Genomic DNA, 111,510 nt, shown 5'->3' with positions numbered 1-111,510 from the left:
GATCGCCGTCACGAGCTCGGCGGGTTCACCCCCGAGCGCCGCTCGAAGTACGTCGACCTCGCGCTGCCCGGCGACAAGGAGTTCGCCGGCGCGAAGAAGGGCTCCGGCAAGCAGGAGATCGCCACCACCATGGCGTTCGTGCGGATCCTCAAGGACCTCATGCGCCACAAGGAGTGGGGCCCGCGGATCGTCCCGATCATCCCGGACGAGGCCCGCACCTTCGGCATGGACTCGTTCTTCCCGACGGCCAAGATCTACAACCCGCACGGGCAGAACTACGTCTCCGTCGACCGCGACCTGTTCCTCGCCTACAAGGAGGCGACCGACGGCCAGCTGCTCCACATGGGCATCAACGAGGCCGGCTCGACCGCCGCGCTCACCGCGGTGGGCACCTCGTACGCCACCCACGGCGAGCCGCTGATCCCGTTCTACATCTTCTACTCGATGTTCGGGTTCCAGCGCTCCGGCGACGCCTTCTGGGCGGCCTGCGACCAGATGGCCCGCGGGTTCATCCTCGGCGCGACCGCCGGACGCACCACCCTCGTGGCCGAGGGCCTGCAGCACGGTGACGGGCACTCCCACGTGCTGTCCTCGACGTACCCGTCGATCATCTCCTACGACCCGGCCTACGCCTACGAGATCGGCCACATCGTGCGCGACGGGATCGAGCGGATGTACGGGCCCGACGACTCCCGCGACCCGAACGTCATGTACTACATCACGATGTACAACGAGCCGATGGTGCAGCCGCCGGAGCCGGAGGACCTCGACGTCGAAGGTGTGCTCAAGGGCATCTACAAGCTCGCCGACGGCCCCGAGCTCGACGGCCCGAAGGTCCAGCTGCTCGCCTCCGGCGTCGCGGTCCCGTGGATCGTCGAGGCCCAGCGCCTCCTCGCCGAGGACTGGGGCGTGAGCGCCGACGTGTGGTCGGTGACCTCGTGGCAGGAGCTGCGCCGCGACGGCCTCGCCTGCGACGACGAGCGCCTGCTCGATCCGGCCGCGGAGAAGCGGATCCCGTTCGTCACCGCGAAGCTCGCCGAGGCGCGCGGTCCGATCATCGCGACGAGCGACTACACCCGCACCGTGCCGGACATGATCCGCCAGTACGTGCCGGGGCACTTCACCTCGCTCGGCGCGGACGGCTACGCGATCTCCGACACCCGCCCGGCGGCCCGCCGCCACTTCCTCATCGACGCCCCCTCCGTGGTCGTGCAGGCGCTCATCAGCCTCGCCGACACCGGGGAGATCGACCCGTCGACCGCTGCCGAGGCGGCGAAGAAGTACCAGCTCGACGATCCGCGGGCCGGCGCCACCGGCTCGACGGAGGGCGCCAGCGCCTGACCGCACCGACCGGCACGAGCGACCGGCACCGCTGCTCGCTGCGACCGGCGGCATCACAGGACGGGCCGCGGAGGGAGACCTCCGCGGCCCGTCTTGTGGTCCGGGCACAAGAAAGTTGTCGGTCTGCGGTTACAGTGGGGATCATGCCGACAGCCGCCGATGCCCAGTCCGCTGCGATCCGCGGGCGCGCCGAGACCAGCCGCAGGCTCAAGGCCGGACAGGCCGTGCTCTCCAAGCTCACCCTCCAGCGCATCGAGGCGCAGCTCCCCTGGTACCGGGCGATGAGCTCGGCTGACCGCGGCTGGGTGGTCGTTCTCGCCAACTCCGGCATCTCCTCCTTCATCGACTGGTACCGCAAACCCCAGACGCCGCTGCGCGTGGTCGGCGACATCTTCAAGTCCGCCCCGCGCGAGCTCGTGCGCTCGGTGTCGCTCCAGCAGACCCTGCAGCTCCTCCGGGTCGTCGTGCAGGTCGTCGAGGAGCGGGTGACCGAGCTCGCCCGCCCCTCCGAGCAGTCCGCCCTCAAGGAGGCCGTGCTCATCTACTCCCGCGAGATCGCCTTCGCCGCCGCGGACGTCTACGCCCGGGCCGCCGAGGCGCGCGGCAGCTGGGACGCCCGGCTCGAGGCGATGGTCATCGACGCGCTCGTGCGCGGGGACTCCGTCGACGAGCTCGCCAGCCGCACCGCGGCGTTCGGCTGGCGCTCCGACGGCGCCGTCCACGTGCTCGTCGGCCGCGCGCCCAAGCGCAGCGCCCACCGGAGCATCGACGAGATCCGACGGGCCGCCCAGAAGTGGGCGGAGGACGCGCTCTTCGGCGTCCACGACGACCGGCTCCTCATCGTGCTCGGCGGGGTCGAGGACATCGACCGCACCGCGACCTCGCTCGCCCACTACTTCGGCCCCTCGGAGGTCATCATCGGACCCCGGGTCGACTCGCTGGCCGAGGCGGGCACCTCGGCCTCGGCCGCCGTCTGGGCGCTCCGGACGGCCGCGGCCCGGCCGGCCACCCCGCGCCCGGTCCACGCCGCCGATCTCCTGCCGGAGCGGGCGATCGCCGGGGACCGCAGCGCCGTCGCCGAACTCATCTCACGGTTCTACGAGCCGCTCGGTGCGGGCTCCGGGCAGCTCCATGACACGGTCGCGGCCTACCTCGAGTTCGGCGGTTCCCTGGAGACCACCGCGAAGGCCCTCCACGTCCACCCCAACACCGTGCGCTACCGGCTGCGGAAGATCACCGGTCTCATCGGCATCGACCCGACCGAGGCGCGCGCCGGTTTCGTCGTGCGGATCGCCTTGGTGTACGGACGACTGTCCGAGGCCGGGCAATTGTCGAACGGACACAAATCCACTGTGCCCGGCAGTCCCCTGACCTAAGTTGGACCAGAACGTCGACCGAGAGGACCCCTCACCAGTGCTCGTCATCGCCTGCCCGGGACAGGGCGCCCAGAAATCCGGATTCCTCAGCTCCTGGCTCGAGCTCCCCGGCTTCGCCGAATCCATCGATGCGCTGTCCGCGGCCTCCGGGATCGACCTCAGGCTCCACGGCACCGAATCCGACGACGCGACGATCAAGGACACCGCGCTCGCGCAGCCGCTGCTCGTCGCCTCCGCGATCGCCGCCTCCCGCGAGCTCCTGCGCGACCTGCCCGCCCCGCAGGCGGTCGCCGGCCACTCCGTCGGGGAGATCGCCGCCGCGCAGATCGCCGGCATCCTCGACGCCGAGTCCGCGATGGAGTTCGTGCGCGTGCGCGCCACCGGCATGGCCGAGGCCTCCGCGGCCGCCCCGACCGGGATGGCCGCCGTGGTCGGCGGCGACCCGGATCAGGTGCTCGCCGCGATCGAGGCCGCCGGTCTCGCACCGGCGAACATCAACGGCGGCGGGCAGACCGTGGCCGCCGGTGCACTGGAGAACATCGACGCGCTGGTGGAGAACGCCCCCGAGCGCGCCCGCGTCATCCCGCTGCCGGTGGCCGGCGCCTTCCACACCGCGTACATGGCCCCCGCGCAGGAGCCGCTGCGGGATCTCGCCGGCACCCTGACGGTGCACGACCCGCAGCTCACCGTCCTCACCAATGCCGACGGCCGCAGCGTCGCTTCCGGCACGGAATACCTGGAGCTGCTCGTCGACCAGGTGACGAGCCCCGTGCGCTGGGACCTGTGCCAGCAGCAGCTCCTCAACATGGGCGTCACCGGGCTCATCGAGCTCGTCCCCGGCGGCACCCTCACCGGGCTCGCCCGCCGCGCGATGAAGGGCGTCGAGACGCTCGCGCTCAAGTCCGCGGACGACCTCGAGGCCGCCCGCGCATTCGCGCAGACCCACGCCCAGGCGTGAACGAAGGAGGAAGAGCCATGCCCACCCTGCAGACCCCGGCACCCAATCGGTTCTCGCGGATCGCCGGCATCGGCGGCTACCGCGCCGAGCACGCGGTGCCCAACGCCGACCTCGTCGGTCCGATCGATTCCTCGGACGAGTGGATCCGGCAGCGCACCGGGATCGTCACCCGCCACCGCGCCGGCGAGGACGTCGCCGTCCTCGACATGTGCGAGGAGGCCGCGGTCGAGGCGATCGCCAACGCCGGGCTCAAGCCCGAGGACATCGGCGCGGTGCTCATCGCCACGGTGACCTTCGGCACGCCCACCCCCTCGGCGGCGTCCGCGCTCACGACCCGGCTCGGCACCGGCCCGGTCCCGGCCTGGGACATCTCCGCGGCCTGCGCCGGCTACTGCTACGCGATCGCCCAGGCCGACGGCCTCGTGCGCTCCGGCACGCTCGACAACATCCTCGTCATCGGCGTGGAGAAGCTCTCCGACTTCATCGATCCCACGGATCGCACGATCTCCTTCCTGCTCGGCGACGGCGCCGGCGCAGTGGTCGTCACCTCCTCCGACACCCCGGGCATCGCGCGCAGCGTGTGGGGTTCGAAGGGCGAGAACTGGGAGACGATCCGGATGACGAACTCCTTCCTCGACCTGCGCGACGACCGTGAGACCCCGTTCCCCACCCTGCGGCAGGACGGACCGAGCGTGTTCCGCTGGGCCGTGTGGGACATGGCCGAGGTCGCCAAGGAGGCCCTCGAGGCCGCCGGCATCGAGTCGAAGGACCTCGCGGCGTTCGTGCCCCACCAGGCGAACATGCGGATCATCGACGAGCTCGCCAAGCAGCTCAAGCTCCCCGACTCCGTCGTCGTCGCCCGCGACATCGCGGACAACGGCAACACCTCCGCGGCCTCGATCCCGCTCGCCACCGAACGACTCCTGCGCGAGAACCCGGAGCTCCACGGCGGGCTCGCCCTGCAGATCGGCTTCGGCGCCGGCCTCGTCTACGCGGCGCAGGTCATCGTCCTCCCCTGAACCGGAACGCCGCCCGCACCGGTGGGGCGGCGACGCACCTCGGCCCGGCAGGGCCGATGTCGTAGGATTCTGACGGGACACTCGTCGAATCACGTTCCACGCGAAATCCGTCCGACCCCCTCGGGCCGGCGGACCACATGAGAAAGAAGGATAGGAAAATGGCACACACCGAAGCCGAAGTCCTCTCGGGACTCGCCGAGATCGTCAACGAGGAGACCGGACTGGCTCCTGAGGCCGTCGAGCCGAGCAAGTCCTTCACCGACGACCTCGACATCGACTCGATCTCGATGATGACCATCGTCGTCAACGCCGAGAAGAAGTTCAGCGTGAAGATCCCGGACGACGACGTCAAGGACCTCGTCACCGTCCAGGACGCCGTGGACTACATCGTCAAGGCCCAGCAGGCCTGACGGTCCCCTGCTGCGGGGCGGCCCCGGACACACCGGGTCGCCCCGCGGCACCGCACTACTGATTCGACGAGGTTTCACACCATGACTTCCACTGTTGTCGTCACCGGACTCGGTGCCGTCACCCCCCTCGGCACCGGAGCGGACGCCACCTGGCGCGCCGCCCTGGCCGGAACGTCGGGTGCACGCACCCTCACCAACGACTGGTCGGAGAAGTACGGCATCCCCGTCGACTTCGCCGCACCCATCGACGCCTCGGTCGTCGAGGAGAACCTCACGCGCGTCGAGGCCAAGCGCCTCGACCCCAACAGCCGCTTCGCCCTGATCGCCGCCCGGGAGGCCTGGCAGGACGCCGGCGCCCCCGAGGTCGAGCCCGAACGGCTCGCCGTGTCCTGGGGCACCGGGATCGGCGGCGCCTGGACCCTGCTCAACGCCTGGGACACGCTGCGCGAGGAGGGCTCGCGCCGCGTCATGCCGCTCACCGTGCCCATGCTCATGCCCAACGGACCCGCTGCCGCCGTCGGCATGGAGTTCTCCGCCCGCGCAGCCGTGCAGACGATCGTGTCAGCCTGCGCGTCGTCCACGGAGAGCATCGGACACGCCTTCGACCAGCTGCGCTCCGGGAAGGCCGACGTCGTCATCGCCGGCGGCTCCGAGGCCGCGATCCTGCCCGTCACGCTGTCCGCGTTCTCCTCGATGCGCGCCCTGTCGCGCCGCACCGACTCGCCCGAGACCGCCTCGCGCCCCTACGACATCGACCGCGACGGCTTCGTCATGGGCGAGGGCGCCGGCACGCTCGTGCTCGAGCTCGAAGAGCACGCGAAGGCCCGCGGCGCGAAGATCTACGCCGAGATCGGCGGCTGGGGCATCTCGAACGACTCGTACCACATCACCGCCGGCGAGCCCGAGGGCCGCGGCTCGATCCTCGCGATGCGCCAGGCCCTCGAGACCGCCGGTCTGCAGCCGGCCGACATCCGCCACATCAACGCGCACGCGACGTCCACCCCGGTGGGCGACGTGCCCGAATCGCTGGCGATCAACGCCCTGCTCGGCCCGCACGCCTCCGATGCCATGGTCTCGGCCACGAAGTCGATGATGGGCCACCTGCTCGGCGGTGCCGGCGCGGTCGAGGCCGTGCTCACCGTGCTCGCTGTGCAGAACCGCACCGCTCCTCCGACGATCAACATCGAGCAGGTCGATCCGCAGATCGAGCTGACGATCGCCCGCGACACCCCGCAGGAGCTCCCGGCCGGTGAGATCGCCGCGCTGACGAACTCGTTCGGCTTCGGCGGCCACAACGCCGTCGTCGCCGTCAAGAGCGTCTGAGAGCACTTCCGGGCGCGCCGAACGGCCGCCTGTCCGCTGCAGGTCTGCGGGCAGGCGGCCGTTCGCATGGAGGGAGGCAGGGGCACCGGTGACAGGCATCGGGGTGCCGGGGCGCGCCGCACGCAGGGCGGCGCAGGTGGAGCGGGTTCAGCCGACCTTGGTGAGCCAGCGCACCGGGGCGCCCTCACCGGCGTGGCGGAAGGGTTCGAGCTCGTCGTCCCAGGCCTGACCGAGCGCCTTCTCCATCGCACCGGCGATGTCCTCGCCGTGCTCGGCCGCACGGACGAGCACCGAGCGGATGATGTCCTCGGGCACGACGATGTTGCCGAACGCGTCGGTGGTGGCGTGGTAGATGCCGAGCGAGGGGGTGTGGCTCCAGCGGCCGCCGTCGATCCCGGCCGAGGGCTCCTCGGTGACCTCGTAGCGCACGCCGTCCCAGCCGCGCAGGGCCGAGGCGATGCGCGCGCCGGAGCCGCCGGGCGCCTTCCAGCAGATCTCCGCCCGGAACATGCCCGGTGCGGCCGGCTGCGGCGACCAGTCGAACTTCGCCTGCGCGCCGATGGCCCCGCCCGCTGCCCACTCGATGTGAGGGCACAGCGCACGAGGTGCTGAGTGGACGAAGAGCACGCCCTGCGTCATATCCATATCTGCCTCCTGCGGTTCGGATACGTCTTCCCCTACGATCCGAATATGCGGAGGTCTGCGGTCATTGTATGGCATGGTCAGGGCCGGTGCCAGCACCCGCGCCGGGCGGGTGCCCCCGCGGTGCTCAGGCGGATGCCGGTCGACGGCCGAGGCGCGGGGCCCCGCCGCGCAGTCGGCCGGTAGCCCACACGAGGACGATAGTGACCTGTACGAGGCCGGCGACGCTCGCCGCGACGGCCGCCCACGGCGGGCCCGCGAGCATCCCGGCGACAACCCCGAGCACCCCGATCGAGCCCACGCACACCCCGAGCCACAGGATCATGCGGGTGACGAACGCCCAGGCGTAGGGGATGAAGTGGAAACCGACGAAGGTCGCGTTGATCGCTGGCTGCAGGTGCACCATCCCGGCGTCGCGGGCCGCTCCCCCGGCGAGGTTGACGCCGACGGCCATGAGCACGATGCCGCCGATCCAGATCGGCAGCGCCGACCAGTGCATGCGCTCGACGGGTCCGAGCGCCGCCGGGCGGACGAACAGCGCGAGCACGCAGGCGGCGATGAGGGCGAGGACGAGGGCCTGCACACCGATCCCCCACCCCGGACGGCCCAGTGCGTCGAGTCCGGCGGCGACGAACACCCAGCTGCCGATCACCGGAGCCAGCACCCCGAAGCGGCGGATGTCGGTGCGCATCCGCCCCGCGCGCATCCGGGAGCGCTGCGGTTCGGGCATCCTGGTGACCCAGCGGGGCTCGTTCGGATGCGCCTCGGCGTGTGCGGTGTCCGTCATCGGGACCACGTCCTCTCCCTGCCGTCCGGTGCCGCCGCCGTGGGGATGTGAGCAGCAGCGGTCTGCACGCAGCACCCGACGCCGTGCCGGTTCGGAGTGCTGTGCTCGCGTGATTCCGCGCCGGCCCGGTCGCCGGCGGCGGACGGCACGAATCCGGCCTTGATCTCGCGCTTGAGGAGCTTGCCGGCGGCATTGCGGGGCAGGTCCAGGCCCTGCACGACGATGTGGGAGGGGATCTTGAACCGGGCGATCCGCTCGCCGAGGAAGGCGCGCAGATCCTCGGCGGTGAGCGCCGTTCCCGGACCGGGCTGCACGACCGCGGCGACCTCCTCACCGAGCTCCTCGTGCGGGATGCCGATAACCGCGCAGTCGGCGACGTCGGGGTGCTGGTGGATCGCGGCCTCGACCTCGGCGGAGTAGACGTTCTCCCCGCCGCGGATGATCATGTCCTTGGCGCGGTCGACGATGTAGACGAAGCCCTCCTCGTCGATCCGGGCGAGATCGCCGGTGTGGAGCCAGCCGTCGACGATCGCCTGGGCGGTGGCCTCCGGCCGGTTCCAGTATCCGGTGACGACATTGGCTCCCCTGATCCGCAGCTCCCCGAGCTCGCCGGGAGGCAGCGGCTCCCAGGTCGCGGGGTCGATGACGTCGACATCGCAGATCGGCACCGGTCGGCCGACGCTGTCGGGCTTCTCGATGTAGTCCTGCCCGCGGTTCGCGGTGGTGAGCGAGGAGGTCTCGGTGAGGCCGTACCCGTTGCCCGGAGCCGCCTGCGGGAGGAGCTCGGTGGTCCGGCGGACGAGCGCGGGAGCGGCCGACGCTCCCCCGGAGCCGATCCCGGTCAGGCTGCTGAGGTCGCGGTCGGCGAAGTCCGGGTGCTGGTAGAGCTGGGTGAGCATCGCCGGCACGCCGGTGAAGCTCGTCACCCGTTCGCGCTCCATGAGCTCGAGAGCGACCCCGGCGTCCCACTTGTGCATGAGCACGAGGGTGGCTCCCTGGCTAACCGCGCCGAGCAGCACCGCATGGCAGCCGGTGGCATGGAAGAACGGCACCGCGACGAGGATCGCCCCCGGGGGCGCCGGGTTCGCCAGGAGCTCGCGCAGACTGCTCCCCTGCCGCAGCTGCTCCCGGGCCGCGGAGTACCGCACGCTCATGACGTTGCCGCAGATGTTGCGGTGCGTGCCGAAGGCCCCCTTGGGGGTGCCGGTGGTGCCGGAGGTGTAGAAGATCGTCGCGCCGTCGTCCGGGCCGATCTCGCAGTCCGGCAGCTCCGCGGCGCCGGGGACCTCGGCCATGTCCCGCGCGCCGGCGGGCAGCTCTCCGGCGGGACGGGCCACGAGCACGGGGAGGTCGAGGGCGGGCAGGACCTCGGCGAGGCGCTCGAGGCGCTCGTCGTCCGCGAGCAGCACGCGCGCTCCGGAATCGCGCAGCCCGAACTCGAGCTCACCGGCGGCCCACCAGGCGTTGAGCGGTACGACGACGGCGCCTGCGCAGGCTGCGGCGAAGAAGGCGATCGACCATTCCGGGTAGTTGCGCATCGCGATGGCGACCCGGTCCCCCGGGCGGATCCCGTACTCCTCGACGAGCGCGTGCGCGAGCCCGGCCACACGGCGGAAGTGCTCGGCGTAGCTCAGGCGGTCGGTGCCGAGCACGAGCATGTCCCGGTCCCCGTGCTCGCGTGAGGCCTCGATCATCGCGCGCAGGCTCGGCGGGGCGTGGCGCCAGGCGCGCACGGTGACTCCGGAGCGATCGATCTCGATGGTCTCGAACGGCGCGCCGGGAGCGGTGAGCTCCGCGTCGACCTCGGCATGCGACCTCAGTGCTGTCATGTCGTCGGCTCTCCTCGATCTCTCCCGGCACCTCGGTGTGCCGTACCGGTGCCCCCGGCGGGGCTTGAACCCGCGACCAAAGGATTATGAGTCCTCTGCTCTGACCAGCTGAGCTACAGGGGCGTGCAGCCTGCGCGCGGAGCGACGCACAGGTCACCGATGGTGTCCTGCGCCACGGCGGGCGTGCCGTCGCCAGGCTAGCAGATGGGCGCCACGCTCAGCGTTCGACGAGGATGCCGTCGGAGTCGGCCCACAGCATGCGTCCCGGGACCAGCCGCACCTCACCGATCGTCACCGGGACGTCGACCTCACCGACCCCGTCCTTCGACGACTTGCGCGGGTTCGAGCCGAGCGCTTTGACCCCGAGGTCGAGCGCAGCCAGCGCGGTGCGGTCGCGGACCGCGCCGAGGATGACGACGCCGGCCCAGCCGTTCTCCACCGCGGCCGCGGCGATGAGGTCGCCCATGAGCGCCGATTCGAGCGAGCCTCCCCCGTCGACCACGAGCACTGCGCCGTCCCCGGGCGAGTTGAGAGTCTGCTTGACGAGCCCGTTGTCGCGGTGGCACACGATCGTGCGGATCGGGCCGGAGAAGGTCGGCCGCCCGCCGAGATCGAGGAACTGGAGCGCGACGGAGTCGAGCTCCTCGCCGCGCTCGTCGTAGAGGTCTGCTGTGGAGATCATGGGGCGATCCTAGCCGAGCGGCCGGATCCTGCTGAGGACGCCGCGGGCGGCGTCGACGCAGGTGTAGCGCTCCGAGGTGACGTAGACGTCGTACTCGACGCGGCCGTCGGGCCCCGGATCGGAGCGCCGGGAAGCTGCGACCATGGCCGACCAGTCGGAGCCGACGACGATGATCGCGTACTCCCGGCGCAGCGGGTCGGAGGCGTCGACCATTCCGGAGCGCACGCCGGGGATCGGCGGCTCCTCGAACCCGCCGGACAGCGCGGCGACGAAGCCGGCCGAGCCGCTGAGCACGGAGAAGTTCTCCCGTGTCGCGGTGATGAGCTCCTGGTCCTCCCCGAACACACCGATGACCACGGACGATTCTCCGCCGCTCGCCAGCGCCCGGCGCTGCAGGGACTGCATCTGCGCGGTGAGCAGCGGCTCGTCCATGACGAGCGGATCGCGGCGCAGCGCGCGGGTCGCGGAGAAGGGCGTGCCCTGCACCGCGGCGTTCCGGGAGAAGTGGTCGGCGAGCGGATCCTCGGGCGGGTTCGTCAGCGGCTCCGGCGCGGTCGAGGGACCGCCGTAGAGCGGCCCGGTGACGAACCGCACCCCGAGCGCGCGGACCATCTCGAGGTCGTCCTCGTGGCGCACACCGGTGGCCATGATGACCCCGCCGGTGCGCTCGGTGTGGGCGTGGAGGAGGCGGATGAGCTCGGCGAGGTGGGCGGTGTCGGTGATGTCGAGGACCCCGGGATGCAGGGTGACGACGGACGGGTTGACGAGCGGCAGGAACGCCGCGGTGGGAAGGTCGACTCCGATCTCCTCCATCCCGATGCCCCAGCCCTGCGAGCGGGCGAGGCGGACCGAGCGGAGCACCGCGGCGGGGCTCGCCGCGATCCGCTCCGGGTGGAGCTGCAGGATGACCGAGCGGTCGGGCTCGTCCGTCCGGTCCTCGACGGTGACGAGGGACTCCGGCTCAGCCTGGAGGAACAGCCGGGTGTGGGTGGGCAGGCCCGCGGCCTCGGCGGCGCGCAGGCCGATCGAACGCAGCGAGGCGTCGAAGTCGCCGATGAGCTGGGAGGCGCGGATGTCGGCGCGGAGCGGGGCCGAGGCGCTGCCGGTGCTGTCCTCCGAGCCGTGCTCGAGGTGCTGGAGGGTGTAGCCGGCGGGCTCGCCGGTGAAGCGGTCGACGACAGGTGCGAAGTGGGTGTCGATGAGGCCGGAGCGGATGAGCCGCTCGAGCTCGGCTGTCGAGGTGTCGACGCTGTCGGTCTGCACGATCCAGTGGTCTCCTCACGATGGTTGCGCCCTCGGAACCCGTCCAGCCTCTCACATCGGCCGCGCCGGTTCACGGCCACCCGCCCTATATGACAGGACTGCAACAGGATCGTTCCGCTCCCGTCGCCGAGCACCCCGGTGGCCGGACCCCGCCCGGGCCCCGGCCGCACGCCCGGGGGCGGGCGCCGATCCGCCGGTGCTCAGCCGTCGAGCGCGAAGTGGAGCGTGGCGCCGCCGTCGAGGAACCGCTGCTCGTCGAACACCTGGACCTTGACGCGGGAGGTCTCGTGGGACCGCGACATGAGGACGAGCTCGTCGTGGTAGACGCGGACGTCGATGACCTGCCCCTGGAACAGCACCCGGAACCGCACGGACCCCATCGCGGCGGGCAGCCGGGGGTAGAACTCGATCCGGTCGAAGCGGATGAGGACGCCGGCGAAGGCGCGCACGATGACGTCGACGGTGCCCGACATCGCCCCGAGGTGGATGCCCTCCTGGGTGGTGCCCCACTGGGTGTCGTTGATGTCGACGACCGCGGCCTGCTTCCACGCGTCCCAGGCCTCCTCGCGCCCGATCGAGGCGAGCACGCCGGAGTTGACGACGTTGGACAGGCTGGAGCCGTTCGTCGAGCGGGCGACGTAGTAGTCGATCGTCTGCACGACCTGCTCATGGGTGAACTCGTACCCCATGCGCCGCAGCTCCTTGATGACGCCCTCCGGGCCGAGGAGGAAGAAGAGCATGGTGACGTCGGCCTGCTTGGACAGCTTGTAGTTGTTCGTGGAGTCGCCCTCGGACTCCATGATGAGGTCCATCCGGCCGATGTTGCCGTACTTCTTGCGGTAGGCCGCCCAGTCGAGCTCCTTGAGATCGTCGTATCCCTCGAACTGGCTGATCACCCCGTCGGAGTTGAACGGCACCGCGAGACGGGCGGCGAGCCGGCCCCAGTGGGTGATCTCGGCCGGCTGGATGCCCAGCCGGAAGATCAGGTCCTCGGCCTCGTGGGAGGACAGCACGCGGAAGATCTCTACCGCATGGCGGCACAGCCAGGCGGTCATGATGTTCGTGTAGGCGTTGTCGTCGAGGCCCTCGCCGGACCGGCCCGGATAGCCGTCGTGGAACTCGTCGGGCCCCATCACGCCGGTGATGTGGAAGCGGTCGTCGCTCGCGTCGTAGGACGACATCGACGCGAACAGCCGCACCACCTCGATGAGGAGCTCGCCGCCCTGCGCGGCCAGCCAGCCGGTGTCCGCCGTCGCCCGGTAGTTCTGCCAGGCGTTGTAGGCGATCGCGAGGCCGACGTGGAACTGCCGCCGCGAGTTGTCCGGCATCCAACGCTTGGACCGCGGGTTGTAGAGCTCGATCGGGGTCTCCTCACGGCCGTCGGAGCCCGACTGCCACGGGAACAGGGCACCGGCGAGCCCGGCCTCGCGCGCGTGGTGGCGGGCGGCGTCGAGCCGCCGCCAGCGGTAGAGCAGGAGCGACTTCGAGATCTCCGGCAGCCGCAGATTGAGCAGCGGCAGGATGAAGAGCTCGTCCCAGAAGATGTGCCCGCGGTACCCCTCGCCGTGGAGGCCGCGCGCCGGGGTGCCGGCGTCGAGGAAGGCGGTGTGCGGCGACAGCGACTGCAGCAGGTGGAAGGTGTGGAGGTGGATGATGAGCTGGGTCTGCGGATCGGCGTCGACCTCGACGTCGAAACGCTCCCACAGCCGCTGCACGGCCGCCGTGTGGGCCGGCAGGAGGTTGTGGAAGCCGATCGCGGGCAGCCAGTCGAGCTGGTGCACCGCGCCCCCGCGGACCGAGGTGATCGCGGAGTCGCGCGAGTTCACCGCCGCCGTCGTCGAGTCGACGCTCACCGCGTACCCGCTCTCCACCGGCACCGCGAACTCGCGGTAGATCGCCTGCGTCTCCTCGATCGTCGACACGGAGTAGGCATGGGACACCTCGGGCACCTGGGTGGTGACGGCGTGCGTGGGCTCCTGGGTCAGGGTGGTGCGCTGGGCCATCGCGATCCGCAGGTGGCTCTGCGTGGTCTCGACCTCGCAGATGAGCGTGCCGTCCTGGGCGACGGAGTTGTACCGGTTGACGAGGTGGCGCTTGGCGAGCTGGTCGTACTCCGCGACGTTGTCGTTGAGCACCGAGGTGTCGACGCCGGTGCGCACGTAGATCATCCCGGAATGGTTCACCGGGGTGATCTCGGTGAGCATCGCCGCGACGTGCTGGTGGGCCATGGAGACGAGCCGCTGCTGCTTGATCCGCAGCCGCCGGTCCCGGTCGTCGACGAGCACCGCGGTGCGGGTGAGGACACCGGTGGCCATCGACAGCGTGCGGTTCTCCTCGACGACCTCGAGCCCGCCCTCGGACCACCACCGGCCGTCGCCGACCTTGACGTCGCACAGCGCCCAGCGCGGCAGGTTGACCATCGACTCGTGCTCGATGTCGCGGTCGTTGACGTGGCTGACCAGGCGGTTGAAGATCCCCGACATGTACGAGCCCGGGTAGTGCACGCCGTCCGCGGCGCGCTCCGGAGCGGAGCCGCGCAGCGACATGTAGCCGTTGGCGAGGGTGGTGAGCGCCTCGCGCCGGCCCTCGTGCTCGGGATCGACGCCCTCGAAGGAGAGCTCCCACGGGTCGTCGCGCACGTCGCCGAGGTCGAGCTCGGTGACGTCGTTGACGACGACGTCGGCGCCGGCGGCCTCGAGCGCCTGCCGGTTGTGGTCGCGGGCGATCCCGACGACGAGCCCGAACCCGCCGGCCCGGGCCGCGCGCACGCCGGCCTCGGCATCCTCGAGCACGGCGGTGTCGACGGCGTCGACGCCGAGCCGGTTGGCGGCCTCGAGGAAGGTCGCGGGCTCCGGCTTCCCGGGCAGGCCGAGGTCCTTGGCGACCTGCCCGTCGACGATGACGTCGAACAGGTCGGTGATCTCCGCGTTCTCGAGCAGCAGCGGCGCGTTGCGGCTCGCGGTGACGAGGGCGGTGGGCATGCCGCCGCGGCGCAGGCGCTTGATGAGCCGGATGGTGCCGTCGAACACCCGCACGCCGTCCTCGGCGAGGATCGCATTGAAGCAGTCGTTCTTGCGCTTGGCGAGCCCGTGGACGGTGAGCTGGTCTGCGTCGTCGGTCTCCTCGCCCTCGGGGACCACGGCGCCGCGCGCGGCGAGGAAGGTGCGCACACCGTCCTCCCGCGGGCGCCCGTCGACGTAGCGACGGTAGTCGCCGACGACGTCGAAGGGGCTGCGGTCGACGTTGCCCTCGAGCGACTCGTCGGCCAGCGCGGTGTCGAACAGCTGCTTCCAGGCCACGGCATGGAGCGAGGCGGTATCGGTGACCACGCCGTCCATGTCGAAGACGACGGCGGACCACGGTGCGGTCGCGGCGAACGGGACCTCGTGGTCGGCTGCGGTGCTCGTGTGCATGGGGGCTCCGTGATCGTCGGTGTCCGGTGGGCGGTCCCCGGCTGACCGGGCTGACCACAGACCACCATAACGAGGTTTCGGACAGGTGAACGACGCCGCGGGCTACGCGCCGGGTCTCCTCCCGGCACGGCGGGCCTGCACCTGGTCGACGATCCCGACGACGCCGGAGGCGACGACGATGGCGATGATGACGAGGTAGGCGGCGACGAAGGCCGCCGTCCAGCCGGCCTGGCCCTGCACCGCGAAGAACACCGCGGTGATGAGGGCGAGCCCGATCGCGGTGCCGATCCGCTGCCCGGTCTGGAGCACTCCGCCGGCCGAGCCGGCGTAGCGCAGCGGGACGTCGGCGAGCGTGAGCGTCTGGTTGGGGCTGATCGTCGACCCCTGGCCGAGCCCGACGAAGGACAGGGTGAGCAGGAGCCACCAGATGCTTGTGCCGGCGCGGTCGTGGAGCACGACGACGAGGATGCTCGTCACCAGTCCGACCAGGAGGATCGCGATCCCGCCGAGCACGATCGGCCGCCCGATCCGGAACACGTGGCGCCCGGCGATACCGGAGGAGAACGCGGAGAGGATCGCAGCGGGCAGCCCGACGAGCCCGGCTTCGAGCGCGGTGCGGCCGAGCCCGGACTGGAGGAAGATCGCGCAGACCACCCACACGCTCGTCATCCCCATGAAGTAGAGGGCGATGAGCAGCGAGCCGTTGGCGAAGGAGCGGGTGGCGAACAGCTGGAGGTCGACCATGGGTGCGCGCCCGCGCCGCTTGTAGGCCGCCTCCCAGCGCACCCACGCGAGCACGAGCAGGACGCCGAGGCCGAGGATCGACCACACCCAGGGTCCGGCGGAGAACTGGAGGAAGGGGATCATCACCGCGAGCGTGCCGAGTGCGAGGAGCGCCATGCCGACCGGGTCGAGGTCGGGCAGCCGGCGGGCCGGGGCGCGGTCCGCGGGTGCCAGCCGGCGGGGTGCGGCGTAGCCCGGGGGCGGGTTCCTCGGTACCGGCCGGGGCGCCGGGGGTGTCAGGCGATGCGGCGTCGGCATCCGGCAGGGCGCGCCATGCGGAGGCCGGCAGGGAGCGGACGGCGAAGAGGATCGACACGACGGCGAATGGCACGTTGATGAGGAACGAGGAGCGCCATCCCCAGTCGGCGCCGAGCAGCGCGACGAGCACCCCGCCGAGCACCGGGCCGATCGCCACGGAGATCCCGACGACCGCGCCGAACATGCCGAACGCCCGGCCGCGCTGCGCTCCCTGGAAGTACTGCTGGATGAGCCCCACCGTCTGCGGATTGAGGAATCCGGAGCCGATCCCCATGGTGACGCGCGCGATGTTGAGGACGACCTCGTTCGGGGCGAATCCGGCGACGAGCGAGGACAGCCCGAACAGCGCGACGCCGACGACGAACATCGGTGCGCGCCCGAACAGGTCTCCGGCCCGGCCGGCGGCGACGAGCACGACCCCGAAGGCCAGCGTGTATCCGGTGAGCACCCATTGGAGGCCCGAGGCGCTCGCCCCGAGCCCGGTCTCGATCGACGGCAGCACGACATTGACGATCGACACGCTCAGCAGCGACATGAAGAGCGGGACGAGGGTGATCGCGAGGACCGTCCGCTGGACGTCCGTCAGCCGCGGTTCCGGGTGGGAGCTCATTCCCTCATTCGTACACCCGCTTCAGCGGCGGGGCAAAGACGGGTCCGCGCCCGCGCCGCCCGACGCTACAGTGGACGCCATGTCCGTCGCTCCGCAGGCCCCCGCCGACCCCGTCCCGGATCCGCCCCGCACGCCTGCTAAGCCGCTATGCGCCGAGCCCGAGCGGCGACCTCCACCTCGGCAACATCCGCACCGGGGTGCTCGCGTTCCTCTGTGCGCGGACCACGGGCCGGGTGTTCCGCTGGCGGGTCGAGGACCTCGACCGGGTGCAGGACGGTGCCGCCGAGCGTCAGCGCGCCGACCTCGAATCGCTCGGGGTGGACGTCGACCCGCCGGTGCTCGTCCAGTCCGCACGCACGGACCGCTACGCCGCGCACCTCGCCGCGCTCGCGGAGCGCGGTCTGACCTACGAGTGCTACTGCTCGCGGAAGGAGATCCAGGCCGCCCCCTCGGCGCCCCATACTCCCCCGGGCGCCTACCCGGGCACCTGCCGGGACCTCGGCGAGACCACGCGCCGGACCGCCCGGGCCCGGCTGCGGGAGCAGGGTCGCCGTCCCGCCGTCCGCCTGCGCACCGCTCACGAGTCGGTCACCGTCGACGACGACTTCCTCGGGCCCGTCACCGGCGCGGTCGACGATTTCGTGCTCCGGCGCGGGGACGGGGTGGTGGCCTACAACCTCGCCGTCGTCGTCGACGACGGCGAGACCGGCATCGACCAGGTCGTCCGCGCCGACGACCTCGCGAGCTCCGCGCCGCGCCAGGCGCACCTCGCCGCGCTGCTCGGCTTCGCAGTGCCCCGATACGTCCATGTGCCGCTCGTCCTCGCCCCGTCCGGCGCCCGGTTGGCCAAGCGGGACGGCGCGGTCACGCTGCGGGAGCTCGACGCGCTCGGTTTCGACGTGTGGGCGTGGCTCGGGCGGTCCTGCGGGTTCGGACCGTGGTCCGGCATGGAGCAGGCGCTGGCGGAGTTCGATCTCGGCCGCCTCGCCCCGGAGCCGGTCGTCTTCACCCCGCCGGCAGACTGAGCGGACTCATCCCGTCGGCGGAGCGGGACTGCGCAGTGCGAGGGCGCTCGGCGCGGCGGTCCTCAGCCCAGTCGGTAGTGCTCGGCGAGGTGCGCGTAGTGACGCCCCACCCGGGCCACGGGGTCGAGCGCCGGGATGTCGATGTGCCCCGCCGCGTCGCTCAGCGCCTGCGCGACGTGGGCGCGCAGCACGCGGACGACGAAGAACTCCTCCTGGCCGGGCCGCAGCCGTGTCTCCACCCGGCACTCGAGCGCCGAGTCCGCCGTGCACAGCCGCGGCGGGGCGACGAGCTCGCTCGGTTCGGTGGCGAGCCCGAGCTCGGCGATCTCGCTGTGCTCGGCCGGCAGCGGGCGCGAGCTCGCGTGCATCGCCTGCGCATCGGCCTCGGACACCGAGTGGATGACGAGCTCTCCGGTGGCGTCGAGGTTGCGCCAGGTGTCCTTGTGGACCTCGGAGGTGTGGTCCGGGGTGATCGCCAGGCCCATCATCGCCGGGCGGGTCGACACCACCGTGAAGAAGCTGAAGGGTGCGAGGTTGGTGCGCCCGTGCGCGTCCGCCGTCGTCACCCAGGCGATCGGGCGGGGAACGACGAGCCCGTACATGAGGCGGCGGGTCGCCTCGAGGTCGGCGGCCTCGAAGGTGCGCATGGGCCGGGACCCCGGACCGCGCGTGCCGGGGGTCGGGTGCTCAGGCGGCACGGGGCTCATCGATGACCTTCCGGTAGATGTCCTCGAACGCGTCGAGGGTGCGGGTGATGTCGTGCCGGGCGGCCGTGGTCTGGGAGGCCTCTCCCATCGCGGCGCGCTCGGCCGCGGGCATCCGGCACAGGCGGGTGAAGCGCTCGGCGAGGGCGTCGACGTCGCGCGGCGGGAACAGGAATCCGTTGACGCCGTCCTCGCACAGGTGGGGCAGCGCCACCGCGTCCGCGAGCACCACGGGATTTCCCGAGGACATCGCCTCGAGGGTGGCGATGCTCTGGAGTTCCGCGGTGCCGGGCAGGCAGAAGAACGTCGCCTCCTGGTAGGCGCGCACGAGCTCCCGGTCGTCGACCTTGCCGCGCAGCTCCACCCGGTCGGCGACACCGAGCTCGGCGGCGAGCGAGCGGAGTGCCGGCTCCTGGTCGCCGGTGCCGACGATCACCGCGCGCAGGCCGAGGCCGGGGTCGGTGCGGGCAAGGGCACGGACGATGTCGTCGATGTGCTTCTCCTTCGACAGCCGACCGACGAACAGCACCGTCGGGGCCGCGTCCGACCCGCCGACGCCCGGGCCCACCCCCTCCTGCGCCCGGCGGAAGCGTGACAGGTCGATCCCGCACGACACCGCCTGGATGGGCCGGTCGAAACCGTTCTCGGTGAGCAGGTCCGCAGCGAGCTGCGTGGGCACGGTGATGTGTTCGGCGGACTGGAACGTGCGCCGCAGGTCCCACCAGGCCGCGGCGGTCGCAGCGTCGACGACCGGACCGGACACCGGCAGATACGGCCGCACGTTGTCCGGCATGAAGTGGTTCGTCGCGACGACCGGGATGCCGCGGCGGTGCGCCTCGGAGAACGCGTAGCGGCCGATGACGAAGTGCGCCTGCGTGTGGACGACGTCGGGGCGGATGTCGTCGAGCAGCCGGGCGACGGCGGGCTTGGTCTCCCAGGGCATGCAGATCGTCCAGGTCGGGTGGAAGTACCAGCGATGGGACCGGATGCGGTGGACGACGACCCCGTCCTCCCGGTCGGTGCTCGGCACACCGGTGGGCGAGGGGCAGATGACGTGGACCTCATGACCGCGCGCAGCGAGTCCGGCGGCGAGGCGCTCGGTGAACTTCGCGGCTCCATTGACCTCGGGGGCATAGGTCTCGGCGGGGATGCAGATGGTCAGCGGTGGCGGGAATGCCATGTCCGGTGCGTGTCCTTCCGGGCGTGGAGGCGGGCGGGAGCCCTGCTCAGACGCGTGATCCTGTCGCGGCGAAGACGGCCCGGGAGGCGCGCCGGGCGCGCTCCCGTTCGTTGACGTCCGGGTGATATCGGGACAATACAACGACGGCGGCGCAGGCGACCACTCCGGAGGCCGACATGAGGAGCACGACGGGCGGCGGTGCGCCGGCGGCCTCCCCGAGCACGACCGAGCCGAGGACGACGGCGAAGATCGGGTCGACGACGGTGAGACCGGCGATCACCATCTCCGGCGGGCCGGCGGAGTACGCCGCCTGCACGAACCAGGTCCCGATCGCGGCGGCGACGACGAGCGCGACGAGGTTGAGCAGCGACACCGCGCCGGGGCCGGCCTGGAACAGCTGGTTGCTCACGAGGTGCGTGGTCGTGGCGACGCAGGCGAAGAGCAGACCGGCACCGAGCACGAGCAGCAGCTGCGGCGGACGCCGCCAGGCCAGGACGACGACGAGGAAGACCGCGGAGAGCGCGAAGGCGATCCAGGCGACCGGGTGGGACTCCTCCCCCACGTGCAGGCGGGTGCTCGCGATCCTCGCGGACACCGCGACGAAGGCGGCGACGCTGAGCGCGCAGACCGCGACGGCCAGCGAGATCCGACGGGTGATCCGCAGTCCGCGGTAGCTGGCGGCGAGGAGGATCGAGATGAGGAGGGAGACCGCACCGATCGGCTGGACGACCATGACGGGGGCCAGCGAGAGGGCGACGACGTTCGCGACGGTGCCCAGCCCCAGGCACAGGAGGCCGAGCAGCCACGTCCGGTTGCGGAGCAGGCGCAGGAAGGTCCCGAGCCGGAATCCTGCGGGGTGATCGTCCTCGTCGGCCACACCACGGTGCTGGTACATCGCGCCGAAGGCTAGGCCGACGGCGGCGAGCACTGCGAGGACGATGGCGAGAGGGGTCACGCCGACAGTCTAAGCAGGCGGGACGCCGGGCACCGTCCCGAAGAGCCGGAAACCGGGGGTTCACGGGCAGGTCGGCGGAAAACCCCAGGGTCGTCGGGCAGGTTCCCCCGGGCTGTGATCCACGCCATTCCGATCCGCTTGGACCTCTGGCAGGCCCGGTGCTAGAGTGGTCTCTCGCGTGCGGCACCACGCACGCTATTCCTCCGTAGCTCAGTTGGCAGAGCATTCGACTGTTAATCGAAGGGTCGCTGGTTCGAGCCCAGCCGGGGGAGCACACCGAGCAGGCGGGATCCGGATTTCTCCGGGTCCCGCCTGCTTCGCGTTCGCAGGCCGCCTTGTCCCTCGTCGAGTCGGGCTCCGGCGCCCCCGCACATTTCCACCGCGAGGTGTGGCCTCCCCCAGTGGCGCATCACATTATGTCAGTGTTGCGACATTGTGACATTACTGCGCACTTATGGTTAAGATACCGTAACGTATCTTCCACGCGTGCCGCCGGTGGCCGAGAACCCGCCCGAGGTGCACATCGCGATCCGACCGACGGAGACCACATCATGAGGATCACCGATCTCGCACGGCGCACGGCGGTCGCCGTCGCCGCACTCGCCATGACCGCCCAGCTCGGCATCGCCTCGGCCTCCGCGGCCGGCCTCGGTTCGACCGACACCGGACCGAGCGCGGAGGCGACGACCGCTCCCCCGAGCGCTCCCGAAGACGCCCCGGACGAGGGCGCTCAGCCCGAAGAGGCCCCGGACGAGGGTGCCGGATCCGATGACACAGCGGACGGGAGCGCTCCCGAGGATCCCGCATCCGAGGCGCCGGCCGGCGATGCACTGAGCTCCGGCACCAGCGCGTTCGCGGTGCGCGGTGCGATCGCCTCGACCTGGCACGACCTCGGCGGCGCCGCCGGCGACCTCGGCCGTCCGACCACCGCCGAGCGGTGCGGTCTGCGCGGCGGCGGCTGCTACCAGCGGTTCCAGAAGGGCGAGGTGCACTGGTCGCCGAAGACCGGCGCCCATGCGACCCTCGGCGCGATCGCGAACACCTGGGCCCGGACCGGGCACGAGGGCGGGAAGCTCGGCTACCCCACGTCGAACGAGCGCTGCGGCCTCAAGGGCGGCGGCTGCTACCAGTGGTTCGAGAAGGGCCAGATCCACTGGTCGAGCGGCACCGGTGCGCACCCGACCAAGGGCGGGATCCGTACCGCCTGGTCGCGGCTGGGATTCGAGAGCGGGAAGCTCGGCTACCCGGTGACCGGCGAGCGCTGCGGCCTGAACGGCGGCGGCTGCTACCAGCGGTTCCAGAAGGGCGAGGTGCACTGGTCACCGAAGACCGGTGCACGGGCGACCACCGGCGCGATCGCCCGGGCCTGGGCCTGGAACGGCCACGAGACCGGCGACCTCGGCTACCCGACCTCCGGAGAACGCTGCGGACTCAAGGGCGGGGGCTGCTATCAGAAGTTCCAGAAGGGCCAGATCCACTGGTCGCCGAAGACCGGTGCGCACGCCACCAAGGGCGGCATGCAGCGCCAGTGGGCGAAGGCCGGCTGGGAGAACGGCTCCTGGGGCTATCCCACCGGCAGTGAGCGCAAGGTCGGCAGCGGCAGGTGGGAACAGCGCTTCCAGGGCGGCCTGAAGACCTACACGACGATCGACCCGGTGTGGGACCGCCTGGCGCAGTGCGAATCGGGAGGCAACTGGAAGATCAACACCGGCAACGGGTACTACGGCGGCCTGCAGTTCTCCGCGAGCACATGGAAGGCGTTCGGCGGCCACAAGTACGCGAAGAACGCGCACCTCGCCACCCGCGAGCAGCAGATCGAGATCGCGCAGAAGGTGCAGAAGGTCCAGGGCTGGGGCGCCTGGCCGGCATGCACCCGCAAGCTCGGCATCCGCTGAGCGGCGGGGCTCAGGACTCCACGAGGTCCGCGTACTGCGGGAAGCGCTCGAGGTAGCGCTGCACGTAGGAGCACGTGGGCACGATCCGCTGCTCGCGCTCCCGGAGCTGGTCGAGGACCTTCGTCACGAGTGTGCGCGCGTACCCCTGGCGGCCGAAGGATTCGGAGATGATCGTGTGCTGGAGGTCGTAGACCCCGGGCCGCTCGAGCCGGTAGCCGAGGAAGCCGACGAAGGTGCGCTCCGGCTCGGAGGCCCAGAGCTCGAACCGATCGTGGGTGAGGTTGTCGAGGACCTCGACGGGCGTGGTGACGATCTCAGGTGTGCTCATGGGCGGCTCCCCTTCCGAGCGCAGGCGGGCTGATGGCCCCGAGTCTATCCGCACCCACCGCTGCCCCGGCGGACCCTCCGACGGGCATCACTCCCCCGGCGGCTCGATGAGGCCCGCGGTGCGCTCACCGTGGACGCTGCACGCACCGCCGCCATCGGGTCCGATATATTCGACAGTGCTTGCCGATGCCGCCGAGACGAACGAGGAGCCCCCGTGGCCGATTTCACCACCCCGACCTTCGCCCAGGTCGATGCCCTGCCCACCGTGCTCGAGGCGACCGTCCCCCAGGACTGGATCGACGAGAACGGGCACATGAACATCAGCCATTTCTTCGACATCGGCGGCGAGGCGGCGTGGAAGTTCTGCCAGGGACTCGGCCTGCAGCGACTCTATGAGGCCGAGCCGCCGACCGGCCTGTTCACCACGGAGCACCACCTCACCTACCTCAGCGAGTTGCGCCTCGGAGAGCGGCTCAGCGCGCATGTGCGCTGCGTCGACGTCGGTCCGAAGTCGGTGCACCTCATCACCCTCATCCTCGACCGGGAGCGCGAACGGGTCGCGACCGTGTTCGAGGTCGTGCTCGTCCACGTCGACATGACCGCCCGGAAGGCCGCGGCGTTCCCCGAGGAGTTCCGCGAGGCGCTCGAGGCCGCCGTCGCCGCCGACGGGGATCTCGGCTGGCCCGCCCCGGTGTGCGGGGCCATGGGCGTCCGCCGCTGACACGACCCCTGCGGCACCCCGGTCCGGCACCTCCCGCCCGGGGGCGCCGCGTCGTCGCTCGACGCCGCGTCGTCAGTCGATGGCGTTCGCCGGGCCCGAGCCCCCGGCGGTCTTCGACTGCAGGCGGCGCTCGAGCCACTGCGCGGACGCGGCGACGATCATGTTGATGGCGATGTAGAGCAGCGCGCCGACGATGAAGGTCGGGAGCAGGTTGTTGTACTGGCGGCCGATCGCGTTGACCTGGTAGAGCAGGTCCTGGTAGGTCACCATGAAGCCGAGCGCGGAATCCTTGAGCAGCACCACGACCTGGGCGATGAGCGTCGGCATCATCGCCCGCAGCGCCTGCGGCAGGAGCACGAGACCCATCGTCTGGGAGCTGCGCAGACCGATCGCCATCGCCGCCTCGCGCTGCCCCTTGGGCACGGCGAGGATGCCGGCACGGATGATCTCCGCGATGACCATGCCGTTGTAGAGCGTGAGCCCGATGACCACCGACCAGAACGGTCCGATCCGGTTGCCGAAGATCATGAACGTCGCGAAGATCAGGAGCAGCACGGGGACGCCGCGGAACACCTCGAGCACGATCGTCGAGGGCAGCGAGATCGCGCGCGTCGGGGCCAGGCGCAGCAGCGCGAAGACGAGTCCGACGGCCAGGGCGAGCAGAGTCGCGACCGCCGCGACGGACAGGGTGGCGCCCATCCCCCGCAGCAGCACCTGCTGGATGCCGGTGTAGGTGAAGGGGCTCCACCGGTTCGGCTCGAGCTGGCCGGCGTCGTAGAACTTCCAGACGATGAACGCGATGATGCCGAGCAGCACGAGCACCGACACCACGGACATGATGACGTTGTTCCGCCGCGCCCTGGGGCCCGGGGCGTCGAAGAGGACCTGGGTGGGCGCGCTCATCGGAGGATCACCAGCTTCTTCTCGAGGAGGTCGAACACCCGGCCGAGGATCAGCGCCAGCACGAGGTAGACGACGGCCGTGGCGAGCAGGATCGTGATGACGAGGTCGCCGCGCAGCTCGATCGCGTTGCGCATCGCCGACATGAGTTCGCGGTTGTTGAACGCCGACGCGATCGAGGTGTTCTTGAGCATCGCGATGATGACGCTGCCGAGCGGCGGGATGACTGTGCGCACGGCCTGCGGGAGCACCACCGTGGACAGGGTCTGGCCGAAGGTCAGACCGATCGCGCGGGCCGCCTCGGCCTGCCCCACCGGCACCGTGGCGATGCCGGAGCGCAGGGTCTCGGCGACGAAGCAGGCGGTGTAGGCGATGAGCGCGATCGTCGCCAGGATCATCGAGTTGAGTCCGGCGCTCTCGGCGAACCGGATGTCGAGGTAGGGCAGGCCGAACACGCAGAAGAACATCACCAGGGTCAGCGGCGTGTTGCGCACCACGTTGACGTAGGTGTGGGCGGTGACCCGGAGCACGGGAGTGGGTGAGACCCGCATCGCGGCGAGGATCGTGCCGAGGACCAGGCAGCCCACGAGCGTGAGGAGGAAGAGTCTCAGCGTTCCCCACGTGCCGCTGAGGAACAGCTGGGTCATATCGAGGAATGACACGGGCGATCAGCTTTCGGTTCGGTCAAGCTGGGTGAGGTCCGCCCGAGGCGCCCCGGGTGAGGGCCGTCGACCCTCACCCGGGAGCACTCGCGCGGGCACGGATCAGTAGCGGTCGACCGCAGGCTGCTCGACGCCGGAGGAGTCGCCGAGGGTGTACTCGAACGCCTCGGTCCAGGTGCCGTCCTCCCCTGCCTGCTCGAGCGCATCGTTGACCGCGTCGCGCAGGGCCTGGTCGTCCTTGGGCAGGCCGATGCCGTAGGGCTCGTCGGAGAAGGGCTCGCCGACGACCTTGAACTCGCCCTCGTACTGCGCGGCGTAGCCGCGGAGGATCGCGTCGTCGGTGGTCACCGCGTCGACGTTGCCGGTCTGCAGGTCCTCGACGCACTTGGAGTAGGCGTCGTAGGTGACGAGCTCGGCGTCGCCGTACTCGTCCTGGATCCGCTGGGCCGGGGTGGAGCCGTCGACCGAGCACACGGTGGTTCCGGCGAGGTCGTCCGGTCCGGCGATCTCGGAGTCCTCGGCCACGAGGAGATCCTGACCGGCGACGTAGTACGGTCCGGCGAAGTCGACGACCTCCTTGCGCTCGTCGTTGATCGTGTAGGTGGCGACGACGAGGTCGACGTTGCCCTGCTGGAGGAAGGGCTCGCGGTTGGCCGACACGGTCTCGACCCATTCGATCTGGTCGGGCTCGAAGCCGAGCGCGGCGGCGGTGATCTTGGCGATCTCGATGTCGAAGCCCTCGGGGGCATCGGCGGTGGCGTCCTTGTTGCCGAGTCCCGGCTGGTCGAACTTCACGCCGACCTTGAGGGTCCCGGCGTCGTTCGCCGCGGACCAGGTCGGGCTGTCGGCGAGGTCGACGTCGGATGCGACCTCGTACTGGGGCGCCTCGGCAGCGGTGTCGCCGCCGCCTTCGCCGCCTCCGCCGCCCGTCTCCGGGGTGCCGCTCTGACCGCAGGCGCTCAGCGCCAGGATGCCGGCGGCCGAGGCCGCGAGGAGAGTGTGCAGTTTCTTCATGGTGTCTCCTTAGTGGGTGAGGATCTTGGACAGGAAGTCCTTGGCCCGCTCGGACCTCGGAGCGGTGAAGAAGGTCTCCGGCTCCGCGACCTCGACGATCTCCCCGTCGGCCATGAAGGCCACCCGGTTCGCCGCCTTGCGCGCGAATCCCATCTCGTGGGTGACGACGACCATGGTCATGCCGTCCTGCGCGAGCTCGACCATGACGTCGAGGACCTCGTTGATCATCTCCGGGTCGAGCGCCGAGGTCGGTTCGTCGAACAGCATGACCTTGGGCTTCATCGCCAGTGCTCGCGCGATCGCGACGCGCTGCTGCTGGCCGCCGGACAGCTGGGCGGGGAACTTCTGCGCCTGGTGCTCGACGCCCACCCGGGTGAGCAGGTCCATCGCGAGGGCGTCGGCATCGGCCTTCCCCAGCTTGCGCACCTTGATCGGGCCGAGCGTGACGTTCTCGAGGATCGTCTTGTGGGCGAAGAGGTTGAACGACTGGAAGACCATGCCGACGTCGGAGCGCAGCTGCGCGAGCTGGGCACCCTCCTCCGGGAGGACCTTCCCGTCGATGGTGATCGTGCCGTTGTCGATCGTCTCGAGCCTGTTGATCGTGCGGCACAGCGTCGACTTCCCGGAGCCCGACGGGCCGATGACGACGACGACCTCGCCGTGGTGCACGGTGAGGGTGATGTCCTTGAGCGCGTGGAACTCGCCGAAGTGCTTGTCGACGTTCGTGATCTCCACCAGCGGCCGGCCGGGAGCAGGCTGCGGGGAGGTCTGCGCGGGGTTCGGATCAGCTGTCATGTGGATCACAATAAACACCCTGCACGTGGTGCAGGTCACTCCGACCCCGAATGGCGGTCATTGGTCCCGAATCGAGACGCATCCGTTATAGATGCTCAGCCGAGCTGCTCCCGGAAGCGCTCCGCGGCGCGGTCGGCCTCCCCGCGGTCCGCGGACTCCACGACGAGCACGAACAGCAGTCCTACGCCCGCGTGCTCCGTCTCCCCGATGCGCCATGTCGTCGCACCGGTGTCCGCGGGCCGGTTCAGGACCGGCCGCAGCGCCCGGGCCTCTGCCGCGGTGAGCGACCCGGCGGTGCCCGCGAGTCTGCGCGGCGCGCCGCCGGCCTCGGTGACGAGGGCCGGCGCAGAGGTGCCCCCGGCGAGCACCGAGGAGGCGCCGGCCGCCGCGGCGATCGGGCTGCCGGTGAGCCCGGCGCCGGCGGTCCGTGCCGACAGCGCGGGCAGACCGATGTCGAGGCCGCTCATCCCGAGGTCGGCCGCCGCCCTCGTCTGCCGGCCGGGGTCGTCCGGATCCTCGCCGCGCTGCTCGAGCAGCGCCTCGACGAGCAGGGAGTGCGGGCCGTCGGAGTAGCCGCCGCGCAGCGCCCGGTCGAATCCGCCGTCGGCGTTCGCGACCGCGCGGATCTCTCCGGTGCCGGGGTCGACGGCGATGAGCGCCGCCGGGGATCCGGTGTCCTGAAGGGCGGCCTCGGCCGCGGCCTGCACCGCGAGGTCGATCGTCGTGCGGACCGGCCGGCCGGGCACCGGGTCGACGGTGAGCAGCGGCTCGGCGGCGGGTTCTTCCGGTGCCGACTCTCCGTCCACGGGTGCCGTCGCGATGGACAGGGTGTACCCGTCGGACCCGGCGAGCTCCTCCTCGTAGTGCTCCTGGAGGCCGCCGCGGCCCACGAGTTCCCCGGGGCGCACCCGGGCGGGTGCGGCGGCGATCTCCTCGGCGGTGGCCTCGCCCACGCGGCCGAGCAGCAGCGGGCCGAGGCCCTGGCGCACCGGGATCGAGCGCTCGCTGCGGCGGAACACCGTGCCGGGGATCGGCCGGATGGCCCCGGCGACGTCGATGTAGTCGCGCTCGCGCAGGGTGATCACCGGCACGAAGGCGGTGGCCGCAGCGCTCTCCACCCGGTCCCGCAGCGGTCCGGGATCCACGTCGAGCTCCGCCTCGAGCACCCGCAGCACCTCATCGAGGTCCTCGACGCGGCCGGGTTCGATCCCGACGTCGACGACGGCCTCAGTGCTCGTGAGCACGGCATCGCCGGCCCCGCGGATCTGCCCGCGCTGCGCCGGAGCGGACTCGACGGCGAAGACGTGGCCGCCTGTGAGGTCGGGGTGGACCACCGCGGGCACGAACTCGGCCTGCCAGGACAGTCGGTGCTTGCGCACTTCGAGCACGGAGGTGTACGTCCAGTCGGGGATCCCGGTCTCCGATTCCGGGTCCGTCGTCCACCCCCAGTGGAGCACCGCCTGCGCGCTCGCCTCTCCGGTGCTGCGGACCTCGAGCACATCGACGACGGTCGGGGTGAGCAGACGGGTGGTCCGCAGCGGGGCGCGCACTTTCGCGTACTCCCGTTCCGCGGCCTGCGGGTCGGTCCAGGGCCCGTGGGCCACCGCGTCCTCCTGGAGCGATTCGGCAGCGCGCCGGGCCGCGGACTCCGGCGAGGTGCCGAGCTCGGGATCGAGGACGATGAGGAGGGACACGAGGAGCGCGAGGACCGCGAGCACGACACCGACGAGCAGCAGACCGGTGCGCCGATGCATCCGCCCTCCTCCGCCCTGTCGGTGCGCGGGCCCGCCGGGCCCGGACGGTCCTCGATGCCCGTGCACCGTCTTGCATGTCGGGAAACCGTGCGGGACGCACGCGCTTTCGATCATCATGGCAGGAACAGTGGCGCCGGTCACCCGTAGACTCGGGTCCCGGCAGGGAGTGCGCGGCAGCGTCACGACGGAGTGGAGCGAAGAGGAACCATGACAACGGTACGCGATATCGAAGGTGTCCCGAACTCGGTCTCGGCCGGGCACATGATCGTCAAGTCCTTGGCGCAGCACGGGGTCGAGCGCGTGTACGTGGTGCCGGGCGAGAGCTACCTCGACGTGCTCGACGGGCTCCACGACTCGGATATCGAGACGGTGGTCTGCCGCCACGAGGGCGGCGCCGCCTACATGGCCGAGGCCGACGGCAAGATGAACCCGGTGCCCGGCATCGCGATGGTCACCCGCGGACCCGGAGCTGCGAACGCCCACGTAGGCCTCCACACCGCCTGGCAGGATTCCACCGCGATGGTGCTGTTCGTCGGCCTCATCCCCTTCGAGCACCGTGAGAAGGAGGCCTTCCAGGAGTTCGATCCGAAGGCCTGGTTCGACAGCGGCGCCAAGCGCGTGATGATCCTCGACCACGCCGAGCGCGCCTCGGAGATCGTCGCCGAGGCGATGTTCGCCGCCGCCTCCGGCCGGCCCGGCCCCGTGGTCGTCGGCCTCCCCGAGGACATCATCAAGATGGGCAACGACGGCGTCCTCCACCCGCGGATCCCGATCGCGGAGGGCGGCATGACCGTCACCGACTGGAAGGCGCTCAAGTCCGCGCTGCTCGACGCCGAGCGCCCGCTGTTCGTGTTCGGCGGCAACGACTGGACGCACCCCGCCGCCGAGGAGTTCACCGCCTGGCTCGAGTCGCACAACCTGCCGGCCGCCGCGGAATGGCGCTGCGAGGGCACCGTGCCGTTCACCTCGCCGAGCTACGTCGGCCCGCTGGGCTACGGCCGGCCGCACCACACCCGCAGCGTGCTCGAGGACTCCGACCTCCTCGTGTTCGTCGGCACCGTGCCCGGCGACGTCATCACCGACGGCTTCACCGCGCGCCAGAACTGGGAGAAGAGCAACTTCCTCGTCACCATCGACCCCGCCCTGCGCGGACGGTCCGGCCCGGTGAGCCATCAGATCGTCGCCAAGCCCGACGTCTTCATCCGCGACCTCGTGCGCATGGACCTGCCGGTGCGCGACGCCTGGCGGCAGTGGACGAACGAGCTGCGCGAACGGCAGAACGACTTCGCCGCGCTCCCCACGGCGGAGCCCGGCGACGGGCAGGCGAAGATGGCGACGCTCATGGCGAACCTCGTCCCCCGTCTCGACGAGGACGCGATGGTGACCTTCGGCGCCGGCGAGCACACGAACTGGGCCCACCGCTACTTCCCCACCAACGGCTACGCCTCGATGATCTCCGCCCGCAACGGCTCGATGGGCTACTCGGTGCCCGCCGCGGTCGCCGCCTCGCTCAACCACCCCGGCCGCCAGATCATCTCGATCGCCGGCGACGGCGAGTTCCTCATGAACGGCCAGGAGCTCGCGACCGCCAAGCAGTACGGCGCGAATCCGCTCGTCATCGTCATGGACAACCAGGAGTACGGCACCATCCGCACCCACCAGGAGCGGGACTACCCGGACCGGGTGTCCGGCACGCAGCTGGCGAACCCCGACTTCGCCAAGCTCGCCGAGGCCTACGGCGGCGTGGGCGTGCGCGTCGAGCGCGACTCCGAGGTGCCGGCGGCCGTCGACACCGCGCTCGCCGCGATCGCCGACGGCGAGTTCGCGCTCATCCACATCATCGTCGAGCAGCGCGTCAAGGCGTACTGAGGTCTCCCGGCCCGCGGTCCCTCCCGGCACGCCCCCGGAGCCCTCCACCCTGTGCGAGGTTGCCCCGAGCGCCCATAATGGGAGCATGAGCGGGACCTTCCTCGAGATCGAGCGCAAGTACGACATCACCGGCCAGACCTCGCTGCCGCGCCTGCACGGCGCCGCTGGGGTCTCCCGCGTGGGCTACCGCCCGCCGGTGGCGCTCGAGGCGGTGTACTTCGACACCCGCGACCGGGTGCTCGCCGCCAACGGTGTGATCCTGCGCCGGAGGGCCGGCGGGGAGGACGCCGGCTGGCACGTGAAGATCCCCTCGGGCGCGCACCGGATCGAGATGCAGGTGCCGCTCGCCTCGTCCGAGCGGACCGGGGACGGACCGGCCGAGTCCGTGCCGTACCGCGTGCCGGAGGAGATCGCCGACCTCGTCGCGGTGCACGTGCGCGGGCGCGCGCTCGTGCCGGTGCTCAGCATGAATACGCTGCGCTCCGTCGTCGACCTCATGGATGCCCGGGGCCGCACCGTGGCCGAGGTGTGCGACGACCAGGTCGCGGCGATGGCGGCGGGATCGCGCACCGACTCCCGGGTGCGCCACTGGCGCGAATGGGAGGTCGAGGTCGTCAACCCGACCCTCGTGGGCGGGATGGAATCCGTCCCGGGCTTCCTCGATGCGGTGGAGTCGACGCTCCTCGATGCGGGGGCGCAGCGCTCGCATGCGGGCTCCAAGCTCGAGAAGGTCCTCGGCCGTCCGGCGGACCCGCTGAGCCCGGAGGGCGCCGGTGAGGGCACCGACCTCGCCACCGTCCTCACCCGCACGGTCCGCACCCAGGTGCGCCGTCTCAAGTCCTGGGATCCGCTCGTCAGGCGCAGCGCCGACGACGCCGTCCACCAATTCCGGGTGTCCGCCCGCACCCTGCGCTCGCTCCTCCAGATCTACCGTCCCCTGCTCGAACCGGAGGCGCGGAAGGAGGTCAACCGGGCGCTGCGCCGCCTCGGCCGGTTGCTGTCGGCCGCACGCGACGCCGAGGTGCTCCGCGACCAGGTCGGTGAGCGGATCGCCGCGCTCCCGGGCGGGGCGGAGGGCCTCACCGCCGCACTCATCCCCAAGAGGACCGTGCGCCGGCTCCGCGACTCCCAGGTCCGGGAGTACCGGCGCGCGCACCGGAGGCTCCTCGCCGCGATGCGCAGCCCCTGGTACGCCGAGCAGCTCGACATCATCGACCGCTGCGCCCGTGCGGTCCCGCTGCACCCCGACCTCGGCGCCGAGCAGCGCAGGGATGCTGCGGCCGCCCTCGCCCCGCTCGCCACGGCCCAGGTCGACAGCCTGCTCGCCCACGCGGAGACCGCCGAGCACGAAGCCGACGAGGCCACCCGCATCGAGGAGCTCCACGAGGTGCGCAAGGAGGCCAAGCGGCTGCGCTACGCCGTGTCCGCAGTCACCGATGCCGCTGCGATCGACCTCGGGGACGACCTCGCGGAGAAGATGGCGGTGGCGAAGAAGCTCCAGACCGCGCTCGGCACCCATCGCGACTCGGTGATGTTCCAGGACCATGTCCGCAGCACCGCTCGCCGGGCGGAGAAGAAGGGCGAGCCGACGTTCGGGTACGGGCTGCTCTACGGCGCTGAGATCGCGGTGCAGACGAAGGCGCTGAAGAAGACGACGAAGCTGCTGTCCCGGCTCCATTCCGCGGCGAGCACCGAGCAGGCCTGAGGTCCGGGACCGGAGCGAGCACGGGGACCGGTTGCCGACCTGCGGGGCGGCGCCCGGAGCTAGGCTGAGGCCATGGACCTCTCCCCCGCCCAGATCCAGCAGGCCGCCGCCGTCCTCGCCGAGGCGCGCCGCACGCGTACACCGCTCGAGCGCCTGCCCGGCAGCCTCACCCCGCTGTCCCGGGGCGAGGGCCACGCGATCGCCACCCGTGTCGCGACGCTCGCCGGCAGCCCGGTCCACGGCTGGAAGATCGCGGCGACGAGCGCGGCCGGGCAGGCCCACCTCGACGTCGACGCGCCGATCGCCGGCCGCATGCTCGCCGACGGGATCATCCCCGACGGCGGCACCCTGCAATTGGGCCCCCGGGTGATGCCCCTGGCCGAGGTCGAGTGCGCCTTCACCCTCGCCCGCGATCTCGTCCCCCGCGATGACCCGTACTCGCAGCCCGAGGTGCGCGCTGCCCTCGCCTCGGTCCACCCGGCCATCGAGCTTCCCGACACCCGACTGTCGCGCTTCACCGATGTCGGCATCGCCGAGCTCACCGCCGACAGCGCCTGCGCCGCGGAGTTCGTGCTCGGTCCCGCCGCGCCGCCCGCGCGGCTCGACGACGACCTCACCGAGCTCGAGGTCACGATCACCGTCACGCTGGCGGATGGCACGAGTGCGCACTCGACCGGTCGCGGCGGCAACGTCCTCGACGGCCCGCTCGGCTCGCTCACCTGGCTCGTGGGCGAGCTCTCCACCCACGGGATCACCCTGCACGCCGGGCAGGTCGTGACCACCGGGGTCCTCTCCGCGCCGATCCCGCTCGTGCCCGGGACACGGGTGCACGCCGACTTCGGATCCCTCGGCACGGTGAGCCTGAACACCGCCTGACGCGGCGTCCGCAGCGGCCGGCGGGGCCGCCGGCTGTCCACCACTCGGTCCTGCGGTTCCCGTGATCGGGCTCACATGGCACGATGAGAGAATGACCGACACGATCGACGACTTCCCCATCCGCACCCACGACAAGCTCCGGTACGCGGACACCGACAAGCAGGGCCACATCAACAACGCCGTCTATGCGACGTTCTTCGAGACCGGCCGGGTCGAGTTCATCAGCCGCGCCCACGAGGTCTCGGCCCATGACGATGCCGAGTTCGTCATCGCACAGATCACCATCAAGTACCTGCAGGAGACGCACTGGCCGGGCACCGTCGAGGTCGGCTCCCGGGTCAAGCGGATCGGCGGCAGCTCGCTCGTCGTCGAGCAGGCGCTGTTCAACGACGGTCGCCTGTGCGCCGCAGGTGAGTCCGTGATCGTGCAGATCAACACCTCGACCCGCAAGTCGCAGCCGTTCGACGACGCGATGCGCGAGTACTTCTCCGCACTGCTCGCCCCGGAGGACTGACCCCTCAGCGGCGCAGCCGCACCCCGACCCGGAGGTCACGATGACCGTCCTCACCCGCACCATCGCTGAGCTCCGTAATGCGCTCACCCGCCTCGTCGCGGAGCGCGAAGCCCACTCCGTCGGGCTCGTGCCGACGATGGGCGCCCTCCACCAGGGGCATGCCGCGCTCATGCGCGCGGCCCGGGCGGACAACCCCGTCGTCTGCGCCTCCCTGTTCGTCAACCCGCTCCAGTTCGAGTCGCCGCTCGACCTCGAGCTCTATCCGCGCGACCTCGATGCGGACATGGCGCTGTGCGAGGCCGAGGGGGTCGACCTCGTCCTCGCACCCGAGGTCGAGGAGATGTACCCGAACCACCCCGACTCCCCCATCGTGCGGGTGACGAGCGGCCACATGGGTCAGATCCTCGAGGGCGCCTCCCGGCCCGGTCACTTCGACGGGGTCGCCACGGTCGTCTCCAAGCTCTTCAACATCTTCGATCCCGAGGGCCCGGCGCGGCTCAAGGCATACTTCGGGCAGAAGGACGCCCAGCAGCTCATGATCGTCTCCCGCATGGTCGCCGACCTCGACTTCCCGGTGACGATCGTGCCGGTGCCCACGCAGCGGGAGGAATCCGGGCTCGCGCTCTCCAGCCGGAACCTCCTCCTCACCGAGGAACACCGCCGGGCCGCGACGGCCCTGTCGTCGGCCCTGTTCGAGCTCCTCGACCGGGCGGCGCACGGTGCGGACTGGGATCTGTCGGGGCTGCGCCGACAGGTGCGGGAGGCCCCCGACGTCATCCTCGACTACCTCGAAGTCGTCGATCCGGGCACCCTGCTGCCCACCGAGTCGCTGCCGGCGCTCGCACTCATCGCCGCCTACGTCGGCAGCGTCCGGCTCATCGACAACATCGAGCTCCCGGCGCACTGAGCCGCGGCGCCGGGCCGGGGATTCCTGCCACACTGGTGCCATGTCTTCTCCGGCTCGCGCCACACCCTCCCAGGATTCCCATCCGCTCCAGCGCACGCGTCGTCGGCTCGACGTGCTCACCGGGGTCGCCTGCGCCCTCGTCGTCCTCGCCGCGGTGGCCGCATTCCTCCTCGGCCGCCCCGACGCATCGATCACCGAGGTGCATATCGCCGATGACGCCGCAGTCCTCGATCCGACGCTCATCGAGGAGCAGATCTCCGACCTGGCCGTGCACCGACCCACCCGGGTCGTCGTCCTCACCCGGGACGGAGAGGTCTCCGACAACATCAACGAGCAGACCCTCGCATGGGCCCGGCTGAATCCCGATCTCGACCTTCTCTCGGACGACGGTGAGAAGTGGAAGGACGGGACCCTCCTCATCACCGCGAGCGTCGAGGCGAACGGGGAGGACGGCGGACCGGGCTCCGGGCAGGTCGGCACGTACTTCGGCGACGACCTCGCACCCGGCAGCACCGAGGCGGAGCAGGAGATCCAGTCGCACGGCTATGAGGCGTTCCAGCAGCGGGATTGGAACCGCGGGGTGACGGAGATCGCCGAGGCGGCCGCGGAGGTCATGGGCCGACCGTTCTTCGCCCGCCCCCTCGTCATCGGCATCGCCGCAGCCGTGCTCCTCGGTCTCCTCCTCGTCAATCGGTGGATCGTCGCCCATGCGGTCACCGGGTACTCCAGGAACCGCCGCCGCCTCACCGACAGCGCCGCCGAGGTCGACGGGCTCGTCGGGCAGACCGAGCTCATCCCCGACCTCGGCTTCGGCACGCGGGTGAAGGAATCCGCGCGGACCACCCTCCACACGTACACCGACCTGCTGGAGAAGCGCGACTCGATCGATGCGACATCGCTGCCGTCGCTCCATGGGCTCAATCTCCCGCTCTTCACCCGGATGAGTCGGTTCGACGAGGGACTCGACGGCCTCGAGGCGGACGGCGCGATGCTCCGCACCGCGAACGTGCTCTACGCCCGTGAACCGGGGTGGGAGTCCGTCTGGCGGTCCGAGGTCGATGATCTGCGCCAGGACATCCGCGATGCGCAGGTGTCGAAGGACATCCGCGAACGCACCGACGACCCGGAGCTGCTGCGCGAGCTCGAGGCCTTCTGCAGCCGGACACTCAACCGGCTCGACGCGATCGAGGCGGCGGGGATCGGCGGAGGGGACGAGGAGCTCGACTCCGGCCTCACCGCACTCACCGATCTGCGCGGCGAGTTCGCCGGGTACATGGACCGGGTCCGCGACTCGGCATTCGTCGGCATGGACGACGACAAGGAGTCCTACATCTCCGGGGCGATCGAGGAGCAGTCCGTCTCCCGCCGCCGCGCCGGCAGCCTCACCGGGTACTACGACTCCCCCGGCTATCTGCGGCCGATGGCCTTCGGCATCGGATACGCCACCGGACTGCGCAACCATCGTCAGGCGCAGGAGGCTGCGAAGAACAGCTCCTCGTCGAGCAGCACGGCCGGGTACGGGTCCACCGGCGGAGGATTCAGCGGCGCCGGCAGCTCCTCCCGGTTCTGAACACGCTTCGACGGCCGCGGATCAGACGGCGACGGCCGCGAGCCGCGTGCGACTGTGCACGGCGATGTCGAGCGCGAAGTCGTCCACCGTCCCGGCGACCTTCGCCGCCGTCGGCTCGCTGAGCCCGGCCGGTCCGATGTGCCCGGATTCGACGAAGCGCCCGCGCGCGATCGTCGTCGCGCCGAGCGCGGCGAGCAGCGGTTTGAGGCCCTGGTCGAGAGCGAGGACGTGGCCCACGGACCCGCCGGTGACGAACGGGAGCACCGGGGTGCCGGCGAGGCAGTTCGGCGGCAGCAGGTCGACGAAGGTCTTGAGCAGCCCGGAGTAGCTCGCCTTGTAGACCGGCGAGGCGACGACGAGGGCATCGGCGGCGACGACCTCGGCGATCCCCGCGACGATGCCCGGATCACCGAGGTCCGCGGTGACGAGGGCCGCGGCCGGCAGATCGCGGACGTTGATGAGCGAGGTGAGGTGACCGTGCCCGCGCATCCGGTGGGCGACCTCGGTGAGGAGGCGTTCGGTGGTGGACGGGTTCGAGGGGCTGCCGTTGAGCACGACGATGCTGGCCATGGGCGAGGGTCCTTTCCGTTGGGCGGTCCGCGGGCTCTGTCCGGCGCCCCGCACCGCGGGCGCACCGGGCCGGGCCCCGACGACGAAGCCCACACTAGGGACGTCACCGCTGCGCGGGCCGCCCGCCGGTCGCACGGCGTCACCGCCCGTCATCTGCCGTCGCACAGCGCGGCGAGGATGACGTTCCGCGACGCCTTGCGGGTCGGCTCAGCCGGCGGGTGTGCGCTCGGCACCGCGTCCGGTGCGCGCGCCCCGGTGCGCACGAGGCGGCTGCGCCCGAACCGGGTGCTGAGCACCGCGATCCACGCTGCGGCGATGACGAGGAGCGCGGCGGCGAACCCGATGAGGGTGAGCGGGTGCGTCGTCGCCGTCGTCCAGATGAGGCGCGAGGGGACGAATGCGGCGAAGCCGAACGCGATGAGCGTGCCGAGATAGCTGCCGATCATGTTCGCGCTGTGCCCGATCCGGTCACCCCGGACGATCCGCCAGACGCCGAGCGTCACCGTGACCGCGGTGAACACGGAGAGCCCGTGGAGGAACGTGAAGCCGTGCTCGAGTCCGAAGAGGAAGCTCGAGCCGCAGGTGATGTACATGAGGACGACCCAGGTGCGGCCGAGGTGGCGGTGGAATGCGTCCCGGCGGGGCCGGAGGATGTTCACCGGACCGAGCACGAGGACGAGGAAGGCGGCGGAGGCATGGACGAGGACTGCTGCGGGGATCGCTGTGGTATCCATGCTGGTAAGATAGTGCCGCTCTCCAATACGGCTCAACGTGGATAGTGAGCCCTGCGCGGACTATCCGATGCGATCACCCCAACCCTTTCACCGAGGACACCCGATGAAGCTCCAGGACCTCGCCCGGCGGACCGACACCTCGGCGGCGAGCATCAAGTACTACCTGCGGGTCGGGCTGCTGCCCGCGGGACGGAAGAAGAACGCGACGACCGCCGTCTACGGTGAGGAGCACGTCGAGCGCCTCGAGCTCATCGGAGCGCTGCGCCGAATCCTCGGCGCCCCAATCGTCGACATCGCCCGCCTCACCGCCCTCATCGACGACCCCGAGGTGGGGATCCTCACCGTCATGGAGACCGCCCAGGTGCTCGCGAGCGGGATGGCGGCCGGGCCCGCACCCGGTTCGGCGCGCTCCCGCACGGCCGCAGCCGAGGCGCCGACTGCCGGGTCACGGGAACCGGGCCCGCCCGCTTCCGCACGGACCGATGGCGGGGCGCCCCATGCCGAGGGATCCGGTACAGGGGCGGCGCCGTCGGCCCGGGTGGCCTCCGTCATCGCCGAGCGCTGCTGGCCGGATGCGGATTCGGCGGCCCGCACCGCACTCGAACGGGTGCTCGGTGAAATGGGTGTGCTCGGGATCGTGCCGAGCGACGCCTACCTCACCCGCGCTTCCCGGGCGCTCGACACCGTGAGCACGGGCGACTTCGACTTCCGCGGCACCCGGGACCGGATCGCCCTGACCGTCGCCGTCGGCACTCACGAGTATTCGCGCCTCGTGCTCGCCCTGCTCCAGCTCAGCCAGGCCTCGCGGAGCATCGCCGAGCTCGACCCGCGCCGGCAGGACCCCTTGGCGACATCGGACAGCGGAGCGCAACGCGACGCGGACGCCTGATCGCCCGCTGGGGCCCGACCCCGCGCGGCATGCGATGCTGAGACCATGAGCATCATCATCACGAACGTCCGCCCCTGGGGCGGCCCGGCCCAGGACATCACGATCGACGGCGACACCTTCACCGGGTTCGCCGACGCCGGCACCCACGGCACGGACGCCGATTCGCGCACCGAGAGCAGCGCCGAGGTCATCGACGGGCGCGGCCTGCTCGCGCTGCCGGGCATCGTCAACGGGCACGCCCACGTCGACAAGTCCTGGCTCGGCCTGCCCTGGCAGTCCTACGGCGGCGAGCCCGGCACGGACGGCCGGATCCGCCACGAGCGGGCCCGCCGCGACGAGCTCGGCATCCCCAGCGCCGCGCTGAGTTCCCGGGTGCTCGACGCGATGGTGGGCCACGGCACGACCGCGATCCGCTCCCACGTCGACGTCGACCTCGGGATCGGGCTGTCCGGCATCGACGCCGTGCGCGAGGCCGTCGCCGCCTACGACGGCGCGCTCACGGTGGAGATCGTCGCGTTCCCGCAGGACGGCGTGCTCCGCCGGCCCGGTGTCGTCGACCTGCTGCGGCGGGCCGCCGAATCCGGCGTCGAGCACATCGGCGGCCTCGACCCCGCCGGCATCGACCGCGATCCCGTGGGGCAGATCGATGCGCTCGTTGACATCGCCCGCGACACCGGGGTCGGCATCGACATCCACCTCCACGACCCGGCCGAGCTCGGCGTGTTCCAGATCGAGCTGCTGCTCGACCGGATGGAGCGCTGGGAGCTCTCCTCGCCGGTGAACATCGCCCACGGCTTTGCCGTCGCGCAGGTCGACGCCGCCGGGCAGCGGGACCTGCTCGCGCGGATGGGCGGGCTCGGGGTGACGATGTCGACCGTCGCCCCGCCGCGCCTCGGCGCCGCCCAGCTGCCCCTGCACGCGCTGCGCGAGCACGGGGTCCGGCTCACCCTCGGCACCGACGGCATCCGCGACCTGTGGAGCCCCTACGGGACGGGCGACACGCTCGGCATCGCCTGGCAGTTCGCGCGCGGCAGCGGCCTGGTGCGCGACGAGGACCTGCTCGACGTGGTGCGCACCGCGACGAGCGACGGTGCCTGGGCGGTCGGCCGCGCGGACCACGACCTCACGGCCGAGGCGCGCGCCGACCTCGTGCTCGTCGACGCCGAGAACCCGATGGACGCCCTCGTCCGGCTGCCCGAGCGCAGGCTCGTCGTCGGCGGCGGTCGGGTGCTGCGCAGCACGCTGGACTGACCCGCGAAAGGCCCGCGATTCCTGCAGCCGCCCGCGGAATCTGTGCAGGAATCGCGGGCATCTGCAGGCGGCGCGGGGTGCTCGCCCGGTCCCCGGTCAGCCGGCGATGTATTCCTTCAGGTGCTTCCCCGTGAGCGTCGAGGCGTCGGCGACGAGCGCGGCCGGCGTGCCCTCGAACACCACCCGGCCGCCCTCGGAGCCCGCCCCGGGCCCGAGGTCGATGATCCAGTCGGCATGCGCCATGACCGCCTGGTGGTGCTCGATGACGATGACCGACTTCCCGGCGTCGACGAGCGTGTCGAGCAGGCCGAGCAGCTGGTCGACGTCGGCGAGGTGGAGGCCGGTGGTCGGCTCGTCGAGGACGTAGATCCCGCCCTTCTCCCCCATCCGGGCGGCGAGCTTGAGCCGCTGCCGCTCACCGCCGGACAGGGTGGTGAGCGGCTGGCCGATCGTCAGATAGCCCAGGCCCACCTCGGCGAGGCGCACGAGGATCCTGTGGGCCGCCGGCAGGCGGGCCTCGCCCTCGCGGAAGAACGCCTCGGCCTCCTCGACGGACATCGCGAGGACCTCGGCGATCGACCTCCCGCCCAGGCGGTGCTCGAGCACGGAGGCCTCGAACCGCCGCCCCTCGCACACCTCGCACGTCGTCGACACCCCGGCCATGACGCCAAGGTCGGTGTAGATCACCCCGGCGCCCTTGCAGTTGGGGCACGCGCCGTCGGAGTTCGCGCTGAACAGCCCGGGTTTGACCCCGTTGGCCTTGGCGAAGGCCTTGCGGATCGGATCGAGCAGCCCGGTATAGGTCGCCGGATTGCTCCGCCGGGAGCCGCGGATGCCTGACTGATCGATGACGACGACGTCGTCGCGGTCGGCGATCTGGCCGTTGATGAGCGAGCTCTTCCCCGAGCCGGCGACTCCGGTGACGACGGTGAGCACGCCGAGCGGCACGTCGACGTCGACGTCGCGCAGGTTGTTGTCGGCCGCCCCGCGGATCTCGATCGCCTCTCTCGACTCCCGCACCGTCTCCTTGAGGCGGGCGCGGTCGTCGAGGTGGCGGGCGGTGAGCGTGCCGCTGTCGCGCAGCCCGGACAGCGGACCCGCGTAGCAGATCTCCCCGCCGGCGGCACCGGCACCGGGCCCGAGGTCGATGACGTGGTCGGCGATCTGGATCATCTCCGGCTTGTGCTCGACGACGAGGACGGTGTTGCCCTTGTCGCGCAGGCGGCGCAGCAGGCCGTTCATGCGGTCGATGTCGTGCGGGTGGAGGCCGGCGCTCGGCTCGTCGAACACGTAGGTGATGTCGGTGAGCGAGGAGCCGAGGTGGCGGATCATCTTGGTGCGCTGCGCCTCGCCGCCGGACAGCGTGCCCGCCGGCCGGTCGAGCGAGAGGTAGCCGAGCCCGATCTCGACGAAGGAGTCGAGGAGCTCGCGCAGGCCGGCGAGCAGTGGGACGACCGAGGGCTCGTCGAGCTCGGCGACCCAGGCGGCGAGGTCGGTGATCTGCATCGCGGCGGCCTGCCCGATGTGGATTCCCCTGATCGTCGAGGATCGGGCGGCCTCGCTCAGCCGGGTGCCGTCGCACTCCGGGCAGCGGGAGAAGGTGATGACGCGTTCGACGAAGGCGCGGATGTGCGGCTGCATCGCGTCGACGTCCTTGGACAGGAAGGACTTCTGGATCTGCGGGATGACCCCGGTGTAGGTGAGGTTGATGCCCTCGACCTTGATCTTCGTCGGCTCCTTGTAGAGGAGGTCGTCGAGCTGGCGCTTCGTGAACTTCTTGATGGGCGTGTCCGGGTCGAAGAACCCGCAGGCCCGGAAGATCCGGCCGTACCAGCCGTCCATGCTGTAGCCGGGCACGGAGAGCGCGCCCTCGTTGAGCGACCTCTCCGCGTCGTAGAGCTCGCTGAGGTCGAAGTCCTCGACCCGGCCCATCCCCTCGCAGCGCGGGCACATGCCCCCGGTGATGCTGAACGTCCGCTTCTTCTTGACGGTCCGGCCGCCCTTGTCCAGGGTCACGGCGCCGGCGCCGCTGACCGAGGCGACGTTGAAGGAGAAGGCCTGCGGGGAGCCGATGTGCGGGGTGCCGAGCCGGCTGTAGATGATCCGCAGGAGCGCGTAGGCATCCGTCGCGGTGCCCACGGTGGACCGCGAGTTCGCGCCCATCCGCTCCTGGTCGACGAGGATCGCGGTGGTGAGGCCTTCGAGCCGGTCGACGTCCGGGCGGGCGAGGCTCGGCATGAAGCCCTGGACGAATGCGCTGTAGGTCTCGTTGATGAGCCGCTGGGACTCCGCGGCGACCGTGCCGAACACCAGCGAGCTCTTGCCGGACCCGGACACCCCGGTGAACACCGTGAGCCGCCGCTTGGGGAGGTCGACGCTGATGTCCTTGAGGTTGTTCTCGCGCGCGCCGTGGACGCGGATGCGCTCGTGGGCGTCGGCCGCGGGCGCGGAGTCGCCGACGGCGGCGGTCGGGGCGGAGGGCCCGGGATCGGTCATGAGGTGTCTCCCAGCGCAGGCGGGTGCGGCCGGCGGGTGCGGCCGTCGGAAGTCTACTCCCGCCCGCCGTCCGCGAACCCGGCGCGGGCTCCTAATACCCGGTGTAGCGGCCCGGCCGGTGGTTGAGGGCGAGGATGAGGTTGAGGACGACCGCGCCGGCGGCCGACAGCAGCACCGACGGCCAGGGGCTCACCATCAGGGCGGCGACGATGATGAGGACATCGATGCCCATCTGCACGTAGCCCGCACTCCAGCCCAGGCGCTCCTGGACGAGCAGGGCGAGGATGTTGATGCCGCCCAGGCTCGAACGGTGACGGAACAGGATGAGGAGCCCGACCCCGGCGAGCAGGTTGCCGGTGAACGTGCCGTAGACGGGGTCGACGTCGACGCCGGCGAGCATGACCGGGTGGAGGAGCGTGAGGGCGGAGACGAGGAGCACGGCGATGATCGTGCGGAGCGTGAAGCTCCATCCCTTCTTCCACAGCGCGAGGGCGAAGAACGGGATGTTGACCAGCGGGAACATCACCGCGACCGGGATGTCCGAGGCGTAGCTCAACAGCAGTCCGAGGCCGGCGGTGCCGCCGGTGACGGCGAGCGCCTCACCCAGCAGGTAGAGGCCGAGCGAGGCGAGGAAGGTGCCGGTGAGCATCCCCCACACGTCCTCGATCCACGAGTGCTTCTGGAGGGCCTGGTCGACCCCGTTCATAGCACCGAGCGGCGGTGCCGAGGGCTCCGGGTCCGCTGCAGGACCCGGAGCCGAGGTGGGAGCCGGGTCCGGGGCGGGAGCCGGTCCCGTGCCCGGAGCGGCATCCCGGTGCGGGGTCGCCTCGGGCTCGCGGTGGGGTTCGGGTGCGGGGTGCGTCATGAGGTCCTTCCGATTCCGTCGTCCACGGGCCGCAGGCGGACGAGCCGCAGCACCGCGAGGGACACGATCCCGGCGATCACGGTGTCGATGCCGCGCGTTAGCGTGAGCTGCAGGGGTGATTCGTCCGGGGTCAGCGGCACCGACATGAACAGGGCGAGCAGGGTGATGAGGACGCTGCCGAGCAGGTAGTTGCGGGCGGTCCAGCGGGCCACGCACCACAGGAGGATGCACAGCACGGCGACGTAGCCGGCGCTGCCGAGGTGGAGGTCGGCGACCGGCAGGAACAGGAGCAGGCCGGCGAGCGTGCCGAGGATGCGGGACACGGCGCGCAGGGTGAGCTGCCGGGAATCGCCCGGGTAGGAGAGTACGAGGACGACGACGAGCACTCCCCAGAACGGGTGCGCATCCCCGCGCAGGGCACTGATGCCGAGCGTGGCGCTCAGCGCGATCGCGATCCGCACGAACGTGAGCCGGGTCGACCCGCGATCCGGCCCGGCACCGGCATCGTCCCGCGGAGCATCGACGTCGTCGGTCTCCTCCTCGTCCGCATCGCCGGCAGCCCTGTCCGCATTCCCGACCGTCTCCGGTCCCGGCTCCCCGGCCGGCTCCGGCTGCGCGTCCGCGGTACGCCGGTCGAGGAGTGCGTCGATGCCGCCCATGAGCAGCGCGAGGGCGGAGCCGAGCGCGAGGAACAGGAGGGTCAGCGGGATGCCGAGGCCCACCCCGCCGAGCAGGGTTCCGCCGCCGACCATGAGGACGAAGAAGTACGGGCCCGGCGGTCCGGGATCGACCCGCCGGGTGACGAGCACGGCGAGCACCGCGGACCCGAGGTAGGCGAGCCAGGTGAGGAGCGCGGACCCGGCTGCCGCCATGCCGAGAGCGACGGAGCCCAGGAGCCCGAGCGCGGCGATGATGTATGCGCGCAGCCGGCGTGCAGCGGCTGCCCCCGCCGAAGAGCACGATGTACGCCCCCAGCGCCACGAGCAGCCCCTCGAGCGGTCGGCCGAGCGCGGTGAACACGATGAACCCGAACCACACGGGGCTCACCAGGAGCAAGGTGGTCCGCAATGACATGAGCGGCGGGCGGAACGTCACGAGTGCACGGAGGAAGGAGGTCTCCTCCGTGCTCGGCCGCTGCTCGTCGTCGTGCTTCACGGGTTCCAGTATGCTCCCTCCGGTTCGGTAGAGTGCCACTCGATGGCACGTCCGGCCCCCGACTCCCCCGCCCCCGCGGGCGACGGCACCCCCGCCGCTCCGGCACCGGACCCTGCCGAGGCGCGGCCCGGGCCGCTCGCCCGGTTCCGCATCCCGATCGACATCGCTGTCGCGGTCGTCGCCGTCGTCTACACCCTGCCGCTGCTGCTGACGGGCCGCCGTGGGCCAGCCGCCGATCATGCTCCTCGTCCACGTCCTCCTCGCCGCGGCCATCGGCGCCGCGCTGCCGTTCCGGCACCGGCACCCGGTCGCCGCCCTCGCCGTGATGGTCATCGCGATGAGCGCCCACGCGCTGCTCGGCGCCCCGCTGCTCCCCATCGACGTGCTGGCCCTGCCCGCCCTGTACTCCCTCGCCGCTCGGCACCGCCCGCCGGTGTCCGTGCCGGGCGCCGCCGCGCTGCTGACCTGGCTGCTCGCCACCACCCTGCCGCGGCTCGGCGACGAGCACCTCAACCCCGGCGAGGTCGGCCTCCTCTGCGTCGTCATCGCCTGGGTGTGGACCTGGGGCACCCTCGTGCGGATCCGCCGTGCCCACCTCGACGAGCTCGGGGCACGCGCCCTGCGGCTCGAACGCGAGCAGCATGCGCTCGCGGAGGCCGCGGCGGCCGAGGAGCGCGCCCGGATCGCCCGCGAGATGCACGACATCGTCTCCCACAGCCTCAGCGTCGTCGTCGTCATGTCCGAGGGGGCGGCCGCCACCGTCGACACCGCCCCCGAGCGCGCCCGCGAGGCGATGCTGCGGGTGCGCGACACCGGGCGCAGCGCGCTCGCCGACATGCGCACCATGCTCGGCGTCCTCCGCAGCCCGGAGACCGGCCCCCACGACCCGCAGCCCGGAATCGACCGGCTGCCGGAGCTCGTCGCGGAATCCCGGGCCGCCGGCCTGCCGGTTCAGCTCACCGTCGACGGGGACCACGCAGCACTGTCCACCGGGCTCGAGGCGACCGTCTACCGGATCGTGCAGGAGGCCCTCACCAACACCCGCAGGCACGCCGGGCCCGAGGTCGGCCGTGTCGAGGTCGCGGTGCGCACCGACCCCGGGTCGGTCCGGGTCCGGATCGCCGACGACGGACAGGGCCCCGCGACGGCGCCGACGACCGCCGCACCGGCATCCGCGCCGGCGGGCACCTCGACAGCGGGCACCTCGGCGGCGGGCACCTCGGCGGCGGGCAACGGGTTCGGACTGCGTGGCATCCGGGAGCGGGTGGCGGCCTCGGGCGGGATCGTGCACGCCGGACCGCGCCCCGGCGGCGGTTTCGAGGTCGCCGCCGAGCTGCCGACCGACACCCGAACGGAAGGAGAGCGCACATGACGATCCGCGTGGTGCTCGTCGACGACCAGGAGATGATCCGCACCGGCCTGCGGATGATGCTCGAGTCCCGGCCGGAGATCACCGTCGTCGGCGAGGCCGGCGACGGCGAGGAGGCGCTCGCCCTGCTCGAGTCCGTCGCCGCCGATGTCGTGCTCATGGACATCCGGATGCCGCGCCTCGACGGGGTCGCGGCCACCCGGCGGATCCGCGAGCAGGCGGACGCCCCGCAGGTTCTCGTCCTCACCACCTTCGACGTCGACGAGTACGCCTACGACGCGCTGCGCGCCGGGGCCGGCGGCTTCCTCCTCAAGGACGCCCCGCTCGAGGAGATCGCGCAAGCGATCGGCCACGTCCACGCCGGGGAGGCGATCGTCGCCCCGAGCACCACGCGCCGCCTCCTCGACCACGTGCTCGCCCCCGGCGGCGCCGCTGACGGCGCACCGCGGCTGCCCGACCCGCGCCTCGAGCTCCTCACCCCGCGGGAGCGGGAAGTCCTGCTCGAGGTGGCCCGCGGGCACTCGAACGCGGAGATCGCCCAGCGCCTCGTCCTCGCCGAGGGGACGGTGAAGATCCACGTCGGCCGGATACTCACCAAGCTCGACCTCCGCGATCGGGTGCAGGCCGTCGTGCTCGCCTACGAATCCGGGCTCCTGCGGCCCGGCCCGGAGGACCCCGGGGACGCGCATACCACCTGAGGCATAGGCGCAGGTTATGTCCCGCGGCTGACGACGCGGCGTCCGATCCTCGCGAGGGTGGAGGCATGGACACGATCATCAGCACCCACGGACTGACCAAGACCTACGGCACCCGCCCGGTCGTCGAGGACCTCGAGCTGCGCGTCCCCACCGGATGCGTCTACGGGTTCCTCGGCCCGAACGGGGCCGGGAAGTCGACGACGATGAAGATGCTCCTCTCCCTCGTCCGCCCCACCCGCGGCGAGGTGACGATCATGGGCCGGCCGATGAACCGCAGCACCCGGCGGGAGCTCCTCGGCGGGATCGGCTCCCTCATCGAATCGCCACCGGGCTACGGGCACCTCACCGGAACGGAGAACATGCGCCTGATCCAGCGGCTGCTCGGGCTCGACGACGCGCAGATCGATGCGGCGGTGCGCACCGTGCGGCTGGAGAAGCAGCTCGACAAGAAGGTGCGCGAGTTCTCGCTCGGCATGAAGCAGCGCCTCGGGATCGCGATGGCGCTCGCCCGGCAGCCGCGGATCCTCATCCTCGACGAGCCGAGCCAGGATCTAGGAGGTATCCGTGGTTGGTGTCTCAAGCCTACCGAACTCGGGCTCGCAGCGCAGGAGTCCCAGCACGAACCGGACGAGACGCAGGTGCGTCGTACGCGGGTCTAGACAGTACAAACCGTTTCGCGATGGAGCGAGGCGAGGGGTGTATCGAACCACGATGCTAAGGCCGCACAAGACACAGACGGCACGGAGTTGTTCAGCTGAATTTATACTAAATCGACGACACCGCCCAGTCTTCGTCCTCCCTATTGAGAGGCGAGAAATCCTGCGGCGCTTCCAACTCCGATGGCCGTTCGTGCATTCCCTTTAGAGCCGGGAGATCAATCCGAGGCTGAAGAGGCCGGGGTCCGCCCAGTCGCAGATGGTCCGGTGATCTCAGTCGGTGGGTGCGTTTCCGGGTCGTGTCGATTGCTGCTGTGGGAAGTTGTGCGCGTTTCTCAGGTCAGATCCCTGGTCATGTCGGGCCGCGGTGTCCTAGTACTGAGTTCGGAATCGTCCGCGGCGGTCAGTTATTCACTCTCAGGTGAGGATGAGCTGCCAGGTACCGACCATCACCGCCACACCAATGGAGGCGGCACTGAAACAAGTGGCTGTGATAACCAGCCAGGCGTCGCGGGCGTGGAAGCGTGAGGCCCGAGACCAGGTTCGTGCTTGCGTCCCGAATCCACGTCCTTCCATCGCCATCGCCAGCCGGGCTCCGCGGCGGATCGCCTGCACTAAGAGTGCGAACGCCAAAGGCACTATCGCTGTGGCCCGAGAGAACAGCGAGTCCGCACCCGCGCCTCGAGTACGGCGGGCCAGTACGAGTGTTTTCCACTCTTCGATGAACAGGGTCACGAGTCTGGCGGCGGCCAGCGCGGAGAGAACGAAACGCTCCGAGAGCCGCAGGTGCTGGACTAACCCGTCGGCGAGGTCCGTGGGATCAGTCGTCGCCGCTACGACGATGCCCGGCAGTGCCAGGGCGAGGGAGCGCACGGTGATCGCGGCACCGGCTTCAAGCGAGCCCAAGGTGATAAGGTAGGGCCCCAACTCCACAAGCACAGTACCGGTCTTCGCCGCCATGATGGCTGTGGCCCAGCCCGCGATCACAGCGGCAACCGGGAGGACCCAGAGTCGGCGGAGCATGGCACCCACGTCGAGCCCGCTTGCGGGCAACCCGATGGCCAGTAGGAGTAGGAGCATCACGGTTGCCGAGACAAGGTCGATGCTCAGCAGTACTCCCATCATGAGGATCAGAACTGCTGCGAGCTTGGCCACGGGGTTGGCACGCGAGACCTGTGTCGGCCGTCGCAGCGGAATGAGGAAGTCCTGGGCGGGGCGCGTTTTCCTCCTCGTCATGGGTTGGACTGATCCCACCGGGAGCATACGCGACTCAGACATGCGAAGCCTCCCCGCCCTCGTCATGGACGTGGACCGAGTTGATGGCCTCAGCTGGGTTGTTCTCTTGTGCTGGGACCGCGCTGGGTCCGTTGAAGTCCAAGCGATCCGCGCTGAGGGCATGTGCGAAGGCTTCGTCGTGGGTGACGGCGACGATGGCCCGGTCCAAGGCCAGTTCCTCGGCGAACATCTTCGTCAGCTCTCGCCAGGTCAGTGCGTCTTGGCCGAAGGTCGGTTCGTCGACGATCAAGACCTGCGGTGCGGCAGTGAGCATGCAGGCCACTGACAGTCTGCGTTTCTCGCCGCCGGAGAGCGTCTGCGGATGAGCCTGAGCCAGCCGGTCAAGCTTCAATCGTTCGAGGAGCTCGTCGACGCGCGCCTGGATCTGGGTCTTCGAGTACCCGGCTTGGCGGGGTCCGAATGCTAGTTCTTCGGCGACCGTGTGGCGAAGGAACTGGTGTTCTGCTTCTTGGAAGACCATTCCGATCCGTGTCACCAGTGAGCGGGACTTCCACTGTGAGGGCTGTGCGCATTTCGGGCGGTGAGGGCCGGCGAGCAGGGACTGCGAAGCGGTCACTGTCCCCGCGTCTTCTGGTATCAGACCTGCCAGAGTGAGAGCCGTGGTGGATTTTCCGCTGCCGTTGGGGCCGGTGAGCGCGAGAGCCCGACCTGCTCGTACCTGCGCCGACACCGTGGCGACCGGCTCTGCGCCGGGACGAGCGACGGTGATGTCCTTAGCACAGAGCATCTCCTCGCCTCGCGTGGTCGGGGTGTAGGCGATTCCAGGGACAGCGCCGGGCAGCCAGAGTCCCGCGGCCTGGAGGCAGTCGCGTAGGCGCATGTCGCCGAGCACAGTGTTGGGATCGCCGTCGGCCAGCAGCCCTTCTGGACCCAACACGAGGATGCGATCAACATGGGGTGCCCAGATCTCCAAGCGGTGTTCGACGACCACCATGGTCGCCCCGGAGCGTGCTTGTGCTGCCAGGACGGCATCGCGGACCGAATGCACCGCATCGGGGTCGAGGTTGGCCGTGGGCTCGTCGAGAACGATCACTCCGGGTTTCATGGCCAAGACGCCGGCGATGGCCAGACGTTGCTTCTGCCCGCCAGACAGCGCCAGGGTCGGGTGGTCGGGCTCCACCGGCAGACCCACAGTCTCCAGTGCTGTGCGCACCCTTTCGGGGATCTTCTCGGCGGGCAGACCGAGGTTTTCCATACCGAAGGCGACGTCATCACCGACTCTGGCGAGAATCACCTGGGAGTCGGGGTCCTGCAGGACGAGGCCCGCAGCCCCGCGTGAGGCTGCCGGTGGAGCGTCACCGACGAGCAGTGACCCCGTGGCATCACCGGAGACGGCTGGCAGAACACCGGTGATGGCGTGGAGGAGCGTGGACTTTCCGACTCCGGAGGCACCGGCGAGGAGAACGCGCTGCCCAGCTTCGATGTGCAGATCGAGTCCGGAGAACGCTGGCCGGGTCCTGCCGGCATGAGTCCAGCCATAACCGCGGGCCGTAACGGAAAGGGGGGTCATACAGAAATCCTTGAATAGGAGCAGGGAGCGAATCGTGGGCGCGATTGGTGCCTCTGGGCTGGAGGCAAATGCGTCGAGCCCGTACCAGCGAGCGTCACGAGACACTGAGACACCGGTCGCGCTGAATGTTTTCGCTCCGGTGATGGTCAGATGCGTTTGGCGGCCCGGCCCGCCGCGACCGAAGAGAGGGCGCCAGTTCTCACGAGTGCGCGCGTGAGGAGCCAGGAGCCCAGGCCAGCGATCACGATGCAGCTGAGCACCGCTAGGAGGATGTAGACGGTCTGGGCCTGAGTGGTCCATGCCGCATAGGACCTCAGAATTCCGCCCACGCCCAGACCGACTCCGGCTAGTGCCCCCGAGAACAAGGCTGCACCGAGTCCGAAACGTCGGTAGCCCAGGAGCGCGAAGCCGGCCTCGGCTCCCAGGCCCTGAATGAGTCCTGAGATGATCACTGTCGCCCCGAAGTGCGAGCCCAGCACCGCCTCGGCAGTGGCGGCGATGAGCTCGCAGAACAGCGCAGCGCCTGGACGGCGGATGATGAGGCCAGCCAGGGGTCCGGCGAGTACCCAGACTCCGCCGAAGAGACCGATGAGCGGCGGATAGGCATTCGTCCACAGCTGGAAAACGGCCCAGCTGGCAGCCCAGGCCCAAAACACCAAACCGACTGCGAAACCGAGGACGGCGGTGATGACGATATCGACAACGCTCCACCTATGAGTCGATTGAGCCGACCCGGGTTGGTCACGAGTTGTGGGCGTACTGTTCTGCATGGATAGCCTCCTGAAGGGCAATGTGAGTGGCTGGAGCCCTCGACCGCTCGCGGCATCTGCCGCTGCCGACATCAAAGGGTCACGATTTCCCAAGCCCGCTGCCCAGCGCGGGCCCCGGTGGTGCTGCGGATGGTGCACGTTGACACCGGAAGCAGCGTTGCTCTCGACGGGTCAGTGCTTGGGCCTTGTCAGACCCAGGTGCTCTCGTAACGTTGTGCCCTCGTACTGAGTCCGGAATCGTCCGCGGGCCTGCAGTTCGGGGATGACGTGGTGGACGAAGTCCTCGATCCCCTGCGGCAGGGACGGTGGCATGAGGTTGAAGCCATCCGCGCCGCCGGTGTCGAGCCAGAGTTCGATCTCATCGGCGATCGTCTCCGGGGCGCCGACCATCGTGCAGTGTCCGCCACCGGCGGCAAGCCGGCCCAGTAGCTCGCGCACGCTCGGCTGCTCGGTCTCGACGATGCGCAAGATTGTGGCGTATCGCCCCTTGGGGCCGGTGAAGGCCTCCAGCGGGGGTAGGGGCGGTACCGGGGCGTCGAGGTCCCAGGCGGATGCGTCCTGTCCGATGAAGGTGCTCAACTGCCGCAGAGAGCTCTCCGTCGGCAGGAGGACGTCGAGTTCTCGTTGCCGGGCCCGTGCCTCGTCCATGGTCGATCCGACATAGGCCACCAGGCCGGGCATGACCGCCACCGTGTCCGGGTCACGGCCGGCACCTGTGATCCGGCGACGCACATCACTGCGGTACTCCCGTCCCGCCTGCACGTCATAGGCCACGGCATAGATGGCCTCGGCCCGGCGGGCGGCCAAGTCCCGTCCCTGCTCGGAGGCACCGGCCTGGAACAGCACCGGGTGTCCTTGCGGCGGGCGGGGCACATTGAGCGGACCACGCACATCGAAGTGCTCACCGGAATGATTCAGCTCCACGAGTCGGGAGCCGTCCACGTACCGGCCTGGTTGCCCATCGGGTGCCTCTGCGCGTTCGATGAGGATGGAGTCCTCTGGCCACGAGTCCCATAGCCGCAGGACGACGTCGACGAACTCCTCGGCCCGGGCGTAGCGAGTCGCGTGATCGGGCATGCGGGGCATGCTGTGGTTCTGCGCCTCGGTATCGAACATTGAGGTCACCACGTTCCAGCCGATCCGCCCGCCCGAGATGTGATCGAGGCTCGCCAGCATCCGGGCGGCATGGAAAGGTGTGTAGAACGTGGCTGAGACCGTGCTGACCAGCCCGATCCGCTCAGTGGCCTGAGCCAATGCCGCCAGGAGTGTCAGCGGCTCGAGGTGCCACCTGGGACCATCACCGGCCGTGGCCGGTTCCAGTGAGTGGCCATCGGCGAAGAACACCGCGTCCAGCAAGCCGCGCTCGGCGACTCGTGCCAGCTCCTGGTAGTAAGCCACCTCCGTGAGTCGTTCGACCGACGACTCCGGTGCCCGCCAGGCCGCACTGTGATGGCCAACACCGTGGATGAACAGATTGAAGTGGGCCTGCTTGACTTCCACGGTGCTCACCCCTTGACGAGCCCGCCGTCAACGATGAGGTTCTGCCCCGTCACACCCCTGGCCCACGGGGAGGCGAAGAACACCACCGGGTCGGCGAGCTGTTCCGGCGTCGTCACCGCCCGCAGCGGGGTACCTGCGGCGATGCCTTCGAAGACCGCCTCAGGCGTCGCAGACGAAGCGTCCGTGGTCTGCAGCAGGCCACCGGAGACCATGTTCACGGTGATGCCTTGCGGGCCGAGATCATCAGCGAAGGTCCGGGTCAGAGACAGCAGCGCGGCTTTCGCCGCGGTGTAGTCGTGGTAGGGAACGACCGGGTGCTGGAAAAGATTCGTACCAATGTTGACGATCCGGCCGAAGCCTGCCTCGACCATGCCGGGAAGCGTTGCCTGGATGACGTTGAGAGGTCCCTGCACGGAACCGGTGAACTGTGCGGTGATCTCCTCGTAGGAGATCTGGTCCGCGTGGGAGCGGGCATCGCCGTTGAAGGAGAAGTCGGCCAGGGCGTTGTTGACGACCGTGGTGAACCGCCCGCCAAGGTGATCGGCTGCCTCAGCGACGAGCGCGTCGACCTGGGCACGGTCGCGGACATCAGCCCGGATCGCGATCGCCTGTCCAGGGTGGCCGGCGGCGAGGTCCTCCGCGGCCTCCTGGGATGCGTGGTAGTTGATCACCACCCGCGCACCCTGGGCCAGGAACGCGCGAGTGATCGTAGCTCCGAGTCCGCGGGCCCCTCCGGTGACGAGGACGATCTGCTCGGTGAGGGGGAGAATAGTGTGTGCCATGTGTATGCCTCTCGATGTCGAGGCGAAGGCAACCCGTGCGCGCCAGAAGGGGGCGAAGCCCCTCTCATGGTGCGCCGACACCGCCAACGTTGTCGGCGGGTGCAAGTACGGACATTCCCTTCGCCAGTGCTAACTGGATCAGGTTCAACGGGTGTCATCTCAGCCGACCGCGTCCCATGCTCGAAAGCTGGAACGGGCGGCACCCCGTGTCGCACGACCATCACATCACGGAAGCCACCCTCTCCACAAGTCGGTCTCGGCCCCCGGTTTGTTGTCACTGGAAGCAATGTCACAGAACACCGGAAATCAATCATGGCTATCCGACAATTGGGCATTCTGGCTTCTCGTTTTGCTTGTCTTATTTTGGACGCTCTTGTTGCTCGCGCTCCAGCTCGAGCGCGGTTTCGGCAATAGCGCGGACGTCGAATGTTTGCGCCACCGGTATCGCATCCATTTCCTCGAGAGTGAACCACGCCGCCTCAAGCGCATCATCGCCCGAGACCGGTTCCCCCCGTTCCCATCGGCAGAGCACCGCGATCAGAACATAATGCAGATCGTGGTCGGCATCGATGACGTCGACAGCATCGAAGACATCACCGGGTGTGGCGTGCACTCCCGTTTCCTCGGCGAGTTCGCGCACGGTCGCGACGGTCAGGGTCTCACCGAGGTCGATCTTTCCCCCGGGGAATGCCCAGCGCCCAGCATCGGGCATATGGGCCCGACGGATGAGAAGGACTCGCCCTTCCCGGACCACTGCCGCCAGCGTCGCCGGTTTCGGATAGGAACGGCCGCATGTCATCTACCCAGCCCCGATCGTGGACTCGGAGGCCGCCGCGAAGTGGGCTGTGATCTGCATGAACGGTGGATGGTCGATGGGCGACTGCATGCCGACGTCCTCCACCGATTGTGCTCCGCGGTCGGTGACCTGGTCCACTGTGAAACCGGCCTCGTTCAGCACCGCCTCGTAGGTGCTGATGAACCAGTGCCGGTCGACAAGCTCGAGAACACCGGCGCCGGGGATCTGCAAGCTGACCCTGCGTTCGTCTCCGTCGCGGTAGCGTCTGCCGGGCTCGCCACTGCGGAAGGTCGGGAACGGTATTCCTGTGGCCGCCGGGTTGCTGTCGACGATGAAGAGCGTGCCGGTCGGCGTGAGCACTCGGGCGAGTTCACGGGCGATAGCTCTCAGTTCCTCGCGTGTGGGCACGTTGATGAACACGAAGCAGCACACGACCGCATCGAATGTGGCGTCAGGGTAGGGTACGTGGCCGCTGTCGATGGTGTGGAATCGCGCCGTCGGTTGCGGGGACTGCACCTGGGCGAGGGTGATCATGTCGGTGCTGATGTCGACACCGACGACCTGCGCTGCGGCCTCGGCGTCGAGGAGGCGTCGTGAGACTTTTCCGCTGCCGCACCCATAATCGAGCACGATCGCCTCTCGGCCGCAGGCGGTTTGGAGATCGTTGACGAGCGGGGTGTAGGCCAGTCGGGTTTCGACATAGTCGTCGTAGGCATCGAACCCTGCTGATACTGACGGAGTCGTCCATGATGTCGTCACTGCCGCACCGCCCTCACGCTCGCGTTTTCGATGCTGGGCCATCGATTCACGACCAGCTCCCGGTGGAGGGGATGAAGGTCGCCGATCATCGATGGGTCGACTGGTCGCTGACATTGGAGTTGCCGGTGGATCCAGAACAGGCGGACAATGTCGACCCACGCTTCTGGAAGGTCAACGGTCGCCAGTGCGCGGCCTGGGAGCCTGTCTGCACGGATCGACTGCTCCAAGTCCAAGACCTGGTGCACCTGGTCCAGGCTCGCTCCCGAGGGTAGCCGTGGAAGTGTGCTGGGTTCCTCCACGATCGTCTGCTCATCGCCATCGAGGAGGCTGTCCACCTTGGCGAGGTCTTTTTCGTAGATGTGGATCGAGCCGACGTTGTGGATGTACACGCCCGGAGTCAGTCCCAGCATCGAGGCGAGGAATTCTTGGACGAACGTGAAGGAGAACGTGTCGTTGAGCAATCCCATGTACGCGTCGTTGGCGCGCATGAACGCGACCATGTGCAAACGGTCGTCACGGCGCAACAGCTGGAGAGCTAGCGTGCAGGAGACATCGATGTTGCGGCGGTAGATGTCTTCGGAGTGGTCGAAGATCTGCAGGACGGCACGTTTGCTCGCAGGGTCATCGTCGTTGAGGATGTTCACGATTCGTTCGATCGCGGTCTCGCCGCCGACGTCCCTGAGCAGTTTGGGACCATACCCCGTGCCCGGCAGGCTGAGACCGTCAGGACTGCACCGGCTCATCGAGGGCGCGTAGGTGCGGATGAAGTCGAGGTCGTTCTTCCCCGAGAGGTACCACAGTGCTTCGGCGTAGTTGAAGATGATGTTCTGCCGACGCGACCGCGCCAAGCAATATCGCCGGGCGGGGTTGGTCAGGCGCGCGGTGAAGCCGATGATTTCGCGTTCGTCCTGCCCACGGGGACTGTTCTGGTATTCGAACCCGGTGTAGACCTGTCGCAGTGAATCCAGGTAGAGCGTGTGGAGGTCGGGATACTCAGGCTTCACTGACGGCTCCTCCCTGCACGCGCTCGATCGCAGCGAGGATGCGTGGCGCGGTGGGCTGCTCGGGATCGATGATGATCTTCTCAACGTCGGCGACCGCTGGGAGGCCCCGGACGAGGAACGCGTACTCAGCTCCCTCTTCGAGGAGCAAGACGATGGGCTTCTTCCAGGCTGAGGCCCACCCGATCTCGATGTGCGTGCCCGGGGACGCGGGTGCGCCGGGGAACGCGACGAAGACGTCACAGGCGGCGATCTCCGTGTAGTCGATGCTTGTGCACTCGCTGGGTTCCATGAACTCACGACCCCAGCCCTCTCTGCGGTGGGCGCAGTGCACATCCCACCCCTGGCCTTCGAAGAAGTCGATGATCGAGGTGTACTTGTCGATCTCGGCATCGCCCATCACATGGGTGTCAGCATCGACGAGAGCTTTGAACGGGCCGGCGAGAAACATCTTTCGCGTCATAGTCACGGCTCCTTTCATGAGTCGATGTGGTTGGCCCCCGATCGCGCGGAACGAGAAGGGGTTGTTCTGCATCCCTACCCGCGCGGCCAGAACTGGTGGAAATGGTGCAAAGGACCATGACCTTGGCCGACGTTGAGGCGGTCGCTGGCAACCAGAGCGTCTTGCAGGTAGGTCTTCGCCTGGTCCACACTTTCGGGCACCGAGTGGCCGGGCAACAGCGCAGTGATTGCCGACGACAAGGTGCAACCGGTGCCGTGGTCGTTGAGGGTCTCGACCCGGGGAGACGAGTAGGTGGAGACGCCGTCGGGGCCGGCAAGGTAGTCGACACTGACCGTCTCGCTCGTGAGGTGCCCGCCTTTGAGCAAAGCCCACTGACAGCTCAGTCCACGCAGCTGGGTGGCCTGGTCCTCCATCTGCCCCAGATTAGTGACATCCTCGGTATCGAGGAGCACGGCGGCTTCGGGAAGATTCGGGGTGATGACCGTGGCCAGCGGCACGAGGGTGTCCCGGATGGCAGCCACCGCATCGTCGTCTAACAGCCTGTCGCCACTCTTGGCGACCATCACCGGATCCAGGACCACGGTCTCAGCTTCGTGGTGGTGCAGGCGCTCGGCGATGACCTCGGCGATGGCGGCGTTGGCGACCATACCGATCTTCACCGCGTCGACACGCACATCGTCGAACACTGCATCGATCTGCTCACCAACGAATGACGGATCAAGGGGCACGAACGAGCGCACACCGCGCGTGTTCTGCGCCACGACCGCAGTGATCGCGGCCATGCCGTAGGCGCCCATCGCTGAGAAGGCTTTGAGATCGGCGTGGATGCCTGCCCCACCGGTGGGGTCGGTTCCCGCGATGGACAGGACGTTCTTGACCGTCATGCGCACACTTCCTTCTGCTGCCGTGTGGCGGCGTACCGAGCGACCTCGGCGACATCCTTGCTCAGGGTCAGCCGGGCTTCGTCGACTTCGTCGAGGGCGAACCAGCGTGCTTCGAGGGCATCGTCGCCAGCGTGGGGTTGCCCCGAGCGCCACCGGCAGAGCACGGCGACGAGCACGAAATGACTGACTAATGGTCTGTTCTCGTCGCGGCTGAACGCGTCAAGGCAGGTCAAGACACCGGTGGCCTCACTGATGATGCTGGTTTCTTCACTGAGTTCGCGTTCGGCGGCTTGGGCGATTGTTTCTCCGAATTCGATCTTCCCGCCCGGGAATCCCCAGAATCCTGCATCGGGAGGGTTCGCACGTCGCGCCAAGAGGACATGGTCGTCTTTGATGAGGACAGAAATGACCGCGACCCTTGGGTGCGCGTCAAATGAGGAAGTGTCAGGAACGACAACAGCATGAGACACTGTGACCTCCTAGCGTGGAGGCCAGCGAAGGAAAGAAGCCCTGCTAGACCAGTCCCTTCGCCGGCATGATCCGGATCAGGTTCTAGGGTCACCACGCTGACAACGTCCAGTGGTATCTCAGCCCCTTGACGGGACACCCCTCGGTACGACCCGAATCTACCAGAACGCCGTCACAGACACACCCTGCGCGGATAGACTGCCGCCGGATACTGGTGTTGGGATCGCCTGCGCACCCATCCAGTGACGCGACTGCGCCTGATGGAGCAAGTCCCCGCCCCACGGGTGGATCCACTGGTAGGTGTCGGTACTGGACGGTAGACCGGAAGGTGTCGGTCGAGCATGAAGGAGGACTGGTCATGGCGACGACGAAGGCCTTGTCACAGGCCGAGATCGACCGGCTCGAAGCGCAGGTCACTGCTGGCCGGCGGATGGCTGGCGGAGAGGAGTCCGACGCCGACCGCGCCCTGGATCGCAAGGTGCTGGCCGGTGAGATGCCCGGCGATGACGCCATCGCCATCGCCGTCCGGCTGGCGCAGATCGACGCGAAGTACGGCATCACCCGGTAGCACGCCGCAGGCCAGGGTCGCGGGTGGGGGTGGACGGTGATGCCGGATCATTGCACAGATCCCGGCACCGAGGTGCTCGTCAACATCCCCGGCTACACCGATCCGGCAGCGTGGAAGGAAGCCGAGACCGCCGTCACCGGCCTTCGTGCCCGCGAGCTGGCCCGCACCCCGATCATCGGCGACTTTGACCTGCCACCTTTGCAGGCTATCTGAATCGTCCTTGGTTTGATTGAGGGTAAGCCAAACATCCTGAAAGGACATCGATTCTCTGATGGCCCCGTCGAAATACCCCCAAGAACTCCGTGACCGGGCGACCCGGTTGGCCGTAGAGGCCCGTCATGATCCGGCGACCCGCTCTGGTGCGATCGCGCGGGTCGCCGAGCAGACCGGCATCGGCAAGGAGACCCTGCGCAACTGGGTCCGCAAGGCCGAGGACGCCGACCTGCCCGTGGAGCCGGTCGACACCGAAGCCCGAATCCGACAGCTCGAGGCTGAGAACCGCGAGCTGCGGCGTTCGAACGAGATCCTGCGCTCAGCGACAGCGTTTTTCGCCAAGGCGGAGTTCGACCGCCCACAGAGGTGATCGTCGCCTTCGTCGACGAGAACAAGCACCGCTGGGGGATCGAACCGATCTGCCGTGTCCTGACCCAGGACCACGGGATGAAGATCGCCCCGGGAACCTACTACGCCTTCAAGAACCGACCGCCCAGCGCCCGGTCCGTCCGGGACGCCGAGCTCAAGGAGCACATCATGGCCATCCACGCCCACCGGCGTATGCGGGTCTACGGGATCCGGAAAAATCCACGCCGAGCTCAACCGCAACGGGGTCCCTGTGGCCCGCTGCACCGTCGAGCGGCTCTGCCGTGAACTCGGGGTCCGCGGCACCGTCAGGGGCCGCTATCCGCGCACCACGAAGCCGTCGCCGGAGACGAATCGACCCGGTGACCTGGTCAGACGCGACTTCACCGCCACCGCTCCGAACAGGCTCTGGGTGGCCGATCTGACCTACGTCCGGACCGAGTCCGGGTGGGTCTACGTCGCTTTCATCCTGGACGTGTTCGCCAGGATGATCGTGGGCTGGCAGACCTCGACCCGGATGTACACCGATCTGGCCCTGGACGCACTGAACATGGGCCTCTGGACCCGTAAACGTGCAGGTCAGAACGTCTCCGGACTCAAGCACCACAGTGATCGAGGAGTACAGTACAGGGCCCTGCGGTACACCCAGGCCCTGGAGGAGGTCGATGCCGTGGCCTCCGTGGGGTCCAAGGGCGACTCGTTCGACAATGCCATGGCCGAAGCGCTGAACTCGCTCTACAAGGCAGAGTTGATCCACCTCGACGGGCCCTGGGCCGGCCGGGAGGACGTCGAGGCCGCGACCGCGGACTGGGTCCACTGGTTCAACACCGAACGGCTCCATTCCATGCTCGACTACCAGACCCCTGCCGAGATCGAGGCCACACATTTCGCCGAGAACCAGACCATCGGCAACGCAGCCTGAATACAGAACAACCGTTCAGCCTCAACTAAACCCGGGATTTGACAATCCACGCCGCCTGGTCGAGGGCTTCTACACCTGGGGCGGCCGCCTGCGGGATACGAACACCGGCCCCGGTGGGACCGGCATCGCGCACTGTCTGCCCGAGTTCATCCCCGACGAGGCCGTCCGCGTGTTCGGTGTCCTCGCGAAGATGGATCACCTTCGCGGTCGGGACCGGGCCGGGCTCTCCGAGGGCCTGGCCTGGGCGTGGGGAGAGACGACAGCGATCCGCCCCTTCCGTGACGTGAACACGAGGAGCCAGTTCACGTTGTTCAACCAGCTCGCGGTCGAGGCCGGATGGGTCCTCGACTGGAACCAGATCGACCCGCACGTCTTCGCCCACGCCCGCACCGTCGCGATCTACCGCGATCCCGACGGCCTCGACGCATTGCTCTACCCGGCGCTGGTTCCGGCCGCTTCCAGCCCTGAGCGTAAGGTCGCCGAGCGGATGGAACAAGTCGTGGCGAAGTTCGCCCGGCCCCGCCCTCCACGTAAGATGGATGCCCTGGATCACGAGCTGCACGCGGCGTTGCAGCGGCGAGCATACCGCCTCGCCCCTGACCCGCCGTTCGGTCCGCCACACCAGGGGCCGGGGCTACACGACCGAGGGGTCGGGCTATGAACACTCCACGTATCGCCACCGCCGCGCGGAATGAGACCAGCGTGCGGGCGGCCCGGTCACACTGGGTCGAGGAGAACGGGCCCGCAAAATGTGCGAACCCCTCGATGCCCTCGGAGCACCGTACGAACGGAACAAAACCGCAGGAACAGTTAAACGGTCGAAGAAGCTACACGCTCAACGCCCAGCACCACCCGAACTGGTTAGCAAACCGAGCCGTGACGGAGAGGCAGAAACATGGACGGTACGCGATCTAGAGGCCGCGTGCTGGCCGGTCTCTGCGGGGAGCACTCCGGGTGAGGTACTGCTCGTCGACGAGTTGCCGTTGGCGTTCCCCGAGTGCTGTCGCGCGGGCTTCGGTGGCGGCGCGTTTGATCTCGATGAGATCCACTGCCTGATCCCGTGGCGGGCGACGGAGCTCGGCGGCCTCAGCCCGCGCTTCCTCTGTCGACGCCCTCCACTTGGCCGCCTGCCTCCGGGGGCTGGTGCGTAAGTATCGGTCGGGGTCACGGCGGACGTTGTCCGCCCCGTGGAGCCGCGCCAGGAGTGCGAGTCGGTCGCGGCGATGACGCTCCTGCAACCCGGTACGCGCCTGCCGCGCCGCGACTACGGCCTCGTCGGCTTGCACCACTTCGGGAGCGTTCTCGGCTTGCTGGGCGGCGACACGGCCCGCCCACTCATGGAGGTCATCCGCGGGCCGCGGGAGAGTGCCCCACTCCGAGGACAGGCGACCGCGCAAGGCCTGTGTGTGCTCGTGGGCGGTGTCGTGCTCGCGTTGCGCACGCCGCTTGCCGAACCATCCCGCCGTTGCCAGTCGTCCGGCCGCCTGGGCTTCCTCGGCCAAGGCGGCGAGGTAGTCCCGGCCTTCGGCTTCGGCGCGTGTCTCCAGGGGCGCGAAGGTCTCGGCCCGCATCGTCGCGGCGTGCTCCTCCGCGGCAGTGAGGGCGGTGGTGCTCTCGTCCGTCTCCTCCCGATGCCGGGCCGATAGCGCGTCGAGCTGTTCGCCGACGTTCTCCCACCAGGTGGCCCGCTGCTTCGCCTTCTCGATCAGATCGTCGAGGCATGCCAGCTCTTCTGTGACCATCGCGACGGGACCGTCCTTGACCAACCCTTGGATGGCTTCGTGGGCGCGGGTGGTGGCGTCGGTCAGTCCGCGGTCGGCGCGGTCGCGGCCCATCGCCTCGACGAACTGCGCTCTCGCATTCGTGAGGTCCGCAGCGATGACGTGGAGCTCGTTACGGCCGCTGCCGCGGGTCAGTCCGACGTAGACGGCTGCCGCGTCGAGGGCGTCGGAGAGCACCGTGTGCGCCGTGTTCACGGTGGCACCCTGGACGCCGTAGGCGGTGGAAGCGTAGGCCAGGTGCACGTGCTCGGCCACATAGTCGGCCGGGAGCGCGACCGTGAGGTTGTGCCTCCGGTTGGTGCCGGTCTCGATGGCATGAACGGTGCCGTCCTCGCCGATGCGTTGGACGGTGAAGGTCTGCCGGTTCGCTACCCGCAGCTCGGCATCGTTCTGCCGCGCCTGCACCAGGTCACCCGCCCCGATGGGCAGACCAGCAGAGTCGGTCACGGTGCGCCCGTCATCGACTTCGCCCTGTTCGACGCGGAGGGTGCGGGTGCGCTCGTTCAACTCGGCGGCTTCGTCGTTGGTCGCCACGGTCACCGCATCCTCGGGGACCGTGTGCTCGGCGATGTGCTCACGCATGGCGTCGTCGTCGGCATGCAACCGGACCAGGCCCATTGCGTGCAACTGGTCGAAGATCGCCGCAGGGTTCTTCCCCTCCCGCATGCGCAACGTCAGCGCCGCATACTGCTCGTCGTCGAATCGGTGCAGCTCGGACATGTCCACGGTTGCCCCGCGAATGTGGGCGGCCATGTCGAGCACACCGCCGCGCCCGACCGCGGGGAGTTGGGCGCGGTCGCCGACCAGCGCCACCGAGGCCCTCGCTTCGCGGATCACGGTGAGAAGGGCGAGGGCGGTGTCCTGGTCGAGCATCCCGGCCTCGTCCACGATCACCCGCTCACCCCGCACCAACCGCGCCTCACGCGGCGGACCCGTGTAGACGCGGCCCGTGGTGGGGTCCGTGTCGCCGCGCTTGAGGCGGGTCCAGACGCCGTCGTCGTTCCACCGGAACCCGTGCGCGTACACGAGCGCGGCTACACTGTCGGCGGGAACTTTGAGGGTTTCTGCGGCGACTTGGGCGGCCTTCTTCGTCGGGGTGACCACCCGCGCCGACCGGCCCGCGTGGTCGAGGGCTTCGATGGCGGTGGCGAGCATGGTGGTCTTCCCCGACCCTGCCGCTCCCTCGACCACCACGAGCGGGTCACGGGAGGCGACCGAGGCAGCGGCGTCGGTCTGTCCGGCGTCGAGGCCGTGCTCGGCGGCGAGCGTGCTGAGGTCCGGGCGGCGAGGCTCCCGGTTCGGGGCCTGTGCTTCGAGCTGGTCCCGCAACTCGCTTTCGGCCTGCACCACCCGCAGGCTGGTGAGGTGTGCAACATACTCGGGTTGCACCGCGCCGGGCGGCAGCACGGAGAAGCAATCCTTAGCTGCGAGATCGGTGGCGAGTTGCACGAACTCGCGCAACTCGTCAGGGGTGGCTTGCACGCCGTGCTCGGTGGTGATGCGAGTGGCGTGCTCGCGCAGCGTGTGCACCGTCCATGTCGATCCACCCGCCGCGCTACGGTCGAGGGCACGGTTCGCGACCTCCTGCACGCTCAGGTCATCGACGGACACCCCTGCCGGTGCCGTGGCGCGGGTGAGGGTGTCGGGGTCGTAGCCGGCCTCGACCAGCTCGGCCCGCCAGGCGTGTTCGTCGCCGAGGTCGGCGGGCTTCTTGTTCGGCCGCTCATGCGCCCACGCCCTGTGCAGCAGCCGCGCCCGCACGACCGGGCCGGACTCCTCACCGGGATGGGCGTGCTCCCACTCGGCCTCCAACTGCTTCAGGTTGCGTTCGACCTGATGCGCACGCTTGCTCATCATCGGATTGAACTGCTCCAACTCGGCAACCTCCCCGGTGACCGGGTCGAGGGTGAGCCCGTTCGCGTCCAGGGTTGCAGCCAATTGCGGGTTCGCCGCGATGACAGCAGTGCCGAGTGCACGGATCGCGCCTTGCTGCTTGAACAGGACCGCAGTATCGAGGGCACGCCACTTGCCCGCGGCGGGCACGCGGGTGCCAATCTGGAAGTGCACGTGCCGGTGCGGATCACCGGCACGACTGGTCTTGTGCACGACGGCGACGGTCTGCAACGACTCCGCCGGGATGATCTCCTGCTGCCCGCGCGGGCCGACACGGGTGTAGGAGTGCTGTGCCAGCCACTGTCGGATCTCCGAGACCGCGTCCTGTTGGGCTTGGTCGAGGGCGTCGGAGACCTCCGGGTGCAGGGCGGCGGCGATCGACAGCGACTTCGGGGTGTTGACGACCATCTCCGCGAACCGCGGGGAGCCCTTCCGGACCTCGCCCGCCTCGCGCGGGATGCCCATCTGCTCCCCGGTCAGCGGATGGGTCCAGTCGACCCAGCCCGCGTACTGCTCCGGGTCCAGGCCGGTGTTCGCGATGACCTCACCGGCGGCGTTGGTGATGGTGAAGTCCGCCAGCGCCGTGCCGCCTTCGAGGTAGTAGTCATCCACGGTCGACCGGTCGGATTCGAGGTACCGGCGGGCGGCGGTGCCGGGTCCGCGGAACAGGGTCACGCCGCCTTTCATGCCGGTCACCGCCTTCCTCACGAGTCGCTTCGTGAGGAAGGTGCGCGGGTACTACCGCAGGTAACATGCGTCCATTCGTCTTGACAGCAGGAGAGACCGGGTCAGCGCGTCAGGGGTGCGGTTAGCGGCGTCGCTTGTGCTGGTCGCGGAGGTCGCGCCAGTCGTGGATGGGTCCGGTGATCGTGTCGAGCTGCTGGGTATCGGGATTCCAGCGGATCGCGGTTCCCGGGGCGAGGGTCTGCTCGAGGACGCGGGTGATGTGGACCAGGAGTCGCCAGTCGACATCCCCGCGGCTTTGGAGATGATGGCGCCACTCGGTCGGCTGTGTGACGATCATCGGTCGGCGTAGCCAGCGGGTCTGGATCGTCACAATCTGGATCTTCCCGGGGCGGCAGGTCGAATCGCACATATGGCAGAACCAGCCGTAGGGCGCCCGGATCGCCCACGGCAGCGGGTCGGTGCCGGTGGCGTCTCGGAGAAGCACGGCGGGGTCGTCTGGTCATGATGGGTCGGGCTCTACGCGCGCCGGTCGAACGGGTGGCGGCAGGTTAGGAAGCCACCGGTCGAGTGCGCGGATTCCGGGCCGGGGCGCATACCAGCGGCGAGCCTGCGGGTCCCAGCGGGCACCGGCGGCCTTGGCCTGGTCCTTCTCACGGTAGGCGACGTCGAGCCAGATGCGCTGCACCATCGCTGCCCCCTACTCCGCCTCGTCGCTGTGCCTGATACCTCCACCGTACGTTGAGCACGAGGTCACGACGACCCTGTCGCCACGGCCTGCTCGATGTCCGGGATGCCGTGCGTACCTATCAGGGAGACAACCGCCTCAGGCCGGACGCTCAACTGCGGGGATTGCCGGGGTTTCACTGGGGCGGGAAGGTAGAATGGAGAGTGTCGGATGAGCATGGAGGAGGCATCATGGCGACCACCCAGACGGCATCGCAGGCCTGGACTGCGCAGCAGCTCGCCGCGATTGAGGCCGGGCATCGTATGGCCGGCGAAGAGCCCACGGCTGGGGACGTGGAGGCCGCCCGCCGGGTGCTCACCGGTGAGGCCACGCCCGATCAGGTCATCGCCGAAGGGCTCGCCGAGCTGGAAGCCGAGCACGGCTTCACCCGCTGACTGCTGGTCCTGTATGCCTGGTTGCGGGGGCCGGTGATGCCGGACCATTACACGTATCCCGGCACCGACGTGCTGGTCAATCTCCCCGGCTACCACGATCCGGCGTTGTGGAAGGCCGCCGAACGGCGCGTGATCACCACGTACATGGCCGACCTCGCCCTGCACCCGGTCGACGGCGACTTCGACCTGCCGCACTTGCAGGCGATTCATGCCCGACTGGTCGAGGGCTTCTACCCCTGGGGCGGACGGTTGCGGGATACGAACACCGGACCCGGCGGCACGGGCATCGCGCACTGCGTGCCCGAGTTCATCCCCGTTGAGACTGATCGCGTGCTTGACGCTCTGGCGAGGATGGACCATCTCCGCGGCCGCGACCGTGCCGGGTTCTCCGAGGGCCTGGCCTGGACGTGGGGAGAGGTCACGGCGATTCATCCGTTCCGTGATGTGAACACGAGAAGCCAGTTCGTGTTCTTCAACCAGCTCGCGGAGTCAGCGGGCTGGCTCATCGACTGGAACCAGATCGACCCGCACGTCTTTGCCCACGCCCGCACGCGCGCCATCGACATCAGCGAGGATGGTATCGAGGCGCTTCTGCACCCGGCGCTGGTACCTGCTCGCGGGATCGACGGGCAAGAGGTCCGGGCGCGGATGCTGCGCTCGGCGACGGAGTTCACGCGTCCCAGGGTGGCGAGGGAACGTAACGTGCTCGACCGGGAGCTGCGCGCCGCGTTGCAGCGGCGGGCGAATCGCCTCGACCCCGACCCTCCGTTCAACCCTCCGCGCGACCACGGGCCAGAGGACCGGGGGCTCGGGCTATGAGACAGCGGAGAGCCGATGGAGTGCTCCGTAACGGGGCCGGGAACGGGTCCGCAAAATGTGCGGACCCGTTGAGCATCCGCGCGACGGGCAGTCAGGGGGCAGAAGCCCTGGTGGCGCGGTGCGGGAAAATTTCGCACACCGTTGACGACATCCGGTGGCAGTCTCGCGGGCCGCAGTGGGGCCGATCACGGTGGTGCCGAATCGGCACGACCGTGCCATCAGCCACGGCGGGGCAACGGGGCCGGAAAATTTCCGGGACCGTTCCGCGGCCGTCGCGGTCCCGCAAAATTTGCAGGACCATGCACCCGGCCACGGGGGTGGAAAATTTTACACCCCCGTGGGCGGTCGACGGTGGTGCCACGCTGGCACCACCGTGAAGAGCCAAGGTGAGGCGACGGTGACTGCAACGTGCAGGCACCGTGGAACCCTGACGGTCCCGGGATGGCGGTGGTGGCAATTTGCTACCACCGTGCTGCCCTGCCTGATCGGGTGATGGCGGTGGTGCAAAATTTTCACCACCGCGAGGCCTGAGGTGTGGCGGCTACGGGGGTGCCGAATCGGCACCCCCGTGCCCGACCCCGATTCCGGGGCTTCGACGGGCACGACAGCACTGACCATCCACATATAGTAGCTCGCCTCCGTTCGGATGGCTAGATGTCGACGAGACTCATATAAAGTCCCCGCGTAGCAGGGCCCGTGCCTCACAGGGTTTCCCCGCGAAATCTTCCGCCCTTCAGGTGGCACGGCGACGATGGGGTATGACTGACTGGGACGTGTCGATGACGACCCGCATCGAAGTGACCAAGAAGTACGCCACGGCGTATGTGAGGGCTTCGAAGAAGCAGAAGGGCGCGATCCTGGACACCGTTGTCGGGATCACCGGCTGGGACAGGGACCACGCCCGCCAGCAGCTGCGTCGCCGGGCCGCCCAGCCGCCCGGGCGGCCCATCGCCACGGTGGCGGTGCTGGACCGGCGCAAGTCGAAGCCCCGCAGGTACTCCTACGACGCCGTGGTGGTGCTGCAGCGGATCTGGGCGGCCTCCGGCGGGTTGTGCGGGAAGTACCTGGCCGCCTCGATGGGTGAGTGGATCGAGGCGATGGAACGCCACGGGGCCCTGCTGGACGGCGAAGACCGGTACTGCCCGTCGGTGCGGGCCGAGCTGCTGGCCATGTCGGCGGCCACCATCGACCGGTACCTGGCCCCGACCCGGGCCAAGGACCCGCTGCACGGCAAGTCCGCCACCAAGCCGGGCTCCTTGTTGCGCACCTCGATCACCATCCGCAAGGCCGGTGACGAGGTCGAGGCCGAGCCCGGATTCTTCGAGGTCGACACCGTCGCGCACTGCGGCCCGACGCTGACCGGAGAGTTCGCCCGTTCCGTGAACCTGACCGATGTGCGCATCGGCTGGGTGTTCACCCGCGCGATCCGCAACAACGCCCGCGTGCACATCCTCGCCACGCTCCAGGCCGGCCTCGAGGCGATCCCGTACCTGGTCAGCGGCCTGGACTTCGACAACGGATCCGAGTTCATCAACCACGACGTGGTCAACTGGGCCGCCGACCAGGACATCTTCTTCACCCGCAGCCGGCCCTACAAGAAGAACGACCAGGCCACCATCGAGTCCAAGAACGGACACCTGGTGCGCCGCTACGGGTTCCACTACCGCTACGACACCGGCGAAGAGCTGGCCCTGCTGAACCGGCTCTGGCCCCTGATCAACGACCGGCTGAACTTCCTCACCCCCACGAAGAAGCCCACCGGCTGGAGCACCGACGCCGTCGGCCGGCGTAAACGTCTCTACGACACCCCGCAGACCCCATACCGGCGGTTGCTGGCCTCCGGGATCCTCAGCAACGCCCAGCAGACCGAACTGAAAGCACACCACGACAGGCTGGACCCGATGGCCATCGCCACCGAGATCGACCGGATCCAGCAACAACTGATCCGCCTGGCCGCGGAGAGGACCCGGCAACTCGAACGCGAGGCCCAGGCCTCCACCGCCCCGCCCAACCCTGCCGGCATCAAACTCCACCACCACCGACGCCAGCCGGGGTTCCGCGTAATTCCGTGTTTCTAGCCCCGATGTGAGTGCAAGATCCGCGAGAATCCGGGGAACTGCTCTCGCGACGCCCCGAGTTACATAGATACACGCTTCCGTGATCGTGATTCACATGGGCGGCTATGTGTGGTAGTTGTCATAGGTGTGTACATCAGGACGGTGAAGCGGCGGACGAGGACCAGCGAGGTCTCCTACGTTCAGCTGGCCCACAACGAGTGGGATGCCGCGAAGAAGCGGTCGACGCCGAAGGTGGTGCATTCCTTCGGCCGTGCCGACGAGGTCGACGAAGCAGGACTGCGCCGGTTGGTCGCCTCGCTGCAGCGCTACCTCGGCGACACCGGCACGAACGGCGCCTCGATGCCCGAACCTGTCGACTCCCGCCCCGCCGGCGGGGCGTTCCTCCTCGACGGGGTGTGGAAACAGCTCGGGCTCGATCGGGTGATCACCGGGGCCGGGCAGAAGGCTCGGGGCCGGAAGCGGGACCTGGACGCCACCGAACGGATCCTGTTCGCGCTGGTGGCCAACCGGGCGCTGGCTCCGTCGTCGAAGCTGGCAGCGGCTGACTGGATGAACCACGATGTGGCGATCCCCGGCTTGACCGACACCGTCGGGGCCGTGGATGAGGACGCCTGCTACCGGGTCATGGACTGGCTCACCGACACCGGCGAAAGCCTGGAGCGGGCAGTCTACGAGCAGGTCGCCGACCAGTTGAACCTGGAGGTCGATCTGCTGTTCTTCGACACCACCTCCACCTACTTCGAAACCGAGGACGCCGATCAGCCCGTCTGGCGCGACGAGACCGGCCACCCGATCGCCGATACCAGCACCGGCGACGTCTCCCAGGGTGCTGGACCGGCGGGGGCGGTCCAGCAGACGCCGTTTCGGACGTATGGGAAGTCCAAGGACCACCGCGGCGATCTCCCGCAGGTCGTCATCGGCCTGGCCGTCACCCGCGACGCGATCCCGGTGCGGGTGTGGTGCTGGCCGGGCAACACCGCCGACTCCGCGCTCATCTGCCAAGTCAGGACCGATATGCGCGACTGGAGTCTCTCGCGCATCATCTACACCGCTGATCGCGGCTTCACCTCGAAGGCCAACCGGCGGGAGCTGATGCGCGGCGGGGACGGCTACATCCTCGGGGAGAAACTCCGATCCAACTCCGCCGAAGCGGCCGCGGCCCTGTCTCGTCCGGGCAAGTACCGGACCGTGAAGGACAACCTGAAGGTCAAGGAAGTCACCATCGACCGGACCAGCGGGACTGCGGACCGGTTCATCGTCTGCTTCAACCCCGAACAAGCCCACCGCGACGCCCACACCCGTCAGGCTCTCGTGGCCCGGCTCGAAGAGATGATCGCAGGATCCGATACCCTCACGGCTGGCAAGCGGGGTGAGCTGAAGGGCAAGATCTCGACCATGCCGGGCCTGAACCGGTTCCTCCGGTCGACGAAGACCGGGCTGCTGCGCATCGACAAGGACACGATCAAGCAGGAGACCAACCTCGACGGGAAGTACCTGCTGCGCACCTCCGATCCGCATATGAGCGCTGAAGACGTCGCGCTGGGCTACAAGCAGCTCCTCGAAGTCGAACGCGGATGGAAGGACATGAAGTCCACCCTCGACCTCAGGCCGGTCTATCACCGGCTCGAGTACCGCATCCGCGCCCACGTGTCTCTGTGCTGGCTGGCTCTGCTGCTCATCCGCATCATCGAGAACACCACCGACCAGACCTGGAACGACGTCCGCCGACAGGTTCAGCGGCTCCACCAGGTCACCCTCGAAGGCGATGAGGGCACGATCACCACCATCACCCGGCCCACGCAAGCCCAGACCGCACTCTTCACCCAGCAGGGCCTGCCCACCCCGAAGCAGGTCCAGGGGCTCACGCCCACGCGCATCTGATTCCTGCACCGCCAGCCATAGATACACGCCATGCACGCGCCCCGGCGTGCGTTTCCGCTGATCAAAGCCCAAATCCAAGTGTCTAGACCCAATCAATTACGCGGAACCCCGGGCCAGGCCAGCTAGATTTCCCGGGGACTTTTACCTGAGGCACGGCCCACCGTTCCCGGGGAATTGACTATGAGGCACCACGGATGTTGGGGTTGACTTTTTTGCTCCGACATGCCTTACGTACCTGTCAGGTATGAGTAGCATCCCGACACCCCAGACCCAGACCCAGACCACCGACCACGACGACGACCTCGGCCACGTCTCGCCCCGCACGCAGCCGGAGACGGAGCGCGAACGCATCCGTGCTGCCGCGCGTGAGGCCGCTGCGCAGTTCCCGCCGATGAGCGGCGAGCTGGTCACTCTGGTGCGGAACACCCTGCGTGGTCGCACCCGGTGACCAGCCCGCCACCGGCTCACCGGGTGCGGGGCTCCATGAGTACCCGGCCCGGTTCGAAGGCGTTCTGACCGCGGTTGCGCGTCTGCTGGATACGGATGTCGAATCCGGCCTTGATGATCGCTCGCTGCTCTGCCAGCGACAGCTCGCCCCAGGCCGCCCGCAGATCCGGGGCTGTGACCAGAGCCTTCACACGGGCATCGGTGATCGGCGGGATCAGCTCCCGCTCAGCTGCCGCGATCTGCGGACGCAGGGACTGCTCGACCTTCGTCAGCGTGTCCAGGTTCAACTGCCCGGCCGTGTACTGGGCGATCGCCTCGTCCAGACGGGTCTGCAACGCTGCCTGGCGTTCCTGCGCGGCATCGGCCTTCGTGATCCACTCGCCCCCGTCGTCACCGGTGAGCCGGGCGAGGTTCTCCGGCTGTTCGAACCAGGTCAGCACCGCCTCCTCGACGTAGTCGTCCAGTCCCTGCTGGGCGATGGTGATCTTGTAGCAGCCACGGAACGCGCAGTAGTACTTCACCGCATCCGCCTGATGCTTGCGCCTCAGGACGGCACGCTTCAAGGGGCGTCCGCAGTAGTGGCACTTGGCGATGTGGGTGATCAGAGTCTTCGCCTGCGTACCGCCGCCCTTGACCCTGCGGCCGGGATCGGCGAACAGGCGCTGGAGCCGTTGGAACGTCTCCCAGTCGATCAGCGGCTCCCACTGCGCATCACCGATGACCTCACCCTGATAGACCCGCTTGCCCGCAATGGTCGGGTTCTCCAGCACCTGGCGGACTGTGTTCGCCTCCCACCCACGTGGAGCCTCGGTCCAGGACTTCATCGGGGTCGGCTCCTCGGCATCCTGGAGCCGCATCGCCACCGAGTGCAGCGACTTGCCTGCCAGCACGTCCCGGGCCGCATCCCGCACGATTTGACCCTTGTGCGGGTCGGGCTCCTGCCGCAGCAGCACCCCGGTGAGCTGGTCATAGATCCGTCGGTACCCATAGGGAAGGCGCCCGTGGGGGCGTCCGCGCTCGGCGTTGAGCTTCACGGTGCGCAGTTGCCGCTCGCGCATCGTATCCGCGTCAGCTTCGGCCCGTAAGAACTCCCACCCCATCGCGAACGAATCATCCGATCGGGTGAAGTCGTACACGCGGCCGTGGGTGAGGTAGAGGACGTTCGCTCGGCGGCAGGCCTTGCGCAGCTGCACGTAGACCTCCAGGTCACGCGCGGCCCTGGAGGGCTCCCAGGTGACGAACCCGCCGTGCTTGCCTTCCTCGATCAGCGCCATCACCTCGTCGAAGCCCTCGCGGATCTTCTTCCGCCACTGGGAGGCAGACCGGTCGGAGTCACGCACGATCATGTCCGGGTACCAGCGCAAGGGCTCGCACCAGGACACGCAGTCGAGCAGCTGGTCGTTGATCGAGCGCATGAGCTTCTTGCGGTCCTGGGAAGCGCGCCCGTAGACGATGGCCGGCGTCCAGTCGTCGTCCGCGACCTCGCGCAGCCGCGCGATCGAGGCTTCCAACGAGGTTGAGAGTTCGGGGGCTTCGAGCATGGAGTCAGTAGTGGTGTTCATGGACATGAGGTACGCCTGCCTTCCCTACCCCCTACCTCCCGGCTCGACGAGCCGACGAACGGCCTCGACCCCGCCGGGATCGAGGAGATCCGCGCGCTGCTGCGCAGCCTCGCCGAATCCGGGGTCACCGTCATGGTGTCCTCCCACCTGCTCGGCGAGATCGACCGCACCGCCACCGTGCTCGGCATCCTCAGCGGCGGGCGGCTCGTGTTCCAGGGCACCCGGGAGCAGCTGTTCGCCGCCTCGACCCCGGACCTGCTGATCGACACCGCGGACCCGCAGCGCACCGCCTCCCTCATCCGGCCCGAGCTGCTCCGCGGCACGCACAGCCGCACCCTGCGCCTCACCGGCATCGACGAACCGGCGACCGCCCGGCTCGTCAGCGAGCTCGCCGGTGCGGGGATCGACATCTACGGCGTGCGGCGCGACGAACAGACGCTCGAGGACGTCTTCATGGACGTCACCGCCGGAGGTGGTCTGTGATGAGCGCACGACTCCTGCGACTCGAGTTCTCCAAGATGCGCCGGCTCCGCATGGGGCTCAGCGCCGCGGCGCTCGTCTGCGCCGTCTCCGGGCTGAGCATCATGAGCGCGGTGAGCTCCCCGGAGTTCAGCCCCGCCGCCCCCGAGGCGTGGGCCGGCCTGCTCGCCGGACTCTCGCTCGCCGTGCCGGTCGGCTCGCCGCTCACCATCGCCGTGCTCGCCAGTCGCCAGGTCGACATCGAGCACCGGGCGAACGGCTGGCTGCTCGCGCGCACCGCAGGCGTCACCACCGGCCGGCTGTGCCGAACGAAGTTCGCCGCCACCGCGATCTGGGTGGCCGGGGCGACCGTGCTCAGCAGCCTGCTCGTCGCGGGGTTCGGGCTCGCGGTGGGGATCACCGCCGTGCTGCCCGTGGCCGCATGGGCGCTCTACACTCTGCTGGCGGTCACCGTCAGCCTCGTCGTCCTCGCCCTGCACGTCGTGCTCGCCACCGTGGTGGACAATCAGCTCGTCACGCTCGGCATCGGGGTGGTCGGCACGCTCATCGCGGTGTTCGCCAGCGGTTTCCCGCCGCTGCTCGCCCACCTGTCGCCGTGGGGCTACTACGCCCTGGCGACGGGGGCCGCGTTCGTCGGCGACGCCCCCGAACTCCTCACTCCGGCCTACCCGAGCGTCGCTGCGCTCGCCGTGGTGGGCTCCCTGCTCTTCGTCCTCACCACCGGACTCCTCGACCTCAAGGAGGACTGACATGAATGCCGTCCGCGCCGAATTCCTCAAACTCTCCCGTTCCCTGAGCTGGGTCGTCGTGCTCCTGCTCCCGACCGCCATGGTCCTCTCCGGGGTCGCGAACACCCTGGCCTCGGGTCAGGCCCCGGCCGATGGCTGGCACACGATGTGGCTGCGCTCCGTCGTCGTCCATGGGATGGCGCCGCTGCCGCTCGGCATCGCGATCATCGCCTCCCTCGTGTGGCGGCCCGAGAGGCAGGGGGGCAACTGGAACGCCCTGCTCAGCGGCCCGACCTCGGCGCTGCGGATCGCGGTGGCGAAGACCGCGGTCATCGCGACAACCGCCGCGGCCATGCAGCTCGTGCTCCTCGGGGTGCTCACGGTGTTCGGGAGGTTCGTGTTCGGCCTGCCGGGGCTGCTGCCCGGTGAGTACCTGGCGATCAGCCTGCTCATCATCGCCGCGAGCATCCCGGTGGCCGCCGTGCAGTCGGGCCTGTCGATCCTGCTGCCGTCCTTCGCCGCGCCCGTGGCCTGCGCGCTCGTCGCCTCGGGGGTCTCCGTGGTGCTCCTGCTCGCCGACGTCGGTGCGCTGATCGCGGTGCTCCCCCATGCGCTCATCGCCCGCACCACCCAGCTGGGCACCGGCACCTTCGCCGACCCCGGCACGATCGGGTTCGGCGACGTCGCCGCGATCCTCGCGTGCACGGTGCTCCTCACCGCAGCGGCGATCGCCGGGAGCGCCGCACTCCTCGCCCGCCGCGAGGTGCGGGGGTGAAGGCGTTGGACGAACGCCTCGGCGGGGATCAATGCGACCCGCTGGGCGATGGACCGCGCCGACCGCAACGACGGGCACCGGAACCTCATGCTGCGCACGCTCGACCGGCTGGGGCTCGGGTTCACCTCGTGAGCCGGGCCGGGATGGCCTCGCCGGTGGGACAATGACGTCGAGACTTCGATCGATCCACCACTCCAGGAGGCGCACCATGGCCGGGCACCGCATCTTCACCACGAGCTTCGCGAGCATCTACCCGCACTACGTCACCAAGGCGGAGAAGAAGGGCCGCGGCAAGGCCGAGGTCGACACCGTCATCACCTGGCTCACGGGGTACTCCGAGGCAGACCTCGAGCGCGTCATCGAGAACGACACGGACCTCGCGACCTTCTTCGCCGAGGCGCCGGAGCTCAACCCCAACGCCGAGCTCATCACCGGCGTCGTCTGCGGGGTGCGGGTCGAGGAGATCGAGGACCCTCTCATGCAGAAGATCCGCTACATGGACAAGCTCGTCGACGAGGTGGGCCGGGGCAAGAAGATGGAGTCGATCCTGCGGGGGTGACCGGATCCCACCGCACCGCTGGCCGCGGCCACCGTTCCGACAGTTCCAGGAGGACGCACCATGAACCTCATCCTGCGCATCATCGTCAATGCCCTGGCGCTCGCCGCCGCGGTCTGGTTCCTGCCCGGGATGGAGATCGCCGGGAGCGACGCCTTCGCCGCCTCGCTCGGGGACACCGGCTCGACCGTCGTGGCGTACCTCGTCATCGGTGCTCTGTTCGGGGTGGTGAATGCACTCGTCCGGCCGCTCGTCGAACTCGTCGCACTCCCCCTGACCTGCCTGACACTCGGCCTGTTCGCCGTCGTCATCAATGCGCTCATGCTGCTCCTCACCGCATGGGCCTCGCAGTTCACCCCGATCACGCTGAGCTTCGACGGGTTCCTCACCGCACTGTTCGCCGCGATCATCGTCGCGATCGTGTCCGCGGTCCTCGGCTGGGTCATGCCCGACCGCCGGGCCGAACGCAGCCGCGAGGACTGAACCCCGGCCGCAGGTCCGTGGTGCACCACCGGGCCGGTCGGCCCCGGTTTCCGGCAGGTCACCCTGTACCCGGCGCGCCATCGGGTCTACTGTCGGAGCATGTCGAACACACGCCCGATCACCCGTGCCCCGCGCTTCGGCGCCGACCGCGCCATCCGCATGTACCAGCGGCACATCTCGCCGCGCAAGGGATTCACCTGCGCCTCCCTCGTCGCCGGCGCCGAGCGCTCCTGCTCGGCCGTGATCCGCTCGATCATCGCCGAACGCGGAGTGATCGGCGGGATCCGCCCCTCGATGTCCCAGTTCGGCCGCTGCTCCCGCGCCGCGACCTCGCTCAAGGCCGGCGGCGGCAATGTGCAGGGCGTGTGCTGCCTGGGCGGGATCCCCATCCCCTTCCGGTTCTGAGCCCCCCGCTCTCACCTGATGCGACGGAGATCCGTCAGGCGCCGCTCTGGGACTGGAGCACCGCGATCTTCTGCCACACCTTGCGCGCCATGTCGGAGGTCAGCGTCTCGATGCCCTCGACCGCGTCGAGCACCTCGCCATCGGTGGTGTCCTCGGCGAACAGCGCCGCCGCCTTGCCGACGAGGGAGAGCATCTCCGTGCAGTAGTCGAAGTAGTGGGCGAGCTGTTCACGGGTCAGATCGAGACCATCGTCCTCACGCCGGCCGCGTTCGAGCCGCTCGGGCACCTTGGTGAGCTGGTGCATGTCGATGACGTGGGCGAGCGAGCGCAGACGGTGGACGAGGCGCAGCACCCGCGCACGCTCCATGCGCTCCGGGACTGCGACGAGGAAGAAGATCGCGATGCCGGCGAACACGAGGTTGTTCACCGCGGTTTCGAGCAGCGGCAGCAGGTCGATCGGCCCCAGGGCATCGGCTCCTGCCCAGACCGCAACGCCGGCGAGCACGATCGCGCCGCCGAAGACGACGATGACGGTGATGATCGCGGCACGCGAGAGCAGCCGGGCGAGGCCGACCCGGCGGCGGCTGATCCCGCCGCCCTCGATGACCTCGTCGACGAGGCCGAGGAGCTCGCTGCACACCTCCCACAGACCCCGGTCGGGGAACCGACTCCTGATCCTCCGCTGCAGGCGAGCCGTCGAATCACGGACCGCTGCGCTGTCGAGCTTCTGGTAGCGGCTGTCGGCGGGCGGCCCGTCGTCGTGGTCGTCGGGACGGGCGGCGGATTCTGGAGGATTCGGCACGCATCGATGGTATGCGAGGGCCAGGATCCGGGCCTCACCGGCCGGCGCTGACCCCGCTCCGGCCCGTGGATTCGCCGTGCATGTGGAGCTGCCCGTCCATCAGGGGTGAGGCGCCGGCCTCGGCTGCGGCTCCCTCATCGCCACGAGCGCGGCCCCGGTCAGCAGTGCGGCCATGATGACCGCCATCGCTGGGTAGCCGCCGAGCAGCTCGGCCAGACCCGGCCCGGCAACCAGGGCGACCGCTCCGACGGCGGTCATCGGTGCGACGAAAGCGCCGTTGATCGCGCCGAAGTTCTTCGTCCCCCAGCGGTCCGACACCGCAGTCGCCTGGAGCAGTGTGTGGCACCCGCGCACTCCTCCGGCGAGGATCGCGACCGCCACGAGCAGCCAGTACGGCTGCGGGAGCAGCGCCAGCACCCAGAGTGCTGCGGCGCCGGCGATGAACACCGTGACCGTCCTCATCCGAGGTGTGGTGGCGCGGGCGAACTGCGGGTACCCGATGCGGCCGATGACCTGCCCGGCGCCGACGAGGCCGAGCGACAGGGCCGCCATCTCGTAGCTCATCCCGCGCTCGAGGAACATCGGGATGATGTTGATCGTCACCGCGAAGAGGGTGAAGGTCGCCACCGCCATGGTGATCTGCAGGATCCGGAACCGGGCGGAGCGGGTGACCTGCCGGATCTCCGCCGTCGCAGCGGTGGTGGCCCGGACAGGGGCGCCGTCGGACCACGGACCGTTGAGGAACAGCGCGTGCAGCGGGATGGTGACGAGCGCAAGGATGCCCGCCATGACGAGGTAGCTCCCGCGCCACCCGAACACCTCGACGAGGAAGGCGACGAGCGGGGCGAACACCGTCGAGGCGAAGCCGCCGACGAGCGTGAGCGTGGTGAGTGGACCGACGCGCCGGGGCCCGTACCAGCGGGTGATGACGGCGAACGCGGGCGGGTAGAGCACCGCGGCCTGAGCGAAGCCGGCGAGCAGCCAGGCGGCGAAGAACATCGGCAGGTTCGGCGACCAGGCGACGAGCAGCAGGGCGAGCACCCCGATGACGGAGCCGGTGGTCATCACCGCACGCGGCCCGCGGACGTCGAGGAGCCGGCCCACCCGGACGCCGAGCACCGCGGACACGAGGAGGCCTGCGGCGAGTGCGGCGGTGACCGTCGTGTGGCTCCACCCGGTGTCCGCGGAGACCGGGACGACGGCGACGGGCAGCGAGTAGTAGAGCAGTCCCCAACTGGTGATCTGGGCCAGGCACAGGGCCGTCATCCCACCCCGGGGTCGGTCGGTCATCGAACAGGTCCGGCAGGTCTCATCGCTGTGGTCACTCCCCCATTATGCCCATAGATTGACATCTGTCGATACGACATGCTTGGCTGTACATCGACAGCCATCGATGTGCGATGGCTGTCGATTGAGCCGCGTGCGGCGACCACCGTGCGCACCCCGAACCGAGGAGACGCCCGTGCCCGCAGCCGACCCGTCCACACTGCCCGTCGCCGTGATCGGAGCTGGCCCGGTCGGTCTCGCCGCGGCGGCGCACCTGCTGGCCCGCGGGCTCGAGCCGATCGTGTTCGAGGCGGGCCCGGAACCGGCATCCGCGGTGAACGCCTGGGGCCACATCCGCCTCTTCTCCCCATGGCGGTACGACATCGACCCCGCCGCCCGCGCACTCCTTGAATCGACCGGCTGGACGGAGCCCGACCTCGACCGCCTGCCCACCGGGGCGGAGCTCGTCGCCGACTACCTCGCGCCGCTCGCCGCGACCCCGGAGCTCAGCGGACGGATCCGCACGAGTACCCGGGTCGTCGCAGTCAGCCGCGAGGGCATGGATCGGACCCGCAGCCACGAGCGCGAGACCACCCCGTTCCTCGTCCGGGTCGCCGACGCGCAGGGCGCGGTCACCGATCACCGCGTGCGTGCGGTGATCGACGCCTCGGGCACGTGGCACACCCCGAACCCGCTCGGGCAGGCGGGACTTCCCGCCACCGGCGAGGCGGCCGCCCGCGCCGCCGGACTCGTCACCTCTCCCCTGCCGGACGTCACCGGCCGGGACCGGGCGGAGTTCGCCGGCCGCCGCGTGCTCGTCGTCGGTGCGGGCCATTCGGCTGCGAACACCCTGCTCGCCCTCGCCGAGCTCCGGGCGGAGGAGGCGGACACCCGCATCAGCTGGGCGATCCGGTCCGCACTCCCTGACGCCGTCTACGGCGGGGAGGACCAGGACGGGCTCCCGGCCCGCGGCGCGCTCGGCGCGCGCCTGCGCGCACTCGTCGAGAGCGGCGCCGTCGAGCTGCACACCGAGTTCACCATCACCGGTCTGGAATCGGGCGACGGCGTGACCGTCCATGCCGACACCCCGGCCGGCCCCGTCGCGCTCGAGGTGGACCGGGTGGTGCCGACGACCGGGTTCCGGCCGGACCTCGGCATGCTGCGCGAGGTCCGCCTCGCTCTCGATCCCGTCGTCGAGGCGCCGCGGGAGCTCGGTCCGCTCATCGACCCCGAGTTCCACAGCTGCGGGACCGTGCCCCCGCACGGTGCGAGGCTGCTCGCGCACCCGGATCCGGACTTCTACATCGTGGGGATGAAGTCCTACGGCCGGGCACCGACGTTCCTCATGGCCACCGGCTACGAGCAGGTGCGCTCGATCGCGGCCGCGCTCGCCGGCGACCGGGAGGCGGCCGAGCGCGTCGAGCTCGTGCTGCCGGAGACCGGGGTGTGCTCCGCGGGCCTCGGCTCCGTGGACGGAGACGAGGGCGGCTGCGACACCCCTGACTGCGCCGACTCCGGCGACAGCGGCACGGATGCCGACGCCGCGTGCTGCCCGCCGGTGAGCGCGTGCTGCCCACCGGCGGCCCCGGTGTCGCTCGGCATCCCCACGGGCACCGCGCACGGGCGCAGCGGACAGCGGTCGCACGCATGAGCGGCGCCTCGGGCCCGGGGGTGCGCTTCCGCGTGATGACGGAGGCGGACTGGCCGGCGGTGGAGGAGATCTACCGGGCCGGGATCGCGACCGGGCAGGCGACCTTCGATTCCGCACCCCCGGCGAGCTGGGAGGAGTTCGCGGAGCGCCGGATCCCCGCGCTGCGCCTCGTCGCCGTCGATGACGACGAGCGGGTGCGCGGCTGGGCGGCCGCCACGCCGGTGTCGGCCCGCGCGGTGTACCGGGGCGTCGTCGAGCACTCGGTGTACGTCCACCCCGAGGAGTTCGGCCGCGGCCTCGGCGCGCGGCTGCTGGCCGAGTTCATCCGTGTCGCTGATGAGCACGGCGTGTGGACGATCCAGGGCTCGCTGTTCCCGGAGAACACCGCGAGCGTCCGCCTGCACAAGCGCGCCGGGTTCCGCACGGTGGGCCGCCGGGAGCGGATCGCGCTCATGACCTACGGGCCTCAGGCCGGGCAGTGGCGTGACACGGTCATCGTCGAGCGCCGACGGCCGTGACCCCCGCACCCGGGCGGGCGCCCGGTCATTGAGCTCTTCGACCCCCGGGGTGCGCCTGTGGTAATCATTGATCATGGACACAGTCGTCTTGCAGAGAGAAGCACCCGGAAACGCGCCGGCAGGCTCCGACACCCCCACAGCCACCCTCCCCATGACCTACGACGAGGTGGTGCTCGGGCGCCGGACGATCCGCGGGTTCACCGACGAACCCGTGTCCCGGGCCGAGATCGAGGAGGTCGAAGACCATCATGAAGGGCTCCTCACCGCGGGCGTAGATCGACCAGGTGTGGAAGACGCGGTCGCCGCGGCGCAGGAACACGCTGATCGCCTGCTGCTCTTCGCCGTCGACGGTCGCCCCGAACTCGATGTTGAAGGCGTCGCCCTCGGTCGAGTACCACGGCAGGTCCCAGCCCATGCGCTCGCGGAAGGCGTGCAGGCGCTCGAGCGGGGCGCGCGAGCTGAGCACGAACGCGGTCCGCCGCGCATGGAGGTGGGAGAGCGGCCCGATGTGCTCGGCCATCATCGAGCACCCGTCGCACCCCTCCTGCCAATCGGGTCCGAACATGAAGTGCTGGACGATGAGCTGCGGGTGCCCGTCGAACAGGTCGAGCAGCGTCGCGGTGCCGTCCGGGCCGTGGAAGCGGTAGTCGGAGCGCACCTCGACCATGGGCATCCGGCGCCGGGCGGCGCTGATCGCGTCCTTCATCCGGGTGAGCGCCTTCTCCTGCTGCAGCACGGCACGCGCGTCGTCCCAGACGGCGCGGTCGACGATCGGCGGCCACTCCTCGGCGACGCTCATCGGCCGAACCTGTCGTGCGGATCGCGGCCGTGCTCCTGTGCGCTGCTGGCTCCCGTGGTGTGCATGGTGCAGTCCTACACCATCGACGATCACAGCGATAGGGCCTTCGCCGCGATGCCGAGCTCGCGGCCGTCGACCGGCTCGACCACCTCGACGGGGACCGGCGGCGGATGATCCTGCCGGCGATGTGATAGTTATGAGGGATGGACACAGTCGTCTCACCGAGAACAGCACCGAGGAGTGCGGAGCGCACCCTGCAGCCCCTCCCTATGACCTACGACGAGGTGGTGCTCGGACGCCGGACGATCCGCGGGTTCACCGACGAACCCGTGTCCCGGGCCGTGATCGAGGAGATCATCGGCCTGGCGATCCGGTCGCCGTCCTCACTCAACAGCCAGCCGTGGAACTTCTACGTCATCACCGGCGAGCCCCTCGAGCGGATCCGCGCCGGCAACGTCGAGCGCAACCTCGCCGGCATCCCGGAGTCGCGGGAGTTCCGCGGCTCCGACCCGTACCAGGGCAAGCACCGGGAGCGCCAGATCGGCGTCGCCAAGCAGCTCTTCGCCGCCATGGGCATCGCACGCGAGGACAAGCCTGCACGCCAGGACTGGGTGCTCCGCGGATTCCGGCAGTTCGACGCCCCGGCCTGCATCATCGTCACCTACGACCGCGACCTCCACGGCGGGGACGTGCCGGTGTTCGACTGCGGAGCGGTCGCCACCGCACTCGTCAACGCGGCATGGTCCCGGGGCCTCGGCTGCTGCGTCAACTCGCAGGGCATCATGCAGTCCCCCGTCGTGCGGGAGCACGCCGGCATCGCCGAGGACCAGGTCATCATGATCGCGATCGCCATCGGCCACCCGGACGAGTCCTTCCCGGCGAACAGCGTCGTGTCCGCCCGCAAGTCGGTGGACGAGGCGACGGTGTTCGTCGGCTTCGACGAACCTGCGAACTGACCCTCAGGCTGCTCCTGCCCGCCGATCGACGAGGAGGAGCGCGAGCACGGTGACGCAGACGACGGCGAGTACGACGGCGGCGATACCCACTGCCGCGCCGAGCGAGCCGGCGGTCGCGAGCACCCCGACCCCGAGCACGGCCACCGCCTGGAGGGTGTAGGCGACGAGGTAGAGCAGGGAGAGCACGGCACCGCGGTGCTCATCCGGAGCGATCCGGTTGATGACGCCGAGCCCGCCGGTGAATGCCAGCGAGTAGGCGATGCCGCCGACGATGCACCAGGCGAAGAACAGCGGCAGGGACTCGAATGCGCTCGCCGCGGCCATGAGTCCGACGCTGAGTACGGTGGCCAGCGCTCCGGCGGCGACGAGCGCGCCGGCGCGCGCACGTCCGAGGAACAGCCCGGTGAGTCCGATGCAGGCGGCCGACGCTCCCAGCAGACCGCCGACGACTGCGGTGTTGTCGGTGCTCGTGAACTGGTCGATCATCGTCGCGCCGAGCGAGAGGAAGATCGCGCCGACGCAGTACGCGAGCGCCGCGGACAGGGTCGCGATGAGGAACCCGAGGCGCATCCCCGCCGGCACATACGGGGCCTGCGGGCGCCACCTCGCCCGGGCGGCGGGCCGGTCGTCCGGGCTGAGCACGAGCGCGGTGATCGACACTGCGGCCAGGCCGAGGAGGACGATGTAGCTCCACACCAGCGGCAGTGGGACGTGCTCGGCGAGCACACCGCTGAGGACCAGGGCGCAGGCGAGACCGGTGGCGGTCGCGACGGTGGCAGTGGTGCTCGCGAAGCGCGGATTCGCAGTGGGGTTGTTCTCCGTCAGCGCCGCAGTGGCTGCGCCCACCGTGAGCCCGGTTCCCGCACCCTGGAGGACGCGCCCGGCGTAGAGGAACGCCACGTTCGGGGCGAACGCGAAGACGAGAGCCGAGAGCCCGATCAGAGTGATGCCGGCGATCATCACCCGTCGTCTGCCGTAGAGGTCGGACAGATTGCCGAACAGCGGCAGCACGACCATGAGCGAGAGCTGGTAGGTGGCGAACACCGACGTCACGACGACCGGCGCGAGGTCCCACCGGTCCGCGTAGATCGGGTAGAGGACGCTCGGCGACCCGGAGGACCACAGGCCGAGTGCGAGGACAGAGGCTGCCGCCCAGAAGTAGCCCGTCCGTCCGAGCCGGAGCGGGGCGGATCCGTCGGACGACCTGCGCATGCGTGCTCTCCTCTCCGCCCCGACCGGAGAGCCCCTCGCAGCGGAAGGTGCCTCGTCGTCGCGGCCGGTTCCGATCCTACCCACGGAGCGTCCTCCGCGCGGTTCCTACGGTCGATGCAGCACTGAGGCACAGCTCACCCTCGAGCGTCGCCCGCGGCACCGTCGAAATCCTCTCGAACGAGCCTCGCCTGCAGGCCTCGCCCTGAGTAGGATGGAATCCCATCGGAGTTCGGAGGTCGATCATGCGGACCACCCGTCAATTGAGCATCACGCTCCCCAACGACATGGCCGACGCCCTCCGCGAGCGGGTCCGCTCGGGAGAGTACGCGAGTGAGAGCGAAGTCGTCCGAGATGGGTTGCGTGCTCTGTTCGCCCGCGATTTTGCGATCGAACGGTGGTTGCAGGACGAGGTCGCCGCCGCCTACGACTCCGCGGTCGAATCACCTGCCGAAGCCGCGAGTCCGGATGAGGTTCGAGCCCGCCTTGCATCTCGGCACTCCCGCGAGACGTGAACGACTACCGCGTCGTCTTCGGCCGCGACTCGCTCAGTCAGCTCGATGACCTGTACGACTACATCGCCGATGCTGATTCACCCGACACCGCATTGCGATTCACCAATGCAATCGTCGACTTCTGCGAGGGGCTTGGAGACTTTCCCTTCCGTGGTTCCGAACGCGATGACATCAGACCGGGGCTCCGCACGATCGGCTACAGAAGACGAGTGGTGATCGCGTTCGCCGTGCTCGAAGAGGTGGTCGCAATCATCGGCATCTTCTACGGCGGGCGAGACTACGAATCGATACTCGCTGAGAACGGAGGATAGCTCGGTTCCGGTCTCCAAAACGTTTCGAGCAGACTACCCGAGCGACTGCGGTTCATCCTTCATCCCGCAGCCGGCGATCAGCCCGCCGGAAACCGAGCGCCATGGCGACGAACAGGTCCCAGACGAGCACGAGGGTGAACATCCACCCGCCGTAGAGCACGAGCGCAGCCGGGCTCGCGGTGGTCACCGCAGAGGCGAGGCTGACGTAGAACAGCGCGTTCTTGGGGTTGAGCAGACCGGAGGCGAGGCCCAGGCCGAGGTTGCGCGTCCACGTGGTCCGGGCGGCCCGGTGCACCTCGGCCGGGTCGAGTGCTGTGCGGGAGCGCAGGAACACGATCCCGATGTGCACGAGGAAGATCCCCCCTGTTGCCTGGATCACGTGGAGCACCGCATCGTTCGTGATGAGCGCCATGCCGGAGAAGGCCGCGGCGATGAAGAGGCCGTTGGCCAGGGCGACGGCGAGGAACTGCTCCACGGGACCTCCGGGGGCTCGACGATGATCTGCATCGAGCATGGCCGGAGCAGTGAGGCGCGGTCTTGTACGAAGTTGCAGGTGTGCCGGGCGCGGCGGTCAGCCGCGGTAGGCACCGGGCAGTGCGGCCACGTGGGCCCGGAACACCCGGTGGAAGTGGCTCTGGTCGACGAACCCCAGGGCGATCGCGGTTTCCACGACAGAGGTTCCGGCGCGCAGCATCTCCCGGCCGCGGATGACCCGGTCATTCTGCCGCCAGGCCAGCGGCGAGGAGCTCGGAGTGATCGTCCGGGACGAGCGCGGCGAGCCAGGCCTCATCGGCGTGGATCATCCGGTACTCCCAGCGACCGCCGTCGGGGTTGCACGCGTGGACGAAGCCCGCGGGGATGAGGATGACGTCCCCGGGCACCAGGCGGACCGGGTCACCAACCGCGCCGGAGAACAGCGTCGATCCGCTGTCGATGATCCCGACGGAGAACCGCTCGTGCGCGTGCGGTTGGTAGCAGGAACGATCCTGGGCCGGACGCCGGAACTCCAGCTGCGGCAGGCCTGGGCTGCGGAGGAACTCGGTTCCCGCCCGGGTAGTGGTCACCCGGGCAGTGCGCTCCTGGTGGGTGCTCATCGGGTGTCCCCGAGGAGCTGTGCGGCGAGTCCGCGGGCGCGGACGAGGCGCCGGTCGTCGCCGTCGACTCCGCGATGGGCGATCGCGCCCTCGAGGAGCAGGAAGAGGTGCTCGGCCAGGGATCCGCGGTCACTGAGGTCCGGGTGGTCGGCGTGGAGGAGTTCGCCGAGGCGGCGGCGCACCGCGGTCTTGTGCGCCCGGATCACCGCCTGGCCGGGGTGGTCGAGCGGGAGTTCCCCGGCGGCGTTGAGGAACGCGCAGCCGCGTACGCTCGGCAGACCGGTCGAGGCGTAGGCGTCGAAGACTGCGAGGACCCGCGGGGCGAGCGCCCGGTCGATGCGCCGCTCGAGGTCGTCCCACCACGCCTCGTGACGCGTACGGAGATATGCGGTGACGAGCGCGTCCTTGGAGCCGAACCGGTCGTAGAGCGTGCGCTTGGTGATGCCTGATCGCGCCGCGATCGTGTCCACTCCGACGGTGTGGATCCCGTGCTCGTAGAAGAGGGCGGAGGCGGTGTCGAGGATCCGGCGGGCACCTGGGCTCAGACCTTCCGCGCGATCACCCGCTGCCGCTCCGCTCGATCCCACCGGTGTCCTCCTCGTTGACTCTGCTGCCGAGTATACGTAGCCTGAGCACAGGTTCACAGGTCTGTGAACCTGGCGGGGAGGCAACGCGATGGGAGCGGGATCCGCGGTGTCGAGGGCGCCGGTTACGGGGCGGTGGAGCACCGCGCAGCTCACCGGTGCCGGGCTCGCGCTCATCGCCGCCTGCTACGGGCTGGCGCGCTTCGCCTACGGGCTCTTCGTCCCGGCATTCAGCGACGAGTTCGGACTCACCGCCGCCACCGCGGGGGCGATCGCCTCGGGGTCCTACGCCGCGTACTGACTCGCCATCGTGGCATCGACCGCGCTCACGCCTCGGTTCGGCAGCCGCACCCTGGCGATCAGCGCCGGAGCGGTCGCCACCGGCGGGGTTCTGCTCATCAGCCTCGCCCCGAATACGGCGGCGCTCGCCGTCGGGGTGATCCTCGCGGGTTCGAGCACGGGCATCGCCTCGCCCCCGCTGGCGCAGGCGATCGCCACCGCGGTGAGGGAGCCGGTGCGGGATCGCGCGCAGACCGTCGTCAACGCCGGCACGGGACTCTGCGTGCTCGTCGCCGGGCCGGTCGCGCTCCTCGCTGCGAGCCAGTGGCGCCTCGCCTCGTTCGTGTTCGCCGGTTTGTGCGCAGCGGTCACGCTCGGGGTCGCCTTCGCGGTGCCGGGCGGGAGGCCACCCCGAGCGAGCGGTGCGCTGCACCGCGCCATGGGGTCACCGCACCGCGCAGTGCAGCTGCCGCGCCTCCCCGCCGGTGCCGGCCGGCTCGAGCTCACCGCGGCTCTCATGGGTGCCGCGAGCTCGGCGGTGTGGACGTTCGGGCGGGATCTGCTCGTGGGCACGGGCGGCATGGATGGGCTGGCCTCGACGGTCGCCTGGATCCTGCTCGGCGCGTTCGGTATGGGCGGCGCCGCCGCCGGCGGGCTCGTCGCCCGCCTCGGCGTCGGGCCGAGCTGGATCGCGACCATGATCCTCAACGCGGCGGCGACAGCGCTGTTCGCCGCGTTCCCGGGTTCCGTGCCGATCGCCTGGGGTGCGGCGGCGGTGTTCTGCGCCACCTACATCGGTCTCACCGGGATCCTGCTGGTCTGGGGGACTCAGGTGTACATGCACTCCCCCGCCACCGGCGTCGGCCTCGCCTTCCTCATCCTCGCCCTCGGTCAGGCGGCAGGAGCACCGCTGGTCGGGTCGCTGTCGACAGCCATCGGTCCGCCGCTCGCTTTCGCGGCCGCCGCACTGGTCGGGGTCACGGGAGCGTTCGTCCGACCGGGCCGCCAGGAGATGTGAGGTCGCTCGCAGCAAAGGCGTGGCTCACCTGCCCACGTCGCCCCGATACGTGCGGCGGTACTCGCTCGGGCTCAGCCCCACGGCGTCCTTGAGCCGCCGGCGGAGGTTCGTCGCGGTCCCGAGCCCGGTGCGGGCAGCGATCGCGTCGATGCCCAGTCCGGTCGTCTCCAGCAGGCGGCGCGCCTCGGCGACCCTCTGCGCGGTGACCCACTGCAAGGGGGTCGACCCGACCTCGGCGGTGAAGCAGCGGGAGAAGTGCCGGGAGGATATCCCGGCCAGCCGGGCGAGTTCGGCGTTCGTCAACGGGGAGTCGAGGTGTCGCTGCACGTGGTCGATCACGCTGTGCGCCACACCCCGGGGCGCGGGCTCGGGGTGGTCGATGTACTGCGCCTGTCCGCCGGAGCGGTGCGGTGGGACGACCATGCGGCGCGCGACCCCTGCGGCCACGGTCTGGCCGAGGTCCGTGCGCACCAGGTGGATGCACAGGTCGATGCCGGCGGCCATGCCGGCGCTCGTGGCGACGTGCCCGTGATCGATGTAGAGGGCGTTCGGGTCGACGACGACGCGCGGGAACCGCGCCTGGAGCTCGGTCGCGTCCTGCCAGTGCGTCGTCGCGGTGAGTCCGTCGAGCAGTCCGGTGGCGGCCAGTATGAACGCTCCCGTGCAGATGGACACCAGGCGGGTTCCTCGACCGGCCACCTCGCAGAGCAGCTCGCGCACCGCGTCCGGCGGCGCCTCGAGCGAGGCGCATCCCGGTATGACGACCGTGTCGGCCTCGCACAGCGCTCTCAGTGGTGAGAGTCCGGACAGCGCGTAACCCTGCGAGGTGGGGAGGGAGTCCGGTGCCGGTGACGCGATCTCGAAGGTGTACTCGGGCTCGGCGGGCGAGCCGAACACCTGCGCGGCGATCGCCAGATCGAAGGGGACGACCGACGGGAGGGCGAGTGCGACGACGCGGTGGGTCAGCATCCACCCACTATGGCATGAATGGTACGGATGGTGTCATTCCTGCCGCTGGCGGTCACGTCCGCAGGAACACAGTATGGACTCATGCGATTCATCGACTCGACGTCCTTCACCGCCGATCGCGCCTGGGGCGCCCACGACCTCGCCGTCATCGACGGTGCTTCCATCCGTCTCCACTGGACGGACTCCCCGTACGTCTGGCACGTCAACGACGCGATGGAGGTGTTCGCCGTCGTCGACGGCGTGGTCGACATGCACTATCGCGTCGACGGCGAGGAGCAGGTCGAGGAACTCGTGCCCGGCCGGATCTGCGTCGCCGGCATCGGCGATGAACACGTAGCCGTGCCCCGGGGCGAGGCGAGGATCCTCGTCATTGAGCGCGCAGGTTCGATCTGACCGCACAATAAGCTGCGGCAGGGCAGTGACGACCTAGCGCTCGACGGGGATCTCGCCGTGACCCAGATCCCAGTAGAGGCCGGCCATGATCTCCATCGCCTGGCGAGACAGCGAGGCCAGTGCGTGCTCATCCGGTGCGTGCTGAGCACAGCCCGGATACGAGTGGGGCAACCAGATCGTCGGCATGCCGAGCACCTCGGCGAAGGACTCGTTGGGGATCGTCCCGGCGAGATTCGGGATCACCATCGTGTCCTGTCCGGTCGTCGCCGAAACGGAATCGCGCACCCATACCGCCCACGGGTGGCCGGGGTCCATCCGGGTGGCAGCCATGTGGCCGCGTTCGGTGACGCTGACGTCGGAGAAACCTCCGGCGTCGAGGTGACGACTGATCGCAGGAACGATCTCACTGGGGTCGATGCTGGCGACGAACCGTGCCTGCAGGTCCGCATGGGCCCGACCGGGGATCGCTCCGACCGGAGCGTCGGGGTCGCCGCAGAGGAAGTCGAGGACCTCGACTGTGTTCCAGGCGAACAGCCGTTCGGCCGGGCTCAGCCCCGGTTCGCCCCAGCACTCGCTCAGCACCGGCGCGCTGGGATCTGCTCCCACTGTCAGGCGGTCGACGGCCTCCCGGATGGATTCCGGGATCCCGGTCGGGCGCAGTTCCGGCACCTGGAGAACGCCGTGCGCATCACTGAGATGGGCGAGCGCGTGCGCAAGTCGGTGGCCTGCGTTGGCCAGCACCCCACCCCAGTTGCCGAATAGTAGGCCTGGTCCTGGAGATTGACGTCGAGCCGGATCAGGGACGTCCCGCGGGACCCGAGGACGATCGTGGGACGGTCGGCGGCGATTCTGGGACCGTCGGAGGCGATGAACACGTCGGCCGTCAGACGGTCGGCATGTGCTCGGCAGACCTCAAGAAGTCCTGGCGAGCCGGCTTCCTCACCGGACTCGATGAGAACGCCAACGGTGAAACCCAACTGCTGTCCGGAATCGATCGCCAGATAGAGCGCTTCGAGATTGATCGTGTGCTGGATCTTGTTGTCCGCCGCGCCCCTGCCGTACCAGCGGTCGCCGTCGACGGTGAGCGTCCAGGGGTCCAGCCCAGGCGAGCATTGTGCGGTCTGCGGTGGTTGGACATCGGCGTGCCCGTAGAGCAGCACGCTGCGCTGGCTGTCGGGCTCGCGCCGTTCAGCGCAGAGAAACGGGTGCCGAGGTGAGGCAGGGTTCTCCCACCGTTCGAGGATGAAACCGTGGTCGATGAGCCCGGGTCCGAGCTGCTCGTCGTGATATCGGCCGACCTCACCGGCCAGCGCAGCATCCGTGCTCACGGTCCGGACGGCCACCCGGCGGCCCACGATCTCCTCGAGCCGGCCGTCGGAGGCGAACCGACCGGCCTCGTCGATGCGCGCTCCTCGGTTCATCGGGCGATCGCCTGTGGGCGCCGTGTTCCGTGACCGGTCGCGGTTTCGAAGGCTTCGGCGATGCGAAGGAGCAGCGCATCAGCGCGGTCGGCGGTGATGATCTGAAGGCCTACCGGGAGGCCTGCGGGTGTGAATCCTCCGGGCACGGAGAGGCTCGGCAGTCCGGTCGCAGTGATGAGCGAGGATGCCCGCATCCAGTCGAGGTAGTTCGGAGTCGGCACGCCAGCGACTTCGTGGGGGAACTCCCAGTCCGCATCGAAGGGCACCACCTGGACCGCCGGGGCGATGAGCGCATCGTGGACGGTGAAGAATTCGCGCACACTGTCGAACAGTCGGGCTCTGGCCTCTGCGGCCGAGCGGAGGTCGGCGAAAGTCAACGCCAGGCCTGTGTCGACGTTCCACACCACCGCGTCCTTGACCTGTTCGCGGTGCGCGGTGACGAGATCGCCGAGGCTGAGCGCGAAGTCGTAGGCGCGGGTGGTCTGGAACACTTCATCGGCATCGCGCAGGTCGGGGCAGGCTTCGTCGACCTCGGCACCGAGTGCGGCGAAGACGCCTGGGGCCTCCCGCAGCGTCGCGAGCACCGCGGCTTCGACCGGCACCCCGATTCCGAAGTTCGACGTCCACCCGATGCGCAGTCCTGCCAGTGGGCGGGTGTCCGGGCACGGAGCCGGCACCACTGGTGCGTAGCTGTCGTCGCGGGGCAGCCAGGCCGGCGACTGCGGGTCCGGCCCGGCCACCGCATCGGTGAGGGCGCGGACATCGGCGACCGTGCGGGCGAGGAATCCCTTGCGCGACTGCCAGGCCCAGGGGTTGCGGGTCGGCACCTCGGGGATCCGCCCGAGCGAGGGACGGTAGCCGACGAGATTAGTGAACGAGGCCGGAGTGCGCAGTGAGCCCCCGGTGTCTGAGCCATCGGCTCCGGGCTGGATCCCGGCGGCGACCGCGGCAGCTGCTCCGCCACTGCTGCCTCCGGCCGAGAGACGGGTGTCGTACGGGTTGACCGTGGTGCCGAACAGCGGATTGAACGTATGCGAACCGGCGGAGAACTCCGGGACGTTCGTCTTTCCGGTCGCGATCACGCCTGCGGCGTGGAGCCGGGAGATGTGCAGGGCCGAACGGGTCGGCACGGCGTCGGCGAACAGCGGCGACCCCAGGGTGGTGCGGATTCCGGCGGTCGCCGCGTTGTCCTTGTGCGCCATGGGCACGCCGTGCAGGGGTGGGAGCACGCGGTTCTCCCGGCGGGCGGCGACGACAGCGGCATCGGCGTTGCGGGCGCGCCTGCGCGCACCATCCTCGTCGATGGTGATCACGGCGTTGATCTCCGGGTTGAGCGCATCGATCCGGACGAGGTGGGCCTCGAGCGCCTCGCTCGGCGACATCCGGCCGGCGCGGATCTCGGCGGCGAGCTCGATCACACCGAGTTCGGCGAATTCTTGAGAGCGCGGTTCCTGTGTCATGGGTTTCCTCGGGTGTCGGGTCGCGCCTCGCTTATGCCCGGTACCCGGTGGGTCGGGACGACGGCGTCGGGTGCGAGTAAACCGTCTTCGGATCCCGGTCGCCACACCGGTGCCCACTTGCGCGGACCGATCGTGCGAATCGGCCATCGACGTGGCGGATGCCCGCAACTGCGCCTCCCAGCCTTCGTTCGACTGGTTCCCAGCAGACCCCGCATCGCAAGATGTGAGACACATCACCAGCAACTATCCGAGGAGCACCTCGATGTCCGAGCACCCGGTTCCGGGATCCAGTTCGCCTTCCGAGAGGCGTCTGCCGACGCTCTCGGACAGCGCGGACGACACCACGATGACAGGTCGACTGCGGGTCTTCTTCCGCGTCCTCGAGTTCATCGAACGCATCGGCAGCCTCCTGCCCCACCCGTTCTGGCTGTTCTGGCTCCTCACAGCGATCCTCGCCTGTGTCTCCGCCGTTCTCGCCGTCGCAGGTGTCGAGGTCACCGCCCCGGGGACCGAGGACGTCACTGCGGTGCGCAGCCTGCTGTCCATCGATGCTCTCGTCATGGCGTTGAGCACGGCGTTGGAGAACTTCGCAGGTTTCGCTCCCCCTGCCGATCGTCGTCAGCGTGATCCTCGGCGTCGCCGTGGCCGAACGCTCTGGCGTGCTCGATGCGCTCCTGCGGGTGACGATCGTTCGTCTGCCCGTCCGCTGGGTGACTTTCGCCGTCGCGTTCGCCGCGATGATCTCGCACGTGATGTTCGATGCGGCGATCATCGTGCTGTTGCCCCTGCCCGCGCTCGCGTTCAAGTCAGCGCGCCGGTCTCCTGTGCTCGGGATCGCGGTGGCCTACGGTTCGTATTCGGCCGGGTACAACGCCTCACCACTCGTCACACCCTCCGATGCGATCCTCTCCTCGCTCACCACGCAGGCAGCGCAGCTCGTCGATCCCGATTACGTCGTCACGCCCCTGGCGAACTACTTCTGGGCGATTGTGTCCTCGGTGATCCTCTCCATCACGGTGACGGTCGTCGTCGAAACCGTGCTCGCACGGCGCCCCGGACTCGAGGCCGATGTCGACGCTGACGATGACCTCGATCGCGGACGCCTCGACCTGACGCGGGCGGAGAAGACGGGAATGATCGCCGCAGCGCTCACTCTGCTGGTTTACGCCGGGGTGGTCGCGGCGGCACTCCTCCCGGCCGACTCACCGTTCCGGGGGGGAGAACGGCAGCATCGTCCAGTCGCTCGTGCTGCAGAACATCGCGATCGTCGTCGGCCTGGCCTTCGTGCTCATCGGGATCGTCTACGGCCGGATCACCGGCTCGCTGCCACGCCTGCGCGAGGTGCCCGAGGCGATGGCCGATGGAATCCGGTCGCTGGCCCCGGTGCTCGTGCTCTTCTTCGCCGTCGCGCAGTTCCTGGCCTACTTCAAGTGGACCGGGATCGGCACGGTGATCGCGGTGAGCGGTGCCGACGTCCTGCGCGCTTCCGGGATGCCGCCCCTGGTGATCCTGCTCCTCATCATCGGACTCGTCAGCGTCCTCAACCTCATCGTGACAAGCGGTTCGGCGATGTGGGCGATTCTCGCCCCGGTGCTCGTCCCAATGCTCATGTATCTGTCGATCTCGCCCGAAACGACCCAGCTGGTCTACCGGATCGCTGATTCGTGCACGAATGCCATCACCCCGATGAGCGCGTACTTCGTGCTGGCGCTGGGCATGATGCAGCGATACCGAAAGGACGCCGGGATCGGCACATTCATGTCCTTCACGATCCCGCTCGCACTGACGATGCTCGCCGTCTGGGTGGCACTGTTCATCATCTGGTACGTGATCGGCCTGCCGATCGGGCCCGGGATCGCGATCCGCTGAACCGGGCCACGAGGCTGCCAATCGCACCCGGATCAGTACAGGCCACGACCGCGGCGGTCGGCTCTGCGGAGCCGACCGCTGCGCTTCTCCGCGACGAGGAGGTGATCGACCTCGATCGTGTGCGCCAGGGCACACCAGGGTGAACGGGACACGAGGTCGTGGAGGTGCTCGTTGTTACGGCAGGCGAGGTGAACAAGGAGATCGGCGTCGGATCCGAGGGCGGCGAGATAGCGGACTTCGGAGTGAGTGAGCAGAGCGGCGATGAGTTCTCCGGCGAGCCGCGGCGGGGCCGATACCCGGACGATCGCCTCGCTCGGGAAGCCGAGCGCTGCGGGTTCGACCACCACCCGCAGCCGTGAGTAGTGGTGGGTCTCGAGCCAGCCGAGGCGGCGGCGCACGGTGTTCTCCGACAAGCGGGTGCGGGCAGCGAGTTGGGCGGCCGGGGTGCGGCCGTCCTCGGCGAGCAGGCGCAGCAGCGCGCGGTCGGCATCGGTGATATCGGGTTCGACGCTCACCACCGTCGCGGCGACAGGTGATTCGGGGACGACCCGGGGCCGTTGTCCGGGAGGTCCGCCGAGCGCACTGCGCTGGTCTGCAGTGAGGACGTCGGGGATCCACTCGCGGACCGACCGGTACACGCGTGTCACTCGCGCCAGGGACATCCGCGCGACCCCGGCAACAGTGGGGAGTTCGTCGAGCACAAGTGCCGCGAGTTCGGAATCATCAACCCGGTGTTCGGCGACGATCTGCCAATCACCGGTGAGAGCGTAGGCGAAGACGCAATCGGCGCGTCCGGCGATTCCGGCGAGCACCGAGCGGGTGGAGTTCGGTGGGGTCCGGATGAAGGCGAGCGCCGTTCGTGACGGTCCGGTCACCCCGACGACCGCTGCCCGGCCGGATTCGATGAGTTCGTTGCCCCGGCGCGCGACCGACCGGTCCGGAACCCCGAGAACCTGGGCGATGGTCGACCAGGAAGCGCGCGGTCTGACCTGCAGCGCGGCGATGATCTGCCGGTCGATAGGATCAAGCGGCGCGGCGGGAGCCGGGACGGTGGACTCGGGCATGGCGTGATCCTACTCCGCGCGAAGCGGTTGCGGACGGAAGATGGCGACTGCACCAGCTGGCCACGACGGAGGGGATGCTCAGCATTCGGCCAGGCCTTGCACCCGTCACTTGGGCGGCTGGATTCCGCCAAGGAACGCCAGTGCCGCCGGTGAGGGGTTGAAGCCGCTCCAGGCGAGGTACTCGATGCGGGTGGGCCCGCCGGCGACGGTGACCGTGCTCAGCCCCGGGTCCTCGGGCACCACCGCGGGCGGAAGCAGGGTGACGACGAGGTCTTCGCGGACGAGGTCGAGGATGAGCTCGGTGCTCATCGCCTCGAACGCGACCTCGCGGCGCAGACCGGCGGCCCGGAACGCGAGGTCGGACTGGGTGCGCCCGGGCGTACCCTGCGCGAAGTCGACGAACGCCTCTCCGGCGAGGTCGGCGAGCTCGATACGCTTCCGCCCGGCGAGCCGGTGATGGGAGGACACGACGGCGACGTGACGCTGCCGTGCGAGCACCCGGGAGGCGACTCCCTGCGGCGGCCCGGTGTCAGGCAGGCCGAGCACCGCGACGTCCATCCGTCCGTCCGCGATGGCGGAGACGAACGTGTCGCTGCCGCCGCCGCGCAGCGCGATCCGCACCTCGGGGTGCGCCCGGTGGAAGGCGCCGAGCGTCGCGGCGATGTCGAGCGCGGTGACGGTGGGGATCACCCCGAGGGTCAGGGTGCCGCTGATGCGTCCGATCGCGGCGGCGGAATCGGCCACCGCGCGCTCTGCGGCCTCGAGGCTCGCCCGCGCCTGCAGGAGGAACGCTCGGCCGGCGGGCGTGGGCTCGACCCGGCGGCTCGACCGGGCGAACAGGGTGACCCCGAGCTCGTGCTCGAGCGCCTTGATCTGGTGGCTGAGCGCGGACTGCACGACGAAGCAGCGTTCGGCCGCCCGGGTGAAGCTGCGCTCCTCGGCGACAGCGACGACGTACCGCATCTGCTGGAGCTCCATCCATCCATGATGGCTGTTCATCCTTAGCATGACAACAATGTGTTGGACTCATCCTCGGGGGAGGTCCGACGATGGACGCATGACACCGACCCCGCCCCGCTCCACCGCTCCGGCAGCCGACCTGACCGGAAGCACCCGCGCGGGCTGGACGGCGCTCGCCGCACTCGCCCCGGCGGTCTGGGGAACGACGTACATCGTCACCACGCACCTGCTGCCCGAGGGCCACCCGCTGTTCGCCGCGCTCATGCGCTCGCTCCCCGCCGGCCTCCTCGCGGTGCTGCTGGTCGGGCAGCTGCCGCACGGCACGTGGTGGTGGAAGAGCCTGGTCCTCGGCACGCTCAACATGGGCGCGTTCTTCCCCCTCCTGTTCCTCTCCGCGCAGCTCCTGCCCGGCGGGGTCGCCGCCACGCTCGGTGCCACCCAGCCGCTCGTCGTCGCGTTCCTCGCCGTCGCGATCCTCCACGAACGGCTCTCCGCGTGGCGCGTGACCTGGGGAATCATCGGCGTCGTGGGCATCGGCCTCGTCGTCCTCGGGCCCACCGCCGCGCTGAGTCCGCTCGGCGTGCTCGCCGGGATGGCCGGGGCCGTGTCGATGGGCACCGGAGTCGTGCTCACCAAGCGCTGGGGCCGCCCACCCGGGGTGTCCTCGCTCGGCCTTGCCAGCTGGCAGCTCACCGCCGGCGGGCTCGTGCTGCTCGTCCCGGCACTCGTCATCGACGGGGTGCCCGCCGGCATCGATGCCCCGGCGGTCGCGGGGTACCTGTGGCTGGGGCTCGTCGGCGCGCTCCTGACGTACACCCTGTGGTTCTCCGGCATCCGGCGCCTGCCCGTCACCGCGACCGCGCTCCTCGGCCTCCTCTCCCCGCTCGTCGCCGCTGTCCTCGGCGCAGCGATCGCCGGCGAGGCCCTCGCCCCGGTCCAGCTGGCAGGATTCGCCGTCGCACTCACCGCGATGGTCGCCGGTCAGCTCCCCTCACCCACCCGTTCGAACCCGACACCCGACATCCCACAGAAGGAGACTCGACCATCATGAGAATCGCCGTATTCGGCGCCACCGGCATGGTCGGCAGCGCCACCGTCGCCGAGGCGCTCAGCCGCAGCCATTCCGTCCTCGCCCTCTCCCGCCGGCCGGGCGCGGAGCCGGACCGGCCGGGGTGCGAATCCCGTGCCGTCGACATCGCCGACCACGCGGCGGTCAAGGCAGTGCTCGCCGAGGTCGACGCCGCGGTGCTCGCCATCCGGCTGCCACCCGGGGAGGAGTCCGCCGTCGCCGGGCTCACCCGCGGGGTGCTCGATGCCGCGGAGCGGTCCGGCACCCGGGTCCTTATCGTCGGCGGCTCCGCGCCGCTGCGCTCCCCGGGAGATCCCGGGCGCCTCCTCATCGACGACCCGGAACACGTGCCCGAGGCGTGGCGGGCGGTCGCCGCGGCGAGTCTGGCGCAGTACCGCGTATGCCGGAGGCATGCCTTCACCGGGTGGACCTATCTCAGCCCGCCGGCCGTGCTCGAGCCCGGTGCGCGCACCGGCGTGTACCGGCGCGGGACCACGACGCTGCTCACCGACGCGCACGGGCGCTCGCGCATCACGGCCCCGGACCTCGCGATCGCCGTGGTCAACGAGCTCGAGCACCCCGGGGAGGACCGGCACTTCACGGTCGCGGCAGGCTGACCCCGGTAGGGCGCTCGAGGGCGGCGCACAGCTCGTCCTGGAACTGCTCGTCTTGGACCGTCGGATGCGGCTCCTCGATCCGCTGGTGGCGCCAATAGCCTCCGGAGTCGCGTGCCGCGGGGTCGTCCGTGGCCGCGAGCCACGCCTGGGTCACGTGTCCGAGCGCCAGATCGTCGGTCGCGGACGGCCCGCCCATCTTCGTCGGCACCCATCCGGGATCCACGGCGTGGGAGATGACGTCGGGCCGGCGCCGCGCGACGGCCGCCATGAGAGCGGTGACGAGCAGCTTGCTGTCGGAGTACGACACCGATTCACCTGGCTGCTCGATTCCGGTGAGCTCAGCCCGGCCGCCTCGGTGCATGCCGCTGCTGAGGTAGATCACCCGCGCGGCCGGGACGAGCGCGGTGAGCAGATAGGGTGCGATGACGTTGGCCGGCAGCACGTCCGGCCCGTCGATGATCCCGGCGTTGTGGATGACGGCGTCGATCGGCCCGAACCGGGATACGTCCTCGGCCAGTGATGCCACCTCGTCGGGGCGGGCGAGGTCGCCGACGATCGCCTCGGCCCCGAGGGAGGTCAGCTCCGCGACGACGGCGAGCCGCTGCGGGCTGCGGGCATGGACGACGACCTCGTGGCCGTCATCGAGGAGTGATGCGGCGCCGGCCCGGCCGAGGCCGTCGGTCGACCCGGTGATGAGGATGCGCATGAACTTCTCCTTCCATCTCATGCGAGCGGTGCGTCGGTCATCGTCCACCGGACTCCGTCCGGTGCCTCGGCGAATGGATCGGATCACCGCGGTAGGACAGCGGAGTGAATCCGAGCACGCGGCGGAAGTCGGTGCTCAGGTGGGCATGGTCGGCGTAGCCGAGCTCCGCGGCGACCCGCGCGATCGACAGCGTCGGGTCCTCGCGGAGTCGCTGCGCGGCCTCCTGGAGCCGGTACCGGCGGATGATGGTCAGCGGCGGCAGTCCGACGTACCGCTGCGCGATCCTCTGCACACCGCGCACGGAGATGCGCAGGCGGACTGCGACCTCGTCGACGCGGACGAGGGAGCGGTCGGCGGCGATGAGGTCCTCCATCGCGTTGGCGAGGAGACCGCCCTCGTCCGGCGGTGCGAGGTTCTCGCGGAGCCACGCGGTGAACGACTCGGCGGCACGATCACGGTCGTGCTCCTCGCCGCCGTCCTGCATCGCGGTGGTCACCGACCGGTGCAATGCGGGTGCCGCGAAGGGCACCTCGGAGTCGGCGATTGCGCGGGGATCGGGGTGAAGGGCTGCGATCCCGGCCGGCCGCAGCAGCGCCCCGAACGCCCACCCGCTGCCGCTGAGCTCGCGATGGGAGGCCCCCGTGGTGGGCCCGACGAGGGACACTCCGGTGGGATCGACGACGAGGTTCGAGGCAGGGAACGGCAGCAGGTTCTGCCGCGAGCTCTCCCCCGGCGGGAGGTCCCACACCGGGTTCCAGAGCCAGCGGATCCGATCGCTGAGGTCGACGGGAGCCGGGTACCGGTGGAAGCGCGGGAGCGCTGCCGGGTACAGGATCCCCCGCTCATCGCTCGGGTCGGTCATCGCACCGTCCCTCCGGGAAGTCGTCGTGAATCTCCAAGCGTCGACGTCAGGCTCACTCGTACGCTCATTCCATGAACACACATGACACACTCCGTTTCGGAGTCACAGGAGACCACACGACCGACGGAATCCCCCACGGCTCGACGAGCCTCACCCCGTTCCTCGCCATCGAGGGTGCAGGTGATGCACTCGAATTCTATCGCTCGGTGTTCGGCGCCCGCGTCGTCGACGCCACCGAGATGGGCGGCGTCGTCGTCCACGCCGAGCTCGACCTCGGTACCGGCAGGCTCCAGATCGGCGAGCCCAGCCCGGACTACGGCATGGTTCCGGCCCCGGGCGGCGATCGGGCCTGCTATTCGCTGGGACTGTACTGCTCGGACGTCGATGCGGTCGTACAGCGCGCCGAGGAGTCCGGGGCGGTGGTGCGTGAGCCGGTGAGCACCTTCGTCTCCGGCGACCGGTACGCCTCGATCCGGGACCCGTTCGGGGTGCGCTGGTCGATTATGTCCCGGGTGGAGGACCTCTCCGAGGAGGAGAGCAGCCGCCGGATCGCCGCCTGGGCGGCCGAACAGGAGGCGGCCGGCTGACCTTGTGCTGGGGCGGCCGGCTATGCCCTGAGGCATACGCGGAAGATCGGCCCCGAGGGAGACGATCGGGGCGCGGCATTCCGCGAGAGTGGTGGACACGACAACGCTCCAGCGAAAGGAAGCCACCATGTCCACCACGCATCTCACCCCCAGCACCGCCGGCCACCGTGAGCAGGCGGCGACGTCCCGGAACAGTGCGGCGCCTGCACCGCAGGGGTCCGCGACCGGCGGGGGCGTCCTCGCCCTCGTGCTCTCCGGGGTCGCGCTGCTCACCGCACCGGTCCTCCTGCTCCTCCCCTCCATCGGTTTCGCTCCGGCGCTCGCCGCCGCGGCCGGGATCGTCCTCGCCGCCACCGGGCTGCGCGGGGCGACCCACGGCCGAGGTGTCGCCGTCACCGGGCTCGTCGTGTCCACACTGCTGTTCGTGGTCCTGCTGGGTGCCGCGGTCGTGTGGAACCTCGGGGTCGCCGGCCCGGCGATCCGGGACTACGCCGAGCTCCACGAGGCCATCGACCGCGTCCGCTCGATCGTCCTCGGCGCCTGACGCGCGTCCTGGAATCACCGACCGCACAGGGAGAGAGGAGTCGCCATGACCGCGCAGTTCTTCGGGTCGATCCTCGTCGGCCTCATCGTCTCAGCACTGCTGTTCCTGCCGCTGCTCGTGTGGCAGTACCGCCGCTACGGCCGCTTCGATGCGCTGCGGATGCTGTGGACCACCGCCGGGTTCGTCTACGCCACCGCCATCGTCGCGTTCACCGTGTTCCCGCTGCCGGAGTTCACCGACGGCTACTGCGCAGCCCACGGCACGCGGCCGCTGCTCGACCCGCTGCGGTTCCCCCGCGAGCTCGTCGAGCTCGTCCGGTCCCAGGGGCCGCGGGCGGTCATCGGCGATGGGCTCGTGTGGGAGTTCGTGCTCAACATCGTGCTGTTCGTCCCGTTCGGGCTGATCGTGCGCCGCGTCATGGAGTGGCCGCGCGGCACCGTCCTCGCCGCGGCGCTGGGCACCTCGCTCCTCATCGAGCTCACCCAGCTCACCGGCAACTGGGGCCTGGCGCCGTGCGCGTACCGGTTCGCCGACACCACCGACCTCCTCACCAACACCACCGGCGCGGTCGCCGGGCTCGGCCTCGCGGCGATCACCCCGCGGCTCCTGTCCACCAAGGCGCACCTGTTCGCCCACCGGGAGCGGGCGCGTCCGGTGACCCGCGGCCGCCGGGGGCTCGGCATGGTCCTCGACTGCTGGTTCCTCGTACTCGCCGCGGTGCTCGGGGGAACCGCCGGGTCGACGCTCTTCACCCTCGCCCAGAGCGGTCCCGACGGTGCTCTCAGCCCGGAGCAGTACCTCGCGCTCGAGCGGACCATCGTCACCGGCGCGTGGATCGCCGCACTCGGCGTGATCGTCGTGCCGGCAGTCATCGGCACCGGTGCCTCGCTCGGTCAGCGCACCGTCTACCTCGCCCCCGTGGCGAAGAACGGATCGCGGGTGCGGCTCCTCGCCCGCGCGCTCACGGTGCACGGCGCGATGGTCACGGCCCTGTTCTGCGGGTTCCCGTCCGCGCTCCTCGTCCTGCCGCTGGGTGCAGCCGCCCTCCTCGCCGTCGCCGTCGACCCCCGCGGACTCAGCTGCCTGCTCACCGGGTGCCTGCTCCGCGATGCACGGCAGCCCGCCTCGGGCGCGGTGGCGGACGGGCCGGGCACGGGTGCGGCCCCGACGCGGGATCCGGTCGGCGCGACCCGATGAAACCGGGGCGCGACGTCACGTCGGATCCTCTCCTGCCGGCGCTCGACCCCGGCTATGCTCGCCCCATGACGCGACGTGAGACCGATGCCCTCTGGACCCTCGTCCGCGCCGAGCGCGCCGCCCTGCTCAGCGACCTCCAAGGTCTCACCGACGAGCAGTGGCGCAGTCCCAGCCTGTGCGGTGAGTGGGACGTGGAGAATGTCGTCGCCCACCTCACGGCGGCCGCCACGACGACCCGCTTCGGGTGGTTGCGGAGCATGGCGGCGGCCCGCTTCCGGCCGGCGATGCACAACGAGCGCCGGCTGGCCGAGCACCTCGGCGCCACCCCGCAGCAGACCCTCGAGGCGTTCCGGGCCGTCATCGACGCGCGGATCGCGCCGACCTCGGACATCACGGCCTTCCTCGGGGAGGTCGTCGTCCATGCGCAGGACATCCGCGAACCCCTCGGGCTGACGACGACGCCTTCGGCCGAGGCGCTCACGGCGGTCGCGGAGTTCTACGCGGCCAAGGACTTCGCCGTGCCGAGCCACGCCATGGTCGAAGGTCTGCGCCTGCGCGCGAGCGATACCCCGTTCACCCATGGCACCGGACCCGAGGTCGTGGGCCCGCTGCTGTCGCTCGTCATGGCGATGGCGGTGCGCCCGAGCCACCTCGACCGGCTCGACGGCGCGGGTGCAGCGACGCTGCGCCAGCGGGTCGAGGACGAGTAGATCGAGGAGCGGCGGTTGCGCATCTACAGTCGACCGTTCTCAGCGCCACTCATGAGGCGCTGGCGATGAATGACCAGAAGGTGGAACAGACGTGACGGACGACCAGACCTCTCCCCCGCCCGCACGACTGCGGGACCTCTTCTCCTACCTCGCCGAGCACCGCGGCGTACTCATCGTCGTCCTCGTCATCTCCCTGGTCAGTGCCGGACTCAGCCTCGCTCAGCCGGTCATGGTCAACCGGGTCATCGACGGCGTGGGCGCGGGTACGGCGATCGGCGGCACGGTCATCATCCTCGTCGCCCTCGTCGTCGCCGCAGGAATCACCGAAGCCGTGCAGCAGTACCTGCTGGGGCGGACCGCCGAGGGAGTCGTGTTCAGCGCCCGGCGGCGCCTGCTCGGCCGTCTGCTCAGGCTGCCGGTGAAGGAGTACGACACCCGCCGGACCGGAGACCTCGTCTCCCGCGTCGGCTCGGACACGACCATGGTGCGCGAGGCGCTCACCGGCGGTCTGATCGAGGCGGTGAGCGGTGCGCTCGTCTTCGTCGGCGCGCTCATCGCCATGGCTCTGCTCGACCTGACCCTGCTCGGCATCACGGCCGCCGTCGTTCTCGTTGCCGTCCTCTGCGTGACGCTGGTGAGCTCGCGTATCCAGGCACTCACCCTGGAGTCCCAGGAAGCGCTGGGCCGGGTCTCCTCCGGGGTGGAGCGGGCCATCTCCGGGGTGCGCACGATCCGCGCCTCCGGCGCCACGGCGCGGGAGGAGGCCGCTCTGGTCGCCGATGCGGGGGCCGCATATCGCCTCGGGGTCCGGATCGTGCGGATCAGCGCCCTGCTGTGGCCGGTGAGCGGCCTCGCTATCCAGGGGGCGTTCCTCGCGGTGCTCGGCGTCGGCGGCTACCGCGTCGCCTCGGGCACCCTGTCGGTGGCGGATCTCGTCACCTTCATCCTCTTCCTGTTCATGATGCTCATGCGGCTGGGCACCGCGTTCGGGGCGGTCATCACCGTGCGGACCGCGCTCGGCGCTCTCTCCCGCATCGAGGAGGTGCTCGATCTCCCTTCCGAGAGCGACGACGATGCCCCAGCGTTGCGGTCGGCGGACAGAATCGCGCAGCCAGCCTCTGTCAATCAGGTCGAGTTCGACCGCGTCTCGTTCGCCTACCGGGACGGAAAGCCCGTTCTCCGAGAGGCGAGCTTCGCAGTCCCCCACGGTTCGACGACTGCCCTCGTCGGGCCGTCCGGGGCGGGGAAGTCGACGGCCCTGGCGCTCATCGAGCGCTTCTATGATCCGGCCGACGGGTCGATCTCCGTCGACGGGACGGACATCCGCGACATGCCGCGCGCAGAGCTCCGCGCCAGGATCGGCTACGTCGAGCAGGATGCGCCGGTGCTGGCCGGGACCATCCGGGACAACCTCCTCCTCGCCGCCCCGGAGGCGGACGAGGCCCGGTGCCGGCGGGTGCTCGCCGAGGTCAACCTGCTCGACCGCATCGACCAGCACCCGCAGGGTCTCGATGCGGTCGTGGGCGATGATGGGGCGGGCCTGTCCGGTGGGGAGCGCCAGCGGCTGGCGATCGCGCGTGCTCTCATCGCCGACACTCCCCTGCTCCTGCTCGACGAACCGACCGCGAGCCTCGATGCGCGGAACGAATCGGCGATGCGCAGCGCCATTCGGTCCGCATCGATCGGACGCACGGTCGTCATCATCGCGCATCGCCTCGCCACCGTTGCCGATGCGGATCAGATCGTCGTGCTCGACGACGGCCGGGTCACCGCCACCGGCACCCATGCCGAGCTCCTCGAGACGAGCGACCTCTACCGCGACCTCGCCCGCCGGCAGCTGCTCGTGCGGTAGCCGACAGCTCACCCACTACGGGAGCAGGACGAGCATCCAGCATCGATCCCGTACTCCAGAGCCGAGGGATGTACTCGCACGCCGACGCCGGGCGTCGCGGATCACTCGGCGCGAGTCCTGCCGTCCAGCTCTGCGCGCGGATACGTGAAAGACTGTTGACCACGCCGCTTCTGCAAGTTATCTTGGAAGGGTGCCGGATGAACCGCTCATCGCTCCGTCCGCACTCAAGCACGGACTGGAAGAAACCGACATTCTCCACGCCTACCGAAACCCCGTCCGAATCTGGGATCTGGGTGACGGGTTCACCATGATCGTCGGCCCCAACCGGGCGGCGATCCTTCTGGAGGTCGGCTACGTCGATAGCGAGCAGATCCACGTCATCGTCCACGCCATGGTTGCCCGCGAGAAGTTCCTGAGGTGATGAATATGCCACGCACGGTCGAGGAGATCCTGGCCCACGCCGAGGAGCTGGCCACCCGGTTCGAGGACTACGAGCCCAACCCCGCCGCCGAACTCGACGCCGACGCAGTCGCGCTGCTCCGCGCTGCCGTCGCCGAACGCTCTGAAGCCGAACGCCACATGGTCGATGCTGTCCGCACCGCCCGAGAGGCCGGCATGCCCTGGTCCACCATCGGTTCCTTCGTCGGCACTTCCGGCGAAGCCGCCCGACAGCGCTACAGCTCGAAGGTCGCCTGACGAACCTGAACGCGGCAGCTGCAACAAGCATCGCCAAGAGTTTCGTGACGAGGTCGGCGCTCGTCCACCATCGCCGCTCGATGACTGCGCCGGACTCGTCGATCGCCAGGACGGACCACTCGGGCCGGATGCGGCCCGACTCCAGCTCCCGGATGCCATATGCGCCCCCGGACTGCCCTGTGGTCGTCAGTCGGCGCGCGCCCGCTCCACCTTCCGGAACCACGCGCGCCCGGGTGCCGACGAGATCCCGTGGGCGAGGGTGCTCGCGACGACGATGAGTGTGCCGGCGGCGAGGATCTCCGGGTGGACGTTGCCGTACTCGACCTCCATCGTGAGGTAGAAGATCGCGGCCACGCCGACGGGCCCGAACCAACCGAGGAACGCCGCGCTGTGCAGCGGCATCCCCAGGGGGCGGGCCAGGCCGAGGATCAGCGGCAGGCGGCGCAGGACGAGCACCGCAACCGCGAGCGCCACGCCCGTCCACCCGAGCGCCCTCCACTCGGCCCAGGGGAGCATGGCGCCCAGGGCGACGAAGAAGGGCAGGACGGCGAACTGGTTGACAGCCTCATCGATCTGCACCTCAGTCTCGCGCTCGGCGCCGGTGCTCACCAGGTTGAACGCCAACCCGGCGCAGAAGGCCCCGAAGACGCCGTTGAGGTTTGCGAGGCCGCAGACGCCGAGGACCAGCAGCGCCAGGAGGATCGTGTAGAGCAGCATCGGGCCCTGTTCGGTGGTCTTGTGGCGCTGCGCCAGGTGCAGGGCCTTCGCCGCGGCCACGCTGCCCACCACACCCACGACGAGCGCGCCGAGCACCTGCGACCCAGATTCCAGCACGGCCTGTCCCGCGGAGAGCGGCCCCGCCACAGCGAGCGCGAGCAGGACAAGCGGCATGGCGAGGCCGTCGTTGGCGCCGGACTCGAGCGAGAGGATCTGGCGATCGCGCTCCGGGAGGTCCTCCTCGGCGCCCAGGCCGGTCACCGCGCTGGACGCGAGCACCGGGTCGGTAGGGCAGACGGCCGCGCCGAGCAGCAGGGCGAGCGCGAAGGAGGTGCCGAGCAACCACATCGCCAGCCCGGTGGAGACCAGCGCCATTGCGGGCATCACCACCCCGATGAGGAGGGCGAGCGGCCTCCAGTTCCGCCGTAGGGCTGCGAAGGGGTAGCGCAATGCCACGCCCATCACGGACACCGCCAGGAGAACCTCCGCGCCGTGCTGCAGGAGGGAGGGCTCGGCGGTGAGCTCGGGCAGCTCGAGGATCCCGGTGACGGCCGGGCCGAGCAGCACACCCGCCACGATCGCGATGAGGGGCTCCGAGACAGGCCACTGGTGGAGCCGGGCCGAGATGGCCACGATGACGACGCCGAGGGCGCCGACCACCACGAGCAACAGGTCGAGCGTGGACACGTCAGCACTCCTGTCGGGGACACACACGGGCGGGCACAGGGTCGGGGTCGCTCAGCCGCCGGGCTTCGCGTTGACCTACCGTGCATCGATCGTACTGGCCCCCGCCACCTCAGAGCGATAGTCACAGCTTCTCGCAGCGCGTCGAGGGCGGCCTCAGTGGAGTCGAACACACGGAAGTCACACCATCGGCACGACCTCTGCACCCGGCCCAGTCATCGGAACTCGTTGCTGAATCAACCCCGCACGCGACGAAGGCCCGGCCGGCATCCCGGCTGGGCCTTCATCGACGAGTCACTGTCTCACGGTTTCTCGAGTGGAGCTCAGGGGGCACGTGTCGAACTCCGCGCGTTCAGGGCTCATCTGGTGATGATGCTGCTCAGCGCGTGACTCGAGCTCGACTGCTCAAGTCGATGGCTCGACCCGAGTTCGCCACCCACGCAGCTACTGGTTCCCTCGACCAGAGGCATGCCTTCATGGTCCCTGCCGCGCGTGTGGTTCACGAACTCACCGCGCACTCGCGTAGGTGCCCGGTGGCGAGAAGGACTGCTGCGATGGCCAACGGGCCCAGGCCAGCCACGAGGAAGAGTGTGTCTGTGCCGAGCCAGCGTGTGAGCAGGCCGGTGGCGGCGATGGACAGGGGCATGAACGCGATGGAGATGAAGAAGTCGAGGCTTGCTACCCGGCCGAGCATGCCGATCGGCACGTGCTCCTGCAGGACGGTGCCCCAGATGACCATGCCTGCGCCGATCATTGCGCCGTAGACGAAGAGTCCGGCGGCGAGGATCCAGGGGTTGAGGGTGATGGCGGCCAGTGCAAAGGGTGTGCAGCCGGCACCCCAGAGCAGGACCATGGTGCGGAGGTAGAGTCTCGGGGTTGGACGTGAGCCCATCGCCAGCGAGCCGACGAGGCCGCCGATGCCGAGTGCGGCGAGGACCGCCCCGTAGACGGCAGCACCGTTGCCGTGGCCCTGCCGGAGCAGAGTGGGCAGCAGCACCTCCAACGGGCCGACCACGAGCAGGGTCATCAGCGCCGCAAAGGAGACGCTGATGGCGATCCACACGGTGCTCGCTACGTACCGCAAGCCGTCGAGCAGGTCTCGAAGGGGATGTGTCGCGGTGTCTTCAGCGCGGGCGCTCGTGCTGGGCAGGCTGAGGACGAAGCCGACGGCGAGTACGTAGGCAAGGGCGATGATGCCGCCCCCGTTCGGTGGGACGCTGGCGCCGATGACGGCACCGACGAGGGCGGGCGCGGCGGCCTGCCCGATGACCGGCCGGGTAGCTCCCTCGAGCCCATTGACAGCCATGAGCTGCTCTGACTCGACCATCGTGGGTACGAGGGCGGTGTAGGCAGGGAAGAAGAATGCCGTGGCGGCCCCGATGAGGAAGGCCGAGCTGGAGAGCTGCCAGAAGGTCGCGAGGCCAGTGAGTGCGAGCAGAGTAGTGACTGTCGCGACCGCGCTGTTGACGAGCATGACTGTCAGCAGGACCCGCTTCTTGTCGACCCGATCGGCGATGATGCCAGCGGGGAGCGAGCAGGCAAGGAGCCCGACCCCGCTCCAGGCGACGACGCCGGCGAGTTGCGCCGGGGTCGCACCGAGGTCGAGGGTCTGCATGGCGAGGTACAGCGCCCAGGCGCCCTGGCCGAAGAGGGCCAGAGTCATGGCGAGGAAGAGCCGTCGGTATCGTGGCAGAGTGAGTGGGCGTAGGACGGGGATGGTGGTCATGAGAGGTCCTCGCTGAGATCGTCGATCGAAGTTGTCGCCGGGAGATGGATGCGGGGCCAAGCTGCGAGGTCGCGAAGAAGTTGGCGGTCATGGGTCGCCACCACCACAGCGCAGCTGGTCTGCGTGATGGCTTCGGTGAGCTCGTCCACCAGTCCCGCCGAGAGGTGGTTCGTCGGCTCGTCCAGCAGGAGCAGGTCCGGTTGCTCGGCCAAGCAGAGCGCCAAGTGCAGACGACGCTGCTGCCCCTGGGACATCCGGGACGAAGGTATGCGCCAGCTGCGTGATTCCAGCAGTCCGGTGCGGGACGCCGACACGTGCGTGCTCGGGGCACGAGTCGCTCGGGAGACTATCTCGGCCAGATGCCGCTCGTAGATCTGGTGAGCGGTGAGCTCGGGTGGCCAGTCGGGCACTTCCTGGGAGAGGAAGGCGATGCGTGCGGTGGGATGCACGCGGAGGTGGCCGGTGGTTGGTGTCTGCCGTCCGGAGAGGACCGAGAGCAGCGTGGACTTGCCGGCGCCGTTGGCGCCGGTCACAACGAGCCGATCGCCCCCGTCGAGGGTCAGCGTCGTCGGGTTCGCGAGGCGTTCTTCGACCGTGACGGCCACACAGTCGAGGACAGGGCGCCCTGAAGCTGTCCCGGGGTCGGGCCAGTGGAGTCGAACCGGTGGCGTCGGGACAGAGATGACGTGGGTCTCGAGTTCCTCGCGCCGCTGATTGAAGGCCTGGACAACACTGCCGGCCCGGGTTGCTCGCTGGTGCTTGCCGTGCCCCTTCTCCGGACGCCACCGGGACTGCAGCCGGCCGCGGGCTTCCTCGGCGGCCTGAGCCAGCCGGGCGCGCTCGGCCAGCTGGTCGGCATGGTCCTGCTCCCAGCGGGCACGATCCCGCCGACGGCCCTCGACCCAGGCGTCGTAACCGCCGGCATAGAGACGGGGCCGACCGTCCTCACTGGGGTCGAGGTCCAGGAAGCTCGTGGCCACGTCTCGCAGGAGTGCCCGATCGTGAGTGACCAGAGCGAGACCGCCGCGGTGACTCTGGAGCCTCTCGGTCAGGAAGGACAGGCCGTCCGCGTCCACGTGGTTGGTCGGTTCGTCCAGCAGGAGCAGATCGGGGCTCGACCCCAGGACGCAGGCCAGCCGGACCCGGTACCGCTGTCCGACCGACAGGGTCGACAGCGGCCGGTCCCGGTCGGTGCAGGCGTGGAGGCCTGCTAGTGCGATGTCGACGCGCCGCTCGGCGTCCCAGGCGTCCAAGAAGGTCGCGACCTCGAGAGCGGCGGCGTACTCCTCGTCGGCTCCGGGACGCTCCCCGGCCAACGCTTCGGTGGCGGCCTCGAGCCGAGTCAGGGCGTCGAGGGACGCGCCGATCGCCTCGCGGACGAGGGAACCGACGGTCTCCTCGTTGCGCGACTCCAAGGCTTGTTCGACCACGGACATCGTGCCGACACGGGCGACGGTCCCGGAGTCGGGTGTCGTGGTCCCGGCGAGGACGCGCAGGAGGGTGGTCTTGCCACGTCCGTTCTCCCCCACGATTGCCAGGCGGGACCCGACGGGGACGATGACGTCAACATCGGTCAGGACCCGGCGTTCGCCCAGGGTGACGTTGATTGCGTCGGCTCGAATGTGGGCTGCGCCACCTGCGGGGAGTTCGTGGTGCGGTGCGTGATGCTTGCGATAGGTGTTCTGCATGGTGCTCTCTTCGGCTCGTCAAGGGAGCCGGGCAGCACGAGAAGGAGCCGCCCGGCGGGGGCCAGGACGGCGTGCAGAGAATAGAAAAAGGGTGGGTAGACTCCGCCGCCGTCAGCGGCGAGCCCAGAGCTTCATCGAGGCGATACCCATCATGCCAACAAGAATAGAACAACCGAGAGCTGGGGTGCAAACCAGTGGCGGCCGTCACGGCGCAGAGTCCACCCTCGCTGACTGGACGAGATGAAGCAACGGGGGGAAGTGCTGAAAGCGGAGTTCAACACTTCCCCCGGAGGTGGCGGTCGAGGACGTCCAGGTCGTTGCAACCCGGTAGAGCGGCCTGCGGCACATAGCGCGGTTCTCTTCTCAGGGCAGGACCCCCTCCGGGAAGACAGCAGGCCTGCTCGCTCGGGCAGGGCAATCGGTCAGGCCGGGTGGTCGATGGCGCTCGGTGCCGGCGCGGTGGCGCGGCTGCCTTTTCGGGGCAGGACCCCTCCGGGCAGTCAGCAGGACTGCTCGCACGGGCAGGGCAACCGGTCAGGCCGGGCCGCCACGTGCAGTGCTGTGTGAAGTTTGTGCAGTTTGCTGCACTACTTTCCCGCGCGCCCGGGAGGAAGTACAGGGGGAAACTGCACAAACTTCACAACCCCTGGTCAGAGGGCATCTTGCCTCCAGGGTCTCCTGCACACCCCAACGACCACCCCTGCTGACCGCCTCGTCTACTGAATGAGTGGGGTCCCTCCTGATGGGGAGGATCTCTCGACTGGAGAGGGCGGGCCCGCAGCGTGCCCTCGGCCGAGCGAAGCGCAGAGGCCGCCGTCGCGCGAGGCTGAAGACCTGCAAGTTAGCCCATGCCTGGGGTAGCGCAGGGTTGACAGGGGTGATAGGCTCGTTCCTATACCGCCGACGAGCCCTGAGGGGTTGCGGCGGGCCGCCTGGCGTCCGACCTGGGCGGCACCACAGTAGATCTTCTGGTCCTCCTGTCGGCGTGAGGGGACTCGGGGCCTGAGCGCCCTGACGTGGAGCTTCCGAAGGCACCACGCGTGTATTCGTCTTGATCGGGATTCGGTGAGCCCGACGGTCCCCCCGTCGCCTCCTGAAGGACTCACGATCATGTCCCTGTCACCGAATGCTGTGGATCCCGGCCACACCCTCCCCCCGGCTGCACTCGACACTGACGAAGCTGGGCGGTACATCGGCGTCGCTCCGAAGACCCTCGCTAACTGGCGTGGCCGCAGCCAGGGGCCCCGGTACGTCCGTGCGGGCGCCCGGGTCGTCTATCGTGTCGCCGATCTGGACGCCTGGCTTGCGGAAAACCTCGTTGGAGGTGGACCGCGATGAGCGAACAAGAAAGCCGCCCCACCCAGTCAGGTGGAGCGGCTCCGGAAGAGTTTGCCGACTCTGGGCCTCAGATTACCATTGCGGAGCAGCGCACGATATTGCTCGACGACGCCCGCAAGCACCGCAAGCACGTCAGGGCTGCGCATGAGTTCGCTGCCCAGTGGCTCGGCAAGTTGTTGTACGTGGTCGGCATCGGCTGGCACCACTGGGACGGCAAGCGCTGGGCCGAGGACAAGGGCGGTACGCGCGCCAAGGCTGCGGCGATGGAGACGCTCAAGGCCATGTGGGGGCTCGCCCTCGGCGACAAGGACCTGGCGTCCGACGTGATGGCGTGCAGCACGGCATCCGGGGTTCGGGGGGTACTCGAACTCGCGGGGTCCCTGGAGGGCATGTGCGCCGCTGCTGCGGACATGGACGCCGACCCCTACCTGCTCAACTGCGCGAACGGGACGCTCGACCTGCATGGTCTGGAACTGCGACCCCACGACCCCGATGATCGGATCACGAAGGTCACCCGGGCCGCTTACGTCCCTGGGGCTCGTAGCGAGCTGTGGGAAGACTTCCTGGCGCAGGTACTGCCGGATGACCACGTTCGGTCCTACCTCGCGCGGTTCTTCGGGGTGGGTCTTGTGGGGAAGGTTTTGGAGCACGTGTTCCCCATCGCGACCGGGACGGGGCGCAATGGCAAGGGTGTGGCGTACACGTCGGTTCTCCACGCTCTGGGTGATTACGGCGGGGTGGCTGACCCGGCGCTGATGGAGGTCGTCAAGTCGAATCCGAACGCGCCGTCTCCGGCGTTCTTCGACCTGCGGGGGCGTCGGATGGTGGTGCTCTCGGAGACCGACACGAAGATCCGTTTGTCGGCGTCGGTCCTCAAGAGGTTGACCGGCGGCGATCCGATCAAGGCGCGTGCGCTGCGGAAGGACCCGATCGAGTTTCTCCCGTCGCACAGCTTCCTCATGGTGACCAACCATTTGCCCGAGCTGCCGTCTAAGGTCGCGGACCCTGCGGTGTGGTCGCGGGTGCGCGCGGTGCCTTTCAATGTCGTGATCCCGCCGGACGAGCAGGACCCCCGCCTTCCGGAGAAGTTGGAGCTCGCGGCCGACGCGATTCTGACATGGATGGTGGCTGGCCTCGGTGAGTACTGGGAGCGCGGCCTCGATGAGCCGGAGGCGGTTCAGGAGAGGACGAGCGAGTACGCCGAGGGCCAGGACGATGTGCGCAGGTTCGTGGCCGAGCAGTGCGAGACGGGGGGCATCGGCGACACGACGACGGTGCTGCACGAGTCGTACAAGGACTGGTGCACAGCGGAAGGGATCTACCGCCGCGACCAGCTCGGTCGGTCGGCGTTCGCCGATGCGCTGGCTCGGCTCGATTACCCGTCGGTGAAGGAGCGCCGCGGGATGGTGCACCAGGGGTTGAACGTCCTGCGCGAGGCGCTGACCGTGTCCAAGGAGCCGATGGTAGAGCTCCCTCCCGGGCAGCGCCCTGCTGCGGTACCGCAGCAATCTCCGAAACCCCAGACGTCGGTCTGGGACGAGGTCGCGGAGGCCCCGGGGATCATGCTGCTCTGACTGACCGGCCCACCACCGGGGATGGGTTCCCGAACAACGACGCCTAAGGAGGCATCACTATGACCGACAACATGACCATGACTCGGCGCGAGCGGCGGGTTCAGCGGCTCGCCGATCTCGTCGCCGAGCGGAAGGCCTTCGAGGCCGAGCTGGCCGCGAAGAAGGCGGCCATCGAGGCCGAGGAGAGGGCCGACGTGAAGGCCGTCAAGGACGCGCTCAAGTACGCCGGTGAGGCGCGCTGTGCCGCTGTCGAGGAGTTGTACGAGCTGTTCGGCATCGAGGAGGAGGTGACCGAGAAGACGGCCAAGGACGGCACAGTGCGCCGGGTCCGCAAGGACCGCGACGAGGCCAAGCGGGCCGCACGCCTCGTCGAAGCAGTCGTCGCGCTGAAGGCGCGCGGGGCCGCGACCGAGGCGAGTCTCGAGCAGGCCGAGGAGCCCATCCTCGAGGACGGGGAGACGGTCGCCGACGGTGGCGTCCACGAGGACGACGACGAGCCCGAGGAGCGCGATGACGCGCACGAGCGGGGCTTCTCGGTCTACGGCGCGTAGTCGTCGTGGACGGTCCCCAGGACCCCGGTTCCGCGGATGCGGGCCGGGGTCCTTCGACGCACTGGGAGGGGCCCCGCCGGGTGCGCAGCAGAGATGGGGAGGGCGGTAGCCCTGTCCCCCGAGGAGGCGGAGCCGACGAGGGGCGGGCAGCAACTGGGAGGGGGTTTTGGCGGAGCCAAACACCCGTACAGTTGAACTGCTCGCCGTAATGCTGCAACCGGGTATACTGATGGAGGTGCGCAGCCCACCGGACAGCCCGGTTGCAGCATTACCGAGGGGAGGTCGACCGACGTGGTGACGATGCCGGACGAGGCGCAGCCGAGGCGGCGAGGAGGTAGGCGGGCGATCTACCCGAAGCGGGTCGAACTCAGGATGACGCAGTCATCGTTCGACCTCGCCGAGGAGTCCGCGAAGCGGGCGAGTGAGGCGACGGGCCGGGCCGTCACCGTCTCGGACATCATCCGCGAAGCGGTGGAGGACGGATGCCGATGGCTGGCCCGCGAGCAGGCCCA

At 69.6% G+C, this 111,510-nt stretch carries 109 protein-coding genes, 2 tRNA genes, 5 pseudogenes, 2 riboswitches and 1 other annotated feature (2 of these 119 only partly in view); of the genes and pseudogenes, 59 read left to right on the top strand and 57 right to left on the bottom strand.

Translation table 11 applies throughout. The features are described from left to right. The 6 genes from aceE to FDF13_RS10495 form a co-directional block, all read left to right on the top strand. Window positions 1-1,341, top strand: the final stretch of a protein-coding gene (gene aceE, locus FDF13_RS10520; RefSeq protein WP_254668778.1) for a pyruvate dehydrogenase (acetyl-transferring), homodimeric type. It extends 1,419 nt beyond the left edge of the window; the window shows 1,341 of its 2,760 coding nt (coding positions 1,420-2,760); its start codon lies off the left edge, out of view; it ends in the stop codon at window positions 1,339-1,341. A 143-nt stretch (window positions 1,342-1,484) separates the two neighbouring features. Further along, the gene (locus FDF13_RS10515) at window positions 1,485-2,717 is read left to right on the top strand and encodes a CdaR family transcriptional regulator (protein ID WP_137319603.1); all 1,233 of its coding nucleotides are present in this window, start codon (window positions 1,485-1,487) and stop codon (window positions 2,715-2,717) included. Between the two features lie 37 nt (window positions 2,718-2,754). After that, complete coding sequence (locus FDF13_RS10510; RefSeq protein WP_137320469.1) at window positions 2,755-3,675, top strand: ACP S-malonyltransferase; 921 nt, start codon at window positions 2,755-2,757, stop codon at window positions 3,673-3,675. Window positions 3,676-3,692: 17 nt separating this feature from the next. Next, window positions 3,693-4,694, top strand: a complete 1,002-nt coding sequence (locus FDF13_RS10505; RefSeq protein WP_137319602.1) for a beta-ketoacyl-ACP synthase III — start codon at window positions 3,693-3,695, stop codon at window positions 4,692-4,694. A gap of 158 nt (window positions 4,695-4,852) precedes the next feature. Beyond that, a complete protein-coding gene (locus tag FDF13_RS10500) occupies window positions 4,853-5,104 on the top strand; it encodes an acyl carrier protein (RefSeq protein ID WP_137319601.1) in 252 nt (83 codons plus the stop codon). Window positions 5,105-5,185: 81 nt separating this feature from the next. Further along, the gene (locus FDF13_RS10495; RefSeq protein WP_137319600.1) at window positions 5,186-6,427 is read left to right on the top strand and encodes a beta-ketoacyl synthase; all 1,242 of its coding nucleotides are present in this window, start codon (window positions 5,186-5,188) and stop codon (window positions 6,425-6,427) included. A 147-nt stretch (window positions 6,428-6,574) separates the two neighbouring features. On the opposite strand, the gene FDF13_RS10490 is transcribed toward FDF13_RS10495, so the two are convergent. The 9 genes and pseudogenes from FDF13_RS10490 to FDF13_RS15635 form a co-directional block, all read right to left on the bottom strand. Continuing rightward, window positions 6,575-7,066 carry a DUF3145 domain-containing protein gene (locus FDF13_RS10490; protein ID WP_101650457.1) on the bottom strand — a complete coding sequence of 164 codons (492 nt, stop codon included), beginning with the start codon at window positions 7,064-7,066 and terminating at the stop codon, window positions 6,575-6,577. A 130-nt stretch (window positions 7,067-7,196) separates the two neighbouring features. Next, a complete protein-coding gene (locus FDF13_RS10485; RefSeq protein ID WP_137319599.1) occupies window positions 7,197-7,856 on the bottom strand; it encodes a hypothetical protein in 660 nt (219 codons plus the stop codon). Beyond that, a complete protein-coding gene (locus FDF13_RS10480; protein WP_137319598.1) occupies window positions 7,853-9,685 on the bottom strand; it encodes a class I adenylate-forming enzyme family protein in 1,833 nt (610 codons plus the stop codon). Before FDF13_RS10480 ends, FDF13_RS10485 begins: the two co-directional genes overlap by 4 nt. A 49-nt stretch (window positions 9,686-9,734) precedes the next feature. Beyond that, a tRNA-Ile gene (locus FDF13_RS10475) sits at window positions 9,735-9,808 on the bottom strand. A gap of 94 nt (window positions 9,809-9,902) precedes the next feature. Continuing rightward, window positions 9,903-10,367 carry a ribonuclease E activity regulator RraA gene (gene rraA, locus FDF13_RS10470; RefSeq protein WP_137319597.1) on the bottom strand — a complete coding sequence of 155 codons (465 nt, stop codon included), beginning with the start codon at window positions 10,365-10,367 and terminating at the stop codon, window positions 9,903-9,905. 9 nt (window positions 10,368-10,376) lie between these two features. Then, window positions 10,377-11,630, bottom strand: coding sequence for an EAL domain-containing protein (locus tag FDF13_RS10465; RefSeq protein ID WP_137319596.1), 1,254 nt, complete (start codon window positions 11,628-11,630; stop codon window positions 10,377-10,379). 200 nt (window positions 11,631-11,830) lie between these two features. After that, a complete protein-coding gene (locus tag FDF13_RS10460) occupies window positions 11,831-15,043 on the bottom strand; it encodes a beta-phosphoglucomutase family hydrolase (RefSeq protein ID WP_137319595.1) in 3,213 nt (1,070 codons plus the stop codon). Between the two features lie 102 nt (window positions 15,044-15,145). Further along, window positions 15,146-16,084, bottom strand: coding sequence for an MFS transporter (locus FDF13_RS15640; protein ID WP_368074037.1), 939 nt, complete (start codon window positions 16,082-16,084; stop codon window positions 15,146-15,148). 178 nt (window positions 16,085-16,262) lie between these two features. Further along, window positions 16,263-16,619 (bottom strand): annotated as a pseudogene (locus FDF13_RS15635) (MFS transporter); the annotation flags it as partial. A gap of 194 nt (window positions 16,620-16,813) precedes the next feature. On the opposite strand from FDF13_RS15635, the gene gluQRS reads away from it, so the two are divergent. Further along, a complete protein-coding gene (gene gluQRS / locus FDF13_RS10450) occupies window positions 16,814-17,719 on the top strand; it encodes a tRNA glutamyl-Q(34) synthetase GluQRS (protein ID WP_137319594.1) in 906 nt (301 codons plus the stop codon). A 62-nt stretch (window positions 17,720-17,781) separates the two neighbouring features. On the opposite strand, the gene FDF13_RS10445 is transcribed toward gluQRS, so the two are convergent. Genes FDF13_RS10445 through FDF13_RS10435 form a run of 3 tightly spaced genes read right to left on the bottom strand, consistent with a single transcriptional unit; the run spans window position 17,782 to window position 20,558 of the window. Next, window positions 17,782-18,366, bottom strand: a complete 585-nt coding sequence (locus FDF13_RS10445; RefSeq protein ID WP_217494853.1) for a flavin reductase family protein — start codon at window positions 18,364-18,366, stop codon at window positions 17,782-17,784. Window positions 18,367-18,406: 40 nt separating this feature from the next. Further along, window positions 18,407-19,603, bottom strand: a complete 1,197-nt coding sequence (locus FDF13_RS10440; RefSeq protein WP_137319592.1) for a glycosyltransferase — start codon at window positions 19,601-19,603, stop codon at window positions 18,407-18,409. 46 nt (window positions 19,604-19,649) lie between these two features. After that, window positions 19,650-20,558: a DMT family transporter gene (locus FDF13_RS10435; RefSeq protein WP_175406954.1), complete on the bottom strand. Its 909-nt coding sequence runs from the start codon at window positions 20,556-20,558 to the stop codon at window positions 19,650-19,652. Window positions 20,559-20,757: 199 nt separating this feature from the next. Between FDF13_RS10435 and FDF13_RS10430 the strand changes: the two genes are divergently transcribed. Continuing rightward, window positions 20,758-20,830 (top strand) — tRNA-Asn (locus FDF13_RS10430). Between the two features lie 279 nt (window positions 20,831-21,109). Beyond that, window positions 21,110-22,453 (top strand): transglycosylase family protein, encoded by a 1,344-nt coding sequence (locus tag FDF13_RS10425; RefSeq protein WP_137319591.1) that lies wholly within the window; start codon window positions 21,110-21,112, stop codon window positions 22,451-22,453. Window positions 22,454-22,463: 10 nt separating this feature from the next. Here FDF13_RS10425 and FDF13_RS10420 read toward each other — a convergent pair whose 3' ends face one another. After that, entirely contained in the window at window positions 22,464-22,781 is a 318-nt protein-coding gene (locus FDF13_RS10420) for a GNAT family N-acetyltransferase (protein WP_137319590.1), read from the bottom strand. Window positions 22,782-22,994: 213 nt separating this feature from the next. Between FDF13_RS10420 and FDF13_RS10415 the strand changes: the two genes are divergently transcribed. Beyond that, entirely contained in the window at window positions 22,995-23,501 is a 507-nt protein-coding gene (locus FDF13_RS10415) for a thioesterase family protein (protein WP_137319589.1), read from the top strand. 72 nt (window positions 23,502-23,573) lie between these two features. Here FDF13_RS10415 and FDF13_RS10410 read toward each other — a convergent pair whose 3' ends face one another. The 5 genes from FDF13_RS10410 to FDF13_RS10390 form a co-directional block, all read right to left on the bottom strand. Then, entirely contained in the window at window positions 23,574-24,404 is an 831-nt protein-coding gene (locus FDF13_RS10410) for an amino acid ABC transporter permease (RefSeq protein WP_137319588.1), read from the bottom strand. Further along, window positions 24,401-25,063 carry an amino acid ABC transporter permease gene (locus tag FDF13_RS10405; RefSeq protein ID WP_137319587.1) on the bottom strand — a complete coding sequence of 221 codons (663 nt, stop codon included), beginning with the start codon at window positions 25,061-25,063 and terminating at the stop codon, window positions 24,401-24,403. Before FDF13_RS10405 ends, FDF13_RS10410 begins: the two co-directional genes overlap by 4 nt. A gap of 102 nt (window positions 25,064-25,165) precedes the next feature. Then, the gene (locus FDF13_RS10400) at window positions 25,166-26,077 is read right to left on the bottom strand and encodes a glutamate ABC transporter substrate-binding protein (RefSeq protein WP_137319586.1); all 912 of its coding nucleotides are present in this window, start codon (window positions 26,075-26,077) and stop codon (window positions 25,166-25,168) included. Window positions 26,078-26,086: 9 nt separating this feature from the next. After that, window positions 26,087-26,815: an amino acid ABC transporter ATP-binding protein gene (locus FDF13_RS10395; RefSeq protein WP_175407044.1), complete on the bottom strand. Its 729-nt coding sequence runs from the start codon at window positions 26,813-26,815 to the stop codon at window positions 26,087-26,089. Window positions 26,816-26,967: 152 nt separating this feature from the next. Continuing rightward, complete coding sequence (locus FDF13_RS10390; protein ID WP_175406953.1) at window positions 26,968-28,626, bottom strand: hypothetical protein; 1,659 nt, start codon at window positions 28,624-28,626, stop codon at window positions 26,968-26,970. A 261-nt stretch (window positions 28,627-28,887) separates the two neighbouring features. Here FDF13_RS10390 and FDF13_RS10385 point away from each other — a divergent pair, with 261 nt between their 5' ends. The 6 genes from FDF13_RS10385 to FDF13_RS10360 all read left to right on the top strand — a co-directional run bounded on the left by FDF13_RS10385 (window position 28,888) and on the right by FDF13_RS10360 (window position 36,067). Continuing rightward, window positions 28,888-30,495: a thiamine pyrophosphate-dependent enzyme gene (locus FDF13_RS10385; RefSeq protein WP_254668777.1), complete on the top strand. Its 1,608-nt coding sequence runs from the start codon at window positions 28,888-28,890 to the stop codon at window positions 30,493-30,495. Between the two features lie 85 nt (window positions 30,496-30,580). Then, window positions 30,581-32,200: a CYTH and CHAD domain-containing protein gene (locus tag FDF13_RS10380; protein WP_137319582.1), complete on the top strand. Its 1,620-nt coding sequence runs from the start codon at window positions 30,581-30,583 to the stop codon at window positions 32,198-32,200. A gap of 72 nt (window positions 32,201-32,272) precedes the next feature. Beyond that, on the top strand, window positions 32,273-33,076 hold the full coding sequence (locus FDF13_RS10375; RefSeq protein WP_137319581.1) for a 2-keto-4-pentenoate hydratase: 804 nt from the start codon (window positions 32,273-32,275) through the stop codon (window positions 33,074-33,076). Between the two features lie 91 nt (window positions 33,077-33,167). Further along, window positions 33,168-33,590: a thioesterase family protein gene (locus FDF13_RS10370; protein ID WP_137319580.1), complete on the top strand. Its 423-nt coding sequence runs from the start codon at window positions 33,168-33,170 to the stop codon at window positions 33,588-33,590. A gap of 40 nt (window positions 33,591-33,630) precedes the next feature. Then, window positions 33,631-34,497 (top strand): pantoate--beta-alanine ligase, encoded by an 867-nt coding sequence (gene panC / locus FDF13_RS10365; protein ID WP_137319579.1) that lies wholly within the window; start codon window positions 33,631-33,633, stop codon window positions 34,495-34,497. A gap of 40 nt (window positions 34,498-34,537) precedes the next feature. Then, entirely contained in the window at window positions 34,538-36,067 is a 1,530-nt protein-coding gene (locus tag FDF13_RS10360) for a DUF5129 domain-containing protein (protein WP_137319578.1), read from the top strand. A gap of 21 nt (window positions 36,068-36,088) precedes the next feature. On the opposite strand, the gene FDF13_RS10355 is transcribed toward FDF13_RS10360, so the two are convergent. Together FDF13_RS10355 and FDF13_RS10350 are read right to left on the bottom strand one after the other, a co-directional pair. Then, on the bottom strand, window positions 36,089-36,637 hold the full coding sequence (locus FDF13_RS10355) for an NAD(P)H-dependent oxidoreductase (protein WP_137319577.1): 549 nt from the start codon (window positions 36,635-36,637) through the stop codon (window positions 36,089-36,091). A gap of 149 nt (window positions 36,638-36,786) precedes the next feature. Beyond that, window positions 36,787-37,371: a DUF2306 domain-containing protein gene (locus FDF13_RS10350; RefSeq protein ID WP_137319576.1), complete on the bottom strand. Its 585-nt coding sequence runs from the start codon at window positions 37,369-37,371 to the stop codon at window positions 36,787-36,789. Between the two features lie 103 nt (window positions 37,372-37,474). Here FDF13_RS10350 and FDF13_RS10345 point away from each other — a divergent pair, with 103 nt between their 5' ends. Beyond that, on the top strand, window positions 37,475-38,260 hold the full coding sequence (locus tag FDF13_RS10345; protein ID WP_137319575.1) for a MerR family transcriptional regulator: 786 nt from the start codon (window positions 37,475-37,477) through the stop codon (window positions 38,258-38,260). A 45-nt stretch (window positions 38,261-38,305) separates the two neighbouring features. Then, entirely contained in the window at window positions 38,306-39,511 is a 1,206-nt protein-coding gene (locus FDF13_RS10340; RefSeq protein WP_137319574.1) for an amidohydrolase family protein, read from the top strand. Between the two features lie 96 nt (window positions 39,512-39,607). Here the strand turns inward: FDF13_RS10340 and FDF13_RS10335 are convergent, their stop codons facing one another. The 3 genes from FDF13_RS10335 to FDF13_RS10325 form a co-directional block, all read right to left on the bottom strand. Further along, complete coding sequence (locus FDF13_RS10335; protein WP_137319573.1) at window positions 39,608-42,007, bottom strand: excinuclease ABC subunit UvrA; 2,400 nt, start codon at window positions 42,005-42,007, stop codon at window positions 39,608-39,610. A gap of 91 nt (window positions 42,008-42,098) precedes the next feature. After that, entirely contained in the window at window positions 42,099-42,713 is a 615-nt protein-coding gene (locus FDF13_RS10330; RefSeq protein WP_137320467.1) for a YitT family protein, read from the bottom strand. A gap of 155 nt (window positions 42,714-42,868) precedes the next feature. Further along, on the bottom strand, window positions 42,869-43,744 hold the full coding sequence (locus FDF13_RS10325) for an FUSC family protein (RefSeq protein WP_137319572.1): 876 nt from the start codon (window positions 43,742-43,744) through the stop codon (window positions 42,869-42,871). Window positions 43,745-44,247: 503 nt separating this feature from the next. Between FDF13_RS10325 and FDF13_RS10320 the strand changes: the two genes are divergently transcribed. From FDF13_RS10320 to FDF13_RS10310, 3 genes are all read left to right on the top strand, one after another. After that, complete coding sequence (locus FDF13_RS10320) at window positions 44,248-45,399, top strand: sensor histidine kinase (protein ID WP_137319571.1); 1,152 nt, start codon at window positions 44,248-44,250, stop codon at window positions 45,397-45,399. Continuing rightward, a complete protein-coding gene (locus FDF13_RS10315) occupies window positions 45,396-46,094 on the top strand; it encodes a response regulator transcription factor (RefSeq protein ID WP_137319570.1) in 699 nt (232 codons plus the stop codon). The genes FDF13_RS10320 and FDF13_RS10315 overlap by 4 nt, the downstream gene beginning before the upstream one ends. A gap of 65 nt (window positions 46,095-46,159) precedes the next feature. Beyond that, a complete protein-coding gene (locus FDF13_RS10310; protein WP_137319569.1) occupies window positions 46,160-46,753 on the top strand; it encodes an ABC transporter ATP-binding protein in 594 nt (197 codons plus the stop codon). A gap of 414 nt (window positions 46,754-47,167) precedes the next feature. Here the strand turns inward: FDF13_RS10310 and FDF13_RS10305 are convergent, their stop codons facing one another. The 11 genes from FDF13_RS10305 to FDF13_RS10255 all read right to left on the bottom strand — a co-directional run bounded on the left by FDF13_RS10305 (window position 47,168) and on the right by FDF13_RS10255 (window position 56,981). Continuing rightward, window positions 47,168-47,905: an energy-coupling factor transporter transmembrane protein EcfT gene (locus FDF13_RS10305; protein WP_254668776.1), complete on the bottom strand. Its 738-nt coding sequence runs from the start codon at window positions 47,903-47,905 to the stop codon at window positions 47,168-47,170. A 115-nt stretch (window positions 47,906-48,020) separates the two neighbouring features. Then, window positions 48,021-49,556 (bottom strand): ABC transporter ATP-binding protein, encoded by a 1,536-nt coding sequence (locus FDF13_RS10300; protein ID WP_137319567.1) that lies wholly within the window; start codon window positions 49,554-49,556, stop codon window positions 48,021-48,023. Window positions 49,557-49,702: 146 nt separating this feature from the next. Continuing rightward, window positions 49,703-50,326, bottom strand: coding sequence for an ECF transporter S component (locus tag FDF13_RS10295; protein WP_175406952.1), 624 nt, complete (start codon window positions 50,324-50,326; stop codon window positions 49,703-49,705). Window positions 50,327-50,497: 171 nt separating this feature from the next. Continuing rightward, window positions 50,498-51,826, bottom strand: a complete 1,329-nt coding sequence (locus FDF13_RS10290; protein ID WP_204783069.1) for an LLM class flavin-dependent oxidoreductase — start codon at window positions 51,824-51,826, stop codon at window positions 50,498-50,500. Between the two features lie 5 nt (window positions 51,827-51,831). Continuing rightward, the gene (locus FDF13_RS10285) at window positions 51,832-52,608 is read right to left on the bottom strand and encodes a 3-oxoacyl-ACP reductase (RefSeq protein WP_137319564.1); all 777 of its coding nucleotides are present in this window, start codon (window positions 52,606-52,608) and stop codon (window positions 51,832-51,834) included. A gap of 97 nt (window positions 52,609-52,705) precedes the next feature. Beyond that, a riboswitch (TPP riboswitch) is annotated at window positions 52,706-52,825 on the bottom strand. Window positions 52,826-52,966: 141 nt separating this feature from the next. Further along, complete coding sequence (locus FDF13_RS10280; RefSeq protein ID WP_239546666.1) at window positions 52,967-53,320, bottom strand: NUDIX hydrolase; 354 nt, start codon at window positions 53,318-53,320, stop codon at window positions 52,967-52,969. A gap of 87 nt (window positions 53,321-53,407) precedes the next feature. Continuing rightward, window positions 53,408-54,163 (bottom strand): class I SAM-dependent methyltransferase, encoded by a 756-nt coding sequence (locus FDF13_RS10275; RefSeq protein ID WP_217494852.1) that lies wholly within the window; start codon window positions 54,161-54,163, stop codon window positions 53,408-53,410. Then, complete coding sequence (locus FDF13_RS10270) at window positions 54,160-55,167, bottom strand: thymidylate synthase (RefSeq protein WP_137319561.1); 1,008 nt, start codon at window positions 55,165-55,167, stop codon at window positions 54,160-54,162. Before FDF13_RS10270 ends, FDF13_RS10275 begins: the two co-directional genes overlap by 4 nt. Next, window positions 55,157-55,615, bottom strand: a complete 459-nt coding sequence (locus FDF13_RS10265; RefSeq protein ID WP_254668775.1) for a nucleoside 2-deoxyribosyltransferase — start codon at window positions 55,613-55,615, stop codon at window positions 55,157-55,159. Before FDF13_RS10265 ends, FDF13_RS10270 begins: the two co-directional genes overlap by 11 nt. A gap of 86 nt (window positions 55,616-55,701) precedes the next feature. After that, window positions 55,702-56,511 carry a bifunctional hydroxymethylpyrimidine kinase/phosphomethylpyrimidine kinase gene (thiD, locus tag FDF13_RS10260; RefSeq protein ID WP_137319560.1) on the bottom strand — a complete coding sequence of 270 codons (810 nt, stop codon included), beginning with the start codon at window positions 56,509-56,511 and terminating at the stop codon, window positions 55,702-55,704. Next, window positions 56,508-56,981, bottom strand: coding sequence for an NUDIX hydrolase (locus FDF13_RS10255; protein ID WP_137319559.1), 474 nt, complete (start codon window positions 56,979-56,981; stop codon window positions 56,508-56,510). The genes thiD and FDF13_RS10255 overlap by 4 nt, the downstream gene beginning before the upstream one ends. A gap of 34 nt (window positions 56,982-57,015) precedes the next feature. Continuing rightward, window positions 57,016-57,132: riboswitch (TPP riboswitch) on the bottom strand. 205 nt (window positions 57,133-57,337) lie between these two features. On the opposite strand from FDF13_RS10255, the gene FDF13_RS10250 reads away from it, so the two are divergent. From FDF13_RS10250 to FDF13_RS10240, 4 genes and pseudogenes are all read left to right on the top strand, one after another. Next, a complete protein-coding gene (locus FDF13_RS10250) occupies window positions 57,338-57,547 on the top strand; it encodes a hypothetical protein (RefSeq protein ID WP_137319558.1) in 210 nt (69 codons plus the stop codon). A gap of 72 nt (window positions 57,548-57,619) precedes the next feature. Then, on the top strand, window positions 57,620-57,760 hold the full coding sequence (locus FDF13_RS14840) for a hypothetical protein (RefSeq protein WP_175406950.1): 141 nt from the start codon (window positions 57,620-57,622) through the stop codon (window positions 57,758-57,760). Between the two features lie 58 nt (window positions 57,761-57,818). Then, window positions 57,819-59,048: pseudogene (locus FDF13_RS10245) on the top strand (IS3 family transposase). Next, window positions 58,088-58,222 (top strand) — a sequence feature (AL1L pseudoknot). It overlaps the preceding pseudogene by 135 nt. A gap of 169 nt (window positions 59,049-59,217) precedes the next feature. Further along, the gene (locus FDF13_RS10240; RefSeq protein ID WP_368074036.1) at window positions 59,218-59,709 is read left to right on the top strand and encodes a hypothetical protein; all 492 of its coding nucleotides are present in this window, start codon (window positions 59,218-59,220) and stop codon (window positions 59,707-59,709) included. A gap of 250 nt (window positions 59,710-59,959) precedes the next feature. Here the strand turns inward: FDF13_RS10240 and mobF are convergent, their stop codons facing one another. From mobF to FDF13_RS10225, 3 genes are all read right to left on the bottom strand, one after another. Beyond that, a complete protein-coding gene (gene mobF / locus FDF13_RS10235) occupies window positions 59,960-63,409 on the bottom strand; it encodes a MobF family relaxase (RefSeq protein ID WP_254668974.1) in 3,450 nt (1,149 codons plus the stop codon). A 121-nt stretch (window positions 63,410-63,530) separates the two neighbouring features. Then, window positions 63,531-63,893, bottom strand: coding sequence for a hypothetical protein (locus FDF13_RS10230; RefSeq protein ID WP_137319555.1), 363 nt, complete (start codon window positions 63,891-63,893; stop codon window positions 63,531-63,533). A gap of 15 nt (window positions 63,894-63,908) precedes the next feature. Further along, on the bottom strand, window positions 63,909-64,097 hold the full coding sequence (locus tag FDF13_RS10225) for a DUF5710 domain-containing protein (RefSeq protein ID WP_217494851.1): 189 nt from the start codon (window positions 64,095-64,097) through the stop codon (window positions 63,909-63,911). Window positions 64,098-64,324: 227 nt separating this feature from the next. Here FDF13_RS10225 and FDF13_RS10220 point away from each other — a divergent pair, with 227 nt between their 5' ends. From FDF13_RS10220 to FDF13_RS10200, 5 genes are all read left to right on the top strand, one after another. Beyond that, window positions 64,325-64,528 carry a hypothetical protein gene (locus tag FDF13_RS10220; protein ID WP_137319554.1) on the top strand — a complete coding sequence of 68 codons (204 nt, stop codon included), beginning with the start codon at window positions 64,325-64,327 and terminating at the stop codon, window positions 64,526-64,528. 36 nt (window positions 64,529-64,564) lie between these two features. After that, window positions 64,565-65,347 carry a Fic family protein gene (locus FDF13_RS10215; RefSeq protein ID WP_137319553.1) on the top strand — a complete coding sequence of 261 codons (783 nt, stop codon included), beginning with the start codon at window positions 64,565-64,567 and terminating at the stop codon, window positions 65,345-65,347. Between the two features lie 758 nt (window positions 65,348-66,105). Then, window positions 66,106-67,425: a DDE-type integrase/transposase/recombinase gene (locus tag FDF13_RS10210; protein WP_137319552.1), complete on the top strand. Its 1,320-nt coding sequence runs from the start codon at window positions 66,106-66,108 to the stop codon at window positions 67,423-67,425. Window positions 67,426-67,566: 141 nt separating this feature from the next. Further along, complete coding sequence (locus FDF13_RS10205; protein WP_217494850.1) at window positions 67,567-69,306, top strand: IS1634 family transposase; 1,740 nt, start codon at window positions 67,567-67,569, stop codon at window positions 69,304-69,306. A 244-nt stretch (window positions 69,307-69,550) separates the two neighbouring features. Beyond that, entirely contained in the window at window positions 69,551-69,754 is a 204-nt protein-coding gene (locus tag FDF13_RS10200) for a hypothetical protein (RefSeq protein ID WP_137319550.1), read from the top strand. Window positions 69,755-69,770: 16 nt separating this feature from the next. Here the strand turns inward: FDF13_RS10200 and FDF13_RS10195 are convergent, their stop codons facing one another. Next, window positions 69,771-71,294 carry a recombinase family protein gene (locus FDF13_RS10195; RefSeq protein WP_254668774.1) on the bottom strand — a complete coding sequence of 508 codons (1,524 nt, stop codon included), beginning with the start codon at window positions 71,292-71,294 and terminating at the stop codon, window positions 69,771-69,773. A 153-nt stretch (window positions 71,295-71,447) separates the two neighbouring features. On the opposite strand from FDF13_RS10195, the gene FDF13_RS10190 reads away from it, so the two are divergent. The 6 genes from FDF13_RS10190 to yidD all read left to right on the top strand — a co-directional run bounded on the left by FDF13_RS10190 (window position 71,448) and on the right by yidD (window position 74,742). Continuing rightward, window positions 71,448-71,798 (top strand): hypothetical protein, encoded by a 351-nt coding sequence (locus tag FDF13_RS10190; RefSeq protein WP_137319548.1) that lies wholly within the window; start codon window positions 71,448-71,450, stop codon window positions 71,796-71,798. Further along, window positions 71,798-72,544, top strand: coding sequence for an ABC transporter permease (locus tag FDF13_RS10185; RefSeq protein WP_137319547.1), 747 nt, complete (start codon window positions 71,798-71,800; stop codon window positions 72,542-72,544). The genes FDF13_RS10190 and FDF13_RS10185 overlap by 1 nt, the downstream gene beginning before the upstream one ends. Before the next feature lies 1 nt (window position 72,545). Next, entirely contained in the window at window positions 72,546-73,298 is a 753-nt protein-coding gene (locus FDF13_RS10180) for an ABC transporter permease (RefSeq protein ID WP_137319546.1), read from the top strand. Between the two features lie 208 nt (window positions 73,299-73,506). Further along, window positions 73,507-73,857 (top strand): DUF2200 domain-containing protein, encoded by a 351-nt coding sequence (locus FDF13_RS10175; RefSeq protein WP_137319545.1) that lies wholly within the window; start codon window positions 73,507-73,509, stop codon window positions 73,855-73,857. Between the two features lie 60 nt (window positions 73,858-73,917). Further along, window positions 73,918-74,337: a phage holin family protein gene (locus tag FDF13_RS10170; RefSeq protein ID WP_137319544.1), complete on the top strand. Its 420-nt coding sequence runs from the start codon at window positions 73,918-73,920 to the stop codon at window positions 74,335-74,337. 99 nt (window positions 74,338-74,436) lie between these two features. Next, on the top strand, window positions 74,437-74,742 hold the full coding sequence (gene yidD, locus FDF13_RS10165) for a membrane protein insertion efficiency factor YidD (RefSeq protein WP_137319543.1): 306 nt from the start codon (window positions 74,437-74,439) through the stop codon (window positions 74,740-74,742). A 34-nt stretch (window positions 74,743-74,776) separates the two neighbouring features. Here the strand turns inward: yidD and FDF13_RS10160 are convergent, their stop codons facing one another. Then, window positions 74,777-75,544 carry a hypothetical protein gene (locus tag FDF13_RS10160; RefSeq protein ID WP_137319542.1) on the bottom strand — a complete coding sequence of 256 codons (768 nt, stop codon included), beginning with the start codon at window positions 75,542-75,544 and terminating at the stop codon, window positions 74,777-74,779. A gap of 99 nt (window positions 75,545-75,643) precedes the next feature. After that, window positions 75,644-76,834, bottom strand: coding sequence for an MFS transporter (locus tag FDF13_RS10155; protein ID WP_137319541.1), 1,191 nt, complete (start codon window positions 76,832-76,834; stop codon window positions 75,644-75,646). A gap of 172 nt (window positions 76,835-77,006) precedes the next feature. On the opposite strand from FDF13_RS10155, the gene FDF13_RS10150 reads away from it, so the two are divergent. Further along, window positions 77,007-78,461, top strand: coding sequence for an FAD-dependent oxidoreductase (locus tag FDF13_RS10150; protein ID WP_254668773.1), 1,455 nt, complete (start codon window positions 77,007-77,009; stop codon window positions 78,459-78,461). After that, the gene (locus FDF13_RS10145; protein ID WP_254668772.1) at window positions 78,458-78,979 is read left to right on the top strand and encodes a GNAT family N-acetyltransferase; all 522 of its coding nucleotides are present in this window, start codon (window positions 78,458-78,460) and stop codon (window positions 78,977-78,979) included. The genes FDF13_RS10150 and FDF13_RS10145 overlap by 4 nt, the downstream gene beginning before the upstream one ends. A 64-nt stretch (window positions 78,980-79,043) precedes the next feature. Here FDF13_RS10145 and FDF13_RS10140 read toward each other — a convergent pair whose 3' ends face one another. Further along, window positions 79,044-79,778, bottom strand: coding sequence for a DUF899 domain-containing protein (locus FDF13_RS10140; RefSeq protein ID WP_137319539.1), 735 nt, complete (start codon window positions 79,776-79,778; stop codon window positions 79,044-79,046). A gap of 269 nt (window positions 79,779-80,047) precedes the next feature. On the opposite strand from FDF13_RS10140, the gene FDF13_RS10135 reads away from it, so the two are divergent. Further along, window positions 80,048-80,734, top strand: a complete 687-nt coding sequence (locus FDF13_RS10135; RefSeq protein WP_137319538.1) for a nitroreductase — start codon at window positions 80,048-80,050, stop codon at window positions 80,732-80,734. A 3-nt stretch (window positions 80,735-80,737) separates the two neighbouring features. Here FDF13_RS10135 and FDF13_RS10130 read toward each other — a convergent pair whose 3' ends face one another. Continuing rightward, window positions 80,738-81,946, bottom strand: coding sequence for an MFS transporter (locus FDF13_RS10130; protein WP_137319537.1), 1,209 nt, complete (start codon window positions 81,944-81,946; stop codon window positions 80,738-80,740). A gap of 242 nt (window positions 81,947-82,188) precedes the next feature. On the opposite strand from FDF13_RS10130, the gene FDF13_RS10125 reads away from it, so the two are divergent. Together FDF13_RS10125 and FDF13_RS10120 are read left to right on the top strand one after the other, a co-directional pair. Further along, window positions 82,189-82,458 carry a type II toxin-antitoxin system ParD family antitoxin gene (locus FDF13_RS10125; RefSeq protein ID WP_137319536.1) on the top strand — a complete coding sequence of 90 codons (270 nt, stop codon included), beginning with the start codon at window positions 82,189-82,191 and terminating at the stop codon, window positions 82,456-82,458. Then, window positions 82,455-82,769 carry a type II toxin-antitoxin system RelE/ParE family toxin gene (locus FDF13_RS10120; RefSeq protein ID WP_137319535.1) on the top strand — a complete coding sequence of 105 codons (315 nt, stop codon included), beginning with the start codon at window positions 82,455-82,457 and terminating at the stop codon, window positions 82,767-82,769. Before FDF13_RS10125 ends, FDF13_RS10120 begins: the two co-directional genes overlap by 4 nt. A 52-nt stretch (window positions 82,770-82,821) precedes the next feature. On the opposite strand, the gene FDF13_RS10115 is transcribed toward FDF13_RS10120, so the two are convergent. The 4 genes from FDF13_RS10115 to FDF13_RS10105 all read right to left on the bottom strand — a co-directional run bounded on the left by FDF13_RS10115 (window position 82,822) and on the right by FDF13_RS10105 (window position 84,450). Then, complete coding sequence (locus FDF13_RS10115; RefSeq protein WP_254668771.1) at window positions 82,822-83,244, bottom strand: LysE family transporter; 423 nt, start codon at window positions 83,242-83,244, stop codon at window positions 82,822-82,824. A 96-nt stretch (window positions 83,245-83,340) separates the two neighbouring features. Beyond that, window positions 83,341-83,463: a helix-turn-helix domain-containing protein gene (locus tag FDF13_RS15330; RefSeq protein WP_247618665.1), complete on the bottom strand. Its 123-nt coding sequence runs from the start codon at window positions 83,461-83,463 to the stop codon at window positions 83,341-83,343. Window positions 83,464-83,485: 22 nt separating this feature from the next. Beyond that, window positions 83,486-83,863 (bottom strand): AraC family ligand binding domain-containing protein, encoded by a 378-nt coding sequence (locus FDF13_RS10110; RefSeq protein ID WP_217494848.1) that lies wholly within the window; start codon window positions 83,861-83,863, stop codon window positions 83,486-83,488. Beyond that, window positions 83,860-84,450, bottom strand: a complete 591-nt coding sequence (locus tag FDF13_RS10105) for a TetR/AcrR family transcriptional regulator (RefSeq protein WP_254668770.1) — start codon at window positions 84,448-84,450, stop codon at window positions 83,860-83,862. Before FDF13_RS10105 ends, FDF13_RS10110 begins: the two co-directional genes overlap by 4 nt. An 88-nt stretch (window positions 84,451-84,538) precedes the next feature. Here FDF13_RS10105 and FDF13_RS15325 point away from each other — a divergent pair, with 88 nt between their 5' ends. Continuing rightward, on the top strand, window positions 84,539-84,748 hold the full coding sequence (locus FDF13_RS15325) for a hypothetical protein (protein WP_254668769.1): 210 nt from the start codon (window positions 84,539-84,541) through the stop codon (window positions 84,746-84,748). Between the two features lie 9 nt (window positions 84,749-84,757). Then, window positions 84,758-85,744, top strand: a complete 987-nt coding sequence (locus FDF13_RS10100) for an MFS transporter (protein ID WP_254668768.1) — start codon at window positions 84,758-84,760, stop codon at window positions 85,742-85,744. A gap of 24 nt (window positions 85,745-85,768) precedes the next feature. Here FDF13_RS10100 and FDF13_RS10095 read toward each other — a convergent pair whose 3' ends face one another. Beyond that, window positions 85,769-86,713: a GlxA family transcriptional regulator gene (locus FDF13_RS10095; protein ID WP_175406949.1), complete on the bottom strand. Its 945-nt coding sequence runs from the start codon at window positions 86,711-86,713 to the stop codon at window positions 85,769-85,771. Window positions 86,714-86,794: 81 nt separating this feature from the next. Here FDF13_RS10095 and FDF13_RS10090 point away from each other — a divergent pair, with 81 nt between their 5' ends. Then, a complete protein-coding gene (locus FDF13_RS10090) occupies window positions 86,795-87,106 on the top strand; it encodes a cupin (protein WP_137319532.1) in 312 nt (103 codons plus the stop codon). A 33-nt stretch (window positions 87,107-87,139) separates the two neighbouring features. Here the strand turns inward: FDF13_RS10090 and FDF13_RS15010 are convergent, their stop codons facing one another. From FDF13_RS15010 to FDF13_RS10080, 3 genes and pseudogenes are all read right to left on the bottom strand, one after another. Continuing rightward, window positions 87,140-87,847, bottom strand: coding sequence for a hypothetical protein (locus FDF13_RS15010; protein WP_254668767.1), 708 nt, complete (start codon window positions 87,845-87,847; stop codon window positions 87,140-87,142). A gap of 185 nt (window positions 87,848-88,032) precedes the next feature. Beyond that, a pseudogene (locus tag FDF13_RS15005) lies at window positions 88,033-88,527 on the bottom strand (M20/M25/M40 family metallo-hydrolase); the annotation flags it as partial. Continuing rightward, a complete protein-coding gene (locus FDF13_RS10080) occupies window positions 88,524-89,987 on the bottom strand; it encodes an amidase family protein (RefSeq protein ID WP_137319531.1) in 1,464 nt (487 codons plus the stop codon). The pseudogene FDF13_RS15005 and the gene FDF13_RS10080, both read right to left, overlap by 4 nt. On the opposite strand from FDF13_RS10080, the pseudogene FDF13_RS15630 reads away from it, so the two are divergent. Both FDF13_RS15630 and FDF13_RS15625 read left to right on the top strand, forming a co-directional pair. Further along, window positions 89,986-90,531: pseudogene (locus tag FDF13_RS15630) on the top strand (AbgT family transporter); the annotation flags it as partial. The gene FDF13_RS10080 and the pseudogene FDF13_RS15630 sit on opposite strands and share 2 nt — an antisense overlap. A 79-nt stretch (window positions 90,532-90,610) precedes the next feature. Further along, a pseudogene (locus FDF13_RS15625) lies at window positions 90,611-91,856 on the top strand (AbgT family transporter). A 32-nt stretch (window positions 91,857-91,888) separates the two neighbouring features. Here the strand turns inward: FDF13_RS15625 and FDF13_RS10070 are convergent. Then, window positions 91,889-92,920, bottom strand: coding sequence for an Lrp/AsnC family transcriptional regulator (locus FDF13_RS10070; protein ID WP_137319530.1), 1,032 nt, complete (start codon window positions 92,918-92,920; stop codon window positions 91,889-91,891). Between the two features lie 105 nt (window positions 92,921-93,025). Continuing rightward, entirely contained in the window at window positions 93,026-93,898 is an 873-nt protein-coding gene (locus FDF13_RS10065; RefSeq protein WP_137319529.1) for a LysR family transcriptional regulator, read from the bottom strand. A gap of 79 nt (window positions 93,899-93,977) precedes the next feature. On the opposite strand from FDF13_RS10065, the gene FDF13_RS10060 reads away from it, so the two are divergent. Then, the gene (locus FDF13_RS10060; RefSeq protein WP_137319528.1) at window positions 93,978-94,931 is read left to right on the top strand and encodes an EamA family transporter; all 954 of its coding nucleotides are present in this window, start codon (window positions 93,978-93,980) and stop codon (window positions 94,929-94,931) included. After that, window positions 94,928-95,566 carry an NAD(P)-dependent oxidoreductase gene (locus FDF13_RS10055; RefSeq protein WP_137319527.1) on the top strand — a complete coding sequence of 213 codons (639 nt, stop codon included), beginning with the start codon at window positions 94,928-94,930 and terminating at the stop codon, window positions 95,564-95,566. The genes FDF13_RS10060 and FDF13_RS10055 overlap by 4 nt, the downstream gene beginning before the upstream one ends. Here FDF13_RS10055 and FDF13_RS10050 read toward each other — a convergent pair. Continuing rightward, a complete protein-coding gene (locus FDF13_RS10050) occupies window positions 95,547-96,272 on the bottom strand; it encodes an SDR family NAD(P)-dependent oxidoreductase (protein ID WP_137319526.1) in 726 nt (241 codons plus the stop codon). The genes FDF13_RS10055 and FDF13_RS10050 overlap by 20 nt on opposite strands. A gap of 37 nt (window positions 96,273-96,309) precedes the next feature. Beyond that, a complete protein-coding gene (locus FDF13_RS10045) occupies window positions 96,310-97,134 on the bottom strand; it encodes a helix-turn-helix domain-containing protein (RefSeq protein ID WP_137319525.1) in 825 nt (274 codons plus the stop codon). 71 nt (window positions 97,135-97,205) lie between these two features. Here FDF13_RS10045 and FDF13_RS10040 point away from each other — a divergent pair, with 71 nt between their 5' ends. The 7 genes from FDF13_RS10040 to FDF13_RS10010 all read left to right on the top strand — a co-directional run bounded on the left by FDF13_RS10040 (window position 97,206) and on the right by FDF13_RS10010 (window position 102,720). Next, window positions 97,206-97,721: a glyoxalase/bleomycin resistance/extradiol dioxygenase family protein gene (locus FDF13_RS10040; RefSeq protein ID WP_137319524.1), complete on the top strand. Its 516-nt coding sequence runs from the start codon at window positions 97,206-97,208 to the stop codon at window positions 97,719-97,721. Between the two features lie 127 nt (window positions 97,722-97,848). Then, on the top strand, window positions 97,849-98,265 hold the full coding sequence (locus FDF13_RS10035; RefSeq protein WP_137319523.1) for a hypothetical protein: 417 nt from the start codon (window positions 97,849-97,851) through the stop codon (window positions 98,263-98,265). 45 nt (window positions 98,266-98,310) lie between these two features. Then, window positions 98,311-99,462, top strand: a complete 1,152-nt coding sequence (locus tag FDF13_RS10030; protein WP_137319522.1) for a VanZ family protein — start codon at window positions 98,311-98,313, stop codon at window positions 99,460-99,462. A 65-nt stretch (window positions 99,463-99,527) separates the two neighbouring features. Then, on the top strand, window positions 99,528-100,172 hold the full coding sequence (locus tag FDF13_RS10025; RefSeq protein WP_137319521.1) for a maleylpyruvate isomerase family mycothiol-dependent enzyme: 645 nt from the start codon (window positions 99,528-99,530) through the stop codon (window positions 100,170-100,172). 91 nt (window positions 100,173-100,263) lie between these two features. Beyond that, a complete protein-coding gene (locus tag FDF13_RS10020; protein WP_217494846.1) occupies window positions 100,264-102,024 on the top strand; it encodes an ABC transporter ATP-binding protein in 1,761 nt (586 codons plus the stop codon). 190 nt (window positions 102,025-102,214) lie between these two features. Then, entirely contained in the window at window positions 102,215-102,445 is a 231-nt protein-coding gene (locus tag FDF13_RS10015; RefSeq protein ID WP_137319520.1) for a hypothetical protein, read from the top strand. 5 nt (window positions 102,446-102,450) lie between these two features. After that, a complete protein-coding gene (locus FDF13_RS10010) occupies window positions 102,451-102,720 on the top strand; it encodes a hypothetical protein (protein WP_247618675.1) in 270 nt (89 codons plus the stop codon). Between the two features lie 186 nt (window positions 102,721-102,906). On the opposite strand, the gene FDF13_RS10005 is transcribed toward FDF13_RS10010, so the two are convergent. From FDF13_RS10005 to FDF13_RS09995, 3 genes are all read right to left on the bottom strand, one after another. Then, a complete protein-coding gene (locus tag FDF13_RS10005) occupies window positions 102,907-104,124 on the bottom strand; it encodes a cation:proton antiporter (RefSeq protein ID WP_137319518.1) in 1,218 nt (405 codons plus the stop codon). Between the two features lie 496 nt (window positions 104,125-104,620). Continuing rightward, window positions 104,621-105,847, bottom strand: a complete 1,227-nt coding sequence (locus FDF13_RS10000; RefSeq protein ID WP_254668765.1) for an MFS transporter — start codon at window positions 105,845-105,847, stop codon at window positions 104,621-104,623. Continuing rightward, window positions 105,844-107,535: an ABC-F family ATP-binding cassette domain-containing protein gene (locus tag FDF13_RS09995; RefSeq protein ID WP_137319517.1), complete on the bottom strand. Its 1,692-nt coding sequence runs from the start codon at window positions 107,533-107,535 to the stop codon at window positions 105,844-105,846. Before FDF13_RS09995 ends, FDF13_RS10000 begins: the two co-directional genes overlap by 4 nt. A 1,110-nt stretch (window positions 107,536-108,645) precedes the next feature. Between FDF13_RS09995 and FDF13_RS15620 the strand changes: the two genes are divergently transcribed. From FDF13_RS15620 to FDF13_RS09975, 4 genes are all read left to right on the top strand, one after another. Continuing rightward, entirely contained in the window at window positions 108,646-108,873 is a 228-nt protein-coding gene (locus tag FDF13_RS15620) for a helix-turn-helix transcriptional regulator (RefSeq protein WP_368074035.1), read from the top strand. Next, window positions 108,870-110,447 (top strand): phage/plasmid primase, P4 family, encoded by a 1,578-nt coding sequence (locus tag FDF13_RS09985; protein WP_137319516.1) that lies wholly within the window; start codon window positions 108,870-108,872, stop codon window positions 110,445-110,447. The genes FDF13_RS15620 and FDF13_RS09985 overlap by 4 nt, the downstream gene beginning before the upstream one ends. A 59-nt stretch (window positions 110,448-110,506) precedes the next feature. Next, on the top strand, window positions 110,507-110,998 hold the full coding sequence (locus tag FDF13_RS09980; RefSeq protein WP_137319515.1) for a hypothetical protein: 492 nt from the start codon (window positions 110,507-110,509) through the stop codon (window positions 110,996-110,998). A gap of 300 nt (window positions 110,999-111,298) precedes the next feature. Beyond that, on the top strand, window positions 111,299-111,510 hold the beginning of the coding sequence (locus FDF13_RS09975) for a MobC family plasmid mobilization relaxosome protein (RefSeq protein WP_254668973.1). Its footprint extends 235 nt past the window's final position; only the first 212 of its 447 coding nucleotides appear in the window; it begins with the start codon at window positions 111,299-111,301; the stop codon falls past the right edge of the window.

The sequence above is a fragment of the Brevibacterium sp. CS2 genome (genome assembly GCF_005280295.1).
GTDB lineage: Bacteria > Actinomycetota > Actinomycetes > Actinomycetales > Brevibacteriaceae > Brevibacterium > Brevibacterium pityocampae.
This window is presented reverse-complemented; position numbering and strand designations above follow the sequence as displayed.

Coding starts and splice junctions, on each gene's coding strand:
- FDF13_RS10140 (WP_137319539.1), bottom strand. CDS start 79,778: ATGAGCGTCGCCGAGGAGTGGCCGCCGATCGTCGACCGCGCCGTCTGG.
- FDF13_RS10185 (WP_137319547.1), top strand. CDS start 71,798: ATGAGCGCACGACTCCTGCGACTCGAGTTCTCCAAGATGCGCCGGCTC.
- FDF13_RS10125 (WP_137319536.1), top strand. CDS start 82,189: ATGCGGACCACCCGTCAATTGAGCATCACGCTCCCCAACGACATGGCC.
- thiD (WP_137319560.1), bottom strand. CDS start 56,511: ATGACGGTCAAGAACGTCCTGTCCATCGCGGGAACCGACCCCACCGGT.
- FDF13_RS10070 (WP_137319530.1), bottom strand. CDS start 92,920: ATGCCCGAGTCCACCGTCCCGGCTCCCGCCGCGCCGCTTGATCCTATC.
- FDF13_RS10380 (WP_137319582.1), top strand. CDS start 30,581: ATGAGCGGGACCTTCCTCGAGATCGAGCGCAAGTACGACATCACCGGC.
- FDF13_RS10350 (WP_137319576.1), bottom strand. CDS start 37,371: ATGGATACCACAGCGATCCCCGCAGCAGTCCTCGTCCATGCCTCCGCC.
- FDF13_RS10010 (WP_247618675.1), top strand. CDS start 102,451: ATGCCACGCACGGTCGAGGAGATCCTGGCCCACGCCGAGGAGCTGGCC.
- FDF13_RS15620 (WP_368074035.1), top strand. CDS start 108,646: ATGTCCCTGTCACCGAATGCTGTGGATCCCGGCCACACCCTCCCCCCG.
- FDF13_RS10440 (WP_137319592.1), bottom strand. CDS start 19,603: ATGGCATTCCCGCCACCGCTGACCATCTGCATCCCCGCCGAGACCTAT.
- FDF13_RS10285 (WP_137319564.1), bottom strand. CDS start 52,608: ATGGCACACACTATTCTCCCCCTCACCGAGCAGATCGTCCTCGTCACC.
- FDF13_RS10280 (WP_239546666.1), bottom strand. CDS start 53,320: ATGCCCGATGCTGGGCGCTGGGCATTCCCCGGGGGAAAGATCGACCTC.
- FDF13_RS10135 (WP_137319538.1), top strand. CDS start 80,048: ATGACCTACGACGAGGTGGTGCTCGGACGCCGGACGATCCGCGGGTTC.
- FDF13_RS10505 (WP_137319602.1), top strand. CDS start 3,693: ATGCCCACCCTGCAGACCCCGGCACCCAATCGGTTCTCGCGGATCGCC.
- FDF13_RS10095 (WP_175406949.1), bottom strand. CDS start 86,713: ATGCTGACCCACCGCGTCGTCGCACTCGCCCTCCCGTCGGTCGTCCCC.
- FDF13_RS10490 (WP_101650457.1), bottom strand. CDS start 7,066: ATGACGCAGGGCGTGCTCTTCGTCCACTCAGCACCTCGTGCGCTGTGC.
- FDF13_RS10190 (WP_137319548.1), top strand. CDS start 71,448: ATGGTGTCCTCCCACCTGCTCGGCGAGATCGACCGCACCGCCACCGTG.
- FDF13_RS10345 (WP_137319575.1), top strand. CDS start 37,475: ATGAAGCTCCAGGACCTCGCCCGGCGGACCGACACCTCGGCGGCGAGC.
- FDF13_RS10215 (WP_137319553.1), top strand. CDS start 64,565: ATGCCGGACCATTACACGTATCCCGGCACCGACGTGCTGGTCAATCTC.
- FDF13_RS10035 (WP_137319523.1), top strand. CDS start 97,849: ATGTCCACCACGCATCTCACCCCCAGCACCGCCGGCCACCGTGAGCAG.
- FDF13_RS10295 (WP_175406952.1), bottom strand. CDS start 50,326: ATGCAGAACAGTACGCCCACAACTCGTGACCAACCCGGGTCGGCTCAA.
- FDF13_RS10300 (WP_137319567.1), bottom strand. CDS start 49,556: ATGACCCCCCTTTCCGTTACGGCCCGCGGTTATGGCTGGACTCATGCC.
- FDF13_RS10065 (WP_137319529.1), bottom strand. CDS start 93,898: ATGGAGCTCCAGCAGATGCGGTACGTCGTCGCTGTCGCCGAGGAGCGC.
- FDF13_RS10410 (WP_137319588.1), bottom strand. CDS start 24,404: ATGAGCGCGCCCACCCAGGTCCTCTTCGACGCCCCGGGCCCCAGGGCG.
- FDF13_RS10385 (WP_254668777.1), top strand. CDS start 28,888: ATGATCGTCAAGTCCTTGGCGCAGCACGGGGTCGAGCGCGTGTACGTG.
- FDF13_RS10175 (WP_137319545.1), top strand. CDS start 73,507: ATGGCCGGGCACCGCATCTTCACCACGAGCTTCGCGAGCATCTACCCG.
- FDF13_RS15330 (WP_247618665.1), bottom strand. CDS start 83,463: ATGCTGCGCGCCGGAACCTCTGTCGTGGAAACCGCGATCGCCCTGGGG.
- yidD (WP_137319543.1), top strand. CDS start 74,437: ATGTCGAACACACGCCCGATCACCCGTGCCCCGCGCTTCGGCGCCGAC.
- FDF13_RS10050 (WP_137319526.1), bottom strand. CDS start 96,272: ATGCGCATCCTCATCACCGGGTCGACCGACGGCCTCGGCCGGGCCGGC.
- FDF13_RS10515 (WP_137319603.1), top strand. CDS start 1,485: ATGCCGACAGCCGCCGATGCCCAGTCCGCTGCGATCCGCGGGCGCGCC.
- FDF13_RS10500 (WP_137319601.1), top strand. CDS start 4,853: ATGGCACACACCGAAGCCGAAGTCCTCTCGGGACTCGCCGAGATCGTC.
- FDF13_RS10420 (WP_137319590.1), bottom strand. CDS start 22,781: ATGAGCACACCTGAGATCGTCACCACGCCCGTCGAGGTCCTCGACAAC.
- FDF13_RS10390 (WP_175406953.1), bottom strand. CDS start 28,626: ATGCATCGGCGCACCGGTCTGCTGCTCGTCGGTGTCGTGCTCGCGGTC.
- FDF13_RS15325 (WP_254668769.1), top strand. CDS start 84,539: ATGGGAGCGGGATCCGCGGTGTCGAGGGCGCCGGTTACGGGGCGGTGG.
- mobF (WP_254668974.1), bottom strand. CDS start 63,409: ATGAAAGGCGGCGTGACCCTGTTCCGCGGACCCGGCACCGCCGCCCGC.
- FDF13_RS10195 (WP_254668774.1), bottom strand. CDS start 71,294: ATGCTCGAAGCCCCCGAACTCTCAACCTCGTTGGAAGCCTCGATCGCG.
- FDF13_RS09995 (WP_137319517.1), bottom strand. CDS start 107,535: ATGCAGAACACCTATCGCAAGCATCACGCACCGCACCACGAACTCCCC.
- panC (WP_137319579.1), top strand. CDS start 33,631: ATGACCGTCCTCACCCGCACCATCGCTGAGCTCCGTAATGCGCTCACC.
- FDF13_RS10080 (WP_137319531.1), bottom strand. CDS start 89,987: ATGACACAGGAACCGCGCTCTCAAGAATTCGCCGAACTCGGTGTGATC.
- FDF13_RS10460 (WP_137319595.1), bottom strand. CDS start 15,043: ATGCACACGAGCACCGCAGCCGACCACGAGGTCCCGTTCGCCGCGACC.
- FDF13_RS10370 (WP_137319580.1), top strand. CDS start 33,168: ATGACCGACACGATCGACGACTTCCCCATCCGCACCCACGACAAGCTC.
- FDF13_RS10200 (WP_137319550.1), top strand. CDS start 69,551: ATGAGTAGCATCCCGACACCCCAGACCCAGACCCAGACCACCGACCAC.
- FDF13_RS10355 (WP_137319577.1), bottom strand. CDS start 36,637: ATGGCCAGCATCGTCGTGCTCAACGGCAGCCCCTCGAACCCGTCCACC.
- FDF13_RS10210 (WP_137319552.1), top strand. CDS start 66,106: ATGACTGACTGGGACGTGTCGATGACGACCCGCATCGAAGTGACCAAG.
- FDF13_RS10220 (WP_137319554.1), top strand. CDS start 64,325: ATGGCGACCACCCAGACGGCATCGCAGGCCTGGACTGCGCAGCAGCTC.
- FDF13_RS10145 (WP_254668772.1), top strand. CDS start 78,458: ATGAGCGGCGCCTCGGGCCCGGGGGTGCGCTTCCGCGTGATGACGGAG.
- FDF13_RS10400 (WP_137319586.1), bottom strand. CDS start 26,077: ATGAAGAAACTGCACACTCTCCTCGCGGCCTCGGCCGCCGGCATCCTG.
- FDF13_RS10045 (WP_137319525.1), bottom strand. CDS start 97,134: ATGACCGACCCGAGCGATGAGCGGGGGATCCTGTACCCGGCAGCGCTC.
- FDF13_RS10110 (WP_217494848.1), bottom strand. CDS start 83,863: ATGAGCACCCACCAGGAGCGCACTGCCCGGGTGACCACTACCCGGGCG.
- FDF13_RS10155 (WP_137319541.1), bottom strand. CDS start 76,834: ATGACCGACCGACCCCGGGGTGGGATGACGGCCCTGTGCCTGGCCCAG.
- FDF13_RS10330 (WP_137320467.1), bottom strand. CDS start 42,713: ATGAACGGGGTCGACCAGGCCCTCCAGAAGCACTCGTGGATCGAGGAC.
- FDF13_RS10040 (WP_137319524.1), top strand. CDS start 97,206: ATGAACACACATGACACACTCCGTTTCGGAGTCACAGGAGACCACACG.
- FDF13_RS10480 (WP_137319598.1), bottom strand. CDS start 9,685: ATGACAGCACTGAGGTCGCATGCCGAGGTCGACGCGGAGCTCACCGCT.
- FDF13_RS10130 (WP_137319537.1), bottom strand. CDS start 81,946: ATGCGCAGGTCGTCCGACGGATCCGCCCCGCTCCGGCTCGGACGGACG.
- FDF13_RS10170 (WP_137319544.1), top strand. CDS start 73,918: ATGAACCTCATCCTGCGCATCATCGTCAATGCCCTGGCGCTCGCCGCC.
- FDF13_RS10055 (WP_137319527.1), top strand. CDS start 94,928: ATGAGAATCGCCGTATTCGGCGCCACCGGCATGGTCGGCAGCGCCACC.
- FDF13_RS10375 (WP_137319581.1), top strand. CDS start 32,273: ATGGACCTCTCCCCCGCCCAGATCCAGCAGGCCGCCGCCGTCCTCGCC.
- FDF13_RS10310 (WP_137319569.1), top strand. CDS start 46,160: ATGGACACGATCATCAGCACCCACGGACTGACCAAGACCTACGGCACC.
- FDF13_RS10180 (WP_137319546.1), top strand. CDS start 72,546: ATGAATGCCGTCCGCGCCGAATTCCTCAAACTCTCCCGTTCCCTGAGC.
- FDF13_RS10265 (WP_254668775.1), bottom strand. CDS start 55,615: ATGTTTCTCGCCGGCCCGTTCAAAGCTCTCGTCGATGCTGACACCCAT.
- FDF13_RS10495 (WP_137319600.1), top strand. CDS start 5,186: ATGACTTCCACTGTTGTCGTCACCGGACTCGGTGCCGTCACCCCCCTC.
- FDF13_RS10335 (WP_137319573.1), bottom strand. CDS start 42,007: ATGACCGATCCCGGGCCCTCCGCCCCGACCGCCGCCGTCGGCGACTCC.
- FDF13_RS10000 (WP_254668765.1), bottom strand. CDS start 105,847: ATGACCACCATCCCCGTCCTACGCCCACTCACTCTGCCACGATACCGA.
- FDF13_RS09980 (WP_137319515.1), top strand. CDS start 110,507: ATGACCGACAACATGACCATGACTCGGCGCGAGCGGCGGGTTCAGCGG.
- rraA (WP_137319597.1), bottom strand. CDS start 10,367: ATGATCTCCACAGCAGACCTCTACGACGAGCGCGGCGAGGAGCTCGAC.
- FDF13_RS10445 (WP_217494853.1), bottom strand. CDS start 18,366: ATGCGCACCTTCGAGGCCGCCGACCTCGAGGCGACCCGCCGCCTCATG.
- FDF13_RS10225 (WP_217494851.1), bottom strand. CDS start 64,097: ATGGTGCAGCGCATCTGGCTCGACGTCGCCTACCGTGAGAAGGACCAG.
- FDF13_RS10030 (WP_137319522.1), top strand. CDS start 98,311: ATGACCGCGCAGTTCTTCGGGTCGATCCTCGTCGGCCTCATCGTCTCA.
- FDF13_RS10485 (WP_137319599.1), bottom strand. CDS start 7,856: ATGACGGACACCGCACACGCCGAGGCGCATCCGAACGAGCCCCGCTGG.
- FDF13_RS10315 (WP_137319570.1), top strand. CDS start 45,396: ATGACGATCCGCGTGGTGCTCGTCGACGACCAGGAGATGATCCGCACC.
- FDF13_RS10060 (WP_137319528.1), top strand. CDS start 93,978: ATGACACCGACCCCGCCCCGCTCCACCGCTCCGGCAGCCGACCTGACC.
- FDF13_RS10325 (WP_137319572.1), bottom strand. CDS start 43,744: ATGGCGGCAGCCGGGTCCGCGCTCCTCACCTGGCTCGCCTACCTCGGG.
- FDF13_RS10340 (WP_137319574.1), top strand. CDS start 38,306: ATGAGCATCATCATCACGAACGTCCGCCCCTGGGGCGGCCCGGCCCAG.
- FDF13_RS10360 (WP_137319578.1), top strand. CDS start 34,538: ATGTCTTCTCCGGCTCGCGCCACACCCTCCCAGGATTCCCATCCGCTC.
- FDF13_RS10425 (WP_137319591.1), top strand. CDS start 21,110: ATGAGGATCACCGATCTCGCACGGCGCACGGCGGTCGCCGTCGCCGCA.
- FDF13_RS15640 (WP_368074037.1), bottom strand. CDS start 16,084: ATGCCGACGCCGCATCGCCTGACACCCCCGGCGCCCCGGCCGGTACCG.
- FDF13_RS10250 (WP_137319558.1), top strand. CDS start 57,338: ATGGCGACGACGAAGGCCTTGTCACAGGCCGAGATCGACCGGCTCGAA.
- FDF13_RS09985 (WP_137319516.1), top strand. CDS start 108,870: ATGAGCGAACAAGAAAGCCGCCCCACCCAGTCAGGTGGAGCGGCTCCG.
- FDF13_RS10025 (WP_137319521.1), top strand. CDS start 99,528: ATGACGCGACGTGAGACCGATGCCCTCTGGACCCTCGTCCGCGCCGAG.
- FDF13_RS10090 (WP_137319532.1), top strand. CDS start 86,795: ATGCGATTCATCGACTCGACGTCCTTCACCGCCGATCGCGCCTGGGGC.